Source organism: Spirosoma agri, assembly GCF_010747415.1.
GTDB lineage: Bacteria > Bacteroidota > Bacteroidia > Cytophagales > Spirosomataceae > Spirosoma > Spirosoma agri.
Genome location: NZ_JAAGNZ010000001.1, coordinates 519041 through 634383 on the forward strand (window position 1 = coordinate 519041; position 115343 = coordinate 634383).

Annotated in this window: 106 protein-coding genes and 1 tRNA gene (2 of these 107 running past the window's edge); 60 read left to right on the forward strand and 47 right to left on the reverse strand. The window is 50.1% G+C overall.

All coding sequences use genetic code 11. The features are described from left to right. The 6 genes from GK091_RS02120 to GK091_RS02145 form a co-directional block, all read left to right on the forward strand. Positions 1-888: the end of a SusC/RagA family TonB-linked outer membrane protein gene (locus GK091_RS02120; RefSeq protein WP_164034974.1), read on the forward strand. Its footprint begins 2247 nt before the window's first position; only the last 888 of its 3135 coding nucleotides appear in the window; its start codon lies beyond the left edge, outside the window; its stop codon occupies positions 886-888. A gap of 128 nt (positions 889-1016) precedes the next feature. Continuing rightward, positions 1017-2495, forward strand: coding sequence for a RagB/SusD family nutrient uptake outer membrane protein (locus tag GK091_RS02125; protein ID WP_164034975.1), 1479 nt, complete (start codon positions 1017-1019; stop codon positions 2493-2495). 204 nt (positions 2496-2699) lie between these two features. Further along, entirely contained in the window at positions 2700-6152 is a 3453-nt protein-coding gene (locus tag GK091_RS02130; RefSeq protein WP_164034976.1) for a VCBS repeat-containing protein, read from the forward strand. Between the two features lie 48 nt (positions 6153-6200). Next, positions 6201-9572: a VCBS repeat-containing protein gene (locus GK091_RS02135; protein ID WP_164034977.1), complete on the forward strand. Its 3372-nt coding sequence runs from the start codon at positions 6201-6203 to the stop codon at positions 9570-9572. A 92-nt stretch (positions 9573-9664) separates the two neighbouring features. Next, a complete protein-coding gene (locus tag GK091_RS02140) occupies positions 9665-11020 on the forward strand; it encodes a vanadium-dependent haloperoxidase (RefSeq protein WP_164034978.1) in 1356 nt (451 codons plus the stop codon). 95 nt (positions 11021-11115) lie between these two features. Further along, positions 11116-11781 carry a hypothetical protein gene (locus tag GK091_RS02145; protein ID WP_164034979.1) on the forward strand — a complete coding sequence of 222 codons (666 nt, stop codon included), beginning with the start codon at positions 11116-11118 and terminating at the stop codon, positions 11779-11781. Positions 11782-11784: 3 nt separating this feature from the next. On the opposite strand, the gene GK091_RS02150 is transcribed toward GK091_RS02145, so the two are convergent. From GK091_RS02150 to fabD, 6 genes are all read right to left on the reverse strand, one after another. Continuing rightward, a complete protein-coding gene (locus GK091_RS02150) occupies positions 11785-12396 on the reverse strand; it encodes a hypothetical protein (RefSeq protein WP_164034980.1) in 612 nt (203 codons plus the stop codon). Next, the gene (locus GK091_RS02155; RefSeq protein WP_164034981.1) at positions 12383-12877 is read right to left on the reverse strand and encodes an RNA polymerase sigma factor; all 495 of its coding nucleotides are present in this window, start codon (positions 12875-12877) and stop codon (positions 12383-12385) included. Before GK091_RS02155 ends, GK091_RS02150 begins: the two co-directional genes overlap by 14 nt. 13 nt (positions 12878-12890) lie before the next feature. After that, positions 12891-13745 (reverse strand): alpha/beta fold hydrolase, encoded by an 855-nt coding sequence (locus GK091_RS02160; RefSeq protein ID WP_164034982.1) that lies wholly within the window; start codon positions 13743-13745, stop codon positions 12891-12893. A gap of 485 nt (positions 13746-14230) precedes the next feature. Beyond that, a complete protein-coding gene (locus GK091_RS02165; RefSeq protein WP_170312619.1) occupies positions 14231-14908 on the reverse strand; it encodes a TetR/AcrR family transcriptional regulator in 678 nt (225 codons plus the stop codon). 389 nt (positions 14909-15297) lie between these two features. Continuing rightward, positions 15298-15368 (reverse strand) — tRNA-Gln (locus GK091_RS02170). 117 nt (positions 15369-15485) lie between these two features. After that, the gene (gene fabD, locus GK091_RS02175) at positions 15486-16361 is read right to left on the reverse strand and encodes an ACP S-malonyltransferase (RefSeq protein WP_164034983.1); all 876 of its coding nucleotides are present in this window, start codon (positions 16359-16361) and stop codon (positions 15486-15488) included. Positions 16362-16782: 421 nt separating this feature from the next. Between fabD and GK091_RS02180 the strand changes: the two genes are divergently transcribed. From GK091_RS02180 to GK091_RS02190, 3 genes are all read left to right on the forward strand, one after another. Continuing rightward, positions 16783-17478 (forward strand): succinate dehydrogenase cytochrome b subunit, encoded by a 696-nt coding sequence (locus tag GK091_RS02180; protein ID WP_164034984.1) that lies wholly within the window; start codon positions 16783-16785, stop codon positions 17476-17478. Between the two features lie 85 nt (positions 17479-17563). Further along, positions 17564-19501 carry a fumarate reductase/succinate dehydrogenase flavoprotein subunit gene (locus GK091_RS02185; protein ID WP_164034985.1) on the forward strand — a complete coding sequence of 646 codons (1938 nt, stop codon included), beginning with the start codon at positions 17564-17566 and terminating at the stop codon, positions 19499-19501. An 88-nt stretch (positions 19502-19589) separates the two neighbouring features. Then, a complete protein-coding gene (locus GK091_RS02190; protein ID WP_164034986.1) occupies positions 19590-20342 on the forward strand; it encodes a succinate dehydrogenase/fumarate reductase iron-sulfur subunit in 753 nt (250 codons plus the stop codon). Between the two features lie 82 nt (positions 20343-20424). Here the strand turns inward: GK091_RS02190 and prfA are convergent, their stop codons facing one another. Further along, a complete protein-coding gene (gene prfA / locus GK091_RS02195) occupies positions 20425-21498 on the reverse strand; it encodes a peptide chain release factor 1 (protein ID WP_164034987.1) in 1074 nt (357 codons plus the stop codon). 216 nt (positions 21499-21714) lie between these two features. Here prfA and GK091_RS02200 point away from each other — a divergent pair, with 216 nt between their 5' ends. Further along, positions 21715-22302, forward strand: coding sequence for a hypothetical protein (locus GK091_RS02200; RefSeq protein WP_246202121.1), 588 nt, complete (start codon positions 21715-21717; stop codon positions 22300-22302). Positions 22303-22321: 19 nt separating this feature from the next. Here the strand turns inward: GK091_RS02200 and mnmH are convergent, their stop codons facing one another. Next, positions 22322-23353 carry a tRNA 2-selenouridine(34) synthase MnmH gene (mnmH, locus tag GK091_RS02205; RefSeq protein ID WP_164034989.1) on the reverse strand — a complete coding sequence of 344 codons (1032 nt, stop codon included), beginning with the start codon at positions 23351-23353 and terminating at the stop codon, positions 22322-22324. A gap of 157 nt (positions 23354-23510) precedes the next feature. Continuing rightward, entirely contained in the window at positions 23511-24239 is a 729-nt protein-coding gene (locus tag GK091_RS02210; RefSeq protein WP_164034990.1) for a pyridoxine 5'-phosphate synthase, read from the reverse strand. Between the two features lie 133 nt (positions 24240-24372). Here GK091_RS02210 and GK091_RS02215 point away from each other — a divergent pair, with 133 nt between their 5' ends. The 4 genes from GK091_RS02215 (at position 24373) to GK091_RS02230 (ending at position 28203) form a co-directional block, all read left to right on the forward strand. Continuing rightward, positions 24373-24822, forward strand: coding sequence for a GatB/YqeY domain-containing protein (locus GK091_RS02215; protein ID WP_164034991.1), 450 nt, complete (start codon positions 24373-24375; stop codon positions 24820-24822). Between the two features lie 95 nt (positions 24823-24917). Then, positions 24918-25430 carry a CvpA family protein gene (locus tag GK091_RS02220; RefSeq protein WP_164040505.1) on the forward strand — a complete coding sequence of 171 codons (513 nt, stop codon included), beginning with the start codon at positions 24918-24920 and terminating at the stop codon, positions 25428-25430. Positions 25431-25510: 80 nt separating this feature from the next. After that, positions 25511-26593 carry a 23S rRNA (adenine(2503)-C(2))-methyltransferase RlmN gene (gene rlmN, locus GK091_RS02225; RefSeq protein WP_164034992.1) on the forward strand — a complete coding sequence of 361 codons (1083 nt, stop codon included), beginning with the start codon at positions 25511-25513 and terminating at the stop codon, positions 26591-26593. Between the two features lie 188 nt (positions 26594-26781). Next, complete coding sequence (locus tag GK091_RS02230; RefSeq protein ID WP_164034993.1) at positions 26782-28203, forward strand: inorganic phosphate transporter; 1422 nt, start codon at positions 26782-26784, stop codon at positions 28201-28203. Positions 28204-28317: 114 nt separating this feature from the next. On the opposite strand, the gene GK091_RS02235 is transcribed toward GK091_RS02230, so the two are convergent. Further along, the gene (locus GK091_RS02235; RefSeq protein ID WP_164034994.1) at positions 28318-29130 is read right to left on the reverse strand and encodes a lysophospholipid acyltransferase family protein; all 813 of its coding nucleotides are present in this window, start codon (positions 29128-29130) and stop codon (positions 28318-28320) included. A 208-nt stretch (positions 29131-29338) separates the two neighbouring features. Next, positions 29339-30121: a DUF3050 domain-containing protein gene (locus GK091_RS02240; protein WP_164034995.1), complete on the reverse strand. Its 783-nt coding sequence runs from the start codon at positions 30119-30121 to the stop codon at positions 29339-29341. A 160-nt stretch (positions 30122-30281) separates the two neighbouring features. On the opposite strand from GK091_RS02240, the gene GK091_RS02245 reads away from it, so the two are divergent. Then, positions 30282-30980 carry a porin family protein gene (locus tag GK091_RS02245; RefSeq protein WP_164034996.1) on the forward strand — a complete coding sequence of 233 codons (699 nt, stop codon included), beginning with the start codon at positions 30282-30284 and terminating at the stop codon, positions 30978-30980. A gap of 112 nt (positions 30981-31092) precedes the next feature. On the opposite strand, the gene GK091_RS02250 is transcribed toward GK091_RS02245, so the two are convergent. The 5 genes from GK091_RS02250 to GK091_RS02270 form a co-directional block, all read right to left on the reverse strand. Next, the gene (locus tag GK091_RS02250) at positions 31093-31824 is read right to left on the reverse strand and encodes an RluA family pseudouridine synthase (protein WP_164034997.1); all 732 of its coding nucleotides are present in this window, start codon (positions 31822-31824) and stop codon (positions 31093-31095) included. Between the two features lie 71 nt (positions 31825-31895). Continuing rightward, complete coding sequence (gene panB / locus GK091_RS02255; protein WP_164034998.1) at positions 31896-32714, reverse strand: 3-methyl-2-oxobutanoate hydroxymethyltransferase; 819 nt, start codon at positions 32712-32714, stop codon at positions 31896-31898. 86 nt (positions 32715-32800) lie between these two features. Further along, entirely contained in the window at positions 32801-34144 is a 1344-nt protein-coding gene (locus GK091_RS02260; protein ID WP_246202252.1) for a murein hydrolase activator EnvC family protein, read from the reverse strand. A gap of 109 nt (positions 34145-34253) precedes the next feature. After that, positions 34254-35156 (reverse strand): DUF4292 domain-containing protein, encoded by a 903-nt coding sequence (locus tag GK091_RS02265; protein ID WP_164035000.1) that lies wholly within the window; start codon positions 35154-35156, stop codon positions 34254-34256. Positions 35157-35272: 116 nt separating this feature from the next. Then, positions 35273-37084, reverse strand: coding sequence for a tetratricopeptide repeat protein (locus GK091_RS02270; RefSeq protein WP_246202122.1), 1812 nt, complete (start codon positions 37082-37084; stop codon positions 35273-35275). A 301-nt stretch (positions 37085-37385) separates the two neighbouring features. Between GK091_RS02270 and GK091_RS02275 the strand changes: the two genes are divergently transcribed. Beyond that, entirely contained in the window at positions 37386-37799 is a 414-nt protein-coding gene (locus GK091_RS02275; RefSeq protein WP_164035001.1) for an Ohr family peroxiredoxin, read from the forward strand. Between the two features lie 81 nt (positions 37800-37880). Here the strand turns inward: GK091_RS02275 and GK091_RS02280 are convergent, their stop codons facing one another. The 4 genes from GK091_RS02280 to GK091_RS02295 form a co-directional block, all read right to left on the reverse strand. Beyond that, on the reverse strand, positions 37881-38180 hold the full coding sequence (locus tag GK091_RS02280; protein WP_164035002.1) for a Dabb family protein: 300 nt from the start codon (positions 38178-38180) through the stop codon (positions 37881-37883). 89 nt (positions 38181-38269) lie between these two features. After that, positions 38270-38992, reverse strand: a complete 723-nt coding sequence (locus GK091_RS02285) for an RluA family pseudouridine synthase (protein ID WP_164035003.1) — start codon at positions 38990-38992, stop codon at positions 38270-38272. Between the two features lie 157 nt (positions 38993-39149). Continuing rightward, a complete protein-coding gene (gene rpmB / locus GK091_RS02290; RefSeq protein WP_164035004.1) occupies positions 39150-39389 on the reverse strand; it encodes a 50S ribosomal protein L28 in 240 nt (79 codons plus the stop codon). Between the two features lie 63 nt (positions 39390-39452). Then, positions 39453-39692 carry a DUF5522 domain-containing protein gene (locus tag GK091_RS02295; protein WP_246202123.1) on the reverse strand — a complete coding sequence of 80 codons (240 nt, stop codon included), beginning with the start codon at positions 39690-39692 and terminating at the stop codon, positions 39453-39455. A gap of 106 nt (positions 39693-39798) precedes the next feature. Between GK091_RS02295 and rocD the strand changes: the two genes are divergently transcribed. Further along, positions 39799-41046 (forward strand): ornithine--oxo-acid transaminase, encoded by a 1248-nt coding sequence (gene rocD / locus GK091_RS02300; protein ID WP_164035005.1) that lies wholly within the window; start codon positions 39799-39801, stop codon positions 41044-41046. Between the two features lie 77 nt (positions 41047-41123). Here the strand turns inward: rocD and GK091_RS02305 are convergent, their stop codons facing one another. Further along, positions 41124-42221 carry a hypothetical protein gene (locus GK091_RS02305; RefSeq protein WP_164035006.1) on the reverse strand — a complete coding sequence of 366 codons (1098 nt, stop codon included), beginning with the start codon at positions 42219-42221 and terminating at the stop codon, positions 41124-41126. 277 nt (positions 42222-42498) lie between these two features. On the opposite strand from GK091_RS02305, the gene GK091_RS02310 reads away from it, so the two are divergent. Genes GK091_RS02310 through GK091_RS02320 form a run of 3 tightly spaced genes read left to right on the forward strand, consistent with a single transcriptional unit; the run spans position 42499 to position 46270 of the window. After that, a complete protein-coding gene (locus tag GK091_RS02310; protein ID WP_164035007.1) occupies positions 42499-43041 on the forward strand; it encodes a (2Fe-2S)-binding protein in 543 nt (180 codons plus the stop codon). Between the two features lie 5 nt (positions 43042-43046). Next, positions 43047-44042, forward strand: coding sequence for an FAD binding domain-containing protein (locus GK091_RS02315; protein ID WP_164035008.1), 996 nt, complete (start codon positions 43047-43049; stop codon positions 44040-44042). Next, positions 44039-46270 carry a xanthine dehydrogenase family protein molybdopterin-binding subunit gene (locus tag GK091_RS02320; protein WP_164035009.1) on the forward strand — a complete coding sequence of 744 codons (2232 nt, stop codon included), beginning with the start codon at positions 44039-44041 and terminating at the stop codon, positions 46268-46270. The genes GK091_RS02315 and GK091_RS02320 overlap by 4 nt, the downstream gene beginning before the upstream one ends. A gap of 67 nt (positions 46271-46337) precedes the next feature. On the opposite strand, the gene GK091_RS02325 is transcribed toward GK091_RS02320, so the two are convergent. From GK091_RS02325 to GK091_RS02340, 4 genes are all read right to left on the reverse strand, one after another. Next, complete coding sequence (locus GK091_RS02325) at positions 46338-47363, reverse strand: WD40/YVTN/BNR-like repeat-containing protein (protein ID WP_164035010.1); 1026 nt, start codon at positions 47361-47363, stop codon at positions 46338-46340. Between the two features lie 66 nt (positions 47364-47429). Further along, on the reverse strand, positions 47430-47939 hold the full coding sequence (locus GK091_RS02330; RefSeq protein WP_164035011.1) for a hypothetical protein: 510 nt from the start codon (positions 47937-47939) through the stop codon (positions 47430-47432). 11 nt (positions 47940-47950) lie between these two features. Continuing rightward, the gene (locus GK091_RS02335; RefSeq protein WP_164035012.1) at positions 47951-48391 is read right to left on the reverse strand and encodes a hypothetical protein; all 441 of its coding nucleotides are present in this window, start codon (positions 48389-48391) and stop codon (positions 47951-47953) included. A gap of 276 nt (positions 48392-48667) precedes the next feature. Then, entirely contained in the window at positions 48668-49468 is an 801-nt protein-coding gene (locus GK091_RS02340) for a Rossmann-like and DUF2520 domain-containing protein (protein WP_164035013.1), read from the reverse strand. Positions 49469-49491: 23 nt separating this feature from the next. Between GK091_RS02340 and GK091_RS02345 the strand changes: the two genes are divergently transcribed. The 4 genes from GK091_RS02345 to GK091_RS02360 all read left to right on the forward strand — a co-directional run bounded on the left by GK091_RS02345 (position 49492) and on the right by GK091_RS02360 (position 54299). After that, positions 49492-50340, forward strand: coding sequence for a glycosyltransferase family 2 protein (locus GK091_RS02345; protein ID WP_246202124.1), 849 nt, complete (start codon positions 49492-49494; stop codon positions 50338-50340). A gap of 166 nt (positions 50341-50506) precedes the next feature. Continuing rightward, positions 50507-52027: a cellulose synthase family protein gene (locus GK091_RS02350; protein ID WP_164035014.1), complete on the forward strand. Its 1521-nt coding sequence runs from the start codon at positions 50507-50509 to the stop codon at positions 52025-52027. Then, positions 52024-53370, forward strand: coding sequence for a putative hexosyltransferase (locus tag GK091_RS02355; RefSeq protein WP_246202125.1), 1347 nt, complete (start codon positions 52024-52026; stop codon positions 53368-53370). Before GK091_RS02350 ends, GK091_RS02355 begins: the two co-directional genes overlap by 4 nt. A gap of 32 nt (positions 53371-53402) precedes the next feature. Beyond that, the gene (locus tag GK091_RS02360; protein WP_164035015.1) at positions 53403-54299 is read left to right on the forward strand and encodes an SAM hydrolase/SAM-dependent halogenase family protein; all 897 of its coding nucleotides are present in this window, start codon (positions 53403-53405) and stop codon (positions 54297-54299) included. Positions 54300-54357: 58 nt separating this feature from the next. Here GK091_RS02360 and GK091_RS02365 read toward each other — a convergent pair whose 3' ends face one another. Both GK091_RS02365 and GK091_RS02370 read right to left on the reverse strand, forming a co-directional pair. Further along, positions 54358-55449 carry a hypothetical protein gene (locus tag GK091_RS02365; protein ID WP_164035016.1) on the reverse strand — a complete coding sequence of 364 codons (1092 nt, stop codon included), beginning with the start codon at positions 55447-55449 and terminating at the stop codon, positions 54358-54360. A gap of 121 nt (positions 55450-55570) precedes the next feature. Then, complete coding sequence (locus GK091_RS02370) at positions 55571-57709, reverse strand: S9 family peptidase (RefSeq protein ID WP_164035017.1); 2139 nt, start codon at positions 57707-57709, stop codon at positions 55571-55573. Positions 57710-57800: 91 nt separating this feature from the next. Here GK091_RS02370 and GK091_RS02375 point away from each other — a divergent pair, with 91 nt between their 5' ends. From GK091_RS02375 to mraY, 6 genes are all read left to right on the forward strand, one after another. Further along, entirely contained in the window at positions 57801-58538 is a 738-nt protein-coding gene (locus GK091_RS02375; protein ID WP_317166264.1) for a DUF3431 domain-containing protein, read from the forward strand. A 178-nt stretch (positions 58539-58716) separates the two neighbouring features. Next, positions 58717-60210 (forward strand): M20/M25/M40 family metallo-hydrolase, encoded by a 1494-nt coding sequence (locus tag GK091_RS02380; protein ID WP_164035018.1) that lies wholly within the window; start codon positions 58717-58719, stop codon positions 60208-60210. Between the two features lie 123 nt (positions 60211-60333). Then, a complete protein-coding gene (locus GK091_RS02385) occupies positions 60334-60732 on the forward strand; it encodes an FtsL-like putative cell division protein (protein ID WP_164035019.1) in 399 nt (132 codons plus the stop codon). After that, on the forward strand, positions 60722-62833 hold the full coding sequence (locus GK091_RS02390; protein ID WP_164035020.1) for a penicillin-binding protein: 2112 nt from the start codon (positions 60722-60724) through the stop codon (positions 62831-62833). The genes GK091_RS02385 and GK091_RS02390 overlap by 11 nt, the downstream gene beginning before the upstream one ends. 95 nt (positions 62834-62928) lie before the next feature. Then, the gene (locus GK091_RS02395) at positions 62929-64407 is read left to right on the forward strand and encodes a UDP-N-acetylmuramoyl-L-alanyl-D-glutamate--2,6-diaminopimelate ligase (RefSeq protein ID WP_164035021.1); all 1479 of its coding nucleotides are present in this window, start codon (positions 62929-62931) and stop codon (positions 64405-64407) included. Between the two features lie 113 nt (positions 64408-64520). Continuing rightward, the gene (gene mraY, locus GK091_RS02400) at positions 64521-65729 is read left to right on the forward strand and encodes a phospho-N-acetylmuramoyl-pentapeptide-transferase (RefSeq protein ID WP_164035022.1); all 1209 of its coding nucleotides are present in this window, start codon (positions 64521-64523) and stop codon (positions 65727-65729) included. A gap of 28 nt (positions 65730-65757) precedes the next feature. Here the strand turns inward: mraY and GK091_RS02405 are convergent, their stop codons facing one another. After that, positions 65758-66222 (reverse strand): nucleotidyltransferase, encoded by a 465-nt coding sequence (locus GK091_RS02405; protein ID WP_164035023.1) that lies wholly within the window; start codon positions 66220-66222, stop codon positions 65758-65760. Positions 66223-66594: 372 nt separating this feature from the next. Here GK091_RS02405 and rplM point away from each other — a divergent pair, with 372 nt between their 5' ends. The 20 genes from rplM (at position 66595) to GK091_RS02500 (ending at position 85203) form a co-directional block, all read left to right on the forward strand. Continuing rightward, a complete protein-coding gene (gene rplM, locus GK091_RS02410) occupies positions 66595-67038 on the forward strand; it encodes a 50S ribosomal protein L13 (RefSeq protein WP_164035024.1) in 444 nt (147 codons plus the stop codon). A gap of 6 nt (positions 67039-67044) precedes the next feature. Further along, the gene (gene rpsI / locus GK091_RS02415) at positions 67045-67431 is read left to right on the forward strand and encodes a 30S ribosomal protein S9 (protein ID WP_164035025.1); all 387 of its coding nucleotides are present in this window, start codon (positions 67045-67047) and stop codon (positions 67429-67431) included. A 137-nt stretch (positions 67432-67568) separates the two neighbouring features. After that, complete coding sequence (rpsB, locus tag GK091_RS02420) at positions 67569-68408, forward strand: 30S ribosomal protein S2 (RefSeq protein WP_164035026.1); 840 nt, start codon at positions 67569-67571, stop codon at positions 68406-68408. Positions 68409-68587: 179 nt separating this feature from the next. After that, positions 68588-69421, forward strand: coding sequence for a translation elongation factor Ts (gene tsf, locus GK091_RS02425; protein ID WP_164035027.1), 834 nt, complete (start codon positions 68588-68590; stop codon positions 69419-69421). A 133-nt stretch (positions 69422-69554) separates the two neighbouring features. Further along, positions 69555-70151, forward strand: a complete 597-nt coding sequence (locus tag GK091_RS02430) for an RNA polymerase sigma factor (RefSeq protein WP_164035028.1) — start codon at positions 69555-69557, stop codon at positions 70149-70151. 165 nt (positions 70152-70316) lie between these two features. Continuing rightward, entirely contained in the window at positions 70317-70922 is a 606-nt protein-coding gene (locus GK091_RS02435; protein ID WP_164035029.1) for an RNA polymerase sigma factor, read from the forward strand. 18 nt (positions 70923-70940) lie between these two features. After that, positions 70941-71114, forward strand: coding sequence for a hypothetical protein (locus GK091_RS29365; RefSeq protein WP_170312620.1), 174 nt, complete (start codon positions 70941-70943; stop codon positions 71112-71114). Between the two features lie 34 nt (positions 71115-71148). Then, on the forward strand, positions 71149-71976 hold the full coding sequence (locus GK091_RS02440; RefSeq protein ID WP_164035030.1) for a mechanosensitive ion channel family protein: 828 nt from the start codon (positions 71149-71151) through the stop codon (positions 71974-71976). Between the two features lie 51 nt (positions 71977-72027). Then, positions 72028-73023 (forward strand): DUF3078 domain-containing protein, encoded by a 996-nt coding sequence (locus GK091_RS02445; protein WP_164035031.1) that lies wholly within the window; start codon positions 72028-72030, stop codon positions 73021-73023. A 54-nt stretch (positions 73024-73077) separates the two neighbouring features. Further along, a complete protein-coding gene (gene mscL, locus GK091_RS02450; protein WP_164035032.1) occupies positions 73078-73410 on the forward strand; it encodes a large-conductance mechanosensitive channel protein MscL in 333 nt (110 codons plus the stop codon). Positions 73411-73497: 87 nt separating this feature from the next. Further along, the gene (gene murD / locus GK091_RS02455) at positions 73498-74853 is read left to right on the forward strand and encodes a UDP-N-acetylmuramoyl-L-alanine--D-glutamate ligase (protein WP_164035033.1); all 1356 of its coding nucleotides are present in this window, start codon (positions 73498-73500) and stop codon (positions 74851-74853) included. A 45-nt stretch (positions 74854-74898) separates the two neighbouring features. Further along, positions 74899-76020, forward strand: a complete 1122-nt coding sequence (locus tag GK091_RS02460; RefSeq protein ID WP_164035034.1) for an FtsW/RodA/SpoVE family cell cycle protein — start codon at positions 74899-74901, stop codon at positions 76018-76020. Positions 76021-76109: 89 nt separating this feature from the next. Beyond that, positions 76110-77201, forward strand: a complete 1092-nt coding sequence (gene murG, locus GK091_RS02465) for an undecaprenyldiphospho-muramoylpentapeptide beta-N-acetylglucosaminyltransferase (RefSeq protein WP_164035035.1) — start codon at positions 76110-76112, stop codon at positions 77199-77201. Between the two features lie 73 nt (positions 77202-77274). Beyond that, positions 77275-78660: a UDP-N-acetylmuramate--L-alanine ligase gene (gene murC / locus GK091_RS02470; RefSeq protein WP_164035036.1), complete on the forward strand. Its 1386-nt coding sequence runs from the start codon at positions 77275-77277 to the stop codon at positions 78658-78660. Positions 78661-78697: 37 nt separating this feature from the next. Then, the gene (locus GK091_RS02475; protein WP_164035037.1) at positions 78698-79471 is read left to right on the forward strand and encodes a cell division protein FtsQ/DivIB; all 774 of its coding nucleotides are present in this window, start codon (positions 78698-78700) and stop codon (positions 79469-79471) included. Then, positions 79468-80862 carry a cell division protein FtsA gene (ftsA, locus tag GK091_RS02480; protein ID WP_170312621.1) on the forward strand — a complete coding sequence of 465 codons (1395 nt, stop codon included), beginning with the start codon at positions 79468-79470 and terminating at the stop codon, positions 80860-80862. The genes GK091_RS02475 and ftsA overlap by 4 nt, the downstream gene beginning before the upstream one ends. Before the next feature lie 85 nt (positions 80863-80947). Continuing rightward, on the forward strand, positions 80948-82402 hold the full coding sequence (gene ftsZ / locus GK091_RS02485; RefSeq protein ID WP_164040513.1) for a cell division protein FtsZ: 1455 nt from the start codon (positions 80948-80950) through the stop codon (positions 82400-82402). A 136-nt stretch (positions 82403-82538) separates the two neighbouring features. Next, positions 82539-83237, forward strand: a complete 699-nt coding sequence (locus tag GK091_RS02490; RefSeq protein ID WP_164035038.1) for a DNA alkylation repair protein — start codon at positions 82539-82541, stop codon at positions 83235-83237. Positions 83238-83342: 105 nt separating this feature from the next. After that, positions 83343-84185, forward strand: coding sequence for an acetyl-CoA carboxylase, carboxyltransferase subunit beta (gene accD, locus GK091_RS02495; protein WP_164035039.1), 843 nt, complete (start codon positions 83343-83345; stop codon positions 84183-84185). Between the two features lie 40 nt (positions 84186-84225). Next, a complete protein-coding gene (locus tag GK091_RS02500; RefSeq protein WP_164035040.1) occupies positions 84226-85203 on the forward strand; it encodes a radical SAM protein in 978 nt (325 codons plus the stop codon). Here GK091_RS02500 and GK091_RS02505 read toward each other — a convergent pair whose 3' ends face one another. Then, on the reverse strand, positions 85204-86322 hold the full coding sequence (locus tag GK091_RS02505) for a T9SS type A sorting domain-containing protein (RefSeq protein WP_164035041.1): 1119 nt from the start codon (positions 86320-86322) through the stop codon (positions 85204-85206). 107 nt (positions 86323-86429) lie between these two features. On the opposite strand from GK091_RS02505, the gene GK091_RS02510 reads away from it, so the two are divergent. After that, a complete protein-coding gene (locus GK091_RS02510) occupies positions 86430-87245 on the forward strand; it encodes an enoyl-CoA hydratase/isomerase family protein (RefSeq protein ID WP_164035042.1) in 816 nt (271 codons plus the stop codon). A gap of 19 nt (positions 87246-87264) precedes the next feature. Here the strand turns inward: GK091_RS02510 and GK091_RS02515 are convergent, their stop codons facing one another. The 4 genes from GK091_RS02515 to GK091_RS02530 form a co-directional block, all read right to left on the reverse strand. After that, on the reverse strand, positions 87265-87717 hold the full coding sequence (locus GK091_RS02515) for a nuclear transport factor 2 family protein (RefSeq protein WP_164035043.1): 453 nt from the start codon (positions 87715-87717) through the stop codon (positions 87265-87267). A gap of 102 nt (positions 87718-87819) precedes the next feature. Further along, positions 87820-89160, reverse strand: a complete 1341-nt coding sequence (gene xylA / locus GK091_RS02520; protein WP_164035044.1) for a xylose isomerase — start codon at positions 89158-89160, stop codon at positions 87820-87822. 92 nt (positions 89161-89252) lie between these two features. After that, positions 89253-89996 carry a hypothetical protein gene (locus GK091_RS02525; RefSeq protein WP_164035045.1) on the reverse strand — a complete coding sequence of 248 codons (744 nt, stop codon included), beginning with the start codon at positions 89994-89996 and terminating at the stop codon, positions 89253-89255. Between the two features lie 149 nt (positions 89997-90145). Then, positions 90146-91630, reverse strand: coding sequence for a xylulokinase (locus tag GK091_RS02530; RefSeq protein WP_164035046.1), 1485 nt, complete (start codon positions 91628-91630; stop codon positions 90146-90148). 212 nt (positions 91631-91842) lie between these two features. Between GK091_RS02530 and GK091_RS02535 the strand changes: the two genes are divergently transcribed. Then, entirely contained in the window at positions 91843-92838 is a 996-nt protein-coding gene (locus GK091_RS02535; RefSeq protein ID WP_164035047.1) for a bifunctional heptose 7-phosphate kinase/heptose 1-phosphate adenyltransferase, read from the forward strand. Between the two features lie 79 nt (positions 92839-92917). Here GK091_RS02535 and hemE read toward each other — a convergent pair whose 3' ends face one another. Continuing rightward, positions 92918-93946: a uroporphyrinogen decarboxylase gene (hemE, locus tag GK091_RS02540; protein WP_164035048.1), complete on the reverse strand. Its 1029-nt coding sequence runs from the start codon at positions 93944-93946 to the stop codon at positions 92918-92920. Positions 93947-94051: 105 nt separating this feature from the next. On the opposite strand from hemE, the gene GK091_RS02545 reads away from it, so the two are divergent. Beyond that, entirely contained in the window at positions 94052-95143 is a 1092-nt protein-coding gene (locus tag GK091_RS02545) for a glycosyltransferase family 4 protein (protein WP_164035049.1), read from the forward strand. Between the two features lie 54 nt (positions 95144-95197). On the opposite strand, the gene GK091_RS02550 is transcribed toward GK091_RS02545, so the two are convergent. The 3 genes from GK091_RS02550 to GK091_RS02560 form a co-directional block, all read right to left on the reverse strand. After that, complete coding sequence (locus GK091_RS02550; RefSeq protein ID WP_164035050.1) at positions 95198-95896, reverse strand: hypothetical protein; 699 nt, start codon at positions 95894-95896, stop codon at positions 95198-95200. A 71-nt stretch (positions 95897-95967) separates the two neighbouring features. After that, positions 95968-96663: a hypothetical protein gene (locus tag GK091_RS02555; RefSeq protein WP_164035051.1), complete on the reverse strand. Its 696-nt coding sequence runs from the start codon at positions 96661-96663 to the stop codon at positions 95968-95970. A gap of 1 nt (position 96664) precedes the next feature. Next, complete coding sequence (locus tag GK091_RS02560) at positions 96665-97009, reverse strand: PadR family transcriptional regulator (protein ID WP_164035052.1); 345 nt, start codon at positions 97007-97009, stop codon at positions 96665-96667. A gap of 82 nt (positions 97010-97091) precedes the next feature. Between GK091_RS02560 and GK091_RS02565 the strand changes: the two genes are divergently transcribed. From GK091_RS02565 to GK091_RS02575, 3 genes are all read left to right on the forward strand, one after another. Further along, positions 97092-98933 carry an ABC transporter ATP-binding protein gene (locus tag GK091_RS02565; RefSeq protein WP_164035053.1) on the forward strand — a complete coding sequence of 614 codons (1842 nt, stop codon included), beginning with the start codon at positions 97092-97094 and terminating at the stop codon, positions 98931-98933. A 309-nt stretch (positions 98934-99242) separates the two neighbouring features. Further along, complete coding sequence (locus GK091_RS02570) at positions 99243-99992, forward strand: ferritin-like domain-containing protein (protein WP_164035054.1); 750 nt, start codon at positions 99243-99245, stop codon at positions 99990-99992. Between the two features lie 13 nt (positions 99993-100005). Beyond that, the gene (locus tag GK091_RS02575; protein ID WP_164035055.1) at positions 100006-100776 is read left to right on the forward strand and encodes a ferritin-like domain-containing protein; all 771 of its coding nucleotides are present in this window, start codon (positions 100006-100008) and stop codon (positions 100774-100776) included. 138 nt (positions 100777-100914) lie between these two features. On the opposite strand, the gene GK091_RS02580 is transcribed toward GK091_RS02575, so the two are convergent. After that, positions 100915-102348, reverse strand: coding sequence for a hypothetical protein (locus GK091_RS02580; protein ID WP_164035056.1), 1434 nt, complete (start codon positions 102346-102348; stop codon positions 100915-100917). A gap of 505 nt (positions 102349-102853) precedes the next feature. Between GK091_RS02580 and carB the strand changes: the two genes are divergently transcribed. After that, a complete protein-coding gene (gene carB / locus GK091_RS02585) occupies positions 102854-105730 on the forward strand; it encodes a carbamoyl-phosphate synthase large subunit (RefSeq protein ID WP_164035057.1) in 2877 nt (958 codons plus the stop codon). 87 nt (positions 105731-105817) lie between these two features. On the opposite strand, the gene GK091_RS02590 is transcribed toward carB, so the two are convergent. The 4 genes from GK091_RS02590 to GK091_RS02605 form a co-directional block, all read right to left on the reverse strand. Next, complete coding sequence (locus tag GK091_RS02590; protein WP_246202126.1) at positions 105818-107416, reverse strand: DUF4394 domain-containing protein; 1599 nt, start codon at positions 107414-107416, stop codon at positions 105818-105820. Positions 107417-107780: 364 nt separating this feature from the next. Then, complete coding sequence (locus GK091_RS02595) at positions 107781-108479, reverse strand: porin family protein (protein ID WP_164035058.1); 699 nt, start codon at positions 108477-108479, stop codon at positions 107781-107783. A gap of 191 nt (positions 108480-108670) precedes the next feature. Beyond that, positions 108671-109090: a hypothetical protein gene (locus GK091_RS02600; RefSeq protein WP_246202127.1), complete on the reverse strand. Its 420-nt coding sequence runs from the start codon at positions 109088-109090 to the stop codon at positions 108671-108673. Between the two features lie 27 nt (positions 109091-109117). Further along, positions 109118-109714 (reverse strand): RNA polymerase sigma factor, encoded by a 597-nt coding sequence (locus tag GK091_RS02605; protein WP_164035059.1) that lies wholly within the window; start codon positions 109712-109714, stop codon positions 109118-109120. A gap of 189 nt (positions 109715-109903) precedes the next feature. Between GK091_RS02605 and GK091_RS02610 the strand changes: the two genes are divergently transcribed. Further along, positions 109904-110197 (forward strand): hypothetical protein, encoded by a 294-nt coding sequence (locus tag GK091_RS02610; protein WP_164035060.1) that lies wholly within the window; start codon positions 109904-109906, stop codon positions 110195-110197. Between the two features lie 109 nt (positions 110198-110306). Then, positions 110307-110672 (forward strand): hypothetical protein, encoded by a 366-nt coding sequence (locus GK091_RS02615; RefSeq protein WP_164035061.1) that lies wholly within the window; start codon positions 110307-110309, stop codon positions 110670-110672. Between the two features lie 49 nt (positions 110673-110721). Here GK091_RS02615 and GK091_RS02620 read toward each other — a convergent pair whose 3' ends face one another. The 5 genes from GK091_RS02620 to GK091_RS02640 all read right to left on the reverse strand — a co-directional run bounded on the left by GK091_RS02620 (position 110722) and on the right by GK091_RS02640 (position 115075). Then, entirely contained in the window at positions 110722-111912 is a 1191-nt protein-coding gene (locus GK091_RS02620; protein ID WP_164035062.1) for a DUF748 domain-containing protein, read from the reverse strand. A 198-nt stretch (positions 111913-112110) separates the two neighbouring features. After that, a complete protein-coding gene (locus tag GK091_RS02625; RefSeq protein WP_164035063.1) occupies positions 112111-112884 on the reverse strand; it encodes a pentapeptide repeat-containing protein in 774 nt (257 codons plus the stop codon). A 186-nt stretch (positions 112885-113070) separates the two neighbouring features. Beyond that, the gene (locus tag GK091_RS02630; RefSeq protein ID WP_164035064.1) at positions 113071-113418 is read right to left on the reverse strand and encodes a hypothetical protein; all 348 of its coding nucleotides are present in this window, start codon (positions 113416-113418) and stop codon (positions 113071-113073) included. An 84-nt stretch (positions 113419-113502) separates the two neighbouring features. Then, complete coding sequence (locus tag GK091_RS02635; protein WP_164035065.1) at positions 113503-114312, reverse strand: PD-(D/E)XK nuclease-like domain-containing protein; 810 nt, start codon at positions 114310-114312, stop codon at positions 113503-113505. A 94-nt stretch (positions 114313-114406) separates the two neighbouring features. Next, positions 114407-115075 (reverse strand): hypothetical protein, encoded by a 669-nt coding sequence (locus GK091_RS02640; RefSeq protein WP_164035066.1) that lies wholly within the window; start codon positions 115073-115075, stop codon positions 114407-114409. Positions 115076-115330: 255 nt separating this feature from the next. Here GK091_RS02640 and GK091_RS02645 point away from each other — a divergent pair, with 255 nt between their 5' ends. Continuing rightward, a protein-coding gene (locus GK091_RS02645; RefSeq protein WP_164035067.1) for a helix-turn-helix transcriptional regulator crosses the window boundary here: on the forward strand, positions 115331-115343 show its beginning. Its footprint extends 353 nt past the window's final position; only the first 13 of its 366 coding nucleotides appear in the window; its start codon is at positions 115331-115333; its stop codon lies beyond the right edge, outside the window.

Here is a 115343-nt window from a genome sequence, read left to right on the forward strand (position 1 = left end):
TATTTTGCCAATTCTATTCTGGCTAACGTTGGTTCGATGCGGAATTCTGGCTTCGAATTTTCGTTCGGTGGGGACGTTATTCAGAAAGGCGATTTCTCCTGGAATTCTAAACTCGTAGCCGCTTACAATAAGAATACGATTGTGAGCCTCAAAAGTGATGAGTTCGATTCAGGTACTGTTCGCTTTAATGCCTTTGGTGGACGTGGTTTGTCTGACGTATATGCGTCATTCATTACACCCGGTCAGCCTTTGGGCGAGTTCAACAATGTTCCAACTTTTGTTGGCTACAATGCTGATGGTCTGCCATTGCTGAAAGCTGGTTCGGGCGATACACCCGTAACGGATGTATCGAAAGCCGATGCTGCGGCTGCTATTGCTGCCGGATCGCCACTGAAACAGGGTAATCCACAGCCTTTCCTGACGGGTGCTTTCATTAACACGTTCCGCTATAAGGGGTTTGACGTCTATTTCCAGGTACGTGGTACGTTTGGCAACAGTATTCTGAACAACGTTCGGTCGAACCTGCTGCTGCCAGGCTCCATTCTGGAAACAAACATGTTGAAGGAGGTAACAACCTTGCCAAAAGGATACGGTGTAAACGTACTATCGACCAACTGGCTTGAAAGCGGAACGTTTGTTCGCTTCGATAACTGGCAGATCGGTTATAATGTACCATTGCCAGCCAGCAAATACATTACTAACGCTCGTATTTATCTGGGTGGTAACAACCTATTTGTTATCACGAAATACAAGGGGATTGATCCGGAGTTGCAGGTAAAAGCTGATTTACCACAAGGTTCTCAGACACCTAACTCGATTGGTCTTGACAACAGTGGGATCTATCCCAAAACTCGTCAGTTCCAGTTAGGCCTGAATTTGACGTTCTAAACTGATCATTTCACAAACTGGATTAAATCCAAAAATTAATTCGGTTTGTGAAAACTGTTCTAATTAACACATCGTTAATATACCATCTGAGGTTTGCCGATGTAACTAATTAATTATCAAAAACTTCTATGAAAGGAATAACAATAAAAGTGCTTCTGGGCTGTTCGGCGCTGATGCTGGCAGGTCAATCCTGTACAGACCTCACCGAAACAACCTATGACGTCATTCCAACGAGTGGGACGTTTGGTAGTACTGCTGCCCAACAGGCAGCACTTATTGGCCCTCTCTATAATGGGCTGGGTGACTACTATGGTAACTTATCCAACCTGAATACGACGACTGATGAACAGATCGTACCAACTCGGGGTGGTGACTGGAAAGATGGCGACAACTGGGTTCGGTTGTATACCCACACCTGGGACCCTGTTACGGATAATGGACAGTTCAATGGCCCCTGGACCTGGTGTTACAACAACATCACATCTATAAACCAGGTGTTGGGCAATCAAACAGACGTCAAAACTGTTGCAGAACTCAAAGCGTTGCGGGCATTTTTCCATTATGAAGCGATGGACCTGTTTGGCAACGTAATTATTTCGGACGCAGTAGGTGGTGTTTCACCAAAGCAAAGTACTCGTGCAGAGGTCTTCGCTTTTGTTGAGAAAGAACTGTTGGCTGCTTATCCAAATCTGAGCGATGTGTCAGGTAGTGCTTACTACGGTCGTATGAACAAATACGTAGCTGACATGATCTTGGCTAAACTGTATTTGAACGCACAAGTTTACACGGGTACTGCTCGCTGGGCTGATGTAGTAACGCGCACGAACAATGTTATCAGTTCGGGCAAGTTTCAAATTGTTGGTGATTTTTTCAGCAACTTCATTACGCAGAACCAGAACTCGCAGGAAATCATCCTGGCAACGCCTTTCGACAAATCGAAACGGACAGGGTTCCGGCCACAGATGCAGAACCTTCATTATCTGAACCAGTTGACGTACAACCTGGGTACAGCGCCGTGGAATGGTTTTGCAACAGTAACCGAGTTTTACAACTCGTTCGATGATAAGGATATCCGCAAAAAAATGTGGATTGTCGGTCAGCAGTACAAGGCAGATGGTACCGCTATACAGGAAGATGGTGGTGTTCCGTTTGCATTCAATCCAGAAATCCCGGCGCTTGTTTTACCAGCAGGTGCGACTGGACGGATGGCAGGTGCGCGGAGTCAGAAATACGAGATACAGAAAAACAACAGTTTTACGGAGCAGGACAACGACTTCGTTGTGTATCGCCTAGCTGATGCATACCTGATGCGGGCTGAAGCAAATCTCCGACTAGGGAACACGGCACTTGCTCTTACGGATGTTAATGTGATTCGTAAACGGGCTGGCATGGCCGACTTCACATCTATAACGCTGGACGATATGTTGGCTGAACGTGGTCGTGAGTTTGCTTTTGAATACCACCGTCGCCAGGATTTGATTCGTTTCGGTCAGTTCACGAAGGCTTGGCGTTTCAAACCAGCCTCGCAGTCTTACCGTACGATCTTCCCAATTCCGAGGGATCAGCTGTCGTTGAATCCAAACCTGAAGCAAAATCCAGGGTATTAATTTCTAGTATACAACGAAAAGAGCAGGCTCATACGGGCTTGCTCTTTTTGGTTTTAAGGGGCTAATTAAAAGCCTATTAATTGCTGGAAAATGCAAACGGAGTACGTATAATTCCTTATTTTTGTAGTCCCTTTCTCTACGCTGCCTCAACTCTACCTTTTACATCATTCGTTACGGTACGTTTTCATTCATGTAGTTGTGTTAATGCGCATTAGTCTATTCTTTCTGGCAGTCATTCTTTTGTTTGGTTGTCATTCCGAACAACCAAACCCAGCCGATTCGCTCTTTCAAAAACTGTCTCCCGACGAGACGCAGATTCACTTCGCCAACACCGTTACTGACGATAAAGAGTTTAACATCTTCAACTATCGTAACTTCTACAACGGAGGTGGAGTTGCCATTGGTGATGTCAACAATGATGGTTTATCGGATGTGTTGCTAATTGCCAATATGGGCGATAACAAGCTCTTCTTGAATAAAGGTAAGCTAACCTTCGAGGACATCACGACAAAAGCGGGCGTCGCCGGTCAACGCGCATGGAGCACAGGAGCAACGTTCGCTGACGTGAATGGGGACGGTTTGCTCGATCTTTACGTGTGCAATGCGGGCATAAGACCCGGTGATAAACGGGGTAATGAACTTTTTATCAACAACGGAGTCGGTCCGAACGGTGTTCCTACATTTACGGAGCGGGCTGCTGAATACGGTCTTGTCGATGGCGGTTTCTCGACACATGCTGCCTTCTTCGATTACGATCGTGACGGCGACCTTGATATGTACCTTCTCAATAACAGCTTCATGCCCGTTGGTCGGCTCGTTTATGCCAACATCAGGGAACAGCGGGACTCGTTGGGTGGTCATAAGTTGTTTCGGAATATGACTGTTGAGCGCGGTGCTGTGAAGGCAGGTAAAATGCCTTCTACCGTATTCAAGGACGTTTCTGAAGAAGCGGGTATCTATGGTAGTTTGATTGGTTTTGGGCTGGGCATAACCATCGGCGATGTGAACGAAGACAACTGGCCGGACATTTACATTTCCAACGACTTCTACGAACGCGATTATCTGTACATCAATAATCAGGATGGCACATTCCGGGAGTCGATAAAAGAGTCCATGCCCCACACAAGCCTGTCGTCGATGGGAGCTGATGTCGCCGATATCAATAATGATGGTCGCCTTGATATTTTCATCACGGATATGTTACCCGGCAATGATCGGCGGTTGAAAAAGACGTCCACATTTGAGAGTCACGATCTGGAACAGATTAAAGCGGGCCGGGATTTCCATTATCAGATTATGCAGAACATGCTCCATCTGAACCAGGGTAATCAGCCTGGAAATGCCGGATTACCCGTTTTCAGCGATATCGCGCGATTTGCGGGCATTCAGGCAACCGACTGGAGTTGGGGCGCACTGATTTTCGATATGGATAACGATGGCCTGAAAGATGTGTTTGTCGCGAATGGTATTGCTAAAGACGTTACAGATCAGGACTTTGTGAATTTCCTGGCCGATCGTGAAAACATGGCTCAGATTGCCCGGCAGCGTTCGTTCAATTTTAAAGAATTCCTGGATAAAGCACCCTCCGAAGCGGTTCCGAACTACGCTTTCCACAACGAAGGAAATCTACAGTTCGTAAACAAAGCCGTCGATTGGGGCCTATCCGAGCCTGACTTTTCTAATGGGGCTGCTTATGGCGATCTGGATAATGATGGTGATCTGGAACTGATCGTAAACAACGTCAACGCGCCAGTCGCCATCTATCAGAATCGATCTGTCGAGAATCTCAAAACTAATTATCTGAAAGTAAAACTGGACGGAAAAGGACTGAACCGCAATGCTATAGGCGCGCGCGTTTTTGTCTATCAGCACGATGCATCCGATAAACCACAAATGCAGCTATTACAACAAATGCCTAATCGTGGTTTTCAGTCGTCGGTCGATCTTAACATGGTATTTGGCCTCGGCAATCAGCCGCAATTGGATTCGGTCGTCGTGATATGGCCTGACGATCGGATGCAGACACTGCAACGACCGAAAGCGAACCAGATGCTTACGTTGCGTCAACAGGATGCGACGCAGATTTGGAAACCGGTCAGGACCACTCAAACGCCAATTTTTCAGGATAATACTACGAAGTCGGGTTTGAACTTCGTACACAAGGAGAGTCCATTTGTTGATTACAACCGCGATGCGTTGGTGAAACAGCAGTTTTCGACGCAGGGTCCCGCGCTGGCAACCGGCGATGTGAATGGCGATGGCCTGGACGATGTTTTCTTCGGCGGAGCCAGTGGACAACCGCACCGATTATTCGTTCAGCAGGGGGGGCGGTTTGTCGATAAAACGCCACTCGCTATACGGCAGGATACAACCTACGAAGCGGTAGACGCGGTTCTGTTCGATGCGGATAAAGACAATGATTTGGATCTTTACGTCGTTTCAGGTAGCAATGAGTTCGGGGCAGAGGCCGATGAGTTACTGGATCGACTATATATTAATGACGGTGAAGGCGCATTTACACGCTCAGAATCGGGCCTACCAAACCTGAGAGCCAGTGGTTCGTGTGTCACGGCTGCCGACTACGATCAGGATGGCGACATTGATTTATTCGTGGGTTCACGGATGATTCCGGGTCAGTACGGTGTCAATCCGGCCAGCTATCTACTTACGAATGATGGTACGGGAAATTTTAAGAATTATACTAAACGCATATTGCCCGACGTAGATCAACTGGGTATGGTTACGTCAGCAACGTGGGCTGATCTCAATGGTGACAGGTACCCGGAGCTAATTGTGGTAGGAGACTGGGAGCCGATTCGCATCTTTGAAAACAAGCATGGGAAATTAAGTCAGAACGCTGAAATGACTATTGTCAATGCGGCAGGGGAAAGTCCGAAGACGAACGGCTGGTGGAATTGTGTTACCGCAGGCGATGCTGACGGCGACGGCGACCTCGATCTGGTCATTGGAAATCTGGGTCAGAATTCACGTATCCGGGCTACCCAAACGATACCCGCTGAACTGTACGTTAGTGATTTCGACCATAACGGCACGATGGAGCAAATTATCAACTGCGCCGATGAAACGGGAGAATTGTACCCGATGGTGCTTAAAAGTGAATTGCAGAAAGAAATGCCCAGTATCAAAAAGAAATTTGTAAAGTTTAACGACTACGCAGGTAAAAAAATCAGTGATCTGCTGGACGAAGATCAACTGAAACAGGCTATTGTCAAGCAATCGTTCATGAGCAACTCGGTACTGTTGATCAACGATGGGAAAGGGAAGCTGACGTTGCAGGTGCTGCCTGCTGAAGCCCAGTTCTCGCCGATGTGCAGTGCAACCTTTCTGGATTACGACGGTGACGGTCATACTGATCTAGTACTGGCCGGAAACTTTTTTGATGTGCTTCCCGAAATAGGCCGTTATGATGCCAGTTATGGAGTCGTTCTGCGCAATGAAGGGAAAGCCAATGGGCATTCGGTGACGTATACATCGATAAATCCGGCGGTATCCGGTTTCTTTGTGCGGGGCCAGGTCCGGCGCATGAAACGCCTGGCGCAGGGACAACTGATTCTGGCCAAGAACAACGACCGCGCTCAAGTATTTACGCTCAAGGCACCCACTCCCAACGGCGCTAAAGCCGCTGTAACCCAATAAACAATTGATGCTGTCGCTAAGCAGACACGTGTCAATGACTTACCTACAATGAAACAAATTGGTTTATTGATACTGGTCAGTAGTGTACTACTGACTGGTTGTAATTCACTCAAGTCAGAAAAGCCGCTTTTTCAAGCCCTTGATTCAACCCAGACGGGTGTTGGTTTCGTGAACCATCTCGTGCCGTCGGAGAAATTGAACATACTCGATTACCTGTACTTCTACAACGGGGGCGGTGTATCCGCGGGCGATATTAACAATGATGGACTAACGGACCTGTATTTTGTCTCGAACCAGGGGAAGAATAAGCTTTACCTCAACAAAGGCAATTTCAAGTTTGAGGATATAACCGCCAAAGCAGGTGTTGAAGGGTTTTCGGACTGGCAGACTGGTTCAACAATGGTAGATATTAACGGCGACGGATTCCTTGATATCTACGTCTGCGCTGTTGGGAACTTCCGGGGGCTTGAAGGCGCGAACGAATTGTATATCAATAACGGTGACAACACATTCACCGAAAAAGCAGCCGACTACGGGCTCGACTTTACAGGCTTCTCCACCCAAGCTGCTTTCTTCGATTATGACCACGATGGCGATCTGGATTGCTACCTGCTTAATCATGCTGTGCACACGTCCCGCAGTTATGACCGCGTTTCGGCCCGTAATCTGCGCCACAACGAGTCCGGTGATTATCTATACGAAAATCAATTGATAACTAAAGCCGGGAAAGCACCGGCGGGGAAAACGGCCCGTTTTGTCAATGTAAGCGAAAAGGCCGGCATCTACGGGGCTGCTATGGGTTATGGCTTAGGCATAGCAGTTGCCGATCTGAATAACGATGGTTGGGAAGACTTATACGTTTCAAACGATTTCCACGAGGACGACTATTATTACATCAACAATCAGAATGGCACGTTCACGGAGAGCGTCCGAAAAGCGTTTCAGCATACCAGCCGGTTTTCGATGGGAAACGACGTGGCCGATGTAAACAACGATGGCTTTGCCGACATTATGACACTCGACATGTACCCGGAAGACGAAGTCGTCGAAAAGTCATCGCTTGGTGAAGACCCACTCGATATTTACTTCTACAAGCTGGCCTACGGTTACATGAACCAATATAGCCGGAACTGCCTTCAACTGAATTTGTCGGGGAAGAAGTTTATGGATATTGGGTCTATGGCGGGCGTGGCGGCTACGGACTGGAGCTGGTCACCGCTGTTGGCTGATTACGACAACGATGGCATAAAAGACTTGTTTGTGGCTAACGGTATTGTTCACCGACCCAATAACCTGGATTATGTAAAGTTTGCCGCTGATGATTCGTTGCGGTATGCGATGGAAACGTCGCGTTCGCTCGACAACCGGGCTGTCAAGCTTATGCCCGAAGGTAAGGTACATAATTATCTGTACCGGGGAACATCAACCTTACAGTTTGAAGACAAGTCTACCGCCTGGGGTTTCCAAACCCCCAACTTTTCGAATGGGGCGGCTTACGCGGACCTGGACAATGACGGCGATCTGGATCTGATTACGAACAACATTGACGACCCGGCGGGATTGTATCGAAACGATGCCAATGAGGTCTTTCCAAATAACAAGCATCTGACCATTAAGCTGAAAGGGGATGCGCCAAATACGTTTGGCGTAGGAGCGAAGGTGATTCTCAAGTACAACGACACGACGCTTGTCCAACAGCTGATGCCAACGCGAGGGTTTGAGTCGTCGGTTGCGCCCGAATTGTTGTTTGGTATCGGACAACATGATTCGGTCGATTCCCTTATTGTCATCTGGCCGAACCAGCAGATGGAAATTCAGCGGAATGTAAAGGCTAACCAAACAATCACGTTACAGCAAGCCAAAGCGAAGCTGGATGGAAAAAACTTCCGCTACACGGCTCCCGCAGTCTCTCCGCTGTTTGCTGATATAACCGCGAACGATTCGATCCCTTACAAGCACAAAGAAAACAAGGAGTATTTCGATTTTGTGCGTGAGCCCTTGATGCCGTTTGAACTATCGACCGAAGGACCGCATCTGGCCGTTGGTGACGTAAACGGCGACGGACTGGAGGACATGTATGCGGGTGGTGCCAAATGGCAGGTTGGAAGCTTATTGATCCAGCAGCCTGACGGACGCTTCAAATCGTCTGTTCAGCCGGCATTTATCACTGATTCTACGTATGAAGACGTGGATGCTGTATTCTTCGATGCGGATGGTGACAAGGATCTGGATCTGTATGTCGTATCGGGTGGTAACGAGTTCTATGATAAAATGCCCGAACAGTTCGACCGGCTCTACCTGAACGATGGCCGGGGGGAATTCAGCCGGGCTCCCAGTGCACTTCCGCCGATGTATGACAGCAAAAGCTGCGTCCGACCTGTTGATGTCGATAAGGATGGCGATCTGGATTTGTTTGTGGGTGGTCGCGTAATGGGTTTCAATTACGGTAAATCGCCAAACTCGTACTTATTGATTAACGATGGGAAAGGCCATTTTTCAGATCAAACCGACAAACGGGCTACTGGCCTTCGGAAAGCAGGCATGATTACCGACGCCGTATGGGCTGATTACGACGGTGATAAAGACCCCGATTTGATCGTAGCCGGCGATTGGATGCCTCTTAAGATCTTTATCAATGATAAAGGTAAACTCTCGGAAATCGGCCCAATCACCGAAGGGGAGACGCCCCTGAACGGCTTTTTTCAGCGCATCATTGCCGCTGACTTTGATCGCGATGGTGATATTGACCTGATGGCGGGCAATCTGGGTACGAACACAAAATTTCGCAAAAGACCAGATTCACAGCTACGGATGTGGGTAAAAGATGTTGACAATAACCAGACGACGGAGCAAATTATTGCCTACAACCGGGGCAACGACTGGTATCCCCTGGCGTTCAAAGATGAACTGGGCAAGCAGATGCCCGGAGTAATCAATAAGCGCTTTACCGATTACGTATCATTTGCCGGAAAACCGCTGAATAATGTATTAACCGACAGTGAATTGAAGGATGCCGATGAACTGACCGTCAATCAGTTTGCGTCGGTTTATCTGGAAAATAAAAACGGCAAATTCGTTGTTCATGAACTTCCTATGATGGCGCAGGTGTCGAAATTGTTTGCGTTACAAGCGATCGATATTGATCATGATGGTGATCTGGATGTGCTAGGGGGTGGCAATTTCTACAACGTCAGCACGTATCAGGGACGGTACGATGCCAGTTACGGGCTAGTACTGAAAAATGACGGCAAAGGCCATTTCACAGCCTTGTCACCAGTCGATACCGGGTTCTTGCTCAACGGTGAGATTCGGGATATTCGTCCATTGCAAACCGCACAGGGACCACTGATCGTGGTCGCCAGAAATGGAGCAGGTCTGCAATTGTTTAAGCCGTTAGATTCAGGGAAACCAGCTTTCTAACTGAGTTTTGTCTGGTAATTTCCCTTAATTTTGTAAGTACAGAACAGTTTATAGTTGATCTGTAACACCGTACTAACTTGCTATTCTGAACTATGAACGTACCGTTTCGATTCAGTTTCCTGCTGGCGATCCTGCTTGTTGCGTTTGCCGGATGCCAGAAGTCTTCTTCTCCTGTCGAATACAACGCCAAAGCGGCTAATCCTGAATACTACAATTCGGCTCTGAACAAACTGACGCAGGTTGTCATTCACGATATTTTTTCGCCCCCCGTTGCCAGTCGAATTTATGCCTATGCCAACCTGGCTGGCTATGAAGCACTCGCTCCATTCGATGCTCAGTATGAATCGCTGGGCGGAAAACTGAAGCGCTTTCAGGCGAGTCCAAAGCCGGAACCCGGCAAGGAGTATTGTTTCCCACTGGCCAGCACGCACGCATTCCTGACCGTGGCCCGCGCGCTCACGTTTTCAGTCGAATACTATGATGAATTTGAAAAAACGTTTTATGAGCAATACAAAAAAGATGGTGTGCCCGATGAGGTATATGATCGGTCCATGGCGTATGGTGAAACGGTAGCCAAACACATTCTGGATTATGCTGCGAAGGATAACTACAAACAAACGCGTGGCTTCAAGCATACGGTGACCAACGAAGAGGGAACCTGGGTGCCAACGCCACCGGCTTACATGGACGCTGCAGAGCCTCAATGGAACAAAATTCGTTGCTGGGCCATGGATACGTGTAGTCAGTTTATGCCGCCCCGCCCCTTTCCGTTTAGCTTAGTGAAAGGAAGTCCATACGAAAAAGAACTGGATGAAGTCTATCAGGTTGGGAAGAATCTGGATAAACAGAAACAGGACATCGCCTATTTCTGGGATGACAATGCCTTCGTTATGAACGTGGCTGGACACGTCATGTATGCCAGCAAGAAAATGACGCCCGGTGGTCACTGGCTGGGTATTGCCCAAACGGTGGGTCGTAAAAAGAAATTAACCATGATACAAATGGTTGAAGCCTACGCGTTAACGTCATTTGCCCTGACCGATGGATTTATCTCCTGCTGGGATGAGAAATACCGGACAAAAACGGTTCGGCCCGAAACGGTTATCAATAAGTCGATTGATCCGAAATGGACGCCATTTCTGCAAACACCCCCATTCCCTGAATATCCCAGCGGCCACAGCGTAATTTCAACGGCAGCGGCTACCGTACTAACAAACCTGATCGGGGACAATATTACCTTCACTGATTCAACGGAGTTTCAGTATGGTCACGGCGTTCGGTCATTCAAATCATTTCGGGATGCCGCTAATGAAGCCTCAATAAGTCGTATGTATGGTGGTATTCACTATCGATCGGCTCTGGAGAATGGACAGGTAGAAGGCGAACAGGTTGGCAAGTGGGTCATCCAGAAAATTCGCGCCCGTAAGTCGGCTGTGGCTAGTCGGTAGGCGATTAAACGTCCATAAAAAAAGAACCGTTTTTTTAGGCGGTTCTTTTTTTGTAACTGGCAAATTATAGGTTCACCACTACTTCATCGCTTCCCATGCTATCACGTTTACTACCGTTATTTCTGCTGATCTTACTGGTATCGGAAACAAAGCTCTTAGCGCAATCGTCGAAAGATTCAGTGCGCACCCGGGCGGAACAGAATCGAATTACTTATCGCGCGCTGAGTCGGTCACCGGAAGATTCAACGCGGTCGGTATTTAATTTCAAAGCCGCTCCCTGGTATGTTCGATCGACCCCGTTCCTGGTATATACGGGTGCGGGTAAATCGAGAGATCGCATAGGCCAGAGCATTGAAATCGGTAAAACATTCAACGTGATCGATCTGGGTATCGCGTTCGGCCGAAATACCCTACGACCTGATTCTACGCTTTTTCTGGAAGGTCGGGTTACGATGGACGTGGCGAACTATGGTGTTTTTGCCAACGAGATGACCATTGGCGCCGGTCGGGTTTTCGATCAGCAGGGGAGTTTGATGCTGGAATTGACCTACAACATTATCGCGCAGATCGCTCCCCGCTTAGCTATCGGCCTGACAACGGGCTACTACGATTTCAGCAACGAAACCACCGACTCATCCAAAACATTCTACGGCATCTGTATCCGGTATGGCCTCTTGCGGACAGATTCGGGTTCGCTGGTTCGGATTGGCCGCACCCGGTTAGGACGTACAGGCCGGTCGGGTCACGGTCATGGTCGGTAAGCGTTACGATTCAGGGGCATCGAGCTGACGCTGTAAGGTCTGTAAATTGCCAATGATTGCTTCCAGGCGCTCCGTTTCTTTTTGCAGATTCCGTTTGCCAAGAACGAAATAAGCATACAACATCCAGGCTACATAGGGGATTAATACTACAACGCGGCCCAGCCAGGAGAAATAGCCTAAAATCTCAATAAAATAGAGCGCAAACGCGCCATTGAGAAGCAGGAAGTAAATGGGCCCATTGAATCGAATCATGCGTTTTCGAAAGGCATAGTAGCGTTGCCATTGTGAAAGATGCTCGGCAATCGGAGCCGTTATATCGATCCGGCGTAACCAGTTGTAGGTGCTTAGGTTAATAATGCCCTGTACAGCTGGTATAAGCGCAATCAGAATAACGGCACCATACGTTAACGAGGACTGAAACGTAATACCACTGAAAAAACCAATCCAGATAATGCCAACGGGTGTTAACAAAAGGGCTATGGCAGACATTAATTGCGTTCGTTCCAGTTTTCGCTGGTGACCGTCATTCGTTTTCTTTAATTCGGCACTGGTAAAATCGGCTGGTCGAATGGTTTGTTGTTGCCAGACTCGCTTGAGGTTTTCAAAGTCGTCCATATCGATGATAGATGTCGGTGAGTTGTTGCTTGATCCGGTGAATTTTGACGCGCAGATTACCGTCCGAAATACCGGCAATCTGCGCTATTTCTGTGTAAGGCGTGTCTTCCAGAACGAGCGAAATGATGAGCCGATCGGTTTCGGCGAGTTGGCTGATGCATTTGTAGAGCAGGTTAATCTGCTGGTCTAGCTCGCCTGTCTCTTCCGCGATCTGTTCGCTATGATGCGTTTGGAGCGCATCCGTAGGGCGATGCCGGGCCGTTCTTAAATGATTCAGGCATGTATTGACGGCAATTCGATACAGCCAGGTACTCACCAGCGACTCGCCCTTAAATTTTGCCAGGTTTTGCCACACCTTCACAAACGTCTCTTGAGCAAGATCCTGCGCCTGTGCATAGTCGCCGGTATAGCCTAAGCATAGTTTCAGCACTTTGGGATAATACGTTTGGTGCAGCGTATCGAAGTCCGTAAGTAGGGCCATACGATTCCGAGAATTAATTAGCCCTTTGTAGAAAGTGATCGATCTGCTGATAAAACCACTGCGGATCGTCGTACATAATGAAATGCTTCGTCTGGGCAACCGCTATCGTTTTGTGGCCTAGCTGTTTGTACTGTTCCGTCAAAATTCGCTCGCTCGTTGCCTGGCTATTAAAATACAAACTTCCCAAAACGAGCGTTGGCGACTGGATACGAGCAATGTCATTTCGAAGGTCTGTCAGGCTCATCTCAACAAGCGTATAGCCAAGTGTTCGGCGGTCGCTCAGCGCCGACCAGCGGGCAATTTGCCGCGCTCTTGTCGTATCACTCACCTGCGTAAGCATCGACTTAACCATATTGGTTTCGTAATTGCCGTTTGGCAGGTTCACAAAATTCTGCGCCACGACGTCGGCATTATACATCGGATTTTTTCGGAGCGAATCCGCGTTCGTCGCCGGATTCATCATCGCGGAAATAAACGGTACGCCATCAACACAAATGAGCTTACTAACCAGCGACGGCTCTCTGCTGCTCACCCAAAGGCTCATGAAGGCCCCAAGACTATGACCCATGAGAATTGGTTGACGTAATTTTTTTGTCTTGATGTACTGGATAATCTCGTCGCGCACTGTCGCCAGTACCGGGTTCTTAATGGCTGGAACGCCCGCAAAACCAGGTAGCGTCAGCACATGGCATTCATACCGATCTTTCAAGTGGTCTACTGTTTCATTCCAGACCTCCCCACTACAGGAATAGCCAGGAATAAGCAGAATCGGCTGTCCTTTACCGACGACAACGACGCTGAATGATGTTGGCTGAGCAACACTGAATCGAGCGACAAGCAGTAATGCTAAAAACAAGAACGTTTTCATAATAACAAAGACTGGTTTGGTTGATCAATGAATTGCCGCGTCGGCGCCGTTGCGGTGTTATTGATCATTGGAAACCAGTTTCTGTTGTTTGTTACAGTAAGCTTCGTTTTTTTTTATCCGGCTCTATTGTAGGTTTATAATTAAGAAGGCCATGCCGATTCTGATTAAAGAATTGGCATGGCCTTCTTAATTAGTCTGAAGCGTCGGATGGGGTAACGGAAGAGAGTCAAACGCACATAGCCGCGATACTAAAACAGGCTGACATTGTTGGGTAAACAAGCGACTGTACTACAGGCTGGTAGGACAGAAACTCATAGTCAGATAGCAGGGTAATGCGCAACTACGGAAATGGCTGATTGTCGAAGCCGTCGCGTCTGAAATGAAGATGAATGCTGTCCGGGACAGTTCATAAAACAAATTGGGTCTGTAAGTTATAGATTATGTGAATTCTATAACTTATAGACCCAATTTGTTAAGCGTTAACTTTACCACTGAGCAATTGGCAAATGTGCCGACTGCAACTCTAGGTTAACTTCTTTTGATTGAATTGCCATTTTATTCAAGGAAATATAGATTGTTTTAACGGCGTTTTCGATGCGTTTCCAACCTTCCTCGCTCCGTAAATCAATGCTAATCATTGTGCGATCGTTCTGAGCCATAATCGTCAGATAAGTCATCGCGCCAAGAACAATTGCTGAAATTGCCTGAGTGTCAGCACCTTTAACGAACGATAACTGCTCAACAAGGCGCGTCATTTCTTCGTCCTGTGCTTTAGCCGTTGTTTCCGCGATCGAATCATTTTCGATAACGGTCGCTTTCAGAATCTCACGGGCTGCTTTGAACGTCCGGAAGTAACGGTAAGTCTGAATCACCTGACGATACCAAATACGCGCTACGTCAGATTCTTGTAAAGGACGAATTTGGTCCAGCACAGCTGGATTGAATACTGGAAAGAGTTTACCCATCTTCACATAGTATTCCAGAAGTCCCTCCATACCACCGAAGTAGCGGTAAATCAGTACTTTACTGACATTAGCCTTTTCAGCTACCCGATTGACTCCCACACCTTCCAGACCCCGCTCTGCGATTACTTCTTCCAGCGCTTCTACGATCCGCTGAGTTGTTTTAGCGCGGTTACGTCTGACCTTTTCGTCCTTCTCCATGTATCTAAGAATGCATTAAAATTCAAAACATTATATCAATTTGACGTAATCAGAAAGGCGTGGTCACATTGAGAATGTGCGATCCACAAAATTGTAACGATAGATTACGGGTATTAACACGAATTATAGTACTTCTCTCTTTTATACTTACAAAACGGGTTTATGTACGTTTATCTTGTATTTAACGCTTAACTCGTTTTGTTACAAACCAATATGAGATGTTACTCGATAATACTATCTTGGCAATAGTAAGTATTTTTTGCGCAATTAACAAATTTAATAGTACGAAAATATAGTTATTACAAGATACCATTTTTTCGGATCGAATAACAGAAACATAAAAAAAGCTGCTCACAGTATCGTAAGCAGCTTTTCTTTTCGTGTTCCTGTTGCCCGAGAAGGATTCGAACCTCCACAAACAGAACCAAAATCTGTCGTCCTACCCTTAGACGATCGGGCAATTGCGAGTGCAAAGATAAGGGCCTGAACTAGTCAAAAACAAGTACTGGCCTTAAAAAAATCTGATTTTTGCACCGCTTTTCCGTTTTCTCGCTGACTATCAGTCCGTTCTTTTTTGTTAGACAGCGCTTACAATAGCCTCGGCAGCTATCTTTTTTATTAGCCCCTGCAACACTTTGCCCGGACCACACTCAATAAATTCGGTTGCCCCATCAGCTGTCATACGCTCAACCGACTGTGTCCATCGGACGGGTGCAGTTAATTGGGCAATTAAATTAGCCTTAATAATAGCCGGATCGGTCGTTGGCTGAGCGTTCACGTTTTGGTAAATTGGGCAACGGGGCTCGCTGAAGGTCATTTCTTCAACCGCTCTGGCAAATTCTTCACGGGCAGGTTCCATAAACGGGGAGTGGAATGCTCCGCCGACAGGTAAGGGTAATACCCGCTTTGCCCCCGCAGCTTTCAGTTGTTCTGCCGCCAGTTCTATACCAGCCATGCTGCCGGAAATAACAACCTGACCAGGACAATTGTAATTGGCAGGTACGATGGTTTCGCTAGTAATACCGGCGCAGATCCGCTCGATCACATCGTCGGCCAGCCCTAATACCGCAGCCATACCCGATGGAGCTACTTCACAGGCCTTCTGCATGGCAGTGGCGCGAATGGATGCCAGTGTCAACCCATTCTCAAAGGAGAGTACACCTGCCGCCGTCAAGGCAGATAACTCGCCCAATGAGTGCCCGGCTACCATATCCGGAGCGAACGAATCTGTCGTAAGCGCTAACACAACCCCATGGAGCAGCACCGCTGGTTGTGTATAGATCGTTTGCTTCAACTCCTGCTCCGTTCCTTCAAACATGATCCGGGTCAGATCATAGCCCAGTAGTTGGTTCGCCTGATCGAATAGCTGACGGGCGGCTTCGGAATGTTGATAGAGGTCAAGACCCATGCCCCGAAATTGAGAGCCCTGGCCGGGAAATACGTATGCTTTCATAGACTATAAGGCCAACAAGACATGTGGCCGGATTAACAAATACGGTTTATAGAGATACTAGAGGACCGTGTGACTGACAAATTAACGGGACTCCGTACACTTAGTCAAGAAACTGACGCGATTCAATTAGTAAGATGCTGATTTTTAGTAAGTTGGCAGCAATCTGCTTATAGGCCGTCGGGTAAGCGGAAAATTAAAGGAAAGAACCCGCTTTTTTGATGTGGATGACAAACAAAAATTTGACACACTCTGTTGTGAAAATAACCAGTTTGTCTAATTTTTACCGGCTCTATATTAGACAGAAGTTTGCTGAAAATGGGGTTTAAAGTTGTTTGCATCGGGTTTGTGCTTTAGCTTTGATGCGCCGTTTAAATCGGCTTTTTCTCAATAGTTTACACCAAATTTTCATGTCATTTGCCATATGGCTTGGGTAATACAAACACTATCCAGCTCCCTCGGCCGCAAGGTTATTATGTCGCTGACGGGGCTTTTTCTGAGTAGCTTTCTGATTGTTCACATGGCTGGTAATTTGCAGCTTTTCAAGGGTGATAACGGTCGGGCTTTCAATGAGTACACGTACTTCATGACCCACAATCCGCTTATCATCACTGTATCGTATCTGCTCTACACGTCTATTCTGGTCCATGCGCTTATGGCCTGGATTCTGACGCGCCACAATCAGGATTCCCGTCCTGTAAAGTACGCGTATAGTAAGCCTGAAGCGAACAGCGACTGGTCGTCGCGTAACATGGGTATTCTGGGTACGATACTCTTGTTGTTCATCATCATCCATATGCGGACCTTTTGGTATGAGATGCACTTTGGCTCTGTTCCAATGGCCGAATACGACGGGAAGCAATACAAAGACCTGTACGCGGTCGTGAAAGAGGCTTTTAGTCAGTGGTGGTATGTACTGCTCTATGTAGTCTGCATGATTGCCATTGGTTTTCACCTAGCGCATGGTTTCCAGAGTGGTTTTCAATCGTTTGGTATCCGGCACAAGAAATACACACCCCTCATCGAGTTTGTGGGTAAATATTTCTTTGCTATCGTTATTCCGGCCGCTTTTGCCGCTATGCCGATTTACGTGTTCTTACAGGTTCATGGAATTATATAATGAGTGAAAGAGCAAAAGAGAGGAGGAGCGTTGTTTTTCACTCTTTCATTCTTTCACACTTTCGCCTTTTACTTTTTAAGAAGGTATGAAACTGGAATCTAAAATTCCCGAAGGTCCTCTAGCCGAAAAATGGAGTCGGCAAAAATTTGGCTTGAAGCTGGTGAATCCAGCCAATAAGCGTAAATATGAGATCATTATCGTGGGCACTGGCTTGGCTGGTGCATCAGCGGCAGCTTCACTGGCTGAGTTGGGGTACAGTGTCAAAGCATTCTGCTTTCAGGATAGCCCCCGTCGGGCTCACTCCATTGCGGCTCAGGGTGGTATAAATGCCGCTAAGAATTACCAAAACGATGGCGACAGCGTATTCCGGCTGTTCTACGATACGGTCAAGGGTGGCGATTATCGCGCTCGGGAAGGTAACGTACACCGGCTGGCTGAAGTCAGTGTCAATATCATTGACCAGTGCGTAGCGCAGGGCGTGCCGTTCGCTCGTGAATACGGTGGTCTGCTGGCAAACCGCTCCTTCGGTGGCTCGCAGGTATCGCGTACGTTTTATGCGCGTGGTCAAACTGGTCAGCAATTGCTGTTGGGTGCCTACTCGGCGTTGAGCCGTCAGGTTGCCAACGGTAAAGTGAAATTATACCCACGCACCGAAATGCTCGACCTTGTGGTTGAGGGTGGAAAAGCGCGCGGTATCATTACCCGTAACCTGATTACGGGTAAAATCGAATCTCATTCCGCGCACGCCGTGCTGCTTTGCACGGGTGGCTATGGTAACGTATTCTACCTGTCAACGAATGCGATGGGATCGAATGCGACAGCTGCGTGGCGGGCGCACAAAAAAGGTGCTTTGTTTGCCAATCCCTGCTTTACACAGATTCACCCAACGTGTATTCCGGTATCGGGCCACTACCAGTCGAAACTGACACTGATGTCGGAATCGCTGCGGAATGATGGCCGGGTTTGGGCACCGAAGTCGAAGGAAGATGCGCAGAAAATTCAGAAGGGTGAGTTGAAGGCAACCGACCTGGCCGAAGATGCGCGCGACTACTTCTTGGAGCGCCGTTATCCGGCTTTTGGTAACCTCGTACCACGTGACGTAGCATCTCGTAACGCTAAGAATATGTGCGACGAAGGTCGTGGCGTTAGTAAAACCGGTCTGGCTGTTTATCTGGATTTTGCCGATGCGATCAAACGCGACGGGCAGAAGACGATCGAGGCTAAGTACGGTAACCTCTTCGAGATGTACGAAAAGATCACCGGCGAGAACCCATACGAGACGCCGATGATGATCTACCCCGCTGTTCACTACACGATGGGCGGTTTGTGGGTCGATTACAACCTGATGACAACGATTCCGGGTCTGTACGCGCTCGGCGAAGCGAATTTCTCCGACCACGGAGCTAACCGGTTGGGTGCTTCGGCGCTGATGCAGGGACTAGCCGATGGTTATTTTGTCATTCCCTATACGGTTGGTGATTACTTGGCAACGATTGGTCCTGCCGACAAAATACCGGTCGATGCGCCTGCATTTAAGGAAGCAGAAAAGAAAGTGCATGACCAGATCGAACGCCTTTTAGCCATTAAAGGGGAGCGTCCGGTTGACGACCTGCATAAAGAATTAGGCCATATCATGTGGGAGTACTGCGGCATGGGCCGTACTGCCGAAGGGCTGCAAATTGCCCGTGAGAAAATCAAGGCACTTAAGAAGGAGTTCTGGACAAATGTCAGAGTGTTGGGCGATTCGCAGGAAATGAACCAGGCCCTGGAAGGTGCTTCACGCGTGGCCGATTTCATCGAATTAGGTGCGCTGATGGTTGAAGATGCACTGAATCGGAATGAGTCCTGTGGTGGTCACTTCCGCGAGGAGTACCAGACGCCCGATGGGGAGGCCCTCCGTGACGATGAGAACTACGCTTACGTAGCCGCCTGGGAGTTTCAGGGTGAAGACAAGCCTGAACTGCTCAACAAAGAGGAGTTGGTGTTCGAAAACGTGAAACTGACACAGCGTAGTTATAAATAAGTTTTCAGAGATAAGCCTTTCGTTTTAGCTGCTAATGGCGTAAAAAGTCATTGGCGATTAGGAACAGAGACTTGAAAACGCTCAAACAATGAAGATTAATCTAAAAGTCTGGAGACAGAAAAATAGCAATACAGAAGGTAAACTGGTTGAATATAATCTGGATAACGTATCGGAAGATATGTCGTTCTTGGAAATGTTCGACGTACTGAATGACTCTCTCACTCGAAAAGGAGAAGATCCGGTTACCTTCGACCATGACTGCCGCGAAGGCATCTGCGGTACGTGTTCAATGTACATCAACGGTCGGGCGCATGGACCGCAAACGGGGGCAACAACCTGCCAGTTGCACATGCGTTCGTTCAACGATGGCGATACCATCGTGGTAGAACCCTGGCGGGCGCGGGCTTTCCCGGTCATCAAGGATCTGATGGTAGACCGTTCAGCGTTCGACCGGATCATTCAGTCGGGTGGGTATGTGTCAGTCAATACGGGTTCGGCTCGTGATGCAAACGAAATACTGATTCCTCGTACCATTGCCGATGAAGCAATGGACGCGGCTGCCTGTATCGCTTGTGGAGCCTGCGTAGCAGCTTGCAAAAACGCGTCGGCTATGCTGTTTGTATCGGCTAAAGTATCTCAATTAGCTATCTTGCCACAAGGGCAGGCTGAGCACAAGGAGCGGGCCGAACGCATGGTTGCTCAGATGGACTCTGAGGGATTTGGTGCCTGTTCGTTTACCGGTGCCTGTTCCGTAGAATGTCCGAAGTCTATCTCGCTGGATCACATCGCACGGATGAACCGCGAATATCTGGGCGCAAAACTAACCTCGAACAACGCGTAGCGATAACGTACGTCAGGTATATATGCAAAGTCCGGTCTTCTCACAGAGGACCGGACTTTCTTTTTAGCGGGAAGTACTTCGCTTACATCGTTGCGCCTTCTTTCAACCGTTCGGCATTTTCAGCGATACGAAGTTGTTCGATGAAGTCACCGATGCCGCCATCCATTACTGCGGGCAGATTATAGACAGTCAGGCCGATACGGTGGTCGGTAACCCGGCTTTGTGGATAGTTATACGTCCGGATCTTATCGGAGCGATCACCACTACCAACCATCGTTTTGCGTTGTGAGGCTATGGCGTCGTTATGCTTCTGCAGCTCGATTTCGTAGAGTCGTGAGCGAAGAACGGTTAGTGCTTTATCGAAGTTCTTCAACTGCGAACGTTCGTCCTGACACTGAACCACCAGGCCCGTAGGAATGTGGGTCAGGCGAACCGCCGAGTAGGTCGTGTTAACCGACTGACCACCAGCACCCGACGAACAGAACGTATCCTTCCGAATGTCATTCATGTTGATCTCAACATCGACCTCTTCGGCTTCGGGTAGTACGGCTACGCTGGCAGCTGAGGTGTGAATGCGTCCCTGCGTTTCTGTTGCCGGTACACGCTGCACGCGGTGAACGCCCGACTCAAACTTCAGTTTGCCGTATACATCCTCGCCTTCTACCTCGGTTATGATCTCTTTGTAACCGCCCGATGTGCCTTCGGTAAAGTCAACTAGCGACATGCGCCAGCCCATTTTCTCGCAAAACCGCTGATACATCCGGAACAGATCACCCGCGAAAATGGCCGCTTCGTCACCGCCGGTTCCACCCCGAATTTCGAGAATGACGTTTTTGCTGTCATTCGGATCTCTCGGCATCAGCATCTCCTTGAGCGTTTCCTCCAGTTCATCCCGGCGGGGCAACAACTCATCCAGTTCAACCTTAGCCATTTCCCGAAAATCCTCATCCTTTTCGGTAGCAACAATTTCTTTGGCATTATCAATCTCTTCGAGCAGTTGCTTGTAGGCCTGATACTGCACGACGATCTTTTCCAGATCTTTATATTCTTTGCTCATCTTCATGAAGCGCTTCTGATCCGAAACGGCTTCAGGCTGTACGATTTGCTGAGCTACTTCGTTGAAGCGTTCACTGATGGCTTCTAACTGGTCAAGCATATATTGGAAAGGCGTTAGATTCTAAATTATAGGAGCCGGACAATCTCGCCCAAAAAGGGTCGGGTAAAAACGCTCCGGTAGTCTAAGTCTGCGTTCGAAAAACAAAATTACAAAAATCCCGGCAGTTAGGCTTTATGTTTGCGATCTGCAACCAAGCCTTTCCTGACATCGTTCTTCAGAGAAATGACGAAACGTACCCCTATTAAGTTCCTGTTTATGACACGCCCTGCAATTCTGGCTACCTTGTTAATCAGTGTCTTGTTCGCCTGTGGTCCCGACCGGGTGCAATACACGAATGCATTAAAACAGGAAATGGCCGACTCGAAAATCAAACGCATCACGGACGTGGATCTGGTTGAAACGATCGATGGTATGGGCGGGAAGGTAAGCGCTGTAATTGGAAAAGAACTGGCGGCTGAACTGCAAAAAACGACGAACCCGGCAGAGCGAGTAAACTTATGTCAACTGAAAAACCTGCCCCGAACAAAGGCGATTGCTGAACGCTATGCGCTCGATATTCGTCTGCTGGGAGCCGCTGATGTGCAGAATAAGGCATTTAGTGAGAAAGAGCGGGGAATCCTGGACGCTTATCTCTATAATGCCAAACAGAAGCTAGCCCCCATTTCAAACATTCAAAAGATCAGCGATACGCTTTTCGTCTATAATGTGGCGCTACCGGCTGACAGTCCCATCTGCGAAGCCTGTTTTGGTAAGCAGGAAGTACCGTTTGCGGTCTGGCGACTGGCTTTCAGCAAGCGCGAAGTGATTCGACGGATGAATTCGACGAAGAAACGGAAGCAATAAGTGACTTGGCCGGTATGCGTTAAGCGCATTTATCCGCCCATGCAATAAGCTGGCTCGCGGTCTGGACCGGATCATCAGACTCGATCGGAAAGGAACGAACTGTAGCCGGATCGCGGTGAGCCAGACCATGAAGGTAGGCTTTGTCGTAATAATCGAGAGTCAAATCAGCAACGGTTGCATAATCGTGTTGGGCCAACGCGTCGAGGGCATCTTTGGTTACTTTACCTCCCAGGCGCTTCCGTATCCGTTCGGTAGCTTCAACGAGGAGCGCATGATCAATGCCGGTATATTCAGTTACCAGCCGAGAAATACGAGTCTTTTTGGGTAAATCGATTAGGGCCACCGGGGCTACCTGCATTTGCTGCCACAGCGCTATCGGGATGAAGCAGGAGCCAATATTACGGCTTTCATCTTCGAGCCAAATCCGGCGACCGGCATCTAGCTGACGCCACTCGGTGAACAGCGTATTTTCGAACTGTTCGGTTGCGGGCTGCCGAAGCTGTCCAATCGCACCGTATGTCGATCCTTTATGGTGAGCCAGTTTTTCCAGATCAATGATCTGTTCGCCCTGACGAGCTAGTTCGTTCAATATATCGGTTTTACCACTACCCGTTTTACCACCCAGAATGATGAGAGTACGCGGTTCGGCAAAAGCAGATAGAACGACGTTGCGATAGGCCTTGTATCCACCAACCAGGGTCGAAGCGGTCAGCCCTGCCGTGTCGAGGAGCCACGCAAACGATCCGCTACGCATACCGCCCCGCCAGCAGTGCACCAGCACTTCTTTAGTCGGCTGGTTCAGTTTTTTCGACTGCTTGACGAACCCGGCCAGCTTCGGCCCAACCAGGTCCAGTCCCACCAGAACAGCCGCATCTTTACCGGCATTTTTGTACTTCGTGCCAACCTGCGCCCGTTCGTCATTGTCGAACAGGGGAATGCTCACCGCGCCTGGAATATGGGCGTGGTCGAACTCCCCCGGCGAGCGAACGTCGATGATCGGCAGTGTCTGCGCCTTTTCTAAAAATTCGTCGACGGATAACTGGTGAACCATGAACCGGGATGTTTGGGATTTAGCTGACTGATTATGATGCTGTATGAGCCAAAACGTTTAGTAATAAAGCGCCACCGTTCTGGTGAGATAACCCTAATAACCACACCTAACCAATCATCATGAAAAGCATTGAAAAAATCGTGGTCAGCCAGGAAAATCACATAAATCCCGGTTGGGATAGGCTGCGTAAATACATCTGTATGGTATTCTCCAGACCGAAATAAAGCGCATCGCAGACCAGGGCGTGACCAATGGACACCTCTTTCAACTCCGGAATCTGTTCATCAAAGAAACGCAGATTTTCCAGACTTAAATCATGACCCGCGTTGAGTTCGAGGCCGAGTTCGGTGGCCTTTCGGGCCGCGCGCACAAACGGAGCAACGGCTGCATCGGGATTTTCTGGGTACTGGGTAGCATACGGCTCGGTATATAACTCGATCCGGTCCGTGCCGACCGCTTTGGCTCCTTCGACCATGCGTTCATCGGCATCAACGAAGATCGACACGCGAATACCGTCTTCTTTAAACGTTTCTACCAATCGCCGAAGGTGATCCGCATAACGGATGGTGTCCCAACCCGCGTTTGAGGTAATTGCATCGACTGCATCCGGAACGAGCGTTACCTGCGCGGGCTTTACCCGCTTCACCAGCGCTATAAACCGCTCATCGGGATTACCTTCGATATTGAATTCGGTCGTGACCACTTCGTTCAGGTCCAGTACATCCTGGTAGCGGATATGACGTTCGTCGGGGCGGGGGTGGACCGTGATACCCTGAGCCCCGAACCGCTCGCAATCGAGCGCGACCTGAACAAGGTTCGGATTGTTGCCACCACGCGCATTCCGAATCGTGGCAATTTTATTGATGTTAACGCTTAAACGAGTCATCTTTTCTAATGAGTAAAAGAGTGAATGAACGAAACGGTGATTAGGCTCATTGGTTTCGTAACTTTGCCAAAACAATGAAGGTTCACGAACCATCAGTCGCTCGTTCATTCATTCACCCTTTCGTTTAGTAAAAATGTCGCTAAAACAACAAATTGACGCCGATATCAAGCAGGCTATGCTTGCTAAAGACCAAGACAAACTGCGGGCCTTGCGCGCGGTAAAATCCATGATCCTGCTTGAAGAAACCAAAGAAGGGGCCGCTGGCGACCTCAAACCCGACGATGAAACCAAAATTCTGACCAAAGCGGTAAAGCAGCGGAAAGATTCGGCCGACATCTACCGCCAGCAGAACCGCCCCGATCTGCTGGCTACGGAAGAAGCGGAAATTGCCGTCATTGAGCAATACCTGCCCAAGCAACTTTCGGAAAATGAGCTAAAGGAAAAACTACAGGTCATCATCGCCCGCGTTGGCGCGTCGGCTCCGTCCGATATGGGTAAGGTGATGGGTGTGGCAACCAAAGAGCTAGCTGGTCAGACTGATGGCAAAGCAATTTCGGCAGCGGTTAAGCAATTACTTCAATGAGTGAATGCGTGATTGACCGGGTGAGTGCTTATTCACCCGGTCAATCACGCATTCACTCTTTCACTCATTCAACATTGAACACCCTTGATCTGCTTATGATTGTCCCTCTGGCCTGGGGGGCGTTTAATGGTTACCGAAAAGGGCTGCTGGTAGAAATTGTCGCGGTCATTGCCTTTGTGGTGGCTATGATTATCGGGTTCAAGTTCTTGGCTTTCGGTATCGATCTGTTGAGCCCATACATCAGCCGCGAGCTAGCCCGCAAGCTATTACCCTGGCTGGGATTTTCGGTGATTTTCTTTCCTACGGTGTTCATGATCAATCAGATGGGTTTTGCGCTTCGGCGCTCCCTGAAATATACGATTCTGGGAACGTTCGATAGTGTAGCCGGAGCCGCTGTTGGTCTTTTTACGTGGCTGTTTGGAATTAGTGTAATCCTTTGGTTGTTCAGCTATATGGGTGTCAAAATCCCAGCTCGCCAGACCAAAGGAGCCTTTTTGTATACGTACATTCGGCCCGTAGCGCCCCAAATAATGGACAAAGCCGCCGTTTGGGTGCCCAAGGGGCTGGAAACCGGGAAAAAATGGCGGGCAGAAATTACAAGCGAGTAAAAGCGGATGCGTGAAAACCGGGCTCCCGATGGGCAGCTCTTTCTCTGTATTCAGGCATTGACTCGTTCACTCTTCAGGAAATGAAACAAGACATTCGCAAACTTACGGCCGCTCAACTGAAAGACTGGCTAGCGCAACAGGGCGAACCGGGATTCAGGGCTAAACAGGTTCATGAATGGCTCTGGAAAAAATCGGCTCAATCGTTTGAGCAGATGACAAATCTGTCGTTGCCAATGCGGGAATTGCTGGGCGCTCACTTCGAGATTCGCCCGCTGACCGTCGATCAGCAGCAACGCAGTAATGACGGCACCATCAAATCGTCGTTCCGATTGTTCGATGGTAATCTGGTGGAGGGTGTTTTGATCCCGGCCTTACGGAATGACGATGAGCGTGGCGACCGGTCCGCCGGTGCGGGACCGTCGAATGATCGCATGACGGCCTGTGTGTCGAGCCAGGTGGGCTGTTCGCTGACCTGTAAATTCTGTGCGACGGGATACATGGACCGTAAACGCAATCTCGATGCCGCCGAAATTTACGATCAGGTGGTCGCCATTGACCGGCAGGCTAAAGAAAATTACGAGTCGCCCCTGTCGAACATTGTGTATATGGGCATGGGTGAACCCCTGCTGAATTACAAAAATGTGCTGGAATCGGTCGATCGTATTACCTCGCCCGATGGATTGGGCATGTCGCCAAAACGGATCACGGTCTCTACGGCGGGTATTGCCAAAATGATTCGGCAACTCGGTGATGATGCGGTGAAATTTAACCTGGCTCTGTCGCTCCATGCGGCCAACGATTTGAAGCGTGACCAGATTATGCCCATCAACGAAAGCAACACATTAGCCGCTCTGGGCGACGCATTGGGCTATTTTTACAAAAAGACGGGGACTCGTATTACATTTGAGTACATCCTTTTTTATAATTTTAACGATACGCAGCAGGACGCGCAGGAGCTTTGGAAGTTTACGAAACGGGTTCCGGCGAAAGTCAACATTATCGAGTACAATCCGATCGCGGAAGCCAATTTCAAAAACACGGACCCGCAAACGCTGGATAGATTCGCTGGATTTCTGGAAGATAAGGGTGTAACCGTAAACGTACGCCGAAGCCGGGGGAAGGATATTGATGCCGCCTGCGGTCAGTTGGCTGGTAAAAAATAATGACGCAGAAAGGCCGCGACTCACACGTCAGATAGTGTGAGTCGCGGCCTTTCTGCGTCGTATGGAATCCGTGTGATAAACCCTACTTAACAATTTAGTAATACGCCTATTGTTTGTTTGCTGTACTTTTGTGGCAATCATCGGCTTACAGACTTTCTGTTTGCTTATTCATAGAAGACTTCCCACCTATGTTTGGATTAGAAACGGATGTTTTTATCCTCTTATTTATCAGCTTATTCGCTGCCTGCGCTTTCGAGTTTGTTAATGGTTTCCACGATACGGCCAATGCCGTTGCCACTGTTATTTATACCAATGCACTGAAGCCCACTGCCGCTGTGGTGTGGTCGGGCATCTGCAATTTCGCGGGCGTTTTGCTGGGCGGAATTGGTGTTGCCATGGGTATTGTTAATCTGCTGCCGGTTGAATTACTGGTCGATCAGAACGTTTATCATAGCGTTGCCATGGTGCTGGCCCTGTTGCTAAGCGCCATTATCTGGAACCTGGGAACCTGGTATTTTGGTTTACCAAGTTCAAGTTCACACACCCTTATCGGCTCAATCCTCGGCGTTGGTCTTGCCTTCTCCACGATGCCTGACAACACCGCCGGCTCGGCCGTGAACTGGGATAAAGCTATTGAAACCGGCCAGGCTCTCTTGCTGTCGCCGTTGCTGGGTTTTAGCCTGGCCATCGTACTGATGTTTGTTCTACGACGATCCGTGCCCGAAGAGGTGAAGGATCAGCTTTTCAAGGAGCCTAAGAAAAACAGCCTTCCCCCGTCCTGGATTCGGGGCATCCTGATTGCGACCTGCTCGCTGGTGAGCTTTTTTCACGGTAGCAATGACGGACAGAAAGGCGTGGGTCTGATCATGCTGATTCTGATCGGTGTCGTACCCTTTCATTTTGCCATCCAGTCTGATCTCGATCCGCGTCTGCTGCAACCGAACATCGCTGGTATCGAGCAAACGATTGCCGCACTGGATTCAAACCAACTCTCACCTGTAAACCGGGATCGGCTGGCTCGAACCCGTATTGAGTTGGGCGAATTGAAGGAGTTAGTCAACGCGCCACTCGTTGATCACAAGATTCCGAAGGAAGAGCGGTTGAACGTTCGGCGTGATCTGTTGTTGATCAACAGCAATATGAATAAAATTGCCGACGACGAAAGCGCCAATCTGAGCGCTAACCAATTGGCACTTCTGAAAAAGAGTCTGGGTGAAGAAAGTGGCCTGCGCCGGTTTACTGACTATGCACCCCTATGGGTTATCCTGATGATCGCACTTTCGCTGGGTCTGGGTACTATGATCGGCTGGCGTCGGATTGTGGTTACTGTTGGTGAGAAGATCGGTAAACAGCATTTGACGTACGCCCAGGGCGCGTCGGCGGAATTGGTGGCTGCCAGCATGATCGGACTTGCTTCGGCCATGAAACTACCCGTTAGCACGACCCACGTGTTGTCTTCCGGCATTGCCGGTAGTATGGTCGCCAGCAAGGGGGTCAAAAACTTACAGGCGGGCACTATCCGGAATATCGCGCTGGCGTGGGTGCTAACGCTGCCCGTCTCGATGCTTCTGGCCTTTACGTTCTATCTTTTGTTCCGCTGGCTTCTCTAGTCATTACCAGCTGTAATTTCCTTAACAGAATCCCAACCGTTCTGCTGAACGCGATCGCCCGAACGGGAACTGAGCCTTTGTGACTGGTAAAGCAGGTACAAAGGCTCAGTCTGTTTACCGCTCTTCCTTCGACCATTCGGGCATGTCCTGGCCAATCGCGTGACGAACTTTAGCGACGATGTCGTCGACACTATCATCTTTGCTGTACTGGAGAGGCTCTTTAAATTGAACGGTCAGCAGCGTGTTGCGCTTTTTGAATCGTAACCCCTTCTTGTCAAACGCCCGCCGGAATCCGTTGATAACCACCGGAATAACGATGGGCTCGTTCGCTTTGAGCAGGTGTCCAGTGCCTTTACGAACCGGCGCGTAGGGTGTAGTGGTGCCCTGCGGAAAGCTAACGACCCAACCGTGAGCCAGCGCCTTTGCAATTTTGTCGTTTGCCGTCGTATCAACCGACCGTTGTACTTCACGACCCTCCGCCCGCCAGGACCGTTCGATCGTTAAGGCACCGCCCGCGGCAAAAACACGGGGCACAAACCCTTTATTCATCGTTTCTGATGCGGCCACATAGTATTGTCGAGCCCTCGGACCGAGTAGATAAACCGGTGGTAGCATGGTATTCTGAAACCCCCATTTGACGGCGCAGAAAATATGAAAGAAGGCGATGACATCGGCGAAATACGTCTGGTGATTCGACAGAAACAGCACGTTATTAATCGGTAAGTTTTCCAGATTTTCGGTGCCTTCAATCTGAATTCGATTGACGACTGTGTACCGGGCGTAGGTCAGCCAACCAATAATAGCGATCAATAGACGCCTGACCAGCAGTGAGTTGCCAAAGGGATCACATTCGAAAATACCGAGTATGTCCAACGGCATCAGGAACTTGGGCAAGTAGCTGAATTTAGTAGGCTTTACGTAGTTCATCGTAGGTTAAGAAGGTCACAGGGCTTTTCCGTACGTTCTCTTACCCGAAGATCAGAGTGTCTTTTCAGACAATCGAGCGTACTGAATTAGTAAAGTTACAAGTCCATTACAATGTTTTTAAGAAAAAGTGCAATTGGTCGACTTGCAACGAAAATGCCCGAACGAGGGCTGGCCAAGTTCGGGCAACAAGTAAAGAAAAATAGCTCGATTAGACGTTCTCTGGCTGAGAAATCTGATCATAGACACTGGTCCACAACGCAATTCTGGCTTCCAGCGCGGCTTCAACGGCCAGGGTTGCTTCGTTCCAGCGTTGGCTGTCCGATCCGCAAAGCTCAGCGGTCATGGCCTTTGCCAAATGCGAATGGTGATCGCCATCGACTTCAATGTGTCGTTCCAGATAGTAGGTGAAGAGACCTAGTTGCGCGGGCGATTGATCGCGTAACTGGCGCACCAGCGCAATGAACAGATCGGGAATCAGGTCTTCGCGACCGAATGTGAACACGGCAGCTATCTCGTGTAGTTTCCCTTTTTTGATGAGGTCGAACGTGAAATTAACGAACTGACGGCTCCCATCCGGTAGGCGCACCGTTGCCAGGGCTTCCTCAATGGTACGTCCCTGCGTCAGTTCACCGACAAATGCGGTCATCTGGTCGGTATTGGCCCCCGCTTCGTGCATGGCTTTCAGGTAAAGCTCAAAATGGCTTAGGCGATTACCTGCCGGATCTACGTCACTTTCTTCGCCCACAACAATCTCGTTGATCAGGTAGCGCGTTTCGGGATTGCCGACCGGTAACCAGGGCACATCGACACAGGTCAAACTGCGCTGAAGGGATTTGAGGAGCGACATGAAATCCCATACGGCCCAAACGTGAGACTGCATGAACAGCCGCAAATCGTCGATGGTACGCACCGAAGCATACAAGGGGTGACTGGTCAGGCGCTCACGGAGAGGCTCAATGCGAGTCGATAAAAAATTTAGTTGCTCATTCATAAACGATTACAAAATAATTTCAGGACACTATTAATCTTTTTTTTAAACGCTCTGTCCAACCGTCAAGTTGCACGAAAAAACACAAACTGCCTATAGCCGACATTTTACACAATCTAGTTCAGGTTCCTATTTCTCCAGTCAATTTTTCTCGTTCACGACCATGAAACGTATTGTGCTTGCCGGTGTTGTTGCCTTTGTTTTTTGCCTAGTCGCTATTCAAACCTCTTTTGCGCAGGTTCAGGTTGGTATCCGGGGTGGGGCCAACTGGGGGTTTGCCTCCAAACCTGATTTTCTGGGTAGCCTGACACCAACGCTGCATCCGTCGCCGGGGCTGACCGGTGCCGTTTTTCTGGATATTCCGTTGAGTGATCGTGTGTCATTCCGTCCTGAAGTGGCGTATGTGCAAAAAGGATTTGTCGTGAAAGAAGGGCTCGACCTGAACTTTGGTGGATTTACGTTGCCACTAGGTGCGCGGATTGCGTATCAGGCACAAACGATCGAAATTCCATTACTGGCCAAGATAAACCTGTCTGATGGTGCGGTGCAGCCTTACCTGATTGCGGGTCCGGCAGTGAGTTACGCCGTCGACGGGCGCGTCCGTACCCGTGCAACGGCTCTCATCACGACTCAACCCATTGATGTCAATGTCAATTATGGCGACATGATGAATCGCTGGGATATTGGGGCAGTTGGCGGATTGGGTCTTGCTATGGATGCTGGTGCTGGCAAATTCTTCATCGAAGGTCGTTACACGCAAGGGTTTACCCGTCAGGTGCAGGTTCCGGTCGTCAACATCAACACGCGTAACCGGGGTGTTGCCGTATCGCTGGGCTATTCATTCCCCATCGGTGGTTACTGATCTCCGATCTCACCATTCACTACACGAAAGTAAGTATCATTTTGTTGAATCAACCTGAATCAGTAAAGGCGGAGCTAGTTGGCTCCGCCTTTCTTTTTTGACGTCAGGGTGCTTATTCAAAAATGAAATCCATGTTCTTGTCTTTGTAGTTTTCGTCATCCAGCTCCAGAAATTCTTCCCAGAATGGATCGTTCGGCAGAGCGGCCTTACAAATAAGCGGCTCCTTCTTGACGGGGTGAATAAAATACAGCCGACGGGCGTGGAGGTAGATTTTTTTGTCGGCCACCGCACGATCGTAGCCGTATTTGACGTCACCCCGAATTGGACAGCCGATGTGTGCCAGCTGCGACCGAATCTGGTGCGGACGGCCCGTAATTGGACTCACTTCGATCAGGTAATGCTCGTTTATTTTGCCCATGAGCCGATACGACAGTTCCGCTTTCTGCGAGTTGGCCACTTCGGAATCATAGACCGTCACCTGATTCTTCTGTTCGTCTTTAACGAGCCAGTTCACCAGCTTATCGGCGGTTTTGGGCGGCTTGCGTCGAACAACTGCCCAGTATGTTTTCTGGACCTGCCGTTTGCGAAAAATTTCGTTCATCCGTTCCAGCGCCTTCGAGGTCCGGGCAAACACGACTAGCCCGCTCACCGGGCGGTCGAGCCGGTGCACCAGACCCAAAAATACTTCACCGGGTTTGTCGTATTTTTCTTTTACGTAATCTTTTAGCACGTCCAGCAGGGTCACATCACCAGTGCGGTCGCCCTGCACCAGAATCCCTGGCTCTTTATTGACAATCAGCAGGTGATTGTCTTCGTATACAACATGAAACTGTTTCTTTGCCATAAGTATCGCGGCTGAAATGACGCGGTATAAATTCGTTGACGGGTTTTACATCCCGCCACTTGGGTACTAACTCAATATGCTTCCTTCTCGTTCGGAAAGTCGTTCGCTTTCACATCATCTACGTAATGCGCAAGAGCCTCAGTCATAATCGTATGCAGATCGGCATACCGGCGGAGGAACCGGGGTTTGAACTCATTGTTGATGCCCAGTACATCATGGAAAACCAGGATCTGACCGTCTGCATCGGGTCCGGCACCAATGCCAATGGTTGGGATGGCGAGGCTTTGTGATACTTTTTTGGTGAGCGTTGCGGGAATCTTTTCGAGCACGAGGCCAAAACAGCCGATGTCCTGAAGCATGTGCGCATCATCAATGAGCTTTTGCGCTTCTACTTCTTCCTTAGCCCGAACGGCGTACGTACCGAACTTATAAATAGACTGCGGGGTAAGCCCCAGATGGCCCATGACCGGAACGCCCGCGCTCAGGATACGGACAATTGACTCTCGGATCTCCTGGCCACCTTCCATCTTCACAGCATGGGCACCCGATTCTTTCATGATTCGAATCGCTGAGCGCAGGGCTTCGGACGAGTTTCCCTGATACGAACCAAATGGTAGATCGACCACGACTAATGCCCGCTTCACACCTCGAACAACCGAACTGGCGTGGTAAATCATCTGATCGAGCGTGATGGGTAGGGTTGTTTCGTGACCCGCCATGACGTTCGAGGCTGAATCACCCACTAAGATCACTTCAACGCCAGCCGCATCGACAACGCGGGCCATTGAATAATCGTAGGCGGTCAGCGCAGAAATCTTCTCGCCTTTATTTTTCAGTTCCTGAATGGTGTGCGTGGTAACGCGTTTGATATCGGGATTATGAACAGACATGTCAGTGGCCGGTTGGGGCAATAAGCAGATAAGAGCGGCAAAGGTACGGCTTTTTACTGACTGCCAACGGACAGCTATCGGCTAGCTCAGTGGGGCTGGAGCCACGACTCCGGATTGAGCTTGGTAAATTCTTTCCAGATCTGAAACTGGATTTCGGAGACGCCATTTTTGTCCGTTGCAACGGTGCCGATCGACTCGCGAGCTTTCACGCGTTGACCGATGCGTACCGAAACGCTCCGTAACTTGGCATACACCGTAAAATAGTCGCCGTGCTGAATGGCTACCACCGTGTTCATTCCCGGCATGTTAGTCACGTCCTGAACGACGCCATCGTAAACGGAGCGAACCCCTTCACCAGGATTTGTTTGAATATCGACGCCCTGATTCTCGACGTAGATGCCCTTGAGAACAGGGTGTGCTTTGCGACCGAAGTGGTCCGAAATGAACCCCTTCGTAACGGGCCACGGCAGCCGGGATCGTGACGACGTAAATGACGAGGCCAGCGCGGATTCCTCATCGTTTAGGTTGTTGTTACGCCGTTCGTCTGCCTTTTTAGGCGCGGGTTCCGGCTCGACCGGACGTTCCACTTTTGCCACGTCGGTGGGGGCTGGCTTTTCGCCGGCCTTTTCAGCGGCTGCAATGGCTTCTTCGGCCCGTCTGCGTTCGGCTGCTTTCCGCGCGGCTTCCACTCGGGCTACCCGTTCGCGTTCGACCCGCTCCGCCCGTTCGCGCGCTTCCCGTTCGGCCCGCTCTGCCCGTTCGCGCAATATGATGCGCGTGATCATCGACTCCAGCCGACCAACCGACCGACGGCTTTCGGCCAGCTCGGCACGCAGTTCGACTTCTTTCTGGCTAAGTGTTTTGACAACCTCGTTCTTTTCTTCCTTGAGCGACTCAAGCTTTTTGCTTTCCTGCACCTTCGCAACGATCGTTCCCTTCTGTTCCTGCCGTTTCCGCTGTGTAGCCTGTTGCTTGGTTTGCAACATCGTCTGGATGTTATTCATCTGCCGTACCTGACTTTGCCGGGCATCGGAGTACTGGCGCATGTAGCGGTAACGGGCAACGAGCTGGTTGAAATTATCGGAGGCAAACAGGAATCCCATCGGATTGACTTGCTGACGGCGTTTATCGGCCGCATACACCATTGACCCGTACTCGGCTCTGAGCTTGGTCAGATCACGCTTGAGTATGTTGCTATTTTCGCGCAGCTCGGCAATTTCCGATTCGGTCAGTCGAAGGTCCTTATTCAATAGATTGATCTGCTCCGACTGGGCACTAATCTGCTGATTCAGGGCTTTAAGCTGGCCCAGACCGACCTGTTTTTCGGAAGCCGTTTTCGTGAGAATCGTGCGGATTTGCCCCATTTTCTCCAGGTTCTGCTTTTTCTCTTTTTCCAGTGCCTGCCGACTACGCTGGGTAAGCTGCGCCATCCCGGGTGTCGCTACAATCCACAGGCTCGCCAGCAAGGTCAGGCTGAGTTGGAAAGGAACAGAGATCGAAAACGCTTTAGATTGCATAGGGGCTGGAAAACAAAGAGACTTACGGCCGGCGCTGGTAGCTGGCGGGAATAGTAAATGGGAATCCTGGATTTTTATCAACCAGTTCAACTTTGTTGTGTTTAATCCGAAGAAGTGTCTGGTAGAATTGTCCGTCCGCTCTCGACTGATAATCAAGCGTTACCAGACTAGTGTAGGGGAACAGAAAGCTATTGAGCGACGTGAAATCATCGTAATCCAGCCGCAGTGTATTTTTCGTTGGTTGCTCGGTCACCATCAGTTTTTTTAACTTTCGATCCTGCTCGCCAATGTAGTTTTCAACCAGTACTTTCCCTTCGCTCTGACGCAGCAGCAGGTAGTCGCGCTCATTCTTGATTTTCTGAGCCGGACGTTTGGGTAGGGGTAGATTTCCCACGATCAGCGCTTGCAACAACGAAAAATTCATCTCGAAGTTGAACTGCTTGCTGAGCGTCGGAAAGTCGTAAACGGAGTACTCTTTATGAATCTTGTCAATGATCGTGATCGAATCGCGGGTGATCAGGCCACGAACGGCTTCAATACCCAGTTTGGAGACTGATAACCAGATCAGGCTGTCTTTCCGAACCCGGATATTAATGTTTGCATTGTCAATATCCTGATTAGGGCTTTTGAACGAGATCTTCGATTTAGCCGTCAGGAAGCGAAAATCGATTTCGGCCACATTGGCACGGGCTTCGTCAATGCCGGGTCGGGGTGGGCGGGGCGTTGCCGCTGTTGAATCCGCCGGACGAACCGGAGCAGGGCGTGCAGCAACAGAAGAATCGGTAGTTACGGTGGTAGAAACTGGCTTATCTGGAACGGCAACCGTTGGCTGAGAACTGCTCGACTGGGCGAGATGCCGACGCCGACAACTTTCCGAATTCACCAACACGCCCAAACAGAGGGCAAACAACAGGTATTTATTCATTTGGGTGAGTTTCGACGTTTGGTTTTTGCGGTACGATCGATGAACTGACCGTCGAGTTGCTTGCTGGCGATCAACAGTAGAAACAACGAATCGAAAACCGCAACCCGAATGCCGTTTTACAACTTTCCGGTGGCAATTTTTTTGTCCAGATCAGGGCTGCCACCCCCCTTTGTTTTGGCTAGTTTCCATTGCGCAGCAGCCTTGTCGGGCTGGCCAAGCTGATAGAGAACGTCGCCATAATGTTCAATGATAGTTCCACTGGCACCGGCAGGATCAGCCACGGCTTTTTCCAGATACTGCTTCGCCTTGGCATAATCTTTTGCTGTGTAAAGTACCCAGGCGTAGGTATCTAGATACGTCGCGTTGGTCGGATTCCGTTCAACGAGTTTCTGCGCGAGTTGCAAAGCACGGGGCAGGTTTGCTTTTCGCAGTGACAGGAAATAGCTATAATTGTTGAGGACATGATCGTTCAGCGGATCTATCTTGATCACTGACTCGTATGCCTCATCGGATTTCGCGTAATCGCCAATACCGTTGTAGGCATCGCCCAACTGCGAGTCGATTCCTTTTTTGATTGCCGTGTCAGTGGTGGCCGACAGTAGTTTTTTGCTTTCTTCCAGCGCGTCGACGGCTTCCTGATACTTGCGTTTGAACAGATTGGCGGACCCATTGGAATACCAGAACAGCCCCTGCGTCGGGAATACTTCAAGCGCCTTCTGCGAATGCTCCAGCAAGCTATCGACTTGATTTAGCTCGCCATCCAGTTGCAGCAACGCCCCCCAGACCTCGTAGATTGACCCGTCAAGCCGGGCTGCTTTGGCGTAGGTATCACGCGCTTCAAGCTTCTTGCCCTGCTGCATCAGCAAATCAGCGAACATTATCTGCGTTTTTGGGTCATTGGGCGATGTTTTGGCCAAATTCTGTGCCATGCTGAATGCATCCTGCTGTGCCGTTGCGTTTTCGCCCGTCATGCCAACGTAGCTCGACAGAATCCGGGCTTTCAATCCCGCTTCCAGATTAGGGTTGGCAAGTACCTGATTGAGTTCTTTACTGACGCGGGCCATGTCGCCTTTCTTCCGGTAAATATCGGCCAGCAGCACGTGGGCCTGGGGCAGATCGGCGTTCAGCTTCAGAGCTCGGTCGATCCAGTTGATGGCCTGATCGGTGCGGTCGTTGGCAATGAGCAGTTCAGCGCCTTCCAGTAAATAATCAGGGTCGCCCGGTTCAGAAGCAACTAATTTTTCGGCCTCTTCAATGGCTTTGTCGATCTTGTTCTGTTTGAGGTAGATCCGTTGTTTCTGCCGGATAATCTCTTCGTTCAGGCCCAGTTCCCGCTCTACCTTATTGTAAGTTTCGAGTGCTTTGTCGGGTTTTTCATCGAAGAGATAAATGGCGGCTAGCTCAACGCCATACTCGGCGTTTTCGGTTCCTTTTTTCAGTAGCCCTTCGTACAGTTCTTCGGCTTCGCTGTAGCGTTTCTGCTTGACGTATAATTCAGCCAGCAGAAGCGAGTAAAACTTGTTTTGCTTATCGAGCGAATAGGCTTTGGCCGCATGGGGAATGGCCTCGTTCGTTTTGCCGGTTTTCAGCAGCGCGTTGGCTGTTGAATACTGGGCTGCCGCATTATTGGGGTATTTCTGGAGAATCTTGGTAAACTGCGCAATGGCCTTTGCCGGTTCGTCGGTCATCATAAAACGCATTCCTTCGGCGAACAGCGTTTCTTCTTCCATACGTACCGTCGTCGTTGAGCCGGAACCTGGCTTTGCAATGGCCGTATCTGGTTCGGCTTTAGCGCGTCTTCGTTGCGCCAGTGCAGGTAATGCCGTTAACCAAAGCACCATGCTCAGGCCACCAATCAGACCGATCAGTTGACGATTAAGCAGGAATCTGTATGACTTATTCATGTTGGTCAGCGTGTCGTGGTGCATACGTTAACGAAAAACGCGGCTCAACCCGTTCTATTGCACTTTTAACTTAAATAAAGCCCTAAGACAAAGGTAGTTCAAAATGACGGAATGTCGGTAACCGATCCGTCAAGTGCCCCCGTCAGCGTCGAATTAAATGCGACCCGATCGGTATATATCACCCCGAACCAATGGCCGGAAAAGAGCGGTTGTCTACGGTTTCCCTTACCTTGGAATAGACTTGTCTGGATCAATAATCAATCGTGTAGTAACTTTTCGGCGTAGACCGGGTTAACGATAGGTAGATAAAATCGAAACGTACCGAATGGAAACCCTGTATACTGCCACCGTCAGCAACGTCGGCGGGCGCGAAGGAGATGTTAAATCGCTTGATGGTGTTCTGGAAATGGACATCCGGCGACCAGTTGAAATGCATGGACAAGGAGGCAAACCCAATCCGGAAATGTTGTTTGCGGCTGCCTACAGTTCATGTTACAATGGGGCGCTGATGGGCGTTGCTAAAAAGAGAAAAGTTATTCTGCCGGAACATGCCGTTGAGGTTAGTATTTCGCTCAATCAGGACGGCGAACGAATGTTCCTCTCCGGAAAAATTGTTGTGAAAGCGCCGGGTATGGACCACGATGAACTTCAGCAACTGGCTGATACAGCCCATGCCGTCTGCCCGTATTCGAAAGCGGTAAAAGGCAACATGGATATAAAAGTAGAAGTGCTGGTCTAACGAAGGCTGGTCAGTAAAAGTCCGGCTTAACGCGATTGATGATTCTGTCAATCGCGTTGAGCCGGACTTTCACGTTTCAGATTAGCTCACGGCATCGTAGATCTGCACGCGTTCCCACAGGTGCGCACATTCCGCCACGAATTCCTGATGGATCGGGTGTACCTGATAGGCATCGTGAGCGGCTTTGTCAACGAAGACAAGTGTCAGCGCAAAATCGTAGGAGTGATCGATAACAGGACGGCGCGTTTCGGCAGGTGTGCCAATGTACACCGTCGTTATTTCGTTTACACCCCGGATCGATTCAAGTCCGGCGCGAAGGGCACTGTGGTCATCCCGGTTTTCGGGATGCTTAAGCCAGAAGAATACAGTATGAACAAACATGGGCGATTATGAATTTCGGTTTACAGGTTATGCCAGTAGCAGGCCGGCACGAAACTACCATAAACCACAAACCGAACGGCATAAGCGACTCAACTAAATTTTTCCAACTGCTTCACCAATACCCCGAAGTCTTTCGGATACGGCGCCACAAACGTTTGTTCTTCACCATCCAATAAGGTGAATGTCAATGAATAAGCGTGAAGGGCGACGCGATTGATCAGCGGTAATTCCTCCGTACCCTGTTTCAGGTTGAACTTGCGTTTTACGTCCGACAGATAGACGGGTTCTCCGCCGTAGGTCGAATCGTTGACGATGGGGGCTTTCAGGCACATCAGGTGAACCCGTATCTGGTGCATCCGTCCTGTAACGGGCATACACTCGACCAGCGTCGTTGTACGGTACGCCTGCAAGGTATTGAAAATCGTTTCGGCAACTTTTCCCTTCTCCCGATCGATCCGAACCGCCGTACCATCTTTAATGGGCGAGATGGGCAGGTAAACCGAAATACCGTCGAAGTCGTGGATGCCATTCGTTACGGCATGGTAGCGTTTCGTTACCTCGCGGTGCTCGAACTGCATGGCCAGATGCCGATAAGCCTCCGAATTTTTGGCAATAGCCAGAATACCCGACGTTTCTTTATCCAGCCGGTGTCCCAGTTGCGCATCAGCGTAATAGGCTTTTGCCATTCGCACGATACTTTGCCCACTTCGATCGGGCGTACGCTCGTCGAGGGACGCAACATGCGGTGGTTTATTGATCAGGATGTAATCATCGTTCTCGAATACGATGAGGTCTTCAAAGTTCAGTTTCAAAAGTTGTCGGTTGTCGCCTGACTTTATGGATCAGCGGTTGAGGTAACGTCAGGCGACAAACCGCTCCGGCGGACTGTTATGAACCTCAATCTGTAAACGAACACAAAAAGCCTCCTCCGTAGCGGAAGAGGCTTGATGATAAATATCTTGCGAAAGACTATACCGTCAGCGTACCGCGTTCGTATGCCTTACGGAGCGTTGCTTCCAGCCCGTTTTTGTTTATAGTCTTAATGGCCGATGTAGCCACTTTCAGCGTAACCCACTCGCCGGTTGATTCGACGAAGAACCGCTTCTTTTGCAGGTTCGGGAAAAATTTACGCTTTGTTTTATTATTAGCATGAGAAACATTGTTTCCCGTCCGTGTGCGCTTTCCTGTGATTTGACAAACTCTGGCCATTACCGTACTCGTTTTCCGTTAGAGGGCGCAAAAGTAGCTAATCTATTCATAATCTGCAACTCCTTATTCCTTTTTTTTGAACCCATAGGGGCAGTGACGGCAACCGTTCTGGCAGCAATGGCCTCGTTTAAGGTGATAAGCAGCGGTGAAAACAACAAACCCCTCGGGTGTGTAGTAGTAATCAGCGTCGGCTAGGCCCGGAATTTTTTTCTTCTCTGACTGCGATGACATGCTTTTGGGCATCTGCCCGAATAACTGTATTTTTGACTGGATGCCGACTTTCAGACGTTGGGCACTGGCCATTGGATTTTAGACTGTGGACTATTCAATTCTTCGTTCAGCGTCTGAAATCCAACGGTCAGCATCTAATGTTTAGTCCGCAAAGTTATAACTTCTTTCACTACCAGCTATGGAGATGACAACCCCACTATCAGCTGCTGACCAGGCGATGCAACTGGAATGGCACTACGGCGCCCATAATTACCACCCGATTCCGGCCGTGTTGACGCGGGGAGAGGGCGTATTCGTTTGGGATGTGGACGATAAACGATACTTTGATTTTCTGTCGGCCTACAGTGCAGTGAGCCAGGGACATTGTCATCCGCGCATCATCAACGCTATGATCCAGCAGGCGCAGCGGCTTACGCTTACGTCGCGGGCGTTTTATAACGACAAAACGGGGCTTTGCGAAAAATTCCTCTGTGAGTATTTTGGCTACGATAAAGCGCTGTTGATGAACTCCGGGGCCGAAGGGGGCGAAACCGCGCTGAAGCTGACCCGTAAGTGGGCCTATAAAGTGAAAGGTATTCCGCAGGATCAGGCAAAGACCGTCTACGCGGCCGGAAATTTCTGGGGCCGTACGTTAGCTGCCATATCCTCCTCGACCGATCCAAGCAGTACCAATGATTTCGGGCCGTTAGTGCCGGGTTACATCATCATTCCTTACAACGACCTGACGGCGCTGGAAGATACGTTCAAAAGCGATCCGAACATTGCCGGTTTCATGGTCGAGCCGATTCAGGGCGAGGCTGGCGTGGTCGTACCGGATGAAGGATACCTGCGGGGTGTTCGCGATCTGTGCACAAAATATAACGTTCTGTTTATTGCCGATGAGGTGCAAACCGGCATCGGTCGTACGGGAAAGCGCGTTGCCTGTGACCACGAGGGTGTGAAACCGGATTTGCTCGTTCTGGGTAAAGCGTTGTCGGGAGGAACAATGCCCGTATCGGCGGTTATGACCTCCGATGAAGTAATGCTGACCATCAGACCCGGTGAACATGGGAGTACGTATGGCGGAAACCCACTGGCGTGTGTTGTAACGATGGAAGCCCTTCAGGTTGTCGAAGACGAAAAGCTAGCCGAGAATGCAGATGCGATGGGAACGATCTTCCGTGACCGGATGACGGCACTGAGTCAGAAGACCGATCTCGTGAAATCGGTTCGTGGTAAGGGCCTGTTAAATGCCATCGTCATAAGCGAACGACCAGACCTTGGTGCAGAAACGGCCTGGGAAATCTGTCTGAAATTAAAAGACAACGGGTTACTGACCAAGCCAACGCACGGCGATAAGATTCGGTTTGCCCCACCGCTCGTTATCAATGAGGACCAGATGCACGAAGCCTGCGATATCATTGAAAAGACCGTGCTGGCGTTTTGATGGGAATAAATACGAAAAATGGGACGACGGGTATTATCACCCCGGTCGTCCCATTTTGGTTTGGCTGCTCCCTCTTTTTAGTCTGCTCTGGTGCCATCTGCCTTATAAAAGACGCCACCGGCAACTGGCTGGCCATTCTTGAACGTAGCGACTAACCGGCCACCGTCGGCGAAGTAGTAGGTTCCTTTGCCGTTGGGCATATTTTTCTGAAACCAGCCTGCGTATTTATCCCCGTTAAGGAAGAAGTAAACGCCGTAATCAGTCCGGAGATTGTCGCGGAAATTTCCCTTGTATTTCACCCGTCCATCAGCGTAGTATTCAACACCTTCACCGTGTTTATCGCCTTCCTCAAATTCACCGGCATACCGTTCGCGGGTTGGGTAGACGAACGTGCCGGTTCCATCCTCGCAATCACCCGAAATGCAGCCAACGGTTGCCCGGTTAGTCGTGCTGGGTGCAACAACTGGCCGGGTCACACCCGATGACCGAGACGGAGTTGCCGAATTGTTGGTGGCGATTGCTTTGGGCGCCATTGCCGTCGGTGCTTTGACCAGTACCCGACTTTTGGGATACATGGCTTCTGCTTCCAGCCAGCCTTTTCGAATAGCGTCCAGCCGGGCGGGTTTGGCGGGGTGCGTGGATGTCGCGCGTTCGTCGCCGAGCGCCCGAACGGCCACCATTGCTTCGTCCAGCGATGACCCTAGCTGATGAAGCACAAAGCCGGAAAACTTGTCGGCTTCGATTTCTTTCTGTGGCTGACCACCCCGTCCGTCGATCGTATGGCCCTGCAAATGGTGGCCAATTTCGTGCGCCATGATGCTGATGGCCGACCAGTCGGTTTCCGTTTCTTCCTCAATGCCCTGCATAAAGGCCGCATCGTAGATAATAAACCGTTGTCCCTTCACAACCGTCGCGAAACAGTTGTCGGTATTGGCACATTCCATAACCTTGAAGTTACGCATCAGGCCGATGGGTTTCAGAATTCGGTCGACCACCTTTTCGGCGTGGCCGTTCGAGGGTGAATTCAGATTGTTGCAAACGACCTGTGGGCCAACGGTACCGCCCGTGTATTTGCAGATGAACATATCCTGAGCTGGCATCTGCGCCATCAGGGGGCCAGTCAGGGCCGCGCTTAGTAAAAAAACAGGTAGTGATAAGGCCGCTTTCACTGGCATAACCGAGAAGGGTTAATCGTTCGACACGGCAGAATAACGAACGGAAGCAGGCTGCTATTTTAAGGGGTGATCGTAAAGTTAGCGGGTTGCAACAAACCGCAACTCTGTAGACAGATCAATGGCTGCTTACTGGCCACATTATCTACGGGCTGTAGCCATTCGATAAGTCCATTCCGGGAAAGGATGGCGTGGCTGTCGTTTTCTGAACATCTCCGGAAGGAGGTCGTTCTACGGTCTACAACGTATCTCGACACTGCTCCTAAACGGTAGACTATTCATGCAGACTACATTCCTATCAGAGCCAAATCCCAAACAAGCTGTTTCCCTGCCAGAAAAAAGTCTGGTCACGTTAACGGTCAACGGGGTAGAAAAAAAGCTCCAGCTGGCTCCCTGGACCACTTTGCTCGATGCACTGCGCGAGTACATGAACCTGACCGGCACCAAAAAAGGCTGCGATCACGGACAGTGTGGTGCCTGTACGGTACTGGTTGATGGCAAACGGATCAATTCGTGCCTGACGCTGGCCGTTATGAAAGAAGGGGCGGAGATAACAACGATCGAAGGCCTGGCCAGTACGGATAATAACTTTGAAACACAACTTCATCCGCTTCAGACTGCTTTTATCGCGCACGATGCGTATCAGTGTGGATATTGCACACCCGGACAGATCTGCTCGGCAGTAGGGCTGATCAGCGAAGGCCGGGTTCGTACTGCGGATGATATTCGTGAGTTGATGAGCGGCAACATCTGCCGTTGTGGTGCTTATCCCCACATTGTGGATGCGATCAGTGAGGTAATGCAAATCGATACAAAAGCCTAATCCTTATGAATAGTTTTTCGTATGCCCGTCCCGACGATGTTGCTGTCGCGCTGGACGATCTGACTGCCCATACCGGAGCAAAGTTCATTGCGGGAGGGACAAACCTTCTCGATTTAATGAAGGAAAACGTCGAACGCCCTAATCGGCTCGTTGACATCAACCGGCTTCCGCTCAGTTCAATAACGGACACCGAAGACGGTGGACTGCGACTCGGTGCGCTGGTAACGAACGCCGACACGGCCTACCACGAACAGGTCGAAAAACGGTATCCACTGCTATCGCAGGCTATTCTGGCCGGAGCGTCTCCGCAGCTACGGAACATGGCAACCAATGGTGGAAACCTGTTTCAGCGGACGCGGTGCTACTATTTCTACGATACGGCCATGCCCTGCAACAAACGCCAGCCTGGTTCAGGATGTGGCGCCATTAACGGCCACAACCGTATTCACGCTATTTTGGGCACCAGTACCAGTTGCATTGCCACAAACCCATCGGATATGTGTGTGGCCCTGCGCGCGCTCGATGCGGTTATTCGCGTGTCGGGTCCGTCGGGCGAGCGAACCATTCCTATTGCTGACTTTCACCGACTACCAGGCGAAGAGCCGCAATTCGATAATACCGTACAACCCGGCGAACTGGTCGTTGCTATCGATTTGCCAGCAAAGGGATTCTCAGACTACCATACCTATCTGAAACTCCGCGACCGGGCTTCGTACGCTTTTGCGCTGGTATCCGTGGCTGTTGCTCTTGACATGGACGGTGACCAAATAACCGACGCACGAATTGCGCTGGGTGGCGTAGCGCACAAGCCCTGGCGGAAGTCGGAGGTCGAAGCGATGCTCATTGGCAAGCCAGCTACAAAAGCTAATTTTCAACCCGTGGCAGAGGCACTTGTCGAGGGTGCACGTGGCTATGAGCATAATACATTCAAAATTGAACTGGTTAAACGTGCCATTGTGCGAGCATTGGGACAGGCCGCTAAACTCGAACCGACAGCATGACCCAATACATAGGAAAGCCGCTGAGCCGCGTTGATGGCGTTGATAAGGTGACGGGTAAGGCTAAATATGCCGCCGAATTCAATGTGCCGGATCTAGCCTATGGCTATGTGATCTCCAGCGCCATCGCGAAAGGGAAGATAACGAAGATCGATGCGACTGATGCCCTGGGCCTTGACGGAGTTTTGCAGGTCTTTACGCACGAAAACCGGCCAAAGCTGGCCTGGTTTGACATGAACTACAAAGATCAGGATGCCCCTCCCGGTTCACCATTCAGACCGTTGTACGATGCCAAAATAAAATACAGCGGTCAGCCTGTTGCGCTGGTTGTTGCCGAAACATTTGAAGTCGCTAGGTATGCAGCCTCGCTGATTCAGGTCGAGTACGACGTTGATGAGCACGAAACCGATCTGGCATCGAATCAGCAGGAAGGCCGTAAGCCGAAGTCAGGTGTAGCCAGCTTATTGAAGCCGCCACCGCCAAAACCGCGTGGTGACTTTGACGAGGCATACAGCGCGTCGGCCGTGAAAGTGGCTGAAGAATACGTTCATGCGGTTGAGCATCATAACCCGATGGAGATGTTTGCTACTACGGTCGTTTACGAGCAGAATGGCAAATTGACCATATACGACAAAACGCAGGGAGCACCCAACAGCCAGATGTATGTCGCGCAGATATTTGACATACCGTTCAGTGACGTGCGCGTCGTTTCACCCTACGTTGGTGGCGGGTTCGGCTCAGGATTACGGCCCCAATACCAGCTGTTTCTGGCCGTACTAGCCTCACGTGAACTGAAGCGATCGGTACGGGTATCCCTGACGCGGCAGCAGATGTTTACCTTCGGACATCGTCCGGCTACGATACAACGGCTGGCCTTGGGAGCTTCACCGGACGGAACGATGAGCGCGATTTATCACGACGCTGTGGCCGAAACGTCACAGTTCGAGGACTATACCGAAGTTGTAGTCAACTGGGCGGGTATGCTTTATCCATCAGAAAATGTCACGCTTACGTATAAGGTGGTGCCGCTGGATATGTATACCCCACTTGATATGCGGGCACCGGGGGGTGTTACGGGTATATCGGCGCTGGAGGTTGCCGTTGACGAACTCGCTCATAAACTTGGGATGGACCCGCTCGAACTGCGGTTGAAAAACTACGCGGATCGGGATATGAACGAGGATCGTCCCTACTCGAGCAAAGAACTGAAAGCCTGTTTTCAACAGGGGGCCGAGCGGTTTGGCTGGTCTAAGCGCAATCCAGAACCAAGGTCCACACGTCAGGGGCATAACCTGATCGGTTGGGGGATGGCAACGGGTATCTGGGATGCGAATCAGATGCCAGCCAGGGCGGAAGCCGTTTTGATGGTAAACGGAAAACTACGAGTGAGCAGCGCTACCGCCGACATTGGAACAGGTACTTACACCGTTATGGCACAGATTGCTGCCGATACGCTTGGTATGCCAATTGACGATGTGCTGTTTAAACTTGGGGATAGCGACCTGCCACTGGCGCCTATTCAGGGTGGTTCCTGGACGATGGCAACAGTAGGGTCAGCCGTAAAGGTAGTCTGCGAAGATTTGAGCAAATCGCTCTTCAAACTGGCCAAGAAAATGCCGGGATCACCGTTCGCGAAAGTCGATTTTAACGATGTGGAGTTTGCCGATAAATCGATTCGTCTGAAAAGTGATTCGTCGGTTGTCGTATCCTTACAGGCTGTTGTCGATTCAAACGGGGGACGGGCTATTCGGGAAACATCGACATCCTTACCGAACATGCTGGAACAGCGTAAATACAGCCGCAGCACACACTCTGCCGTCTTCGTTGAAGTGCAGGTCGATGAAGAACTGGGCTCGGTTAAAATAACGCGGGCCGTGACTGCCGTTGCGGGTGGACGAATTATCAATCCCAAAACAGCCCGGTCGCAGATTATTGGCGGCATGGTTTGGGGTATCAGCAAGGCATTGGAAGAGGAAAGTGTTATGGATCACCACTTCGGTCGGTTCATGAACCATAACCTAGCCGAATACCATGTAGCCGTCAACGCTGATATTCACGATCTCGACGTGATTTTTGTCGAAGAGCACGATACGATCGTCAACCCACTTGGTGTCAAAGGGCTCGGCGAAATTGGTATTGTCGGTATGCCGGCTGCTATTGCCAATGCCGTTTTCCATGCGACAGGGAAGCGGGTGCGTGATCTGCCGATTACGCTCGATAAACTGTTGTAAGTGAGTTTGCTAGTGTTTAGATACGCCATATCTTTGAGATTTGGCGTATCTAAACACTAGCAGGCTTTTATTTGAAGTGTTGGATCGCCACTTTTCCTTTGGCTCCCACCGCATAGCAGGTGCCTTTCAGGCAGACAAGTGAATGAAATCCGTCTGTATCAAGTTTTTGCCAGGTTTGCCCCTGATCGGCTGATAGACTCGTCCCCGATGGGCCAACCGTAATTAGTCGATCACCCGGCAGCAAGGCAATGGCTTCTTTTAACCCTGCCGGATCCGTTGGCGCGAGTAGCTGCCAGGTTTCGCCACCGTCGCGGGTGATGGCGGTATTGGGACCGGTCAACTGTTCTTTTTTATAATTACCCCCCACCACGATACCTATTTTCTCACTAACGAAACGCATACCGAACAGGCCCGTAGCATCACCAGCCGGTAGTGGCGTTGTGCTGACGGCCCAACTGCGGCCACGATCCGTGGAGCGAAAGACGCGTGAATTGATGGCCCCTCCCGATGCAATCCAGGCGTTTCGTTTGCCCTGAACAACGAGGCTGGTGCCGCTGGCAGCAAAGGCGGCTTCGTTGGGGTGCATCATGGGGATACTGGTTGTTGGCACAGGCTGCCATGTTTTACCCGCGTCGTCTGTCGTGAGAATGAACCAGCGTCCATGGACCGGATCGCTGAAGACAATACCGTGCTGCTTATCCCAGAAATCCATACCATCGAAGAAGACACCGGATTGCTGCGTTTTGTAGAGCAAAGTCCAGGTCTGACCACCATCGACTGTTTTGTAGATGCGAGCCTGATCTTTTTCGGCGGGGCCAGCGCTCATCAGATAAGCCGTTTGCTCGTCGATAGCCTGCACGTCCCGAAAATCACACGATTGGGCGTCGGGAACGGTGCCGGTCTGCCAGGTTTTGCCACCATCGATTGTGCGGACAAAGGTTCCCTGCGTGCCGCCAATCCAGACGACATTGGGAGTCGATGCACTTACTGAACGAAAACTGGCCTCAGTCTGGACGTTTTGCAGTTGCCACTGAGCAGCCGCGGGAAGAAGAGTAGAGAAAGAAAGTAAAAGAGCGATAAAACTTTGTTTCATATGAGGGAATTGTCTGTTAGGTGACGGTAATCAGCCTTTGGACAGACAATTTGATCAAACGTAACATTATGGCGTTTTACTGGGCGTCATCGGAGCCGTTTGCTGGGTCGTTGCCTTAAGCCGAATGATCTCTTGCTCAAGACTGGACGTCTTGAAATAGTAGTATAAACCCGCGATCAGGAAAACTTTCGACAGCACAAATACCGCGATAAAAGCAGGTCGCCAGTATTTATGGACCTGAATGTGCGTATTGTTAACTTCGACGTCAACGTAGTCGGGTTTGGGTGATTCGTGTGATTCCTGTTTGAAACGGGTATAATCGTTCTGGTTCCGGTCCCGTTTTATGAGATCGGTTTTGTTTAGCTCGTCCAGAATTGCCATTCTAACGGCTGGTGGTGGCGGAACCGCACTACGCAAAAAATGGTCCTCCATCTCTGTCTCCAATTCATTCAACTGTGACAGAACATCCGGATCAGTAGTCAACAAACGTTCTACCTCCCGTTTCTCACCATCGGACACCAAGCCTAATAGATAAGACTCTATAACGCCATCCGTCAAATATTGATAGTTCTTCAAGGTTAGTGCAGTTAAGACGTACGAAGATACTTAAAATAATTGCGAATTGACTTCATCACATCTGAATAAGGTATTTGCAGGCGTTCGGCTATAGTTCCCAACGAATGGCCCTGACGAAACGATAAGTCGAAAACGAGCTTCTCAGCGGTTTCTTTCTCACTTGCTTTGTAGTCAGAGAGGGGAGCAGATAAAGCTCCGGTGACTCGACTTGCCTCAAGCGCTTTCGTACGGGCAAGTCGGACAATGCTGCACCCCGGACTGGCCATCGACCCTATACATTGCTCTATCTGCGGGGCAATGAACAAATCGACCAGAACCTGCTGTGCCAGCTCGGGTTGGGGAATAATTTGTAAGATGACCCCGTACGCCATAGCGCCGTATGTTTCATACAAAGCAAGTCGCTCGGTATTTCCGGGAACTGATGTTTTGTCCAATCGTTTCGATGCACTCATACGATCAGTTAGTAAAACTTGATTTATACAACGCCAAGGATTCTACTCTGTTTAACGAACGTTGATAGCTAGCTCTATAACGCATTGATCTGTTGCTATATGCTCAAAATGAACTTTAGGTATATTTGTCTTGGCTAATAAGGAAGTAAATCTATAGTCGGATTAGGTTTTATCCAAACAATTCTCAACTTATTCAAGAATATATAACTAGTAGTGATAAATAGGCTTCGTTAAAAATTAAATGTTTATCTATAGTGAAACACTGAATTATCCATGTTAATGATTGTAGTGTTGTCGTATGCTTGTTGTCATAATCTGATAGATTTCTGCCAGTCGCGGTTGCATCTCCAACTGTCGTAAATGACTTTCAATGGTAGTAAGGTCACCCCGGCGGGCGGGGCCGGTCTGCACATCAGCCGGGTTTTTGACCGCAAGGCCCTTCCGGATGGTTTCACGAATAATGGGTTGCAGGAGTTCGAACTCCAGGCCATTGGTAGTGGTGAGATCGTGCGCAATGGCCAGCAGATGATTCGTAAAATTGCAGGCAAATACCGCCGAAACATGTAACGTCTGGCGTTCGGCGGAGGTGATGAGATAAACAATATCACTTAATTCCTGTCCCACCTTAACCAGTAGATCTTCGGTTGTTTTGCTGGTGGCCTCAATGCAAAGCGGAATTCCACGGAAGTCCATAAAAGGCTGTCCCTTCGTAAATGTCTGCAACCCATAGAAGACGCCCGTCCTGACGGGTACATCACTGTAGATCGTCATCCAATTTTCCAGTGCAGTGAGCGACTGATTGCCCGATGTATGAACCAGCGTGGCATCTTCGGGCAGTACCAGCCGTGAGCAGACGGGTTCGAGCGAGTCATCGGGAACGGCGAGAACAAACAAGCGGGCGGGGCTATCGGCAAAGTTCAGGTCCGAATGCGTGCGGGCGTCATAAAGGTTACTGACAAGCTGCCGGCTATGCGCAAGCTGCCGACTGTATACCTCATTAATGTGATGCCCCGCATTTTCGAGGGCTGGGGCGAGGTGCCAGGCCAGATTACCCGCACCAATAAAGGATACTTCCATAGCTCAAGTATAGAACATTTTGATTGAATTTAGCACCATACGTTCGGAACAAGATGATTGGTGTATCGTTAATGGATGTAACTGGCTGGTTGCGTAAACAGAAAAGTCACGTAGCTTCTACGACCGATTCGCTACGATCTCCGGTTGCCCAGCCCATCAACTCATTATCATTACCTGACTCTGTTTTGTACGCTATCCTGGTCATTATCCCGGCTTTCAATGAAGAGAACTCCGTTGGGAAGGTCATTCGCGAAATTCCGGCTGGCCTTGTCGACGAAATTGTGGTCGTCAATAACAATTCGAACGACCAAACGGCCGTGGAAGCAGCTCTTGCAGGAGCTACTGTTCTGGACGAACCCAGCCAAGGATATGGACGGGCCTGCCTAAAAGGGATCGCTTACGCTCACAATCGGCAACAAAAGCCAGATGTAGTTGTTTTCATCGATGCTGACTACTCGGACTATCCCGGCGAGATGACTCAGGTAGTGGCACCGATACTGAAAAACGAAGCGGATCTGGTTATTGGCTCACGAGCGCTGGGCAACCGGCAGCGGGGTTCGATGACACCGCAGCAACTGTTCGGCAACTGGCTGGCAACAACCTTGCTCCGATGGTTGTACAATGTTCGTTATACCGATCTGGGGCCGTTTCGGGCTATTCGGTTCGATAAACTACTGGCATTAGATATGCAGGATAAAACCTACGGATGGACGGTCGAGATGCAGTTGAAAGCGGCCAAACACCGACTCCGGATTGTGGAGGTGCCGGTCAACTACCGAAGACGCATCGGTTTCTCGAAAATCTCGGGAACGGTTAAAGGGACAGTACTGGCCGGCTATAAGATTATTACAACGATTTTTAAATACTGGTGATCGTTGGGCAAATGACCAGAAAAACAGGACAGATTATTGAGCGAACGGGTTATCAGACTGAAAACATAGTCGCTTCAACAACGTGTTCGTCGTTTACGCCGATTATCGACCAGATGAAAGTACACAATACCAAAATCAACGTTAAAACGATTTCGTTTTCACCAACATGGAAATATCAGTCCTGATTCTTTATGGGCTGGCTCTGTTGTTATTGTTTCTCTACAACTGCGGCCAGTTAAGCCTGATTATCATTTATCTACGCTCTGGACGAAAGCGAAAATCCGCCATTCTGCTGGCCGATAGCGTGCACCCGGATTCATTGCCCCGGGTTACGATTCAGCTGCCGGTTTACAACGAACTGTATGTCATCGAGCGACTGATTGACGCCGTTGTTGACATACGGTATCCCAAAGACAAGCTCGATATTCAGGTGCTCGATGACTCAACCGATGAAACGGTGCAGATCATTGCCGCTAAGGTGAAGGAATACCAGCAACAGGGTTTTGATATCGAACACGTTCGGCGTCCGGAGCGGAAAGGATTCAAGGCCGGAGCCCTGGGGTATGGCCTGGCGTTTGCAAAAGGCGAGTTTATCGCGATTTTCGATGCCGACTTTGTCCCTGATCCGGATTTTCTGCTCAAAACCGTTCCGCATTTCAGCGACCCGAAAGTGGCTATCGTTCAAACGCGCTGGGAACATCTGAACGAAGATTTCTCGCTGATAACGCAGTTGCAGGCATTTGGGTTGAACGCCCATTTCACCATCGAACAAAGCGGGCGGTATGCGGCTGGTTTTCTAGCCAATTTCAACGGCACGGGTGGTGTCTGGCGGAAGATAGCCATAGCTGACGCCGGCGGCTGGCAGAGCGACACGCTTACCGAAGACCTGGATTTGAGCTATCGGGCTCAATTGCGCGGTTGGAAATTTGTCTATCGCGAAGATGTTGGTTCGCCTGCCGAGTTGCCGGTAGCTATGAACGCGCTAAAGTCGCAGCAATATCGCTGGATGAAGGGCGCGGCAGAGTGCGCGCGTAAGTTGATCGTGAAGGTCTTAAAAGCGCCGAATGTTTCGCTCGTGATGAAGCTTCACGCTTTTTTTCATCTCTTCAGCAGTGCAACATTCATCCTCGTATTGATCCTCGGCGTAGTGAGCGTCCCGTTGATTTACATCCGCCATCGACATCCTGAATGGGAGAGCGTATTTTTTGTGATTAACCTGTTTCAAGTTAACCTGCTGATTCTTATTACGTTTTACGGCATTCCGTTCTGGCTCCTGAAGCGCGGGAGTAAGGCTAGCCTGATCTGGTATTTCCCAATGTATTCATCGCTGATGATGGGGTTGTCGTTGCACAATACGATCGCAGTGATAGAAGGCTATATCGGTCGAAAAACACCATTCGTTCGGACGCCCAAATTCAACGTAAAACTGGCTGGCGATCGCTGGGATGCCAATAAATACGTCAGTCGGAAGCTCAGCTGGCTGGCCCTGGCCGAAGGCGCGCTCGCACTTTATTTTCTCGGTGGGTTAGTGCTGGCTTTCTACGTGCAGGACTTCCGGATGTTCTTTCTGCACATCATGCTTATGGTTGGGTTTGGAATGGTGTTCGTATATTCGCTCGTCCATGCGGGACGTCGCCCAGCCGGTGTTCCGGTTCGAGTGGCTCGTCCGGTATCGGTGAGTGTATGATGGTAACTCCGCTTCGTTTGCTCTGGCTCATCACATCGGCCACTGCGTACATCATAATCGCTTACACAATTTCCCGTCAGCAATTCGATTGGCTAATCGTTCTGCTGACGGGATTGTTTTTGTGGTATTGGTGGGTGCTTACCCTCGACCAGCATGGGAGAGGGGTCGGGGGTGAGGGAAACCGCTTTCTATTCAGCGCGGCAATCCTGTTCAGACTTGCCTTGCTCTTTGCTATGCCCCGGCTCTCCGATGATGTTTATCGATTCGTGTGGGATGGGCGGCTGCTCTCGCATGGCTTCAACCCGTATCTGTACCTGCCCAATTCGATTGTCAATACAAAAATAGCTCAGCTTGCCAATCTGTACGGAGACCTGTTCCGACACCTTAACTCTCCCGCTTATTTCACCGTCTATCCGCCACTGAATCAGATTCTTTTTGGTGTAGCAGCGAGGCTGTCGTCCAACAGTTTATTCTGGAATGTCGTTTGGCTTCGTGTGCCAATTCTGCTTAGCGACATAGGTTCATTGTGGCTCCTGACGAAACTGTTACGCCAATTGGGGCGCAGTCCTAATCTGGCGCTGCTGTACGGACTGAATCCGCTGGTCATCCTCGAACTGACTGGAAATCTGCATTTCGAGGCTGTCATGATTTTCTTTACCCTGTTGGCTGCCTGGTGGCTTTTGCAAGACAACCAGTCCTGGTTGAGCGTACTAAAATCAGCGGGCGCGCTGGCGCTGGCTATTGGGTCGAAATTGTTGCCGCTGGTGCTACTGCCGATTATTGTTCGGTGGCTGGGATGGCGGAAAGGGATTGTTTATGCTATCTTGACCGGTCTGTTTACGATCGTTCAGTTTGTCTCCTTTGCCAGTCTCGAACTGGTGCAGAACATATTCTCCAGCGTCAATCTCTATTTCCAGAAGTTTGAGTTCAATGCCAGTATCTATTACGTTTTACGCGCCATTGGTTACTGGTTTAAAGGGTACAATGCCATTGGATTTATCGGTTTCTGGCTGTCCGTCACGACAACGCTGAGTATGCTGTGGATTTCGTTCCGGTGGCGTACCGTGTCTATTCCGGCACAGGTACTGGCGGTGCTGACACTCTATTTTGCCTTTGCTACCACGGTTCATCCCTGGTATATCACGACGCTTGTAGCCGCTGCCGTTTTCACCCGCTTTCGCTATCCCCTCGTTTGGTCTGCATTGATTCCGTTATCGTATTGTACCTACCGAGCCGTGCCGTATCAGGAAAATCTTTGGCTAACAGCAATTGAGTACAGCGTGGTGTTCGCTTTTCTGGTAGCGGAGATCAGGCGACGGAGCGAAAAGATGCTGGCCCGGTGATTTATATTTGCGCTGGAATTACACCACCAGCCATGAAGCCAGCTTACACCGCTACCGTTTTACTTCTTTTTGGTTTCCTGCAATTTGCCCGCGCCCAGAATGGCATTGTCGTTTTTCAATCGGATTTTGGGCTGAAAGACGGGGCCGTATCAGCCATGAAGGGCGTGGCGATGGGTGTATCGTCCGAGCTAAAGCTGTTCGATTTGACGCACGAAATTCCCGCTTATAACATCTGGGAGGCCGCTTACCGGCTGCATCAAACCGTTTCGTACTACCCGAAGGGAACGGTTTTTGTCTCGGTCTGCGACCCCGGCGTTGGTACGGATCGTCATTCGGTAGTGCTGCTTACGAAGTCAGGTCATTATATTGTGACACCCGATAACGGTACACTGACACTGGTTGCAGAAAATCTGGGTATTGGTGAGATTCGGGAAATTGACGAAGCGGTCAATCGACTGAAGAACTCGAACGAATCCTACACGTTTCATGGTCGCGATGTATATGCGTATACGGCGGCCCGACTGGCATCCCGAACCATTACATTTCAGCAGGTCGGTTCAACCGTGCGCAACGATGTCGTGCGTTTGCCGTACCAAAAGGCGGACTACGCAAATGGCGTGCTCAAAGGAACGATTCCTGCGCTTGATGTTCAGTACGGCAATGTCTGGACCAACATACCAAAAGCCATGCTGGCGCAACTCAATGCCAAACCCGGTGAGGCCGTACGCATTCAGATTATGCACAACGATTCGACCGTCTATGACAAGTCAGTTCGGCTAGTGAATACGTTTGGCGAAGCCCCCATTGGTGCTGATGTAGCCTATATCAACAGCCTACTGAATTTCTCGATTGCCGTGAATCAGGGTAATTTCTCGGGGAAGTACAATGTGTTTAGCGGAGCCGACTGGAAAATTGTTGTTAGTAAGTAGAGATCATACAGACGTTAACGCCTGGTTCACCCAAGAACGCATCCAGACTGCCCGCTTCTCAAACTTTATACGATTTGAGCCACCCCTTAAGAATAGACGGGTCGGAAAGGTCTTTCACATCTCGTTTAGCATCCTTGATGCTCCGTTTCAACGCGCGAATGTCGTTGTTAAAACTAAGTTCCAAGCCCACTGGCGAACTAACCAGCCCGAACGGTTTACCCAGCATAGACGCCAGTTGGGTTTGCAGCGTAAACAGTTCGTCACTGAGTTCATCGACCTGTTGTTTCAGGATTTTGTTGTAGTATTTCAACTGAATGTCGGCCAGCGATTCGAGGTGCTGCTGGTCGATGCGGTCGAACTCAAGCTGGAGCCGAAGCAGTGCAAGGAGGTCGCTCTTTTCGTACGCTTCAGTCACCCGCTGCATGATTTCGGTCTTGCGGACCTTCTCGGCCTCATCGGGTTCGCGGTCGGGGTGAAACGCCTTCACCAGATCCATGTACAGGGTTCGCACGGCTTTCGTGATGTTTCGTTCGTCGAGCTGTTTTTTCGCTTCGCGAGCCTGCTGCTTCGCCGATTTTGGTTTCTTCGCTCGTTTTTCGTCGCGTTCCTGTTGCTCGTTTGCCTGCCGGGCCTGCATCTGTTCGTCAAGATAGGCCATGAATTTCTCCTGCGTACTCACATCGGCATGCTCGTCGATTTCGATTCCGTACATTGAACTGACCACCTCTTTCATGACATCCGAAACCTGCTGGTCCGATTCAGCGTCGATCGCGTCGAACCCGTCCTTGTCGTACTTGTCGAAAATGGGCTTAAGCTCGTTCATACCGTGTTCACTGATTAGATCGTAAGCCAGATCAATGATCAGGTCAGTGAGTTTTTTCTTTTCGGATTTAGTCGCATCGGGACGTTCGTACGCCCGGTCAAATACCCGCACGAGGTTGGCGCGTAGCTGGTTGTATTCCCGCAGCAACGGTTCATAGTCGGTGTAAACGCGTTGCTGAATGGCCGTCGCGGCTGTCCGGAATTGCGTCAATTCATCCTCTAGCTCACCAATTTTTTGGGTCAGCCGATTAAATTCCTTCTGGGCCTTCGAGAGCGGGGCTTTGTCTTTGCTAGGCGTCGGAATATGAACGAGCTGCGGATTGGCCATAACAATTGATTTTTGTGGAATAAAAAAGACAATGGTCAGCGGCAATCAGGGTAATGGTCACAGAATAAGCCTGTGATCAGCCTGATGCCGCTAACCATTGGTAAGAAATGGTCAACTCCTTTTACTGCCGCTGGTCAACCAGATTCAGGATGAAGGCATATTCAAGTGCGATTTCTTTGAGCGCCTGGAACCGCCCCGATGCGCCACCGTGACCCGCTTCCATGTTCGTATGGAGCAGAAGCTGATTGGTATCGGTTTTCATGGCCCGGAGCTTAGCGACCCACTTGGCTGGCTCCCAATATTGTACCTGCGAGTCGTGTAGACCCGTGGTGACGAGCATGTTGGGATACGCCTTTTTCTCTACGTTGTCGTAGGGTGAATAGGACAGCATGTATTCGTAATAGGGTTGCTGCTTAGGGTTGCCCCATTCTTCAAATTCGCCCGTGGTCAGCGGAATACTTTCGTCGAGCATTGTCGTTACAACGTCCACAAAGGGTACAGCCGCCACAACACCCCGGTAAAGTTGCGGAGCTTGGTTGACGATGGCACCCATCAGCAAGCCGCCCGCACTGCCGCCCATCGCGAACAACGTAGCCGCACTGGTGTATTTATTTTTGATCAGGTATTCTGACACGTCCACGAAGTCGTTGAACGTATTTTTCTTCTTAAGCATCTTACCGTCTTCGTACCACCGTCGGCCCATTTCCTGCCCACCCCGGATATGGGCAATGGCGAAGATGAAGCCCCGGTCGAGCAAACTCAGACGCGTTGAACTAAAGCCGGGGTCGGTCGAGTAACCGTAGGAACCGTATGAATACTGAAGCAACGGAGCCGAACCGTCTTTGGGTGTACCTTTCCGATACACTAGCGAAACTGGAACGTCGACGCCATCGCGGGCCGTAACGAATACCCGTTCCGATACGTAATTGGTCTTATCGAAACCACCCAATACTTCCTGCTGTTTCATCAGCGTTTTGGTTTGGGTATCCATGTTGTAATCGAAGACAGAACCGGGCGTTGTCAGCGATGAATAGCTGTAGCGCAACACGTTGGTGTTGAAATCCGGGTTGTAGCTGATGCCCGCAACGTAAGCGGGTTCGCCAAAGTCCAGGTACTCGTCCGCCTTGGTTTGCTGATTGATGATCCGAATATTAGTCAGTCCGGCTTTGCGTTCGTCCAGAACGAGGTGATTGGTGAATACGTCCATGTTGGCCAGGAACACATCGGGCCGGTGGGCAATCACTTCTTTCCATGCCGTGCGGTCGGCGGTTTTACCTTCGGGTACTTCCATCAGCCGGAAGTTTTCCGCTTTCCAGTTCGTACGAACATAGAACTTGTTCTGGTAATGAACGATGTCGTACTCGTGGCCTTTCTGGCGCGGCAGGAATACCTTAAACTCACCCAGCGGCTGATTGGCTTCCAGCAGGCGGTATTCCGTCGAAACGCCGTTATGATCGGAGCCAATGGTGATGTACTTTTTTGATTTTGACCGACCCAGACCCATATAAAACTGGTTATCGGGTTCTTCATAGACCAGCACGTCGGTTTTGGGATCAGTGCCTAAAACGTGCCGATAGACCTGATAGCCCAGTAGTGTCTGCGGGTCTTTCTTGATGTAGAACAGCGTCTTATTGTCGGTCGCCCAGGCGAAACTGCCCGCTTCCGTATCCTCGATGGCCTCCGGATAAATTGTGCCGGTTTTCAAGTTCTTTATCCGCAGCGTGTAGAGACGGCGGCTAACCGTATCTTCCGCAAAAATGGCCAGTTGATCGTTGTCCGAAATCTCGTAGCCACCAATCTGGTAGTAGTTATGCCCTTTGGCCATCGCGTTGCCGTCGAACATAATTTCTTCGGTGCCTTGCAATGACCCTTTTTTGCGGCAGTAGATTGGGTATTCGCCCCCGGTGATGAATCGGGTGTAATAGTAGTAATGGCCTTCTTTGTAGGGAACCGACTCGTCCTGCTGCTTAATGCGGCTTTTCATCTCCTCAAAAAGCTTGTCCTGTAAGCCTTTGACCGGGGCCAGTACCTGATCCAGATAGGTGTTTTCGGCGTTGAGGTACTTGATGACCTCCGGATTTTCGCGCTCGTTAAGGTAGTAATAGTTATCGATCCGCTTGTGGCCGTTGGTAATTAATTCTTTCGGTTTAACCGCAGCCTTTGGAGCCTTCGGGGTTCCTGTTCCTGTGGTCGGTGTTTGAGCTTGTGTCATGCTGTACAGCGTAAGCGTGGTGATAAACGTAAAACACGTTCGTATCATGGTTCGTTTCTAAAGCGTACTCGTAAAAATAAGGGTTTGGCTGGTGAAGACGGAGAAAATAACGCTTTAACGGGGCAAACCCGGTTTCTTTGTGTTCGCTCTGAAAACTTCGCCTGCCGCCGTGTGTACGTTTGAACTCGTCGTTGCCCGCTATACAGAAAACCTGAACTGGCTCCGTAATCTGCCCGCCGGAATCCGCATAATCGTCTACGATAAGAGTCCGGATGGTTCAGCGGGGCCGCTGGCCATACCGCTCCCCAATATTGGTCGCGAAGCGCATACGTATCTGCATCACATCGTTAGTCGGTACAATTCGCTGGCGGAGTGGACCGTATTCTGTCAGGGAAAACCGTTCGATCACGCCTATGATTTCAAAAAAACGATGAAGGCATTCGCCGAAAACCACGCTGCGGCTGGCGATCCGGTACAGGATCCGTTTCGCTGGCTAGGCCACCTGATCGACACCGACGATAACCAGGGCGCACGGCTTTTTCGTCCGTGGAGCAAAAACGAGGATGGGCGGGGTCTTGATCTGCTCGGCTTTCATCGGGCGCTGTTCGGTACGGACGGGCCAGACCTCTACACGTTCGTGCTGGGTGCCCAGTTCGTTGTTCATCGCGATGCCATTCGGCTGCAACCCCTTCCTGTTTACGAACGGGCCTTGGCGGTTTCGATCACATTCCCCGATGCAGCTCACTGCTTCGAACGGAGCTGGGATCGTGTTTTCGGCCTGGTCGGTATCGACGCGGACTGGCTGGCCGGACGGCAGACGGTTTACCTGAAACCAATGAAGCACCAGCTTCCTGACGAGTCGCAACGGAGTTTATGATTGGTCGGGTACTAGATACTTCATGCTGACACTACGCTGCGGATGGTGAACCTACGGCATACTTTTCCACTTTTTTTAGCAACGCACCGAACGCTTTTACCTTATAGTGTGTCTACTTTTTCGACCCCGAAATCTGCTATCTTTTTTGTATATTTAGCAACGAATTAACCATTCATCTATGCACCGAATCTTTTACGTGCCCCGCTTCCGTCACGGCCTGTTTTTTGTTGGCCTTGCCGGTTGCCTGACCGCCTTCTATTCGAATACGATTTCCCTCGAAAAAGCTTTTCTTCGAATCAATGAAGAAGTGATGCAACACAGTCGAGCTTACGAAACGCTATCCAACGCAAGCCAGCAGGTAGGCCACCGCCTGACGGGAAGCCCGAACGGTACCCGCGCCGAAACGTATGCCTTTGATTTATTATCCTCGTATGGTTTCAAAGAGATTCGTTACGAACCGTTTGAAGTTGAAGCGTGGACGCGCGATACGGTTACGTTATCGGTCGTGCCCGATCGGAGCGACAATTTCCGGGAAATAAGCGTCGTCTCGCTGGCGCATTCACCCGTTGATGCGCACGTAAAAGGCGAAATCGTTGACGTTGGCAATGGGTTGGAAGGCGATTTTGCCGCGTTGAAAGATAAACTGAAAGGTAAAGTTGCCTTGGTGAACATCGGCCTGGCAGCCCCGACCAAGGGTGCCCGTAATCTGCACCGCTCCGAGAAAACCGCGCTAGCCATTCAATACGGGGCAATCGGCGTCATCATGGTCAACCTTGTGCCGGGTAATGTGCTGCTGACCGGAACGGCATCGGTTACGGGTAAGCTAATCCCGATCCCATCCGTTTGTATCACGCACGAAAGTGGGCAGGCACTGCGGGCGTGGATGCAGGAAGAAGCTAGTCCGCTTCATGCCCTGATCGACATGAGCAATACGAGCCGGAAAATTCGGGCCCGCAACGTGATTGCAACGCTCAAAGGGTCGAAGTACCCCGACGAAAAAATTATTGTCGGCGGCCACCTGGATTCGTGGGATCTGGCCACCGGTGCGATCGATAACGGAATCGGTTCGTTCGCCATCATGGACATTGCCCGGACGTTCAAGGCGCTGAAACTGAAACCCAAACGGACCATCGAATTCGTACTCTTTATGGGCGAAGAACAGGGCCTGCTTGGTTCACGGGCGATGGTTGAAAACCTGAAAAAAAGCGGCAAACTGGATAACGTTCGGTACATGCTGAATCTGGATATGACGAATGATCCGACGGGGTTGAACGCCTTTGGCCGATCCGATATGGTTGCGTTTCTGAACAGCGTTGGCGAAACGATCAAACGGACTGAACCTGCCTTTGCCAACAACATGCAGAATCAGGCTGGATTGCACTCTGATCATCAACCCTTCATGCTCGAAGGTGTTCCGGTGGTCGGTATGAACGGTCACCTGGCCCGCGAAGTGCTGGACTGCTATCATGCCAACTGCGACCGGATGAATCTCGTCAATGCGGACCAGCTCAAGAATACGGTTCGTTACTCGACCATGTTACTCTACGCCCTTGCCGACGCCGACGATATTCCGACCCGTCGACAGAATGATACGCAAACGCGCGATTATCTGGTCGCCCAGGGATTACGAACGCCTTTGCAGATTGCCAACGAATGGCGCTGGAAAGAATAAGTCCGGTAAATGCGTAACTAAGAAACGATGACATCTTTTTTAGGGAGAGTCATCGTTTCTTAGTTATAGGCTATCTGTGGCGCATCGTTTTTTGTTACTTTGTGCATAAGAATCCCGATCCTCATGGCCAAGAATACATTTCGGGAACCCGAACGGGTTGCCAAACAGAAAAAGGTACGGCGTCGGCTCCGGTTAGCGACGTGGCTCAATGATTTTATTGGTCTGGACCGGCTCTTTGGCGAAGACAACGCCTGGCCGATTCGCCACATCGACCGGATTCTGTGGGTCACCTTTCTGCTTGTCCTCTACATTGGTCTTAACCATAACGCCGAACGGCTCGTCCGTCGAATTCAACGAACGAAAACACAGGTGGATGAGCTACGCTCACAGTACACCGTTCTACAAGCCAACTTCATGAAAAGTGGAAAGCAGTCTGAACTGAGTAAGCGGGTCGCCGTGCTTGGTTTGACCGATAGTCAGAACCCACCTCATAAAATTATTGTCAAGACCAATGAACATTAAACAGGATATCATTCAGCGGGCCAACCATGTCTATTATGTGGTTATTTTCCTGGCGTTGAGCGTCATCGTCCGGCTCGTTTATGTCCAGTATTTTCAGACATTCAAAGGAAAATTCTGGCGGGAGCGGGTAGCGGCTACACTTATCCAGCGCGATACCATCCGGGCGATGCGGGGCAACATTTATGCCACGGACGGTAGCTTGCTGGCAACCTCGCTGCCTACCTATGTCGTTGGCCTCGACCCAATGGTTGCGAAGGACGATTATTTCGAGAAGAAAAAAGATTCGCTGGGTCTGTTACTGTCGAAAATTTATGGCGATCACCCGCCCCACTACTATACGAAACTTGTTGTCGAGGCCCGCGCAGATTCTCAGCGGTACGTGTTGCTGAACCACCGTCGTGTTACGTTTGAGGAGCGTCAGATGATGCGCAAATGGCCGTTCTTTCGATCATCGGCGAAGGTATCTGCCCGGGGCGGGGTGCTACGTCCCTACTACGAACGATACCATCCGTTTGATCACATGGCGGAACGAACCATCGGTAACCTTGACGCAAGAACGGGGCGGGGCCTGATCGGCCTGGAAGCTAGTTTTCAGTCAGCACTAGCGGGTAAAAATGCCGTTGGACTGGTGGAAGTGCTGTCGGGGGGTGTTCGTAAACCCGTCGATGACGGACCCGACATGAAACCCGAATCGGGGATGGATCTGTATACGACCATCGATGTCAATTATCAGGATATGGCCGAAACGGCGCTACGCTCGGCCCTCGAAAAATACAATGCGGCTAAGGGCTGTGTGGTTGTGATGGAAGTGGCTACTGGCGAAATCCGGGCGATGGCTAACCTGACCAAACAGGGCGATCACTATTCCGAGAATTTCAATCACGCGCTGGCAGGCCGTACCGATCCCGGTTCGACGTTTAAATTAGCGACGATGATGGCTCTGCTCGAAGATAAAGCCATTTCGCTGGAACAGCTTGTGGCGACAGGTGGCGGTTCAACTACGTACAAGGGCCTGGCGATTCACGATGCTTCCCGGCATGGAAAAGGAACGATTACGGCCCGGGAGGTTTTCGAAAAGTCTTCAAACGTGGGTACCCACCTTCTGATGAAAAGCCACTTCTATAGCCGGGCCGAACGCTACTGCGATTACCTGCGTCGGTTCCATCTGACCAAGGAAACGGGTATTCACATGAAAGGGGAGGCTGTTCCGGTTGTTCGCAATCCTGATATGAAAGGTTGGAGTAAAGTGTCGCTCACGTCGATGTGTTACGGCTACGAGATGCAGATTACACCGCTTCAGATGCTGACGTTCTATAATGCCGTAGCCAACGACGGGCGTTGGGTACGTCCAATGATCGTGAAGCAGATCAAGCTGGCCAATGAGATCATTGAAGACAATGCGCCCTATGTACTTTCGGAACCAATCTGTTCACCACAAACCGCTCGCAAGGCGCAGGAACTGCTGCGGGGCGTGGTGGAGCATGGGACGGCCAAGCATATCAACAACCCGAATTATGCCATAGCCGGGAAAACGGGAACGGCGCAGAAGATCATCAATGGCCGCTATCAGGTCGGTAAATACTACACCTCGTTCATCGGCTATTTTCCTGCTGACAAGCCAAAATACAGCATGATCACGGTTGTCGACACACCCCAGGGCGACAATATAGACTTGCTTTATGCTGGTGCCGTAGCGGCTCCGGTGTTCAAAGAGGTGGCCGACCGGATTGTTGCCTACGATATTGGGATGCATGCACCAATTCGGGCGCGCGCGTCGCAACCTCGTTCAACGACGGGTATGCTGGCCGGGAGTACCGATGATCTGCACACGATCAGTACCGCTCTCAATATCAAAAACGAACCGAACACCGCAGGGTGGGTCGAGTCCACACCGAATGGTCGCTGGAAATCGCGTCAAACAACACCCGATCATGTTCCCGATGTGCGTGGTCTGACATTGCGCGATGCCGTATACCTGCTGGAAAATCGCGGATTCAGGGTTACGGTTGAGGGGCGCGGAAAAGTGAAAGAGCAATCCATCACACCCGGAACGGGAGCTAGTGAACTCGGGACAAAGATGATTACGCTGAAGATGGGTTGAGCCGATCGCGCCTAAACGAGTTTAAAATTAGGTAGAACGGGCCTGATGCTGTTTTTTTGCAAACGCAAAATGAGTGTGAGGCTCGTTCGTTCAGTATGCAGTTAAAAGACCTTCTCTATAAAATTCCTCTGCTGGCCACATCTGGCGGCATGGACACCGATATTACGGACCTGACTATGGACTCCCGAAAGGTGGGTCCAGGCAGTCTGTTTGTGGCCGTGCGCGGAACCGTTAGCGACGGGCACAAGTTTATCGCAACGGCCATTCGTCAGGGGGCTTCGGCTATTCTGTGCGAAGAATTTCCCGACGAGCCCGATCCTTCTGTTGCGTATGTACGCGTGCTGGATTCGGCACGTACGATAGGATTGGTGGCCGCTAATTTCTACCAGCAGCCCTCGCAAAAGGTCAAACTCATTGGCGTTACAGGTACCAACGGTAAAACGTCGGTTGCTACATTACTCTTTCGGTTATTCAGAGGGCTGGGTTATCGGTGTGGCCTCCTATCGACGGTTCAGAATCAGATCGACGACCAGATCATTCCAGCCACCCATACCACCCCCGATGCGATCACCACCAATCGGCTGCTGACGCAGATGCTGACGCACGGCTGCACGCATGTGTTCATGGAAGTCAGTTCCCATGCGGTTGTGCAGGAACGCATCGCCGGGTTGACCTTTGCCGGTGGGATTTTTACGAATATTACCCATGACCACCTGGATTTTCATGGGACGTTCGATAATTACATACGGGCCAAAAAAGGCTTTTTCGATCAGCTTCCAGCCACAGCCTTTGCGCTGACCAATGTCGATGATAAACGCGGTCTGGTCATGCTTCAGAATACGGCTGCCCGCAAGGAAACCTATTCGCTGCAAACCCTGGCGACCTTCAAAGGGAAAGTGATTGCCGACAGTCTGTTCGGCTTGAACATGCTGGTTGATGATAAAGAAGTCTGGTTTAAGCTCATTGGCCGATTCAACGCCTACAACGTGCTGAGCGTCTACGGAGCGGCAGTGCTGCTGGGGGAAGATCCCGCCGAAATTTTGACGCTGTTGTCGGGCGTCACACCGCCACCGGGTCGTTTCGAGCAGGTCGTTTCGAATGATAAAATTGTCGGTATTGTCGACTATGCCCATACGCCCGATGCGCTGCAAAACGTGCTCGAAACTATCAATGCTATACGGCAGGACGATGAACAAGGACGGTTTCCGCAAATAATAACTGTTGTAGGTTGTGGTGGCAACCGGGATGCGGCCAAACGACCGATCATGGCTGATATTGCCTGCCGGTTCAGCAACCGCGTCATCCTGACATCGGACAACCCACGGAATGAAGACCCGATGACGATTCTGGAGCAGATGCAGGCGGGGGTATCACCGGTCGACATCAAAAAAACGACCACGATCGAAGACCGTCACGAAGCGATCAAACGGGCTGTCTCGCTGGCACTTCCGCACGATATTATTCTGGTAGCCGGAAAAGGGCACGAAACGTATCAGGACATTAAGGGCGTGAAATACGATTTCGACGACCGCGCCGTGTTGCGGGAGACTTTCTCAGAACGCGGAAATCAGTAACTTTGGCCAGTACTAAAGAGCGAATGGGCGATTGAGTGAATAGCTGGCGCACATTTTTATTCGCTCATTAACTACGCACCAGAGGCCCGGTTTCACTCATTCACTCTTTATCAATGCTCTATTACCTTTTCCAATTTCTTGACGAGCACTATAATTTCCCCGGTGCCGGGGTCTTTCAATACATCTCGTTCCGCGCACTCGGTGCGGTTATAACCTCTCTGTTGATCGCGGCCATTTTCGGGCGTCGCATTATCGACATTCTCCGCAACCTTCAAATTGGCGAATCGATCCGCGATTTGGGGCTGGAAGGACAATTGCAGAAACGCGGAACGCCAACCATGGGCGGCTTTATCATACTGGCGTCGCTACTAATTCCGGCCCTACTGTTTGCCAAGTTATCCAATGTGTACGTTGTGCTGGCGCTGGTGTCGACCGTATGGACCGGTCTGATTGGTTTCCTGGACGATTACATAAAAGTTTTCAAGAAGAACAAAGAAGGCTTGCAGGGTAAGTTTAAAGTTGTCGGTCAGGTTGGTTTAGGGCTGATTGTGGGGCTGACCTTATCCTTCAACGAATACGTCAAAATTCGCAAATACGCACCCCGCTTGTTGAGTACATCGACCGTTCCGGATGTGTACACTGACATTAAGTCGACACTCACGACGGTACCTTTCGTAAAAAATAACGAGTTTGATTATAGCTCACTGTTTTTTGGCTTTATACCAGATAGTTACACTTGGATCGTTTACGTCCTAATCTGTATTTTCATCATTACCGCCGTTTCGAACGGGGCCAATATTACTGATGGAATCGATGGGTTAGCTGCCGGAACGTCAGTGATTATCGGGCTGACGATTGGGGTACTGGCTTACCTGTCGGGGAATAAAGTTTTCTCGCAGTACCTCAATATTATGTACATCCCCAATTCGGGCGAATTAGTAATTTTCTGTGCGGCTTTTGTGGGTGCCTGCGTTGGCTTTTTGTGGTATAACTCCTATCCAGCTCAGGTATTTATGGGCGATACCGGAAGTCTGATGCTTGGGGGGGTTATTGCTGTATTATTCCTGGCGATTCGCAAAGAACTGATGATCCCGATCATTTGCGGCATCTTCCTGGTCGAACTGGTTTCCGTCATTATGCAGGTGAGTTATTTTAAGTATACCAAGCAAAAATTCGGGGAAGGCAGGCGAATCTTTCTGATGTCGCCGTTACACCACCATTTTCAGAAAAAAGGCTACCACGAAGCCAAACTTGTCACTCGTTTCTGGATTATTGGTATTATACTGGCCGTACTGGCTTTAGCGACATTGAAGCTTCGATAACCGTTCATTAAGTAGAGAGTCGAGACCCTCATTCCCGGCTCTTCCTTAACTGTTCTATATCGTTCAGATCTCTTGGTCTACCAGCCGCTTCTTTTACACGAATAAGATGATTATAGTGGATAAGGCGTATGGATAGTCCATCGACATCTATTTCAGAAGAATGGGCAAAAATCTCCGTAAATGTGAGCCCTTTGATTGTTGTTAAAATGTCAATAGCTACAGGCTGTCGACCAAATGTAAATACATCGAAAGCTAGATTGTTAAGAAAATTATCAGCAGTCATATCAAACGTTGGCATGCCAAAATCCAGAAATGCGTCAACGATGCGTTCATAATTTTCGGCGGATTTTTCAACCAGAATATCCATATCACCCGTGGTTCGATTGTAACCATGCAGAATTACGGAGTACCCCCCAACTAATACATACAGGACTTTTCGTTTCTGTAAGGCAACCAGAAAATCCCGGAAATCCACATTAAAGAGATCAGCCATTGTTGTGTTTTCGAGCTGAAAAAGCAGTACGGTCCAGTGGAGGGGGGGTATTTACATCATACCGAAAAGCGATACTATTCAAATAAGCAGCCGCCTTTAGTCGGTCAGCAAACGTTGCCGGTTGATTTTGGGCGTGGTAACGTTCTGTCTCTTCGTGAGTACCCATATGAAATGCAGTCCTGTCAAGTCGAAACGGATCAACCATCTGATGGTAGCGGGTTAGGTTGAGCAAAAATAAGGCTTCGCTTTCATATTCTATTCATCACCTTGTTTTTCAGCGTAATAACTACTATATTTGCACTCCCGTTTCGAAGCGGGGGTGCTTTTTTTGTAAGCAAGCAATTAGAAATCAATTAATTAGTCTCCATAACAGTGAATACGCTCAGTTTCAAAACCATCTCTGCCAACAAAGAAACGGTGCAGAAGGATTGGATTGTAGTTGACGCTCAGGGTGAAGTGCTTGGTCGGCTGGCCAGCCAGATCGCACGCCTGATTCGCGGCAAACACAAAACAAACTTCACACCTCATGTTGACTGCGGAGATAACGTAATCGTCATCAATGCCGACAAGGTTCGCCTGACTGGCTCTAAGTTGACCGACAAAGTTTATGTCCGCCACACGGGTTATCCCGGTGGTCAACGGTTCGCAACGCCCCGGTTGCTGCTCGAAAAGCATCCCGAACGCATCATCGAACACGCCGTGAAAGGCATGTTGCCTAAAAATCGGCTTGGTCGTCGGTTGTACACCAACCTGTATGTCTACGCTGGTGGACAACATCCGCACGAGGCTCAGCAACCAAAAGCAGTTAAATTCTAAGTCATAATGGATCGTATTAATACCATTGGCCGCCGTAAAACTGCCATCTCCCGCATCTACATGTCGGCGGGCAGCGGAGCCATCTCGGTAAACGGGAAAGATTACAAACAGTACTTCCCAACCGAAGTGTTGCAAATCATTTTGAACCAACCCTTTTCGACCGTAAACGGCGTTGGTGGATACGACGTGAAAGTTAACGTTCGTGGTGGTGGTGTTGCCGGACAGGCTGAAGCAACCCGCATGGCTATTGCCCGTGCACTGGTTGAAATGAACGCTGAATTCCGCCCTGCTCTCAAGAAAGAAGGCTTCCTGACACGGGATTCGCGTATGGTAGAACGGAAAAAACCAGGTCGGAAAAAAGCCCGTCGCCGGTTCCAGTTCTCGAAACGTTAATTCTGGTTGGTCAGTTTTTGGTCAGCCTGGTCTGAACGAACAAACTGACTTTTCGCTAAAATTTTTGTCCAGACTGCCCTTAGATGATGCCGACGGGTGGTGCTGCGTACGTTTAATACTCATTTTTCATAACGAAAATGGCACAAATCGAATATAAAGACCTCTTGGACGCCGGTGTGCACTTTGGCCACCTTACGCGCAAGTGGGATCCCCGGATGGCCCCGTATATCTTCATGGAGAAGAACGGCATCCATATTATTGACCTTAATAAAACAGTAGCTGCGCTGGACGAAGCATCGAACGCAATCAAAGGTATTGTTCGTTCGGGCCGGAAAGTAATGTTTGTGGCAACGAAGAAACAGGCACAGGAGATCGTTTCGGAAGAAGCGCGTCGTCTGAAAATGCCGTACGTGACCGATCGCTGGCAGGGCGGTATGTTAACGAACTTCGCTACGATCCGCAAATCATTAAAGAAAATGCAAACGCTGGACAAAATGCTGAAAGACGAGGAGACCGTCAAAAGCATTGCCAAGCGGGAGCGTTTGACCCGGTCGCGCGATAAAGAAAAACTGGAACGCGTATTGGGCGGTATTGCCGACCTGACCCGTTTGCCAGCTGCTCTGTTCGTCGTTGACGTTAAGCGCGAGCACATCGCTGTTGCTGAAGCACATCGTCTGGGTATTCCCGTTTTCGCTATGTGCGATACGAACTCGAACCCCGAAGAAGTTGATTTTGCAATTCCAGCCAATGATGACGCTTATAAGTCGATCTCCCTCATCACGCTTGCTATCGGTAAAGCTATCGAAGAAGGCCTGATGGAGCGGAAACAGGATAAAGACGATCAGCGCGTTCAGGAAGAAGAAGACGCAAAACGTGCTGAAGATCTGGCTCAGGCGAAAGCCGAAGGCGAATCGCAGCCTGAAGCAACAGCTGCTCCAGCCGCGGTTGCCGAAACCGAAGACGAGCAGGAAGCATAAACGTGTTATTTCGTTATCAGATTACAGCGTCTTTTTGCCGATTGAAATTTTATAACGACACAATGCTCTAACGAATAGGATAGCCCGTAGCCAGCCGCTATGGGCTATTCCATTTCAGGATACAACTTATTGAGTACCAAACATTTTTTGGCAATTTAAATCGACAATCACCTATTACTATGGCAATCACTGCTGCTGACGTAAACAAACTTCGGCAAGAGACCGGAGCTGGCATGATGGACTGTAAAAAAGCCCTCACCGAAGCCGATGGCGATTTTGAAAAAGCAAAAGAGATTCTGCGCAAACAGGGTCAGAAAATAGCCGACAAACGGGCTGACAACACCACGTCCGAAGGTATCGTACTGGCACACGTTAGCGAGGATGGTAAGAGCGGGAAAGTTATTGCACTGGCTTGCGAAACGGAACCTGTTTCTAAAGTTGCAGATTTTCAGAATCTGGCAATGACGATCATCAGCACAGCCGTTGCGACAAACGCTCCTGATAAAGCGACTTTGTTGGCAACACCGCAGGCTGATGGCCGTTCGCTACAGGATCACATTACAGACCTGATGGGCAAAATTGGTGAAAAAGTCGATGTAGCTTCGTTCGAAACCGTTACTGCCGATAAGGTAGTATCGTATATTCACTCGAATGGCAAACTTGGCGTTTTGGTTGGCTTATCGAACACGAATGAGGCCGACGTGACCGAAGTTGGTAAAGACATCGCTATGCAGATTGCCGCTATGAAGCCGGTTGCTCTGGATAAAGATGGTGTTGACGCTACTATTGTTCAGCGCGAAATTGAGATTGGTAAAGAACAGGCTCGTCAGGAAGGCAAACCTGAAGCAATGCTCGAGAAGATCGCGATGGGTAAATTGAACAAATTCTACAAAGAAAATACGTTACTGAATCAGGAGTTCGTAAAAGACACTTCATTGACGATTGCGCAACTGCTCGAAAAAACGAGCAAAGGACTAACTGTATCTGCATTTAAGCGTGTAGCGATCGGTTGATCTTCTCATTTACCTACCGTTTAGTAAAACCCGGCCACTTGGTCGGGTTTTTTACTTTTCTGTGAAATCGTAAACAAAAGTGCTTGCGTAGATACGGTTATTGAATTGTTGTTAATTTGATCGCCTTCCCAGCATGAAAAATCTTACGGACGAGGAATTGGTAAAACTCTATGTCGATACCGAAAATGAAGATTACTTCACGACAATCTATAAACGGTATTTTCATAGAATACATCGAAAGTGTATGCAGTTTACCCAAAATACAACGCAGGCTGAAGATTTGACGCAGGATATTTTTTTGAGATTGTTTAGTAAACTAAGTAGCTATAAAGAACAGGCTAAGTTTTCAACCTGGATTTATACGATTACACGTAACTACTGCACAGATTATATCCGCTTACCTAAAATCAAGCAGGTAATGATTCTGGAAGAAGGCTGGGAGGAAGAGGTCCAGTCCGCTCTCGTGTCTGATGAACTAAGCGGAAATGTATTCGATGAACTGACCGAATGGCAGTTAAAACGTGCTATGAAGCTGCTGCCCGCCGATGAGCAGTGGCTGCTAAAGCTGAAGTATCTGGATGATTTTAGTATCAAGGAAATTGCGGCCCTATTCGCGGTAACGCCAAGTGCTGTCAAAATGCGGCTAAAACGCTCCCGCGACAAATTGCGCCAATTATACATTGAAGAACCTCCCGTTGAGTCACTATATAGCAAAATAACGTATAATTAATTGTCTCTTATTTTTGCATTATAGATTTATTTCTATCAAATTGGGACTAAATCTCAGTTGATAGCAGAAACGCTTATGCGTATAGAAAGCGCAAGTACGTTCTCTTCTGAGTCACGAAAACCGTTACTATAACTGTCTATCGTGTCTTAACTACCACCGTACTTGATGAAGCATTTTTCGGACGAGGAGTTAGTTCGACTATACGTGGAGACACAGAAGAACGCTTACTTCGAGCGTTTGTATGAACGTTATTGCGATAAGGTTTATCGGAAATGTCTCTCGTTCACAAAAGATCCCGTGCAGGCGGAGGACCTGACTCACGACATTTTCCTGAAACTGGTTGTCAAGATTGGGGGCTTCAAAGAACAGGCAAAATTCTCTACGTGGCTTTATTCAATAACCTATAATTATTGCACAGACCAAATGCGTTCTCCACAACGGCGCGCTGAAGTGTATATGGATGAGGGGTGGGAACGACTGGATGTTGGTGAGGATGATGGATTAGCTGAACTGGCGGAAATGGAAGCGCAGCAGCTAAAAAAAGCGCTGGACAAACTCGACCCCGTAGAACAAAGCCTGATGCTCATGAAGTATCAGGATGACGTTAGCATCCGTGAGATTGCCAACTTAAATGGGATAACTGAAAGCGCTGTGAAGATGCGTTTGAAACGTACCCGAGATAAACTTCGCAAATACTATCTGGCCGGTGCTGTATTCTGGGTGCTGCTGGCCATAAAAGCGGCCCTGTTTATACGGTGGCCATTTCGCTAATAGGTTCATTTACACGCTATGAAAACACATAACCCATTTCTTGAACTCGAACCGGACGCTGAATGTCCTCCTCATTTGAAGGCCGAACTAATCGCAGAAATCGACCTGATCCGCGACGTAGCCACCGTACTGGAGCTTTATATCGGTGACTTGTTCGGGGTCGTCTCTGTGCTGGCTAGTCCGCCCCGTTAGTCCCCAAATTGCTGACTATTACTACCGTAACTACATGAAAGAACTTCCTAACATCACGCAGGTTTTACGTAATACGTTTCAAACACTTATCGATCAATTTGTCGAGTTTGTACCCCGGATACTTGGGTCAATCGTGATTCTGTTGATTGGTATCGCTGTTGCCCGGTTGATCGCCTTCATCGTCCGTCGAATTTTATCCAGGGTGGGTTTTGATAAAATTGGAAGTCGTCTCAATGAAATCAGTATTATAAAACAGCTCAACACGGAAATCAAGCTGAGTGAAATACTGAGCAAAGTACTCTATTACTTTGTACTGCTGGTGTTCATTACGGCTGCCACCGAAACGCTGGGTGTGGGCGCTATCACCGAGATGGTTTCGTCGCTGGTCAACTTCATTCCGAAAGTAATTGCAGCCGCCATTATGTTGCAGGTCGGGGTTTTGCTGGCCGATACGCTACGGGTAGCGGTATTGAACGTATGCCAATCGTTTAATATCTCGTCGGGTCGATTGCTGAGTACGATCGTGTTCGTTTTCTTCATAATTATCACCATTATCAGCGCACTTGGCCAGGCAGGAATCAATACGGAACTGCTTGAATCAAGTTTCAATATCGTCATCGGCGGAGGGATTTTTGCGTTTGCGGTTGGATATGGAATCGCTTCGCGCGATATAATGGCAAACATTCTGTCCTCATTTTATTCCAGAAGTAAATACATAGAAGGTCAAATGATTCAGATTGACGATGTAAAAGGCGAGATTCTGAAGGTAGACACCATGTCGCTGACCCTGAAGACGGGTGAGACAACGACTGTATTCCCATTGCAAGTCCTGCAAACAAAAAAGATTGAGATTTTTAGTTGAAAAGTCAGGCTCGGGTGTGTCTTATTGCGGATCGGTTCGTCTATACCTGATATGAAAATCGCTATCTATACAGTCGTTTGCTGGATCAGCCTTACTTACGCGTTCAGTCAGGATTCAACCAGAACAACGACCAATTTTAAAGACGTTGTGACTGTCAAGCCCGATACGTCGTACTGGCAACGATCATTCAGCGGAGGTGTCAATTTTAATCAGGCATCATTCAGCAACTGGTCGGGTGGGGGTGTCAATTCGATTGCTATTGGCGCTGTTGTTAATGCCCGAGCCTTGTACGAACGGGAGAGGGTATCTTGGGACAACACGGCCGATCTTCAACTGGGTTATGTGAATCAGTTGGGTACTACGCGCAAGGCGGCTGATCAGATTATTGTGATCTCTGTCCTGGGTCGTCAGATTGCGCCGAAGTGGGACTTGTTCGTTTCTGGAACATTCAATACCTTTTTCGCGCCGGGTTACCGCTACGATAAACTCCCCGCCGATCAGACCCGGTTGAAAGTCTCGAACTTTTTTGCACCGGCTCAATTTACGTTTTCCGTGGGTATAGCGTACAAGCCTGCCGATTGGTTTTCCCTGCGGATGAGCCCAATAGCACCCCGATTTACTTTCCTGACCGATGAGTCAGTGCGGGTTCGGCAGCTGGCCGATGGAAACTATGTTTTTGATCCGACTCAGGTAGCCTACGGTGTAGAACCGGGTAAGAGTACGCGAACGGAGTGGCTCGCTTTTCAGCTTCAGACTGTCATTAACCGGAATCTGAGCGATAACATCGCGTTGAATGCTCGTTATCAACTTTTCACTCAGTATGCTCAGCTAGATAATATCAATCATCGGCTCGACCTGACATTGACGGCTAAAGTGACCCGTTATTTGAGTACGACTTTCGGTTTGATTGGTCTGTATAACAAAGATTTCAGTTCGGAATTACAAATTCAGCAAACGCTGGCCATTGGCCTGGTCTACAACCTTAGCTCGTTCCGTAAGAAAAAAGAGCCGATCAAAGCAACAGATCCGCTACCGGGTCGATTTTGATTTTAAGTAAGGATTGTCTAGTTTAACCGCCTTAATCTTTAATCTAACTAGCTTATGTTAAGAGAGTTTCGTACATTCATTGCACAAGGTAATGTGCTCGACCTGGCCGTTGGTATTATTATAGGTGCTGCTTTTGGTAAGATCACCACATCACTGGTCGAGGATATAATCAATCCAATTCTGGGGTTGGTAATCGGTGGTATAGATTTTAGCCAGTTGAAAATTGTCTTGAAAGAAGCTGTCGGTACGGCACCCGAAGTGGCCATTCGCTACGGTAACTTTGTGAATGTACTGATTCAGTTTTTAATTATAGCCTGGGTCATTTTCCTCATTGTCAAACTGGCCAATCGCGCTCGTTTCTCTAGTTCGTTAGCTCCCAAAGAATAACCATTGTCTGGAAAAATAAACGAAAAGCCCTGGAGATAGCCGGGGCTTCTTCATTTATGCGTTATTTTGCCACTAGTTTACATGATTATGGCAGCGAAGAAAATAGCGATTCTTGGTGGTGGCGAAAGTGGCGTAGGCGCAGCCTTACTGGCTCGGGCAAAAGGATTCGATGTGTTTTTATCGGATAGAGGGTCGCTAAAAGAAGCGTATCGGACCACGTTACAGAATGCTTCAATTCCGTTTGAGGAGGGGCAGCATAGCGAAGAGCGTATTCTCGACGCGGCTGAGGTGGTCAAAAGCCCCGGTATTCCGGCAACGGTGCCCCTGGTTCAAAAACTGAAAGCGCAGGGAACGCCGGTTATCTCGGAAATTGAATTTGCCGCCCGTTATACGAAAGCAAAACTAATCGGTATAACCGGCAGCAACGGCAAAACAACCACAACGTTGCTGACTTACCACCTACTCAAAACGGCGGGTTTTAACGTTGGGCTCGCGGGGAACGTAGGCGATAGTTTTGCGGCTCAGGTGATCGACGATTCATTCGATTATTTCGTGCTTGAGTTGAGCAGTTTCCAGCTGGACGATATGTACGACACCCACCTCGACGTGATGGTGATGCTCAACATTACGCCCGATCACCTGGACCGCTACGGCTATGATTTTCAGAACTATACCGACTCAAAGTTTCGGATTATCCAGAATGCCAGACCGGAGGACACCTTTATCTATTTCCAGGAAAGCCAGCCGATCCTTAATGAATTGGCAAAGCGGAACCCATTGATACAGCGCCTGCCCATTTCTCTCGAAACCACGCCGTCTCCGGGTGGCTATTTTCAGAATGGTGAAATCGTGGCAACCTATGGCTCTGACGCCTATCGTGTAGCTTTGACCGATACAACCCTGCGTGGTCCGCATAACGCGATCAATACACTAGCTGCTGTACTGACCGCTAAGTCGCTGGATATTTCGAACGATGTGATTACGAAGGGACTGAAAACGTTCCAGAACGCACCCCACCGACTTGAGCCAGCTGGTACTAAGAATGGCGTTGTGTTCATCAACGACTCCAAAGCCACCAATGTCGATTCGGTATTCTACGCCCTGTCAAGCATGGATGTGCCAACGATCTGGATTGCAGGTGGCCAGGATAAAGGGAATGAGTATAGCGAACTCGACCAACTGGTGCACCAGAAAGTAAAAGCACTGATTTGTTTGGGTATCGATAACCATAAATTAGTAAGTTACTTCGGCGATAAGGTTGCGGCTATTTATGAGACGCAAAGTATAACCGATGCCGTGGCCAAAGGACTGGAATGGGGGCAGCCCGGCGATGCTGTTTTGCTGTCTCCGGCCTGCGCAAGTTTTGACTTATTCAAAAATTATGAAGATCGTGGTAATCAGTTCAAGGCTGCGGTCAACCACTTAATTGAGTCTGATAACTAGCTAATTAGTAGCTGGTTATTGTTCGTTATCTGTTCTTTAAAAACCATGGTTCTGCGCGACTGGATTCGTACTCATCTTAAAGGCGACCGCCAAATCTGGTGGATCGTCCTGTATTTATCGATCATGAGCGTGTTGGTCGTGTATAGTGCAACGGGGACGAAGGCGTTTCGGGAGCTGGACGGCAACACCGAAATATTCCTGCTCAAGCACGGATCGCTGTTGATGCTTGGTTTAGTCTGTACCTACTTCGCACACAAGATCAATTACATCTACTATGCCCGGTTAGCTAAATTCGGGTTGTGGCTGTCCATTCCATTGCTCTTATGGGCTTTTTTTAAAGGATCGACTCTCAATGATGCGTCGCGCTGGGTGACCATTCCGATCATTAACCAGACATTTCAACCGTCGGATTTAGCGAAGCTGGCCCTCATATCCAGTTTAGCGGCCATGCTGGCCAAGCGGCAGCGATTCATGAGTGATCCCAGCGTTCTGATCAACATGATCTTCTGGATTGCGTTGATCTGTTCGCTCATCGTCTTATCGAATACATCGACAGCTTTATTATTGGGGGCGACCTGCTTCCTGCTCATGTATATTGGCCGGGTTCCCGTTCGCTATCTGGCCATCATGGTTGGGGCCTGTATCGTTTTTGGCAGTATCGGTTTATATCTGGGCCAGCGGTTTGGCACGGCTACTAACCGGATCAAGAGTTTTATGGATTCCGACAAGGTAGTCTACCAGGTCGAACAATCGTATATCGCGCTCGCCAATGGAGGATTGGTCGGACAGGGCCCTGGCAACAGCCACCAGCGCAACACACTCCCAAACCCTTTTTCGGACTTTATTTATGCCATTATCGTTGAAGAGTACGGCTTGTTAATGGGCGGTATTCCGGTCGTACTGGCTTATATCTGGTTCTTGTGGCGAGGCATCAAAGCCATTCAGAAAACGACACGCCCGTTTGGCGGGCTCCTATCGGCGGGCCTGACCTTCAGCATTGTCTTTCAGGCATTTGCCAGTATTTGCGTAGCGATTGGGTTAGCTCCCGTTACCGGTCAGCCCTTGCCGTTACTCAGTATGGGGGGCACTTCACTGATCTTTACGGGACTGGCTATCGGCATCGTGTTGAGTGTCAGCCGTGATGAAGTCGACGAGAGTAAAATTTAGTGTTGTGCCGGGTTACCGGACTCGTGCGTAGTTCATGATTCGCTAACGGACCAGCAATCGGAAAACTATAGTCTACAACTATACATCAAATGAAAGTTATTATCAGCGGGGGCGGCACCGGTGGACATATTTACCCGGCCATTGCCATTGCCAACGAATTGAAAGTCCTGGACCCTACTACGCAAATTCTGTTTGTAGGGGCCGAAGGAAAAATGGAAATGGAGAAAGTGCCCCGAGCTGGTTATGAGATCGTTGGCTTGCCTGTCGTTGGTATCAAGCGTGAATTCACACTGGCGAATCTGGCTTTTCCCATCAAATTAGGCCGGAGTTTTCTGCGTGCTCAGCAGATCGTTCGTGAGTTTCGGCCCGATGCGGCTGTTGGTGTGGGTGGCTATGCGAGTGGCCCGCTGTTGTTCGCGGCATCACTGAAAGGAATTCCAACGCTGATTCAGGAGCAAAACTCGTATGCCGGGCTGACAAACAAGGCATTAGCCCGGTGGGCAGAACGTATTTGTGTAGCCTATCCGGGTATGGACGCGTTCTTTCCCGCCGATAAAATAAAAGTGACGGGGAATCCGGTACGCAGTGATATTCAGTTTGCCGATCAGCAAATCGATGCCGGGCGGAAACTGTTTGGGCTGGAAACGAACCGTCCTACAGTATTGGTCATTGGCGGGAGTCAGGGCGCCCGAACGCTGAACGAAAGTCTGGAGGCTGGTCTACACCGATTTGTGGATGCGGGCGTTCAAGTAGTTTGGCAAACCGGAACGGCGTTTATCGAACGGGCGCGGGCGGCTGTTGCGGCAACAGGCTCACCGTTAATCAAGGCTTACGACTTCATCTACGAGATGGATAAAGCTTATGCGGTGGCTGATGCCGTGGTATCGAGAGCAGGTGCGTTGTCCGTATCCGAACTTTGTTTGGTCGGTAGGCCCGCCATTTTAGTACCTTTGCCGACGGCTGCGGAAGATCACCAGACAAAAAATGCCATGAGTCTGGTCGATCGGCACGCTGCTTTGCTGGTCAATGACCGCACCGCGCGCGAAGAGCTCGTAACGGCTGCGCTGGCCTTACTGGCTAATTCGGCCCAGCGTCAGCAACTAAGTACTGAGATTAAGACACTGGCAAAGCCGAATGCGGCCCGTGAAATTGCAGAAGAAGTAACAAAACTTATCAACTAGGAGCAAAGCGGAAAAACGGTTGCGCAAGATACAAGCGCGTTCCCTGCTTTAGCGGTCCACTCCTTTTCGACGTATGACCTTAGATCAGTTCAAGTACATTTATTTTTTGGGTATTGGTGGCATTGGCATGAGCGCCCTTGCCCGATGGTTTGGTGTGAATGGGTATGACGTGGCCGGTTACGACAAGACGCCTACGGCGCTGACAACCGCGCTGCAAACCGAAGGCATGGCAATTCATTTTCTGGAAGATGTTGAGCAGATACCCGTTTCGTTTCGCCAGAACCCGTCCGAAACGCTCGTTATCTACACACCTGCTGTTCCGAAAACGCATCAGGAATATATTTATTTAACGGAAAACGGCTTTACCTTACAGAAACGCTCCCAGGTATTAGGGTTGCTGGCTGGCCAGATGAAAACCGTTGGCGTTGCCGGGACGCACGGCAAAACGACAACCTCCTCGATGGTGGCCCACATTCTTCGTCATTCGGGCGTGAACTGTGCGGCTTTTCTGGGCGGAATCACCAATAACTACGGGACGAATTTTCTGCTCAATGAGCCTGCCGACGATCTGCGATCGGTCGTTTGTGTCGTAGAAGCCGATGAGTTCGATCGTTCTTTCCTGACCTTATTTCCCAATCTGGCCATTGTTACATCGACGGATGCCGACCATCTGGATATTTACGGCGCGCATGAGGCTGTGCTTGAGTCATTTGCCATTTTTGTTAGCCAGATCGAGTCAGACGGTACGCTGTTCATGAAAAAAGGATTGGCGCTGACCGATAAAACAAAAGCAACTGTCCAGCAGTATTCTCTTGACGAGGGCGATTATTACAGCCAAAATCTGACGATTGAAAACGCGGCATTTGTATTCGATTTGGTATATCCAGATGGTGTTATTGATGCTATTCACTTAGTTGTTCCGGGTTACCATAACGTCGAAAATGCGGTTGCTGCCGGGGCAGTAGCGCTGAAATTGGGTGTCTCTCCAGAGGCCATTCGATCGGCGTTGAATAGTTATCTGGGCGTTCGTCGGCGATTCGAGTACGTGCTTAAAACAGATGAGGCTGTGCTTATCGACGATTATGCGCACCACCCGGCTGAAGTGAAAGCGTTTCTGCAATCCGTTAAAGCCTTATACCCAGACCGTGAGTTGACAGCTATCTTTCAGCCGCACCTGTTCACGCGCACCCGCGATTTTGCCGAAGGGTTTGCGGAAAGCCTGTCGCTGGCTGATTCGGTAATTCTGCTGGATATTTATCCGGCCCGCGAATTACCAATCGAGGGCGTGACCTCAGAATTGATTTTTCGGGATATTCGCTCTAAAACGAAGCAACGAAGTACCAAAGACGAACTACTCGACGTTGTGCGGGGGATGAAACCATCGTTGCTTGTTACTATTGGAGCCGGTGATGTGGATCAAATGTTACCAGCCTTGAAAAGCGTGCTAAAAGACCAATAGATAAAAATATCTGGATGACGACTTAGCTTATACACAGATGTTTTCTACCTTTAAATCAATCAAGAAGTGGTTGGTCACAATTGGGGGAGTTTTTTTGCTCTTTTGTCTAATCGCTTTTACTGAAATCCGGCACAGACAGAAGCGCGTTCAGGCCGTTATTGTACATATCGACCAAATCGATGGACATTCTTTCCTAACGCGTCGGGATGTAACCGGTTATCTGACCAATGGCGGGGCTGATCCGGTGATCGGTAAAGAGTATAAAGAGCTTGACTTCCATCAGTTGGAGGAGCGGCTTCAGAATCATGGATTGATAAACAAATGTCAGGTGTCCCGTGATCTTACGGGAGATTTGCTGGTCACGATCGAACAGCCCAGACCGGTTGCTCGGTTAATGGCATCGAATGAGGGGTTGAGGATGGTAGCGGGACAGTATGTAAGCGAAGACGGTAAATTTTTTCCCATCTCGATGAATTATTCGGCCCGCGTACCGGTGTTAACGGGGAATTACTTTGACAAAAATCGTTCGCTCGCCAACGAACGGAACAAACCGTTGCTGGAATTACTGAAACGAGTGCGTAATGACCCGTTTTGGCGGGCTCAGATCACTGAGCTATCGGTTGATGAGCAGGGAAGGATAACAATGTGGCCGCAAGTGGGCAACCATCAGATCGAATTCGGGACTCCGACCGATCTGGAGGCCAAGTTGAAAAAACTGAAATTATTTTATACGGACGTTCTACCGGTAAAAGGTTGGGACCGATATAGCCGGGTGAATGTCCAATACAGAAATCAAATCGTGTGCGAATGACGACGACAAACATTGGCGATAAAATCGTGGTAGGGCTCGACATCGGCAGTACAAAAGTGTGTGCCGTAGCGGGTCGGGTGGTGCGTAATAACAAAGATCAGGAAACACTCGAAGTGCTGGGCGTTGGCGAAACATTGCTGACCGATGGCGTGACGAAAGGATCGGTTGTAAATGTCAATAATACGGTAAGTGCAATCAAACGGGCTGTTGCGGAAGCATCGAATCAATCGAATCTGAACATTCATCTGGTCAATGTAAGCTTTAGCGGAGCGCACGTTTTATCAGTCAAGTCAAGTGGAAGTATTACTCGTTCGTCGTCAGGCGATGAGATTCAGTCGGAGGATATCGATCACCTGTTAAGTGACATGTATCGAACGTCCATTCCAGCTGACAAAGAAATTATTCACGTACTGCCAATGGATTTTGTGGTTGACGGCGAAACGAACGTCAATCAACCCGTAGGTCGTAACGGTGTTAAGCTTGGTGCTGATTTTCAGTTGATCACGGCTCAGGCTAACGCGGCCCGGAATGTTCGCAAATGCATCATGCGGAACAATCTTCAGCAGGAAACGATGATGTTGTCACCCCTGGCATCGGGATTGGCGGTGCTGACCGATGAAGAGAAAGACGCGGGTGTTGCACTGGTGGATATTGGTGGTGGCACGACTGAGTTAGCCATTTATTATCGGGGTGTTTTACGGCACGTAGCTGTATTTCCGTGGGCGGGCAATAGTCTGACTGCCGATATTCAGTCGGGTTGTAAAATAATGCCCGATCAGGCCGAGCAACTGAAAAAACGATTTGGCAATGCCGATCCGGGCGAATATAACATCAATGAAGTAGTAGCTGTACCGGGTTTGAGCAATCGCAAACCAAAGGACGTACTGCTCAAAAATGTGGCCGTAATTATTGAAGATCGGCTGCGCGAAATTGCTGCGCTGGTACAGGCTGAAGTGATTCGGGCTGGCTACGAAGGAAAACTGCTGGCGGGTATTGTGCTGACAGGCGGAACGGCTCTTGTACCGGGTGTAGAACATATCTTCAGCCGGGTAACGGGAACGGAAGCAAAAGTTGGCTATCCGGAGCACCTGGAACCAAATGGACGGGCCGATCTGGTGGGTGATCCGGCGTATGCCACGGCTGTTGGCCTGGTCTGGGCGGGTTATAAAACCATCGACAACCGGATCTCGTTCATCAGCGATCCAGCCAGAGCTGCTTATATCGAAGAACAGGCACCAGCGCCTGCTCGTCCATCCTACGGTAATCCGGTAATAAGCAGTCGGGATAAAACGCCTGAAAAGGAAATTCCCAAGAAGGAAAAAGGAGGATTTTTGAGCTGGCTGAAAGAAGCGCTCCAGCCAATTCGAGGCAGCGAAACCGATCCTTATTGATCCATTGGGGGTAACCGGCCTGGAGCCGGTTTAATCGTATACAGGCAGTTTGTTAATTTACACAAAAAAGACACCACCTAATAAGATGCTGAGTCAGGGCTATAGATTCGATATACCAGACGACAATCCAACGATCATCAAGGTTGTGGGCGTGGGTGGCATGGGCGGCAATGCCGTCAAGCACATGTTCAACCTGGAGATGAAGGATGTAAACTTCGCCGTTTGCAACACAGACCGACAGGCTCTAATGAGCAACCCTGTGCCGACCAAGTTACAACTGGGTGATGGATTGGGAGCCGGTACAGAAGCGAAAGCCGGCGAAGATGCAGCCCGTGCCAGCATCGAAGAGATTCGAAACCTGTTGGCTCCACCGACCAAGATGGTTTTTATCACCGCCGGTATGGGGGGCGGCACGGGTACAGGTGCAGCTCCGGTTGTGGCCGAAGTGGCTCGTGAAATGGGATTATTGACGGTGGCCGTTGTTACGGCACCGTATTATTTTGAAGGGACCGATAAGAAAGAACAGGCCCGTGAAGGTATTGAAAAGCTGAAGAAAAGCTGCGATACGGTTCTGGTCGTGTTGAATGATAAGCTGGCCGAATTATACAGCGAACTCACCTGGACGGATGCCTATGCGCATGCGGACGACGTGCTGGCGAATGCGGTAAAAAGCATTGCCGAAATCATTACAACCCAGGGTGACATCAACGCTGACTTTGCCGACGTAAAGAAAGTGCTCGAAGGAGCTGGTCAGTCGGTGATGGGTTCGGCGGAAGCAGGTGGTGAAGATCGGGCGCTCAACGCCATTGAAGCAGCCCTGAATTCGCCATTGCTCAACGATCACGACATCCGGGGTGCCAAGCGTATTCTGCTCACAATCTCGTCCAGCAAAGAGCACGCTATGAAACTGAAAGAGCAAATGGCTATTTCAGAACACGTGGCCAAGAAGATTCAGGCCGAAGCCCGAATGTTCAAATTCGGTGCAATCACGGACAAAAATCTTGGGGATAGCTTACGGGTAACTGTCATAGCGGCTGGATTCGATGGGACAGATACGCTCATGAATCAGCTGAAAGGCAAATCGCTTCCTAACGTCGAGGAAACGGCTGTGGTCGAAGAAGTCGAGGAAACGGTAGATACACCCGAAGATGCGCTGAACGAAGAAAATTCGCTATTGACTGATGAGGCAGCATTGGCAGAGATCGAGCCAACATCGCCCGAAACGGCGACTGTTACGCCGAAGGTCAATGAACGCGAGTTGACACCTACGGGTCTCAATGGAACCACGATCGTGCGTCCCGAGTCCCTGAATGGCAGCTTCCGGCCAACCCACGATGACGATGGGGGCACACTGGTCATGGACGAAGAAGAACGGCATGATGATGCCGATCTGATCAGGCGTACTGTCGATGCTTTCGCGAAGGGGCAGTATTCCGCTTCTGATCTTGACCGGCCCGCATTTGAGCGCAACAAAACCGTTCTCTATGCTATGCCGCTGTTGCCTGAAAATGAATTCGTTCGCTCCAAGTTGAACGAATAACTGATCTGATTTTGCGACAAAAGGGCTTTCTCGACGGAAGCCCTTTTTCATTGATGATTTGTGTCATAAACCGCTTTCGTCATTCAGTTCGATTCAGGCATTGACACGGATTTCGGTCCGTATAACCAATAGTATCGTGACGCACCTCGATGTGAAGAGCGCCATTCTAGCGCAGGCTAACCCTGAACGGGCTCAGTCATCAGCCTCGTTTTTTAAGACGAAACCTGGTCAATACGGCGAAGGAGATCAGTTTATGGGGCTTTCCATGCCGCAGCAACACGCCATTGCCAAGCAATATCTAACGCTTTCGATCGACGATGTAGAACAGTTAGTGCACGAGCCGTTCCACGAAATGCGGATGACTGGTCTTCTGATCTGGGTATATCAGGCTCGAAAAGCCGGTGCGATACAGCAGGCGATTTTGATGGATCGATATGTGGCGAATCGGCGTTACGTCAATAACTGGGATTTAGTCGATGTATCGTGCCCGTACCTGGTCGGTCAGCCCTTGCTCCAGCGCGATCGTTCTATTCTTTACGACTTAGTGCAGGAGGATCATTTATGGAGCCAACGAATGGCGATCGTGTCGACAGTCGCGTTTATTCGAGCCGGACAATTTGCGGATACACTGGCTATCGCGGAGCTATTGCTGACGCATAAACATGATCTGATTCACAAGGCGGTTGGCTGGATGTTGCGGGAAGTGGGCAAGCGTAATATTGACGCACTCGACGAATTTTTGCACGATTACGGGAGGCAAATGCCCCGTACATCGCTGCGTTATGCGATCGAACGGTTCGAACTGGCCCGTCGCACCTATTATCTGACACGGTAAATGGGAGAATTGGTCGATGGACTTTGTATCTTTACACCCCACATTGGCAACTGTCAACTAAAAACCGGCCTGCCTCATAGCGGCTATCAACTGTAAACTTAGACTATGTCTTGGTTCGTCCGAAAAGATAAGGGTATTCAAACCCCGACCGAAATGAAGCGGGAAGCCCCCGACGGTCTGTGGTATCAATGCCCAAACTGTAAGAAAGTGATGCATACGCGCGAGCACAAACTCAACGCGTATACGTGTGTTCACTGCAATTATCACGAGCGAATAGGTTCGGAAGCTTATTTTTCCATCCTGTTCGACGACAATGAGTTCACCGAACTGGATGCAACGATGATCTCGGCCGATCCGTTGAACTTCGTTGACACAAAAGCGTATCCGGATCGGGTAAAGTCAACGATTGCCAAAACCGGGTTACGGGATGCCGTTCGGACTGCCTATGGTCCGGTCAACAGCCGAATCGTTACGATGGCGGTTATGGATTTTAACTTCATCGGCGGCTCGATGGGGTCGGTTGTCGGTGAGAAAATCGCCCGTGCCATTGACTACGCGATAAAAAATAAAACGCCTTTCCTGATGATTTCACGGTCGGGGGGAGCGCGGATGATGGAAGCCGGTTTTTCGCTGATGCAGATGGCAAAGACCTCCGCCAAATTAGCGTTGTTGTCGGAAGCGAAACTACCTTATGTATCGTTGCTGACGGACCCGACGACGGGTGGAGTTACGGCATCATACGCCATGCTGGGCGATTTCAACATTGCCGAGCCGGAAGCATTGATCGGCTTCGCTGGCCCACGGGTCATCCGGGAAACCATCGGTAAAGATTTGCCGAAAGGATTTCAGAGCGCCGAATTCGTTCTTGATCACGGCTTTCTCGACTTTATTGTTGACCGGAAAGATCTGAAAGACAAGCTGACAAATCTGTTTAGAATGTTGATGTAATGTAGAGACCGGCGGACCAGTCTCTACAAATGGATTATTTATGCGACTTGTCTCCCATCCGGTTTTGTGTAACTACTATGTGACGTACCGCTGTAACGCCACCTGTAGTTTCTGCGATATATGGGAGCGTCCTTCTCCGTATGTTACGCTGGATAATGCCCGCGAAAACCTTCGGGATCTGAAAAAATTAGGCGTTCGGGTGATTGATTTTACCGGTGGAGAGCCCTTGCTGCACCGTCAGTTGCCCGAACTGCTTCAGGAAGCTAAGCGGCTCGGCTTTATCACAACCGTCACGACCAACGCGTTACTGTATCCCAAACAGGCTGAACGCTTGCGGGGGCTGGTCGATATGCTTCATTTTTCGCTCGATTCACCCATTGCCGCCGAACACGATCAGTCTAGAGGAGTTCGCTGCTTCGATAAAGTAATGGAGTCGATCGCGCTGGCTCGGCAACTGGGTGAGCGACCCGATATTCTGTTCACCGTATTTGACCGGAACATCGAACAGATCAGGCAGATGCACGAAGAGATTTGTTTGCCCAACGATCTGGTTCTGATTCTGAATCCCGTTTTCGAGTACAATACGGTTGAAACGGGCGACCGTTTATCCGATGCCGCGCTGAAGGAGTTGTCGTGGTGGGGGAAACAAAAAAATGTTTACCTAAACGAAGCGTTTATTCAGCTCCGACTCGATGGTGGTAATCACGTCGATGACCCTATTTGCAAGGCAGGTAGCACCACCATCGTCATTTCTCCGGAAAATAAGCTTGTCTTACCCTGCTACCATTTAGGGTTGAAAGATTTTGCCGTTGACGGACACCTGTATGACCTCTACCGTTCAGCCGACGTGCAGAAACTGGTGGCGCTGGAAGGCCGACTGCCCGCCTGCGAAGGGTGCGTGATCAATTGCTACATGCAGCCGTCGTTTGCCGTTGAAGTGAACAAGTACTGGTGGAAAGCCCTGTCCAGCACGCTCAAGTACAACTGGATAAAGGGTACCTGGAAGCAACTGGTCTAATCACTTTTTTATAATTTTGCGCACCATCGACCGCCCGTCAATCGTGGCATGGATCAAATAAACGCCCTGTGCCAAACTGCCCATACCAATAACTTGTTCGTGCTGCCGGGCTACCCGATTGAAAGCGAGTCGATGAAGTTCCCGACCGTTTGCATCGACTAATCGCAGCGATACGGTAGACGGCTGGCTGGTCTGGACGACCACTTGCAGGCGATCGTCAACCGGATTTGGAAAAACGGTAAACGAGACGTCTTCGTCCTTATAGTTGGATAAAGCCGTAACAAGTGCTCCTTCAAGGGCTGGTTCGTAAGGTGGAAGAACGCCGGGTGTGCCGGGCTTATCGACAACAATTAGCGGAATTTCCTCAATTGTCTGACTCAGCAGAACGCCATTTCGGTATTCGCTGACGGTGATTGCCACACTAAAATAGCCCAGTTGCGTTGGCATGTCCCACGTCAGTTCGCCGGTTCGACTCGCAAGCTTAAAGGTGCCCTGCCGGGTTAGATCGTTCGGAAACTGGTACGAGCCGATGGATCGGAAACTGCACGGGTCATTGGTATTAATCGTCAGCGGGCGTGTCAGCGCATACACCAGACTATCGCCCTCGGCATCTTTAGCCTGTAAGGAAAGGGTAGTTCGCTGATTCGCAGCGATCTGAAAGCTGGCTGTCGTGAGGGCCAATGCCGGCGTCTGGTTTGGGGTTGTATTGGTCAGAAATGTGGTTCTCAGCGTCAGGGACTCCTGTTGCGTGGCACTATTGGGAATGTTGACCGATGGCGTCCGGTTCTGCAGAGAGGTTGTTACGGAATAGGTGCCGGGACCGGCGTAGGTATGATTCATCCGGTAGGTATTCACGCTAATTTCTCGGTTCGACACCAGCAGCCGGCTTTGTCTGGTTACGGTTTGTGTCTGCCCATCGCCGAAACACAACAGTATACCGTTCATATTGTCAGCAGCAGTGGCTCCCTCCCGTTCATTGAGATACAAAGTTGCTGTTACTTCGTACGTCAATGAGGAGCCTGCTATTGGTTTTACCTGAATATAACCACCGAGTAGGTGAGTGCCGTAAGAAACCTGACCGCCTAGAATCAGTAGGCTTAGCAGTAGAAACGTTCTCATAAGTAGTTGAGGGATAAGACGTAGTTGACCGAATAACTCTAAATAGGTACATTGTCGTATAGCGACATACTGAAGATTTTTTAAACGGTATTTCACTCAGTTTAACCATGCTTTACACGGCCGATCAAACCACCGAGTTGCCCGCCAGCGGCTTTCGTTACCTACGGACAACGCTGGACGATCATGTCCTGACGATCACGCTGAATCGCCCCGAAAAGAAAAATGCGCTGAATCCGGCCATGCTGAACGAACTGGCTTTTGCGTTGGCCTATGCGCACTATACTGCATCGGTTTGGCTTGTTGTGCTGGCAGCCGCAGGGGACACCTTCTGCGCCGGTATGGACCTGAAAGCGCTGTCGTCTGGTGAGGGTGAGCTGGGTACGGTTCCTGAACCAGCCGGCCCTGTTCGGCTGGGTGAGCTGATGGCGCAACTGCGCAAACCCTGCGTTGCCCAAGTACAAGGGCCGGTGTATGCGGGTGGCTTTCTGCTGGTAGGAGGGAGTACCTACGTTGTTGCGGCTGAGTCGGCAACGTTTAGCCTGCCGGAGGTGAAGCGGGGCCTGTTCCCGTTTCAGGTACTGGCTATATTACTGGAAATCATGCCTGCCCGAACGGCTCTCGATCTGTGCCTGCGCGCCCGAACACTGACTGCCACCGATGCGCTGGCCATCGGTCTGGTAACAGAAATTGCTCCACCGGATGACTTAAATTCAGCGGTCAGCCGCTTGACGAACGAATTAAAACAGTTTTCGCCGACCGCTACCACCTTTGGGCTACGCGCCTATCAGCAACTGAAAAGCCTGCCGTCGAGCGAACAGCAGGCTTATCTGTACGACCAATTTCAGCAGCTTCAGCAAACACCCGATGCGAAAGAAGGCATGGCGGCTTTTCTGGAGAAACGAAAACCGAACTGGACGTCGTAATACGTAACAGTAAAGATCGCTAGGGGCAATTCTGCTTTCTACGGGTGTCGATGATGGTTTGGATTTTCCAGGCCCCCGCCAGCTTCACTAGCGTAAACGCGTTGACGCCACAGTGGCTTTGCTGGCCGTTGTAATAGAAGGAGTAGGGTGTCCAGGCGGTTGCCAGTTCACCATCAATTTTAATGTCCATGCCCGATAGTCGTTCGTCCAGCGATCCGGGTTTGGCTTTGCCGACAGAGGCTATAAACTTACTGATAGCCTCGTCCTGGACCGACACCTCGCCCTGCTTGTTCATGACGGTTTGTAAGCGGGCTCCGGGCGCCATGATGGATTTGATCAGGGTTGAATCTGCTTTTTTCATGCTCTCGAATAGTTGATTAATCGAAGCCCGGACGGCGGCTTCGTCGGTTGGTGACTGGGCGATGGCTGGAAAGCAGGCAAAGGATGCCAGCAGGAACAGTACGGCTTTCATGGGGTTACATTAAGATAGGTACGAGAAATAAAAGCGGCCCTGCCCGAGCGAATTATCAGTGACAATTCGCTCGGGCAGGGCCGCTCGCGGATCAATGATCGATTAAATATACTGATTGACGATCATTTCGTAAAGCTCCTGTTTGCCACTGACTTGCTTCGGCTCTCCGTTGGCCATGGCGTAGGAACGTAGGTCGTCTAACGTTAATTCGCCCTTCTCGAACCGAGCACCTTCGCCACCGTCGTAGCTAGCATACCGGTCAGCGCGTAACTGCTTGTATTTCGACTTGCCCAGAATGGCCTCGGCTGCAATCGCTGCCCGCGCGAAGGTATCCATACCGCCAATGTGCGCGATGAAAATATCTTCCAGATCCGTCGAGTTCCGCCGGGTCTTGGCATCGAAATTCACGCCACCCGATTTCAAACCGCCCGCTTCCAGAATTACCAACATCGCTTCGGTTAGTTCATACACATCAACCGGAAACTGATCAGTATCCCAGCCGTTCTGGTAGTCACCCCGGTTGGCATCGATCGACCCCAGCATGTTGTTGTCAGCTGCTACCTGCAATTCGTGCGCAAAGGTGTGGCTGGCCAGCGTAGCGTGGTTGGTTTCTATGTTGAGCTCGAAATCATCCTGTAACCCAAAACGGTTCAGGAAACCGACCACCGTAGCCGCGTCGAAGTCATACTGATGCTTGGTTGGTTCCATCGGCTTCGGCTCGATGTAGAACGATCCCGTAAAGCCCTGTTTGCGCGCATAATCCCGGCTGATCTGAAGGAATTTGCCTAGGTGCTCCTGCTCACGCTTCATGTTGGTGTTGAGCAGCGACATGTACCCTTCGCGACCGCCCCAGAAGGTATAGCCACGACCACCCAGTTCAATGGTAGCGTCGATGGCATTCTTGACCTGCCAGCCGCCATGTGCCAGTACGTGGAAGTCGGGGTTGGTTGAGGCACCGTTCATGTAGCGTTCGTGCGAGAAGAGGTTCGCCGTTCCCCATAACAGCTTGACACCACTAGCCGCCTGCTTCTGTTTGGCATAGTCGACGATGGCGCGGAAGTTTTTCTCGAACTCAGCATTCGAATTGCCTTCGGGCGCTACATCGACATCGTGGAAGCAGTAGTACTCCATGCCTATTTTGGTGATGAACTCGAAGGCCGCGTCCATCTTTTCGTGCGCAGCCGCGAGTGGGTCCGAATGCTGATCCCACGGAAAATGCTTAACCCCAGGACCAAATGGATCGGCTCCCGTGCCGCAGAAGGTGTGCCAATAGGCGGTAGCAAACCGGAACAGATCCTTCATCGGTGTGCCGAGAATGGACCTGTTGGCGTCGTAAAATTTGAAAGCCAATGGATTGTCGGATTCGCGACCTTCGTATTGGATTGGTTTTTCAATAAACGGGAAAAACGTTTTTTCGCCGAGCGTTAAGTTCGTACCAGACATGCTTATTGGGTTTTGAAACAGATAAGGTCCCAAAGGTCACTAGCGCTTGGGACTATAGCAACTAGAGAAAGGCCGGAGTGCCCAGTTTCTTACTACTGCGCCGGCACCGGCACATAAAAACCATCGGGCTGTTTGAAGGGGAGCAATGAGGAATAGCTTCCATCATACTGACGCACAGGTCCGGTAAGCTGGTATAAAGGCATCACCTGTACATTCGATGCCCAGAATTGCGTGTCGATATAGAATTCATTTTTGAAATCCTTGTCTGTCGAGAGCGTGAGGTAATTCCGAAACGTCAATGGCGATTTCTCTGCACTGTAGGAGAAGATGTCGACCATGACCGGCTTTTTCTGTTCTGGACGCCAGAGGGATTTCTCCGGCATTATGTCGGGCGTTCCGGATAGAGCCAGTGCGCCCCTGGGAACAACCACGAATTGCTGCTTGTAGAGTCTGGTTCTGGGTGGAATAAAGCTAACCTGATCTTCTTTCGCGATAGTACCACTTGTTGTGATCGAATAGCGGCTACGATAACCGCCGTACGATGACAATTGGACGTTGGCTACATCGGACCAGTAATCGACTTTTTCCTGACCAAAAATCAGGGAGGAACGTTTCCAGTCGATGTACAAAGGCTGATTCAACTTGTTGGTTATCGATACCTTCATCTGCCCCCGTTCGCTGGCAAAGCTGTATTGAAGCGTTAGGGTATCGTTATCCAGAACCAGCCCTTCGGTTGTTGGCTTGACGTTGCTTCCCCGCAACGTAATAACCTGTACTTTAGGTGAACATCCCGCCAGGAGGATCAATGCAACAACCAGGAGGTATATTATTTTCATAATCTTCCCTAAGAACTAATGATCAATTCACCCCAGAAAAATACGACAGCTGAACCGCAATAGAGCCTGTTTGTCAGCGGGTGTCGGATGGCCGATACGCCGTATCTCCAAGATACGGCGTATCGGCCATCCGACACCCGCTAATATAATTAATGCTTCTGTTGCAGTAATGACAGCCACTGTCCGTAAGCGTCCCGATAGGCTTCCTGCGCGCGCATGTCTGGCTCGATGGTCCGTACGACTTTCAGGCCGGAGAAGGCTTCCTGCGCATTCTTGTAATAACCCAGCCCCAGTCCGGCCCCACGGGCGGCACCCTGAGCACCATCGGTATTATATAGTTCAATCGATGCACCCGTCAGATTCGCGAGCGTATCGCGGAAGAGTGGGCTTAGGAACATATTCGCTTCGCCCGCCCGGATCGTTTGCAGGCCAACACCGACGCTTTCCATGACCTGAATACCATAATACAGCGCAAAGACAATGCCTTCCTGGGCTGCGCGGATAAAATGGGGTAAGCCGTGGCGCGTCAATTGCAAACCATGAAACGAAGCACCCAGATCGGCATTTTCAAGAACGCGTTCGGCTCCATTGCCGAAGGGAAGACACTGCAAACCATCGGCACCGATGGGGGCTTCATGCGCCAGAACGTTCATCTCGTCGTAGCCAATCGATCGGTTGAGGACCTGATTGCGAAGCCAGCTGTTCAGAATACCCGTGCCATTTACGCACAACAAAACACCGTAACGGGGCGCTGTGGGCGTATGACTAACGTGCAAAAAGGTATTGACCCGCGACTTGGGATCGTAGTTGACCTGATCGCTCACCCCATATACGACACCTGATGTTCCGGCGGTAGCCGCAATCTGGCCCGGCTCCAACACATTCAGGGAGAACGCATTATTGGGCTGGTCGCCAGCGCGGTACGTAACGGGTGTCCCGGCGGAGAGGCCAAGCTCGGCGGCTGCCGATGTGCTCAATTCGCCCTGTGGCGCGAAGGTTGGTTTGATCGTTGGAATCAGTCCGGAATCAAAACCGAAGTAATCCAATAGAAACTGAGCTGGCTGATCGGCCTGGAAATCCCAGAACACACCTTCCGATAAGCCCGATGCGGTCGTGACGATATCGCCCGTCATGCGAGCCGCCAGGTAATCGCCGGGAAGCATGAATTTGTAAACCTGTGCATACACGTCCGGCTCGTTCGCTTTAACCCAGGCGAGTTTGGCAGCGGTGAAATTGCCCGGTGAGTTGAGTAAATGCTGGAGCGTACGTTCGTGGCCCAGATCGTCGAATGCACGGTTCCCAAACGGAACGGCGCGGCTGTCGCACCAGATAATGGAAGGGCGCAGTACATTGAACGCTTTATCGACCACGACCAGTCCATGCATCTGGTACGAAATGCCAATGGCTTTCACGTCTTCCGGCCGAACGTTTGCTTTCTTTAAAACAGCTTTGCTGGCCAGACAGGCGTTTTTCCACCAGTTTTCGGGTTGCTGTTCGGCGAATCCCGCTTGTGGAGATTCAATGGCCATTTCAGTTTCCGGAAAAAAAGCAGAAGCGACCGCCGTGCCGCTTTCTGCCTCAACTAAACACGCTTTAACGGACGAACTGCCCAGGTCGAAGCCAATAAGATACATGGAAATAGGTTTTAGGATTTATGAGGTACAGGGTATGGGCAAGCGTAGTCGCCAAACGACAAACCACCGTACCGTAACCATCTTTTTTGGTGCAAAATACACAATCCTAAACAGACATCAACACCCGACCGCTTCCTCAATCTACGGGCTCGTTTCGAAAATGACCCCGGCTTTTCGTTTCTTTGCAGTCTGAAACAAGCTGATGTGCGCCTATGAGTCCGGTCCTGGATATGACCATCGACGAACTGTTCGACCAATTCGACAAACTGCGGGTCCTGATTATAGGCGATGTAATGCTCGATTCGTATGTGTGGGGGCGTGTGGAGCGCATCTCACCCGAAGCTCCCGTGCCGATCGTGGCTGTTAATCGGCGTGAGTTGCGGCTTGGCGGAGCGGGTAACGTATTACTGAACGTACAGGCATTAGGAGCCGAAGCGATCATCTGTTCAGTCATTGGAACCGACGAACCCGGTGATCGACTTATCGGACAGCTTACCGAGCGTGCTCTGAATTGCGATGGTCTGATTCGCAGTCAAGATCGGATCACAACCATCAAGGAACGTATTATTGCTGGTTCGCAACAAGTGGTTCGCGTTGATACCGAAACGGATAAATACATCACCGCCGATGAGCGGACGCAATTAGTAGCCAAGGCCAAAGAACTGATTCCAACGTGTCATGTCGTCATTTTCGAGGATTACGACAAAGGTGTATTAAGTAAAGAAGCCATCGCGGAAATTACCGACTTCGCCAACGAGCAGGGTATTCCAACGGTCGTTGATCCGAAGAAACGGAACTTCCTGTCGTATCAGAACACGACGCTGTTCAAGCCGAACCTGAAAGAACTTCGGGAAGGGCTAAAACTTGAATTTGATGTCGATAATGCTACTGAATTCCGGGCAGCTGTCGATGAACTGATCACCCGGCTTAACATAAAAGGGGCACTGATCACCCTTTCTGAACGGGGGGTCTACATTGATTTCAACGACGAGAAGCGGAAATTGCCGGCCCACGTTCGTCAGATCGCCGACGTGTCGGGTGCGGGTGATACCGTGATCAGCATTGCGGCCTGTTGTGTCGCGTTGAAGCAGTCGCCCAGTATCATTGCGGGCTTATCGAACCTCGGTGGCGGACTCGTTTGCGAATCGGTTGGTGTTGTGCCAATCGACAAAGCCCAGTTGAAAGAAGAAGCCAAAGAAAATTTGTAACGCGGACATCCTGTCCGCTGGGCATAGGATAACAATTGATTGACAACTCAGCCTATGCTCAGCGGACAGGATGTCCGCGTTACAGTTGTGACATTTCTTTTACCGCATCGACAAAGCACCGTGCTTTATCGGGGTCCGTATCGGGATAAATGCCGTGGCCGAGATTGGCGATGTAATGCTGATGACCAAAAGAGTCGAACATTTGTTTGACTTCGGCCCGGATCTGAGCAAAATCGGCGTAAAGAACACAGGGATCAAGATTGCCTTGCAAAACCCGGTTCGGGATCAACTCCCGCGACTCAGCTGGGTTCATGTTCCAGTCCAGTCCCACTACATCGCAGCTCAGTTGACCGATTTCGTGCCGCGCGAAAAAAGCGCCTTTGGCAAAAACCGTGACGGGTACATCGGTGATTAGATCACAAATTTGTTTGATGTACGGTAGCGAGAACGTGCGGTATTGTTCCGGCGAAAGAATGCCCGCCCATGAATCGAAGATCTGGACCAAATCAGCTCCGGCCCGGATCTGTGCCTGCAAATAGCTGATCGTGCTGTCGGTAATCTGCTGAAGCAGCGCATGAGCAAAATCGGGGTCGGTATAAAGCAGTTTTTTGGCTACCGAAAATGTTTTCGACCCCTTTCCTTCGGTCATGTAGCAAAAAATGGTGAAGGGTGCCCCGGCAAAGCCAATCAGCGGTACACGTCCGTTCAGTTCTTTTTTTGTCAGTTTGATCGCATCCAGTACGTAGCCAAGATCACTTTCGGCATCGGCTACGCGCAATCGGCTCAGATCGGCCAGCGTGCGAACCGTGTCCGGGAAGACCGGGCCCCGACTTTCGATCATCTCGTACGGGAGGCCCATCGCTTCGGGCACAACCAGAATATCGGAGAAGATGATGGCTGCATCGACATCGAACGCATCGACCGGCTGAATCGTTACCTCAGCGGCTAGTTCGGGCGTTTTCGCCAGCGTAATGAAACTCCCGGCCTTTTCCCGAACGACACGGTACTGCGGCAATACGCGACCTGCCTGTCGCATCATCCAAACGGGAACCCGTTCCGTCAATTCACCCCGGGCAGTGCGGAGTAATAAGTCATTCTGTAAAGTCATGGTGCAAAGATAGTCCTCAACCGCGATTCGTCTGATTATCCTGATTTGTCTGATTACTTTTGATCGTTCTTAGTTGTTTTATTTTTACCGGAAACGGAAAAGCCAATGCCTTCACTCTTCATCGACGCCGAACGGTTGCGTGATCTCAACAGCGGTCTTGGACAGGTATGTCTGCACCTCGGCCATGAACTTGTGCGTCAGCGACCCGACGCATGGGATGTAACGTTTCTGGTGCCAAGAGGTCAAACGGGTATTTTTGGTAATTCGGTCAACTACTTCGAAGCGTCGTGGCAACGCAAACTCTGGATTCCAGGACCTTCCGGATCGGGCAAGTATGACGTCTGGCATTGCCTGCATCAGGATTCGGCGTATTTGCCCCGGCAGTCGCCGACGAAACTAGTGTTGACAATCCATGATCTGAATTTTCTGGAACGACCCGACTATTCATCCGAAAAAAAAGCGGGTAAACTGGCGGAATTACAACGTAAGGTCGACCGGGCTACCGCCTTAACGACTATTTCGAACTATACGGCTGGTGTGGTGCGGGAGCACTTACGCATTCCGGTGTCGAAACCAGTACAGGTTATTCCAAATGGTGTAGCCGTCGATCCTGCCGGTGCACCAACTGTAGTGCCCGACGCATTAAGCTCACTTGCCGAATCGCCTTTTCTGCTCTTTCTGGGCGTCATTCACCCCAAGAAAAATGTTCATACACTGTTGCCGCTGCTGGAAGCGTTCCCGGATTATCGACTGGTGCTGGCTGGTCCGGACGGTCATCCGTATGCACAGCATCTTCGCGAACAGGCGCAGAAACTTGGTGTAGCTGACCGATTTCTGATGCTCGGCGCGGTCGATGAGGCTGCCAAGTTGTGGCTTTATGCTCATTGCGAAGCATTTTTATTCCCATCCCTGTCAGAAGGATTTGGGTTGCCCGTTGCCGAAGCCATGACATTCGGTAAACCTGTTTTCAGTTCCAACCTCACGAGTCTGCCCGAAGTAGGGGGGAAGGAAGCCTATTATTTTGACGACTTCGAGCCGGAGAATATGGCAAAAGTTCTCCACGATGGGTTGCACGATTTTGGTCAGAACGCACTTCGCCAGGAACGGTTACGCAAACGGGCGGCTGGCTTTAGCTGGCCAAACGTAGCCCGCGACTACTGGGCGTTGTACAAAGGGCTGATGAATCCAAAATCCTGAGCTAAGCAATCGTTTGAAACGCGGTTTTGCCCGAGTGAGGCCAGAAGGTTAGCGTTAAGCGGCTTTTCTAAGACGATGGCTACGGTTCTTTCCAAACACATTTTTGATTGTCAGTACAATCGCTACGTAATAAAGAAGGCACAATGTTTCCAGGATGCTTTCCAGGAGGGTAACCATCTGACCCGAAAGCATGGTGTCATAGTTAAGAAACAGGTATTTATTCAGCAACAGTAGTGCCATGCTCAGGCCGTAAGCGATGATGTATACCGGTGAGCCGGGAAGCATAACAGCATGACTCACTTCGCGACGATTCTGGTAGAAAAATACAACACCTCTAATCAACGCAAAAAGGACCGAGAAGGAGGCATACAGCAATCCGATGCCCAATCCTGATTTAATAGTTTCTTCCAGGCCCATAAATGTGTTCAGCATATACACACCAATGAACAGGCTAACTGACAACGGCCAGCGAGAGCCTTGCATAAAGGAATGAATTAGTTTCCATTCCATCGTATTGATCCGACGCGCGTTCTGTATATGGGAATCTTCCTCCATTTTTAACAATCCTTTTCGGCCCCCGAAGCCCGTATGGATTTCCCGTAAGGCCACATCGAATGGCACGCCAGCCGCTAGCCGATCCGTAATGCCGGCTGCATAGTGGTCAGTCAGTTCATCAATCAGCTCTTCGTTGAGCAGCCAGTTTTCCTTACGCAGATGTCGGTCAATGGCGGTGAGTTGATCGGGCGTGAGCATGGTGAATGGGTCGTTTTAGTGTGGAATGCCAGTGTGAAGAGTTGGTATAATGAATGGTAGCTGGCCATTGACTATCGAGCCGTATCAACTTCGTATAGTGTCTCATAGACTGCCCGGCTCGTTCTTATAAATAAATAATAGATGAACAGATACAGAGCAACCAGACTGATTTCCAGTGAATTCGGGAAAATAGAGAGAAAAACAGCGCCGAGGCTTCCGACAGCGTAGAAGGGTACTAAAAACAGAATGTGCCGCTTTAAAAGGTACAAAACTTCAGTAGGTACGTTGTGGAAGCCGCGAAACGGTATCGTCTTCAGGTAAGGCCAAAGCATAAACAGCCAGACGAACGAACTACCCGCCAAGGCTCCCTCGAGTGTACCGTTCAGAAAATGACGCCAATCGGGCTCATCCGTTAAACGCGTTTTGTGGGTAAGCCAGGAGAAAAGAAAAATTGCCAGAACAGCAATCAGCGTCTGCCCGACCAAGGGTTTCTGAAATTGAGCGAGCAGAGCCTGGAGCCCCCGCTCGTCATAGTGCCGAAACGTAACGCGATTGTATTGTCGCTCCATCTTCTGTAAGCCTTTGCTACCGCCAAAAGCGCTCTGGACATCGGTTATCGCCGTTTCGAATGACAGGCCGTGTGCTAGTCGTTCGTCAAGAGCGATCGTATAATGGTCGGTTAGCTCAAGAATCAGTTCCTCGTTGGTCAGCAGATTTATCTCGCGCAGGTGTCGGTCAATGGCAGTGAGTTGATCGGGGGTAAGCATGTCAAATACTCGGTTTGAGGTTGAGTACCAGATTTAGATTTTCCAGAAAGGACGTTAATTCGGCGATGCGTCCAGCCGCTTCGGTATGACCTATTTTTGTGAGTGAGTAATATTTACGGGCGCGGCCATCCACAACCTGCGTTTCGGTCGTGAGCAACCCATCGGCTTCGAGCTTGTGTAGAGCCGGGTAGAGCGCGCCTTCCGTGATGGTCATTTCGCCCGCGGTCAGGTCTTTCACTTTTTGCGTAATCTCGTAGCCGTACATCTTCTCGCGATCTTCGAGCAGGCGCAGAATCATGACGGACAGGCTACCTTTCAGTAACGAGGAAGTATTGGGCGTATTCATGGACCAAACGTACAAAAGAATTCTATATACCTAGAAATCTTAGGTATAAAATTTTTTTCAGGGACGTACCTTTGTCGTACCAATGAAAACATACCTTCGATTACTCTCGTTTGCCAAGCCACTAGGCCGCTTTCTGACACCGTTTGTGCTGACGTCGCTACTATCCAGTGTGTTTGGCGTTCTGAATTTTGCCCTGCTGATCCCATTACTGAGTACGCTGTTCAATCAGGTCAATACCAAGCAGATGCAAGTGCTGCTGAGTCAGCCAGCGCCTACGCTGATTTCGGTGGTTACGTCGCCAACCCGCGTCTTCAATTATTATTTCGCGCAGGCTTTCTACACCTACGGACAAATCGGTACGCTTCGGTTCGTTTGCGTTGTCATCGTGCTGTCTGTACTGTTCAATAACCTGTTCAAGTATCTGTCCGTCCGTCAGTTAGAGTCGTTCAAAGTGCGCATGGTGGCGAAACTCCGCGAAGCTGTATTTGCCCAGACACTCCGGCTACACCTCGGTTTTTTCTCAAACGAGCGTAAAGGAAACCTGATCTCCCGCATAACGACCGACGTGCAGGAGGTTGAAAACTCCATTGCCAACACGCTGTCGGCAGCGTCGAAAGAAGTGTTCCTGCTGATCGGCTATGTCACCGCATTACTGCTTATTTCGGTCAAACTAACGTTGTTTGCCATTATCGTTATTCCCATTTCGGGCGGCTTCATCGCTACGCTGGTCCGGCGGATGAAACGGGATGCGCAGGAGGGTCAGCAGCGATTGAGCGGTCTGGTCAGCTTATTGGATGAAACGTTCGGCGGTATGCGGGTCGTGAAAGGATTCGTGGCTGAGGGGTTTATTCTGGACAAGTTTCGGACGGAAAACGAAGGTTATCGAAAAGCGATTCGGTCGCTCGCCAACCGGCGCGAACTGGCATCGCCCTTTTCGGAAGTTATGGGCGTGGCGGTGGTCGCTGGAATCCTGCTCTACGGCGGCTCACTGGTCCTGAGTGGCCAGTCGGACCTGACCGCGGCTGAATTTATTTCCTACATCGCTATTTTCTCGCAGGTAACCCGCCCCGCCAAAGATATTTCCAATGCCTTTAGCGGATCGCAGCGGGGACTGGCTTCGGGCGAACGGGTGCTTGAACTGATCGATACGAAACCCGCTGTTCAGGATAAGCCCGGCGCTGTAACGCTGGCCGGTTTTCAGCATAAGATTTCGGTCAGGAACGTGTCCTTCGCCTATACGCCTGATACGCCCGTTTTGCAGGATATCAGCTTTGATTTGTGTAAAGGAAAAACCATTGCACTGGTTGGATCGTCGGGGGGAGGGAAGTCGACCATCGCCGATCTGATCCCGCGCTTTTATGACCCAATTAACGGCCAGATCCTGATTGATGGCGTTGACCTGCGCGATTGTACGATGGCGTCCTCGCGGGCGCAGATGGGTATTGTTACCCAGGAAAGTATTCTGTTCAACGACACAATCTTCAACAATATCGCCTTTGGGAGTTCGGCTACGGAAGCGGATGTAATGGAAGCGGCCCGAATTGCCAACGCCCATGCGTTTATTATGGCCCAGCCGGACGGTTATCAGACCATCATCGGTGACCGGGGCGGCAAGTTATCGGGGGGGCAGCGACAGCGGATTAGTATTGCCCGCGCTATTTTGAAAAATCCCCCAATCCTAATTCTGGACGAAGCCACATCGGCGCTGGATACCGAATCCGAAAAGCTGGTTCAGGAAGCCCTGACGCGGTTAATGGCCAATCGGACGACACTCGTCATTGCGCACCGACTCAGCACGATCCAGCATGCCGACGAGATTCTGGTCGTCAATCAGGGGCGTATCGTCGAACGGGGTCGGCACGATCAGTTACTGGCCCTCGATGAAGGATTCTACCGGAAATTGAGCACCATGCAGCATGTTTAAGTGAGCCCAAGCTGACGAACGGAATTAGCTTTCTCTGCTCGGTACGTGAAGGCCGCACCAGTCACTTGTGATTGGTGCGGCCTTCACACATAGCGTAGGGTCTAAAAACTGTATTTTACAATTATTTAATATCACTAATTTTTCCTGTAAAATCGTTATTGAACGGTCGTTTTTGGGCCACTGGCTCAAAAACGACCGAAACGCTGAAAAAAAGGCAAAAAGTAAAAATCCATCGGGCGTGTTTTCGAGTATCTATGTGCAGTTCCTCGGCTGTCGGGGGGCAACTCCACTAAACAATTAGAATGCTCAATGGAAAAACTACCAAACGACCCAACGGTTACACCACAAGGTCTGTCCGGTAAAGCATCGGCCGCCCTGGGTCGCCGTGTGTTCATGCGCTATCTTGGCGCCACCGCAGCAGCTGGTGTAGTATTAAGTGCTTGCCACGATCAAATTGTTGACCCATCTGTAGCGACAGGTTCTGCCCGCGCTGGTGAAGCCGTTGACCTTGGCGACATCGGTTCTAAAGACGTAAACGTACTGAATTACGCTTACGCGTTAGAGCAGCTGGAAGCAGCTTTTTATATGCAGGTACTCATGACGCCATACTCGGGCATGAGTGGTTACGAACGGGCTATTCTGAGTGATATCCGTGATCACGAAATTGCTCACCGCGAACTGTTTAAAGCAGCATTAGCTAGTGCGGCTATTCCAGGCCTAACGCCTAACTTCAGCTCTATCAACTTCAACAGCCGTGCGTCTGTGCTAGGTACCGCGCGTGTATTCGAAGCCGTTGGTGTATCTGCTTACAATGGTGCCGGTAAATACATTACCACACCAGATTACCTGGTACTTGCTGGAAAAATCGTTTCGGTTGAAGCTCGTCACACGGCGATCATCAGCGAGCTGGTCAGCCCACAAACAATGTCTTTCTCTGGTGATGATATCGTTGCGCCATCAACAGGGTTGGGAGAAGCTCGCACACCAGAAGAAGTTCTGATGCTGGTTCGCCCCTTCATTCAGGAAATCGTTAATGGTAAAAACGGACGTCGTGCATAACTAATCAACAGCCATGAATCTACAAAACATACTTACTGAAATTGAGAAGGTTGATGCTGACGTATTCGAACGGGTAGCTCACGTATCTCGTCGTCACGTTTTCCAGAATTTACTGAAGAAGTCGGTTAAAGCCGCAGCTCCTGTAGCGTTAGGTGCTGTTCTAAACAACGCTTACGCACAGAGTAGTTCTGTTGCCGATGTGCTTAACTTCGCGCTGACGCTTGAATATCTGGAAGCTGAATTCTACAATCGTGGTCTGGCCGCTCCCGGTCTGATTACGGGTATGGAAGGCTTGAGCACATTCCAGCAGATTGCGAAACACGAAAATGCGCACGTTGCCTTGCTGAAATCAGCACTGGGTGGCGCGGCCATTGCGAAGCCTAACTTCGATTTCTCGGCGAAAGGTGCTTTCCCGGATACATTCTCTAACTATCGGACATTCCTGACCCTTTCTCAGGCATTTGAAGATACTGGTGTTCGTGCCTACAAAGGCCAGGCTGGCAATTTGATCAGCGCACCAGACGTATTGACGATTGCCCTACAGATTCACTCAGTAGAAGCAATGCACGCAGCGAAAGTACGCTACCTGAATGGTAGTCGTGGCTGGATCATGGGCGCAATGGGCGTACCAGCTGCTGTATATGCTGGCGATGACGTGCGGGTACAGGGTGGTGTTGATGTGGTCAATCTGACGGGCCTTGGTGTCGATCAGGTTACCGGCGCATTCGATGAACCACTGACCAAGGCGCAGGTACTAGCTATTGCTACGCCGTTCTTGGCATAGATAAAGTGGAGTGCTAATTGGGTGGTTGTTGAACAGGTCTCTGCTCAGCTAGCCACCCAATTAGTTTATACAGCGTTTAAATGAAAAGCCCCGGTTAGCGCTAACCAGGGCTTTTCATTTATAACCGATTCGTTCAGGCTACAAACTAGGTGTGGCCGTAACACTCCGTAGCCTCATGAGCGATCCTTTCTCAACGCTGTTCTGCGGATTGAGCAGACAGATCTGATTGATAATACCATTCCATCCGGTATGACCACTTAAGTTGATCTCATACGTTCTGAATTGCCCGTCGCCAATAATCGGGAAGTCGATCTGGCGGTCCGGACCGTCGAGAAAGTCATAATCTTCCGGTTTACGCCAGACCATTCGGGCTATAGTTGCCTTCGTTGTGAAAGCGGCCTGAATGTAAATCTTCTTCAAATCGGTTGGGTTCCAGTAGACGAACGGGCTACATACCCGGAAGTTTGCCTTCGTTGTATCGACGCGCTGCCAGCGTACCGCCAGCTCGTTCTGAATAGGTGATCCCTTATCGTTGACGTTGTAATAAAACCATCCCTGACGATCCTGCGTAAATTTGAAATTAGGGAGCGTGGCCGGACGCGGCTGGCTATACACATACTGCCGAATATCAGCCAGTGAGCCAACGATCAGGGTATACTCGTACTCAAAAACGCCATTATGATCGATCTGGGCAAATCCGTCAGCGTTCATATACGTACTCGTAACGTCGAGTTCGTTACCTGTCTGACCGGACCCGAACGCATTCGTTTTGAATCGGAACTGGTTAGGTTGATGCAGACCCACTCCACGCCCGTTGGCGTTAAGCAGTGCTGTCCAGTTTTCGGTCGTGTAATGACTGATCATCTCCCGTTGCGAAATTTCGGTTACGGCTCCGTTGGTGAACGGCTGATTGCCGGTGTAGGTAACCATGCGGTAGTAGGGCGCGTTGAGATAAACGCAGGGCATCTCCTGAGTCCGGGCGTCATATTGGGTCGTATCGAGACGGTTAGCTGTTGTGCGGCTCCGTACGTGGACCGTATTCCCCTGAAGTTCGATCCAGTGCTCCATCACGCAGTCGGCAGGTTCGTCGAAGAGGGGCCAGATGAGCGGAACCGTTTTGACATACAGCGTATTCTGCCCCTGCTGATAACTGACCACGCGAGCCGGATGGTTATAATAATCACCCGTTTGAACAGGGTTCCAGCCCAGATTTCGCCAGAAATAGACCGGATCTTTGCCATTCACCGAGTAGGGGTAAGGACCCGCATACAGTGATGTTTGTAACTGGCGACCCAGATCATAGTTATTGACCATGTTTTCCGAACTACCCGCTTCGGAGAGGTAGTTGATCGCTCCGCCCATATTCAGGTCGATCGCTACCCGCACTTTGTCGTTGCCGATAAATAGCCGATTCTGGACAACAGGCTGGGTTTGTGGCGGCAGATTTCCCGGATTGGTAGGCGTAGTAGGCGGTGTATACGGAGCCGTAGCCGGATACTCACGGACACAGGTAAAAGCCAGCATACTAACGACGATACACAGCGAGTACAGGTAGAAGCGTGTTCGGTGCATAGATTAAAAAATGATTAAATCAAAAATACGACCCTACCCTGCGTTTTCCAACTATTATTATCCACTGACCAGCTGACGGAGCCGTAAGGGGAACAGCTGTGCTCTGACTGAAATACAAGGGGCGTACCAAGCCGAAATTACTGTTTATGAATTGAGTGAGGTTTATCGCAGTATTAATTATTGCTACTGGTAACTCTTAGAGTTTGAGTCGGTACGTGTCGGTCGATCGCTGACAAAGGCCATTTACGGCTCCTGCTAGCCGTTTTTAACAGGCATCGCACGAAAAACGGCATTGACTTACGAACGGATAATTTTATCTGTTCAGGTTAATTCTAAAATTCTCCTTTTCCATTCCCCCGTAAACCCCTAATTTTGCAGGATTTTTGACTACCCCATACCGGCTTGACTAGCAAAAAGCCGGTGTTCGTCACGAGTCAATCGTTCATCATTCATTCGGGACCGCCCGGCCTGGATTCGCCCGCGCGGTTCATTGTCCCGCTGAAAAATGCCTAAAAACGCTAAAATCCGCTCGGTTCTTATTATCGGTTCTGGTCCTATCGTTATCGGACAGGCTTGTGAGTTTGATTATGCCGGTTCACAGGCGGCCCGCTCCATCCGGGAGGAAGGTATTGAAGTGTCGCTGATCAACTCCAATCCGGCAACGATCATGACCGATCCAATCAACGCCGATCATGTGTATCTGCTGCCATTGGAGAAAAAATCCATTGTTGAAATCCTGAAAAAACATCAGGAAATGGGGCGGCCAATCGACGCGGTCCTGCCGACAATGGGTGGTCAAACGGCACTGAACCTGGCTATCGATTGCGACAAGGCAGGTATCTGGGAAAAATACGGTGTAGAGATCATTGGTGTGGATATCCGCGCGATCGAAACAACCGAAGATCGGGAGAAATTCCGGCTGTTGATGCTGGAACTTGGGGCTGGTGTTTGTAAAGGTCGCACAGCCCGTTCGTTTCTGGAAGGCAAAGAAATTGCTCAGGAAATTGGCTTTCCACTCGTTATTCGCCCATCATTCACGCTTGGCGGTACGGGGGGCGGCTTTGTCAACACTCCCGAAGAATTCGATAAAGCCCTGACGAATGGCCTGCACGCGTCGCCGGTACATGAGGTCCTTGTCGAGCAGAGCGTAATGGGCTGGAAAGAGTATGAACTGGAGTTGCTGCGTGATAACAACGGCAATTTCATCATCATCTGCTCCATTGAGAACTTCGACCCAATGGGTATTCATACCGGCGACTCTATTACGGTAGCTCCGGCCATGACCCTGCCCGATACGTTGTATCAGAAAATGCGGGATCTGTCCATTCGGGTTATGAGTGGCATCGGGCAGTTTGCGGGCGGTTGCAACATTCAGTTCTCCATCAATCCACAAACCGACGATATTATCGTCATCGAAGTAAACCCACGCGTAAGCCGGTCGTCGGCGCTGGCCTCAAAAGCAACGGGCTATCCCATTGCCAAGATTGCCGCTAAAATGGCCGTTGGGTATAATCTCGATGAGCTGATCAATCCGATTACGGGTACGACTTCGGCGTTTTTCGAACCGGCTATCGATTACGTCATCGTAAAAGTGCCACGCTGGAACTTCGACAAATTTCCGGGTGCTGACCGGTCACTGGGCTTACAAATGAAGTCGGTGGGCGAAGCGATGGGTATTGGCCGGAATTTCCAAGAAGCCTTGCAAAAAGCCTGTCAATCGCTCGAGATTCGCCGGAATGGTCTCGGCGCCGATGGTCGCGAACTGACCGACCGTGATGCGTTGCGGCAGAGTCTGGCGCATCCGAGCTGGAACCGACTGTTTCATATCTACGATGCGTTCAAAGCCGGTATGTCGTTCCGTACGATTCAGCAGTTGACTAAAATCGATCCCTGGTTCCTGCATCAGATCGAGGAACTGATCGAACTGGAACGTGAGATCGAACAATATGATCTGGACGATTTACCCCCCGAATTGCTGCGCACGGCAAAACAAAAAGGGTACGCGGATCGGCAGCTTGCCCACTTGTTGCAGGTCAGAGAGAGCAAGATTTATCAGTACCGGCAGAAGCATAATATCCGACGGGTGTTCAAATGCGTAGATACCTGTGCCGCGGAGTTTGAGGCAAAAACGCCGTACTATTATTCGACGTTCAACAACCAGTTGCCCATCACCACCGACCGGCCGGAACCTGTTTCTGATCTGCCTGGTAACGAGTCGATTCGGAGCGACCGGAAAAAGATCGTTGTGCTAGGATCGGGACCAAACCGCATCGGGCAGGGTATCGAGTTCGATTACTCCTGCGTACATGGCGTGTTGGCCGCGAAGGAAGCGGGTTATGAGACGATCATGATCAACTGTAATCCGGAAACGGTCTCTACCGATCCTGACATTGCCGATAAACTGTATTTCGAGCCAGTCTTCTGGGAGCACGTACACGCCATCATCATGCACGAACAGCCCGAAGGCGTCATTGTGCAACTGGGTGGACAGACGGCGCTTAAGATGGCGGAGAAGCTTACCCGCTACGGGATCAAAATTATTGGTACAAGCTGGGAAGCGCTCGATCTGGCCGAAGACCGGGGTCATTTCTCCGACATGCTTCGTCAACTCGACATTCCGTATCCTAAATTTGGCACCATTCGCGAGTCGGAAGGAGCAATCGAACTATCGCGGGAGTTGGGCTTCCCACTTCTGGTACGACCAAGTTACGTGCTCGGCGGTCAGAACATGAAGATAGTTATCAACGAGAATGAACTGGAGCAGCACGTGATGAAGATCCTGAAGGATATTCCCGATAACAACATCCTGCTCGACCACTTTCTTGAAAACGCCATTGAAGCCGAAGCCGACGCGATCTGCGATGGCGAAGACGTCTACATCATCGGCATCATGGAACACATTGAACCGGCGGGGATTCACTCCGGCGACTCGTATGCGGTGTTACCCACGTTCGATCTGAGTGAAAATGTGCTCCGGCAGATTGAAGAGCATACCAAAAAGATTGCCGTCGCGCTGAAAACCGTCGGGCTGATCAATATTCAGTTTGCGATCAAGGACGAGATCGTCTATATCATTGAAGCCAATCCACGTGCCAGCCGGACGGTGCCGTTCATCTGTAAGGCCTATCAGGAGCCGTATGTCAACTACGCGACGAAGGTGATGCTGGGCGATAAGAAGGTGAAAGATTTTGACTTTAAGCCGGTGAAGAAAGGATACGCGATCAAGATTCCAGTGTTCTCGTTCAGCAAATTCCCGAACGTCAACAAAGAACTCGGTCCCGAAATGAAATCGACGGGTGAAGGAATTTACTTCATCGACGATCTGAGCGACGACTTCTTCCAGAAAGTATACGCCGAACGGAATCTCTACCTGAGCCGGTAGGAACCGAAATTAGTAATCAAAACGCAACAGCCCGGCCTACTCTAAGCAGGCCGGGCTGTTGCGTTACCGGGTGGAAAATATAGTTTATTAGAAACCCAGGCCGACAGCAAATCCGCGGATGGAAGGATTGCCACTCAATGTAGCACCCGCTGTAGCCGCTCCCGTCGTTAAGTTGATCGTGTATACTTTAGATGATCCACCCGAACGAAGCAGGGCATAACCTGTGTTCGACGTACCGCCGATGTCGAAGCCATTGCCGCCTTCGATCTCGACGCCTAATGGGCCAACAGGGACCAGCGTACCGTCGTTTGGCGGAGCCTGCCGCACTAGCAACGCACTACCCGTACGAGTGTCGATATCGAAGAGCGTCGTAGCGGTCGAACCCGCGAAGTTGTTTGTGTACGCTGCGCCCGTTACGTTCGGTGAGCCCTGACCAGAAGCGAACGCCAAGGTGCCATCTACTGCGGCTACTGTTCCATTATCCGGATTGAGTCGCAGATCCTGCCCGTTGAAACCAACTAGCCGAATGCGGTCAACCGTTGGGTTGAAGTCAAAGCCAAAATCACCGCCCCCGCTTGGTATCGATGGAGAAAACGAGCCTGAACCAATCGCCGTTGCCGCTCCGTTCGATGTGTTGATCGTGTAAAGCCGGCTCGTGCTGCCCAGCGCATAAAGCTGACCATTGGCAGGACGAAAATCAATACCATACACGGTTTCACCACCTTGTAGGCCCGTTATGGACTTAGTAACCGACGATCCGGTCATTGGGTTGAAAATATGCAGCATATTGGCACCATCAACGGCGTAGGCAACGGGTTCGGTTTGAATGGCTAAGCCAACGATGCTCGTCGAACCAGGCAAATCACCCAGCCGCTCAGCACGACCGCTTGTCAGATTGATCTCATAAAGACCTTGTGTAATACCGTTGATCAACGTCGCAATCGCATTACCGTCCGGTGCAATGTCAAAACTGCCCCGACCAGCAATATCAATACCCAATGAACCGACTTCAACCAGTGTACCATTGTTGGGCGGATCCTGACGATACAGTTTGTCGGTGATAGGGTCGATGTCATATAGCGTCGTCGTTGTAACACCCGCCCGGCTGTTCGTGTAAGCAACTGCCGAAACGGCTGCGTTCGCAACCCCGTTGATTGGACCGTCAACAATCATCACGGCTCCCGTTTCCGGGTTCAGCCGCAAATTCTGTCCTTTGTTGGTAACAAGCCGGATGCGATCAACCGTTGGGTTGAAATCGAAACCAACCACGTCGCCGTTGATGCTCGGTGTAAACGGCCCCGATCCCAGTGGGGTAGCAACGCCGTTGGCAAGGTTGATCATGTAAACCCGGCTGCCGTTACTTACGCCGTACAACTGACCTGTAGCGGGCCGGAAATCGATGCTTACCAGCCGTTCGTTGTTCTGAACGCCGGTGATGCTGATCGTTCCCTGGTTTACCCCTGGGTTTTGCGTGTTTATCTTCAGCAACTGGTTGTTATCGGTCAGCGCATAAAACATAAAGTCGGCTGACAAACGGGCATTGGCGGTGCCGTAATTACTTTGCGGGTCTAACGGCTGAACATCCCGACAGGCGTTGAGCGACAGCAACAATCCGAAAGAGAGCAGACCAGCTAGGGAGCGGAGAGGTTTGTTGTAGGACATAATTGGTTGGGAAAAAGATTTCATAAGCGTGTATAATAACTGAATGCCTATACGGACATTAACTCGGAACGGATTGGGTTGTATTAAAAAAAGATTAAAATTATATTTTGTGGTAGGTACGGCTTTCGTAAAAACTGGCGTTTGTAAGCATTTGATTCATAAGTGTTTTCTTAGAACTGGTTGCCCTTGGCTCGTGATTATTGATGTCAAAACGAGTCTGAAAAGTCAAGAAATCAACGTTTGGTTTTAATTTCTTTTAATCCGTCTGATGAGGCTGGTCTAAAGAATCACCACATGCTGACTCGTCCTGAAATCAACCTTTGATCGCACAAAAAAGCCCTGTCGGTCATCCGACAGGGCTTTTTTGTGCCAATACCTTCCTAGAAAACTATTTCCGGTAACGGCTGCGATATTCAGGGCCAACACCAAAGCCATAGCCTAGCGTTATAGTAGCGCCTGAGTTATAAACATTCTGAGCGCCAGTTCCACCCCGTATAGGCTGCTTGGTTATATCGGTCAGTCCAAATGTGTAACGAGCATCGATCAGGAAACGCTGCCGCTGACCAAATCCTGGAAAATTTAACTGGAAGCCAGCGAACAAGCCAAGATCAGCATTCTTGAACGCCTGGGAATTGTCTACATCGGGTTGAGCCACGCCGTTCGTCTTCTGCTTAACGACTTGGGCGCTCAGGGGTATAAACAGCGAAGGGCCAAAGAAAATGTTAGGTCTGAAGTTGCCATCAAGCGTCAGGAAGTAACGTAACGCAATCGGAATCTCCAGATAGTTTATCCGATGTTTAAATTCTTCGGGTACACCGTTTGTGTTGCCTTCAAACTTACCACCGCGTTGAGAATACAACACGTCAGCGGAGATGCCGAAGTGATTGAGGGAGCTGTACATCAGAAAAGCGCCGGCAGTCAGACCCGGAGTCAACTTGAAATTTTGTACATCGCCCCGCAATGTGGACATATTCAAGCCAATACGGGGGCCTGCGCTAAAGCGTTGCTGTGCATAAGTAGTTGATAGGCAACTTAATAGGGCTACGCATAGAATGGTGAGAAAACGTAGCGAAATTGAGCGAAACATAGAATGTAGAATTGTTTGTTATGCCCGGTTAACGCTCGTTCTTTCGAAAATGTTTTACTCTATCAAGTGAGTTCTTATATCCCGGCTCTGGAACGGGTAATTTATAAAGATTCGTAGTAAGTAATCACCTGCTGGATGATGGCAGCCAAGGCATCGGAAGACACTCGTTTCGCCACGAGTCAGAAACCCACTCAGGCGGTTCTCATAGAGAACGTAAACGCTACGTTCGTCGGGTTTATGCGCTTGATTTGCTGCGTCGTTTTAGGCGTATCGACGGGTTTCGGTTTGGCAGGTTGTTTCGGGAAGAAGAATATAAAATAGATCGCCATAGCCAGCATGAAGAGAATGGCAGCGGTCGTTGTGGCAATCCAGAGAGGCCACAGCCTTTTTTTTGTGGCCGTGGTATGAATGCGCTCCTGTAACGCCCCCCGCAGACTGGCCAGCTGTTCGGCGGTAGGCTTGGCGGTTTGCTGCATCGCTTCAAGTCCGGCCAGTGCGTCGGCATAAAAAGGATCTTCCAGCAGCAACCGCTCGACCCGGTGCTGCGCCGGACCAGTCAGTCTTCCGGCCTGGTAGGCTCGCAAATCGTCAAAAGTCAATTGGTCATTCATAGTAGTAATACAAACGGGCCATCGAAGTTATTTGCTCATGCAAAGTTTCAGCATTCGTCGCCCGTTTTGCAAATAACTTTTTACTTGTTTAAGCTCGAAACCGGTCAGGTCCGCAACTTCCGTGTAACTTTTTTGATCAAGGTAGAATAGTGTCAGACACATGCGTTGTTCACTGGGCAGCGTTTGCAGACAGGCTTCCATCCGCGTCAGATCTTCTTCGAGATCAAGCGTTCGATCGTCTGATTCGTCAGCGATCAGGGTCGTAACCGGATTCTCTTCGGTTTCGCTCTCACCTGTCAATCCTGATAATTGAACGGCCCTGGGATGCGTCTGACTTTTACGCAACTGCATCAGGCAGTAATTGCGGGCAACGCTGTGAAGCCAGGACTGAAACTGTTGAACATCGTGTTTGCGAAGATCAGTAATCAACTGCTCAAACAGGTGCATCACAGCATCTTTGGCTTCGTCTTCGTCGCGCAGGTAGTTGTAGCAAACGGCGTAGACCAACTCCATGTGTTGCTCATAGAGTTCGCCCAACACGGCCAGATCGCCCGTGGCACGGTATGCCGAGATGTACTCCGCATCGGTGGTGGGTCTGGATTTACGGAACCGTTTCAGAAACATACGCTGCCTGCCTGCTTATCCTATAGATGTACGAAGTCATATAATTCCATAACTAACCCGGATCTAATTCGAAAACCGATCAGATAGAGCCTATGAACAACAGCTCTGGCAAATTAGCTCGATAACCGATTCGCTTGATAACCTTCTTTGGGCGGTATTCGTTGAGTATACACACAAATACTCACTGTCATGAAACGCATCGTATTTAGTACCACTGTTCTATGGGTCGGCTTACTGGTCAGTGCTTCTGCCCAAAGCAACCAGGCCCCGACTATGCAGCAAACAACGTCGACGGAAGACAATCGGCGGGCTAACCTACCTAAACCCATGCTGAAAAAAATGAGCGGGCAGGAGCAGAGAAAACTGGAGAAAGGTATGGACACGACCTTGCCCAAAAATCGGCCTAATCCGAATCGGAAACAACGTCGGTTACGGCCTGATTCGCTCCGACGGGGAGGGGCCACGCGGGTCGATACAATTTGATAAGGAACAGACAGTTTCCATCTGCCTGAACCCAACCGATAATTCATAATCGGATTCGAACAAATGAGTAGCTCACAGAGTCTTATTCTAGCTAAAACAAAACAACGTTATGATTAAATTTATGATCGGTGCTTTGCTGATAACGACCACTACGCTGGCCCAGACTGCACCTCAGGCCGCCCAAACGGGTGCGGCCAAACCAGCCTCCGGCCTGACGACAAAGTCAAACGCAAAGGCGACACAGGCCGCATCGGCCTCAGCCTCGAAAGGTACATCGACTTCAGCTACCGCCCGACGCTCTACCAAACCTATACCGAAGCCGTCGCAGAGCGATAATCTGGAGAGCAAAGACAACGCCATTCCCAGTTACAAAAAGGAGAAGGATGCTGGTATCCACAAAACACAGCCAAAATATACGCCACGGCGAACATCGTCAGGTGCCCGACCCGATACAATGAACCAACGGAAACAGTAAAACGATATGTCGGCCGTATGGCCCACCGGCTATACGGCCGACGTATCGTTTATTTCGACTTTTCTTTCTCCCGTTTGCGGGCTTCCCGCTTTTCTTTGCGCTCAGCCTTCCTTTCCGCGCGTTTTTCTTTCCGTTCGGCCTTGCGCTCCGCCCGTTTCGCTTTGTAATCTTCCTTTATGCTCTTGAGCGCGTCCTGCAACGTAATGTTATTGTCGAACTCGCCTTTGAAGGCTTCTATGTATGCATTGCGTAACACACCAAACAGCGTTGGCCAAATGGCTGTCTGTACATCGTCAATCGTCCCATTGAGCGGAATTCGGGTAGCAACCTGGTCGTGCTTCTGATTCTTGAATACAGCCGTTCCGGCCTGCGCAATCAGTTCCGTGAAAAACTTCCCTACCGATCGCCCTTCGTGCTCGTTAAGCTTGAAGATCTTCATGTTTTTGGTCAGCGGCTTGAGGTAGCCATTGAGCTTACTGTTAAGCATGGCCATCTCACTGTAAACGCTCACGGTGCCTCGCTCGAAGTCGAGGTTAGCATACTCTTTGGCCAGTGGATTGAGCTTTAGCAGTTGTAAATCGCTGAACCGGAGATTGTAGTCAAAGTCGGGGACAACTTTCAGCAGATTCATGTTGGCGCTGAAGGTCATTGTACCGCCGTAGCCGGGTACGTTGCCGGTGGCCGTCACGGGCGACGGAAGCTGATTTGCCTTGTCCTCTACGTTCCGAATGTTTCGAACTTCGCCCTGAAACTGTTTGAGTGCAAGATCGGCGCGGGGCTGCGTAACGAGACTGGTTAGATTGATGGTGCCGTTGATGATGGCGAACCGGTTAATGTTGATCGGCAGCAGTTTTTTAAGGTAGGCTGTCCAGTCAACCTCGACCCCGGTCTGGCTGCTGGCTTCACTGTCAGCGAAAGCAAAGTTCAGTTCAGGTTCGTAACACTCTACTTCACTGACGAGCTTACCCTTGAACAGCGACTTCCATTCAATGGACAGGTCCGTTTTGGGAATGAACAGAAACGGTTCTTTGATCTTGCCATTGATCTTGCGAACCCGCAACTCATCGATCTGATAAGCACCCCGAATAAGCTGAATGTCAATATCTTCGACGTGTCCCGTGTAGCCGTCCATGTCGGCCAGGGTCTTGTTAACGTACCGCAGCACAAAATAAGGCAGCAGCAATCGAGCGATAATCACCAGAACGACGAAGGCGATTAGAATCTTGGTTGTGCGGTTCAAAACGGGTGTAGTTGGTGTAACGTCTTGATAAACCTGCGATTGGGGCAATTAGTTAAGGATGCGAATAGAGTAACGGATACTGATTAGCCAACGGGGTACTTGATTGACAGGGTGATCGTCGAGGTATTTTGCTACCGTCATACAACCACTACCTGTCCAATTAGATACCCCGTTCGCTGTTTTCAGTTCTTCGTTATACTAGTTATTCGGAGAGAATTTTCGACCATTCAGTGTCGTGTACTTGAAGTCGGTCGATCCGTTGAAACGGGCGTCGTCGAAGTTAGTGTTACGGGGCAGTTTCGTGTATTTGAAGTCGGCAGTGCTGGTGAACCGAGCTCGTTTGAAATCAGCACTTTCATCGAACTTCGTGTACTTGAAATCGGCGTACCGCTCGAAAGTTACTTGCTGAAAAGCCGACGATTCATTGAACGCAGCATATTTGAAGTCAGCATAATCACCAAACGTTGAGCCGCTGAAATCAGCTACACTGTTGAATTTAGCGTATTTGAACAGGGCTATCTCCCGGAAGGTGTTGTCCGTAAAAATGGCACGTTGCTGAAAATGAGAATACTTGAAGGTCGCATCATCGGTAAAAGTGCAGCTCTCAATTGTTATCGCTTCGGTGAAGTCGGTGTTGTAAACTGTGTTAGTTACGTTCAGGATTTTTCTGTCCTGATCGTCCGTATGATAAGCCAGGAATTTCCCTTTGAACGTACAATTCTTGAAGGTAATCGGTGCTTCGACAACGCTCAGGTATTCCCGCGATTCACCTCTCCAGCTACCCTCGCGTACTTCTCTCCGATTGGCCAGATTCGTCAGATCGAGATCGCCGGTAATGGTTACGTTCTGGTATGAAACGGCTTCTTTACGGTTGATTTTGGCAAGGATAGTCTTGGCATCGACGGTCGATTGAGCCAACGCAGGAACCAGTGCAACGAGGGCGAGCAGGAGTGAGGTAAGTAGTGTTTTCATAATCCGGATGCTTTGCTTGTTTAAGCAAAGATGCAACGGGTTGACGAAAGGTTGCATCAGCCGGTAAACTACGTCGCACTGAGCAAGATTAGTAACGCGATGGTTGCAAAAGCAAAAACCGGCAACTTCGTTCGAGGCTGACGGTTTTTGGGTATTAGTCTACGGTTTTCCGCCGTAATCGGTAGCCTAATCAAGCCACATAACGCGCTCGTAAGCAATTTCGTAATCCATTTCTTCGAGCGGAGTCAGGCCAGCGTAATGGCCCGTTTCGTCGGTCTGAACGGCGTTCCAGCAACCCGATGCATCGCGCAGCAGGAGCCGATAGCCATAGAGCGGATGCAGCGTGTCACCATCGATGCGGTGGTCCCAGCCGGTTTGCAACTCGATCGCAAACGCAATTCGGTCCATAACGTCGCTCATCTGACCCGCCAGGCTGTCTGTACTATCCAGTTCTTCGATCCACAGCACTAATCCATCGGTGCCCCAGTCGAAATTGAGCGGGGTAGGGGTCAGCGTGATAATGGAAGCGTTCATAAGGGTTTGTGGTTTGTGATCTGTTGTTTCTGCGTTTATCCCTTAACGAATCAGCAACGGATAGGCGCAAAAACGACAAATGAATTAGGCAGTCATACTCCAGGCCGGGCTGGAAATCACCGTTCGTTCCTGTTCTTCCTGCCACTTACGAAGCCAGAAGCGGTATTTTTTTCGACCATAGTCGATAAAGCCGGGAATTGACGTGGCATCGACGGCAAAGAGCCGGTGCGGACGCTGCTTCATAACGCCGATGAACACGAACCGGAACTGACGGGTCGATTCCCACTCGGCCAGTCCGCCATCGCGGGCGTCGGCATTACGCAGGCTATCGATGTAAAACGCAGCCTGACGGTCGTAGTCATAGGTGTAGCACGATTCCAGAAACTGAGCCTGTGTGCGGGCTGACGTCGTTTTTACGTCGATAATCAGCGCATTTCGGCGTTTGGGACTGGTATATACCATGTCCAGCCGTGCTTTGCAGGCAATCCCGGTCGTTGGTTCCGTGAAAAGGACCACACGCTCCCGTTCCGACAGGCGTAGGTAGCGCCGGCAGAACGTATCCTGTTTGATCGTCCGCATCAGCGCCGTCAACTGCTCGGTTTGAGCGGGGGCCAACAGATCGTGACCGGATTGCTGCGATGGGCCGACCATATCCGGCAGAAACTGCTCAAAAACAGTACCGATCGTTTCGGGTTCGAGCAGGTGCTGGTGAAAGGCCCGGCCAAACACTTTCGTCTTTTCGGGAATAAAGCGCGCTGACGGAACCGACCAGTACCCCAGCTGTTCTTCTTTTAAGCGCGTCAAATCTGAGTTCGACACGCGGGGCAGTGCGCGGTAATCATCGCCGGGACGAAGCATCGGCTGCGGTAGGGAGATCAACGGTTGAGAAATCATGTAGACTGGTTGATGGGTGTCAATGAGTGTACAGGTAACGCTGGCAAAGGGGGGCTCCCCATCGGCCAGCGTTACTCAGTCGCTTAGCTGCGGCTTAAACCTGTCCAGCCGATAATAGCGGAACGTCGTCGGCTTCTTCGGCAAGATTGGCGAACGGATTGTAGTAGTTCATGGCCGTCTTAATATTGGCAATGTCAGTGAGCGTTTCCTGGCGGAAAATCTTTTGGTTCTGAGCAAATTGCTTCAACTCGGCTGTTTTCTCGACATCGCCCATCTTGTACGAGAAGGTAGAAATGTAGTAGACGCCTTTGGGCTGAATCTTGTTGTTTTCCTTCTTCTCGGCAACGGCTGTGATGACCACATCGGCCAGCGTCAGGTCGTCGTAATAGAGTGGTTCGATGAGCCGGAAAATATTATCGACCGAATACCCGTGGAAAAGAATAGCCGATACACAGTTTTTGTCGTCGATGAAAAAGAGTTCAGCCCAGTTTTTGGTGCCCATGTTCAGGATATTGTCGGTAAATATCCGCCAGGCTACGGGTTGAAACGTGAGCGTGCGCCCTATCTTTTCCGCGCCGTTAATGTTGAACACACCCTCTTTCGCGTCGAATCGGTACTGGCGTGGATGCCCTTCCAGATACTTATACCGCCGGGTGGTTCCACTAGTCACGACATCATTTGCAAGATCTTCCATCTTTTGATGCGGTTTCAGGGCACCATCGCTTTGATTTGTCTCGATTTGGCTTTTGTTTTGTGTGTTCATTAGTATTTGTTGTTTACTGTTCAAGCAGGGGGCCCATTTTGCGGTCCCTTTTGCCTTTTTAAGGAGGTCGTTTACTGACTTAAAGTTACACAGTTTTGCGTAAAAAGCAAACCCGTTCGGCAAGTATTTTAGATGAAATATAGTTACCCGAATTAAGCCATTCAGGGCGGTTTTTAGCTCCATTCAGACGTGTATTTACACGTCTGCCGTTTCGATTGGTTTTTACATAGCTTTGTGTAAAGTCTGCCCTTATCTATGACGATTCATC

Coding starts and splice junctions, on each gene's coding strand:
- GK091_RS02125 (WP_164034975.1), top strand. CDS start 1,017: ATGAAAGGAATAACAATAAAAGTGCTTCTGGGCTGTTCGGCGCTGATG.
- GK091_RS02130 (WP_164034976.1), top strand. CDS start 2,700: ATGCGCATTAGTCTATTCTTTCTGGCAGTCATTCTTTTGTTTGGTTGT.
- GK091_RS02135 (WP_164034977.1), top strand. CDS start 6,201: ATGAAACAAATTGGTTTATTGATACTGGTCAGTAGTGTACTACTGACT.
- GK091_RS02140 (WP_164034978.1), top strand. CDS start 9,665: ATGAACGTACCGTTTCGATTCAGTTTCCTGCTGGCGATCCTGCTTGTT.
- GK091_RS02145 (WP_164034979.1), top strand. CDS start 11,116: ATGCTATCACGTTTACTACCGTTATTTCTGCTGATCTTACTGGTATCG.
- GK091_RS02150 (WP_164034980.1), bottom strand. CDS start 12,396: ATGGACGACTTTGAAAACCTCAAGCGAGTCTGGCAACAACAAACCATT.
- GK091_RS02155 (WP_164034981.1), bottom strand. CDS start 12,877: ATGGCCCTACTTACGGACTTCGATACGCTGCACCAAACGTATTATCCC.
- GK091_RS02160 (WP_164034982.1), bottom strand. CDS start 13,745: ATGAAAACGTTCTTGTTTTTAGCATTACTGCTTGTCGCTCGATTCAGT.
- GK091_RS02165 (WP_170312619.1), bottom strand. CDS start 14,908: ATGGAGAAGGACGAAAAGGTCAGACGTAACCGCGCTAAAACAACTCAG.
- fabD (WP_164034983.1), bottom strand. CDS start 16,361: ATGAAAGCATACGTATTTCCCGGCCAGGGCTCTCAATTTCGGGGCATG.
- GK091_RS02180 (WP_164034984.1), top strand. CDS start 16,783: ATGGCTTGGGTAATACAAACACTATCCAGCTCCCTCGGCCGCAAGGTT.
- GK091_RS02185 (WP_164034985.1), top strand. CDS start 17,564: ATGAAACTGGAATCTAAAATTCCCGAAGGTCCTCTAGCCGAAAAATGG.
- GK091_RS02190 (WP_164034986.1), top strand. CDS start 19,590: ATGAAGATTAATCTAAAAGTCTGGAGACAGAAAAATAGCAATACAGAA.
- prfA (WP_164034987.1), bottom strand. CDS start 21,498: ATGCTTGACCAGTTAGAAGCCATCAGTGAACGCTTCAACGAAGTAGCT.
- GK091_RS02200 (WP_246202121.1), top strand. CDS start 21,715: ATGACACGCCCTGCAATTCTGGCTACCTTGTTAATCAGTGTCTTGTTC.
- mnmH (WP_164034989.1), bottom strand. CDS start 23,353: ATGGTTCACCAGTTATCCGTCGACGAATTTTTAGAAAAGGCGCAGACA.
- GK091_RS02210 (WP_164034990.1), bottom strand. CDS start 24,239: ATGACTCGTTTAAGCGTTAACATCAATAAAATTGCCACGATTCGGAAT.
- GK091_RS02215 (WP_164034991.1), top strand. CDS start 24,373: ATGTCGCTAAAACAACAAATTGACGCCGATATCAAGCAGGCTATGCTT.
- GK091_RS02220 (WP_164040505.1), top strand. CDS start 24,918: ATGATTGTCCCTCTGGCCTGGGGGGCGTTTAATGGTTACCGAAAAGGG.
- rlmN (WP_164034992.1), top strand. CDS start 25,511: ATGAAACAAGACATTCGCAAACTTACGGCCGCTCAACTGAAAGACTGG.
- GK091_RS02230 (WP_164034993.1), top strand. CDS start 26,782: ATGTTTGGATTAGAAACGGATGTTTTTATCCTCTTATTTATCAGCTTA.
- GK091_RS02235 (WP_164034994.1), bottom strand. CDS start 29,130: ATGAACTACGTAAAGCCTACTAAATTCAGCTACTTGCCCAAGTTCCTG.
- GK091_RS02240 (WP_164034995.1), bottom strand. CDS start 30,121: ATGAATGAGCAACTAAATTTTTTATCGACTCGCATTGAGCCTCTCCGT.
- GK091_RS02245 (WP_164034996.1), top strand. CDS start 30,282: ATGAAACGTATTGTGCTTGCCGGTGTTGTTGCCTTTGTTTTTTGCCTA.
- GK091_RS02250 (WP_164034997.1), bottom strand. CDS start 31,824: ATGGCAAAGAAACAGTTTCATGTTGTATACGAAGACAATCACCTGCTG.
- panB (WP_164034998.1), bottom strand. CDS start 32,714: ATGTCTGTTCATAATCCCGATATCAAACGCGTTACCACGCACACCATT.
- GK091_RS02260 (WP_246202252.1), bottom strand. CDS start 34,144: ATGGCGCAGCTTACCCAGCGTAGTCGGCAGGCACTGGAAAAAGAGAAA.
- GK091_RS02265 (WP_164035000.1), bottom strand. CDS start 35,156: ATGAATAAATACCTGTTGTTTGCCCTCTGTTTGGGCGTGTTGGTGAAT.
- GK091_RS02270 (WP_246202122.1), bottom strand. CDS start 37,084: ATGCACCACGACACGCTGACCAACATGAATAAGTCATACAGATTCCTG.
- GK091_RS02275 (WP_164035001.1), top strand. CDS start 37,386: ATGGAAACCCTGTATACTGCCACCGTCAGCAACGTCGGCGGGCGCGAA.
- GK091_RS02280 (WP_164035002.1), bottom strand. CDS start 38,180: ATGTTTGTTCATACTGTATTCTTCTGGCTTAAGCATCCCGAAAACCGG.
- rpmB (WP_164035004.1), bottom strand. CDS start 39,389: ATGGCCAGAGTTTGTCAAATCACAGGAAAGCGCACACGGACGGGAAAC.
- GK091_RS02295 (WP_246202123.1), bottom strand. CDS start 39,692: ATGGCCAGTGCCCAACGTCTGAAAGTCGGCATCCAGTCAAAAATACAG.
- rocD (WP_164035005.1), top strand. CDS start 39,799: ATGGAGATGACAACCCCACTATCAGCTGCTGACCAGGCGATGCAACTG.
- GK091_RS02305 (WP_164035006.1), bottom strand. CDS start 42,221: ATGCCAGTGAAAGCGGCCTTATCACTACCTGTTTTTTTACTAAGCGCG.
- GK091_RS02310 (WP_164035007.1), top strand. CDS start 42,499: ATGCAGACTACATTCCTATCAGAGCCAAATCCCAAACAAGCTGTTTCC.
- GK091_RS02315 (WP_164035008.1), top strand. CDS start 43,047: ATGAATAGTTTTTCGTATGCCCGTCCCGACGATGTTGCTGTCGCGCTG.
- GK091_RS02320 (WP_164035009.1), top strand. CDS start 44,039: ATGACCCAATACATAGGAAAGCCGCTGAGCCGCGTTGATGGCGTTGAT.
- GK091_RS02325 (WP_164035010.1), bottom strand. CDS start 47,363: ATGAAACAAAGTTTTATCGCTCTTTTACTTTCTTTCTCTACTCTTCTT.
- GK091_RS02335 (WP_164035012.1), bottom strand. CDS start 48,391: ATGAGTGCATCGAAACGATTGGACAAAACATCAGTTCCCGGAAATACC.
- GK091_RS02340 (WP_164035013.1), bottom strand. CDS start 49,468: ATGGAAGTATCCTTTATTGGTGCGGGTAATCTGGCCTGGCACCTCGCC.
- GK091_RS02350 (WP_164035014.1), top strand. CDS start 50,507: ATGGAAATATCAGTCCTGATTCTTTATGGGCTGGCTCTGTTGTTATTG.
- GK091_RS02355 (WP_246202125.1), top strand. CDS start 52,024: ATGATGGTAACTCCGCTTCGTTTGCTCTGGCTCATCACATCGGCCACT.
- GK091_RS02360 (WP_164035015.1), top strand. CDS start 53,403: ATGAAGCCAGCTTACACCGCTACCGTTTTACTTCTTTTTGGTTTCCTG.
- GK091_RS02365 (WP_164035016.1), bottom strand. CDS start 55,449: ATGGCCAATCCGCAGCTCGTTCATATTCCGACGCCTAGCAAAGACAAA.
- GK091_RS02370 (WP_164035017.1), bottom strand. CDS start 57,709: ATGATACGAACGTGTTTTACGTTTATCACCACGCTTACGCTGTACAGC.
- GK091_RS02380 (WP_164035018.1), top strand. CDS start 58,717: ATGCACCGAATCTTTTACGTGCCCCGCTTCCGTCACGGCCTGTTTTTT.
- GK091_RS02385 (WP_164035019.1), top strand. CDS start 60,334: ATGGCCAAGAATACATTTCGGGAACCCGAACGGGTTGCCAAACAGAAA.
- GK091_RS02390 (WP_164035020.1), top strand. CDS start 60,722: ATGAACATTAAACAGGATATCATTCAGCGGGCCAACCATGTCTATTAT.
- GK091_RS02395 (WP_164035021.1), top strand. CDS start 62,929: ATGCAGTTAAAAGACCTTCTCTATAAAATTCCTCTGCTGGCCACATCT.
- mraY (WP_164035022.1), top strand. CDS start 64,521: ATGCTCTATTACCTTTTCCAATTTCTTGACGAGCACTATAATTTCCCC.
- GK091_RS02405 (WP_164035023.1), bottom strand. CDS start 66,222: ATGGCTGATCTCTTTAATGTGGATTTCCGGGATTTTCTGGTTGCCTTA.
- rpsI (WP_164035025.1), top strand. CDS start 67,045: ATGGATCGTATTAATACCATTGGCCGCCGTAAAACTGCCATCTCCCGC.
- rpsB (WP_164035026.1), top strand. CDS start 67,569: ATGGCACAAATCGAATATAAAGACCTCTTGGACGCCGGTGTGCACTTT.
- tsf (WP_164035027.1), top strand. CDS start 68,588: ATGGCAATCACTGCTGCTGACGTAAACAAACTTCGGCAAGAGACCGGA.
- GK091_RS02430 (WP_164035028.1), top strand. CDS start 69,555: ATGAAAAATCTTACGGACGAGGAATTGGTAAAACTCTATGTCGATACC.
- GK091_RS02435 (WP_164035029.1), top strand. CDS start 70,317: ATGAAGCATTTTTCGGACGAGGAGTTAGTTCGACTATACGTGGAGACA.
- GK091_RS29365 (WP_170312620.1), top strand. CDS start 70,941: ATGAAAACACATAACCCATTTCTTGAACTCGAACCGGACGCTGAATGT.
- GK091_RS02440 (WP_164035030.1), top strand. CDS start 71,149: ATGAAAGAACTTCCTAACATCACGCAGGTTTTACGTAATACGTTTCAA.
- GK091_RS02445 (WP_164035031.1), top strand. CDS start 72,028: ATGAAAATCGCTATCTATACAGTCGTTTGCTGGATCAGCCTTACTTAC.
- mscL (WP_164035032.1), top strand. CDS start 73,078: ATGTTAAGAGAGTTTCGTACATTCATTGCACAAGGTAATGTGCTCGAC.
- murD (WP_164035033.1), top strand. CDS start 73,498: ATGGCAGCGAAGAAAATAGCGATTCTTGGTGGTGGCGAAAGTGGCGTA.
- GK091_RS02460 (WP_164035034.1), top strand. CDS start 74,899: ATGGTTCTGCGCGACTGGATTCGTACTCATCTTAAAGGCGACCGCCAA.
- murG (WP_164035035.1), top strand. CDS start 76,110: ATGAAAGTTATTATCAGCGGGGGCGGCACCGGTGGACATATTTACCCG.
- murC (WP_164035036.1), top strand. CDS start 77,275: ATGACCTTAGATCAGTTCAAGTACATTTATTTTTTGGGTATTGGTGGC.
- GK091_RS02475 (WP_164035037.1), top strand. CDS start 78,698: ATGTTTTCTACCTTTAAATCAATCAAGAAGTGGTTGGTCACAATTGGG.
- ftsA (WP_170312621.1), top strand. CDS start 79,468: ATGACGACGACAAACATTGGCGATAAAATCGTGGTAGGGCTCGACATC.
- ftsZ (WP_164040513.1), top strand. CDS start 80,948: ATGCTGAGTCAGGGCTATAGATTCGATATACCAGACGACAATCCAACG.
- accD (WP_164035039.1), top strand. CDS start 83,343: ATGTCTTGGTTCGTCCGAAAAGATAAGGGTATTCAAACCCCGACCGAA.
- GK091_RS02500 (WP_164035040.1), top strand. CDS start 84,226: ATGCGACTTGTCTCCCATCCGGTTTTGTGTAACTACTATGTGACGTAC.
- GK091_RS02505 (WP_164035041.1), bottom strand. CDS start 86,322: ATGAGAACGTTTCTACTGCTAAGCCTACTGATTCTAGGCGGTCAGGTT.
- GK091_RS02510 (WP_164035042.1), top strand. CDS start 86,430: ATGCTTTACACGGCCGATCAAACCACCGAGTTGCCCGCCAGCGGCTTT.
- GK091_RS02515 (WP_164035043.1), bottom strand. CDS start 87,717: ATGAAAGCCGTACTGTTCCTGCTGGCATCCTTTGCCTGCTTTCCAGCC.
- xylA (WP_164035044.1), bottom strand. CDS start 89,160: ATGTCTGGTACGAACTTAACGCTCGGCGAAAAAACGTTTTTCCCGTTT.
- GK091_RS02525 (WP_164035045.1), bottom strand. CDS start 89,996: ATGAAAATAATATACCTCCTGGTTGTTGCATTGATCCTCCTGGCGGGA.
- GK091_RS02530 (WP_164035046.1), bottom strand. CDS start 91,630: ATGTATCTTATTGGCTTCGACCTGGGCAGTTCGTCCGTTAAAGCGTGT.
- GK091_RS02535 (WP_164035047.1), top strand. CDS start 91,843: ATGAGTCCGGTCCTGGATATGACCATCGACGAACTGTTCGACCAATTC.
- hemE (WP_164035048.1), bottom strand. CDS start 93,946: ATGACTTTACAGAATGACTTATTACTCCGCACTGCCCGGGGTGAATTG.
- GK091_RS02545 (WP_164035049.1), top strand. CDS start 94,052: ATGCCTTCACTCTTCATCGACGCCGAACGGTTGCGTGATCTCAACAGC.
- GK091_RS02550 (WP_164035050.1), bottom strand. CDS start 95,896: ATGCTCACGCCCGATCAACTCACCGCCATTGACCGACATCTGCGTAAG.
- GK091_RS02555 (WP_164035051.1), bottom strand. CDS start 96,663: ATGCTTACCCCCGATCAACTCACTGCCATTGACCGACACCTGCGCGAG.
- GK091_RS02560 (WP_164035052.1), bottom strand. CDS start 97,009: ATGAATACGCCCAATACTTCCTCGTTACTGAAAGGTAGCCTGTCCGTC.
- GK091_RS02565 (WP_164035053.1), top strand. CDS start 97,092: ATGAAAACATACCTTCGATTACTCTCGTTTGCCAAGCCACTAGGCCGC.
- GK091_RS02570 (WP_164035054.1), top strand. CDS start 99,243: ATGGAAAAACTACCAAACGACCCAACGGTTACACCACAAGGTCTGTCC.
- GK091_RS02575 (WP_164035055.1), top strand. CDS start 100,006: ATGAATCTACAAAACATACTTACTGAAATTGAGAAGGTTGATGCTGAC.
- GK091_RS02580 (WP_164035056.1), bottom strand. CDS start 102,348: ATGCACCGAACACGCTTCTACCTGTACTCGCTGTGTATCGTCGTTAGT.
- carB (WP_164035057.1), top strand. CDS start 102,854: ATGCCTAAAAACGCTAAAATCCGCTCGGTTCTTATTATCGGTTCTGGT.
- GK091_RS02590 (WP_246202126.1), bottom strand. CDS start 107,416: ATGAAATCTTTTTCCCAACCAATTATGTCCTACAACAAACCTCTCCGC.
- GK091_RS02595 (WP_164035058.1), bottom strand. CDS start 108,479: ATGTTTCGCTCAATTTCGCTACGTTTTCTCACCATTCTATGCGTAGCC.
- GK091_RS02600 (WP_246202127.1), bottom strand. CDS start 109,090: ATGAATGACCAATTGACTTTTGACGATTTGCGAGCCTACCAGGCCGGA.
- GK091_RS02605 (WP_164035059.1), bottom strand. CDS start 109,714: ATGTTTCTGAAACGGTTCCGTAAATCCAGACCCACCACCGATGCGGAG.
- GK091_RS02610 (WP_164035060.1), top strand. CDS start 109,904: ATGAAACGCATCGTATTTAGTACCACTGTTCTATGGGTCGGCTTACTG.
- GK091_RS02615 (WP_164035061.1), top strand. CDS start 110,307: ATGATTAAATTTATGATCGGTGCTTTGCTGATAACGACCACTACGCTG.
- GK091_RS02625 (WP_164035063.1), bottom strand. CDS start 112,884: ATGAAAACACTACTTACCTCACTCCTGCTCGCCCTCGTTGCACTGGTT.
- GK091_RS02630 (WP_164035064.1), bottom strand. CDS start 113,418: ATGAACGCTTCCATTATCACGCTGACCCCTACCCCGCTCAATTTCGAC.
- GK091_RS02635 (WP_164035065.1), bottom strand. CDS start 114,312: ATGATTTCTCAACCGTTGATCTCCCTACCGCAGCCGATGCTTCGTCCC.
- GK091_RS02640 (WP_164035066.1), bottom strand. CDS start 115,075: ATGAACACACAAAACAAAAGCCAAATCGAGACAAATCAAAGCGATGGT.